This window comes from Streptomyces sp. 8N616 (assembly GCF_052246385.1).
Taxonomy (GTDB): Bacteria; Actinomycetota; Actinomycetes; order Streptomycetales; family Streptomycetaceae; genus Streptomyces.
The window spans coordinates 1-92,546 of sequence record NZ_JBQQBY010000036.1; the positions used below are offsets into that span (position 1 = coordinate 1).

The window sequence follows — 92,546 nt, forward strand, 5'->3', positions numbered from 1 at the left end:
CGCATGCCCACACCCGGCGGGGGAGATCGTTCGGCCGACTGACCGTCTCGCGTGGTCGGCCGCCCGCCCGCGGCCGAGCGTGGCGGCATGCAGTCAGCACGCCTCGCCCCCGTCCCGCGGAGACAGCGGCGGCCCCGCCAGGCCCGCGCACGCCGCGGACCCGCCGCGAGCCCGCTCCCGTGGCTCGCCGGGCTCGCCGCCGCTTTCACCGTCCTGCAGTTGGTCCTGGTGGTGCCAGGTACCGGCCTCGGCTGGGACGAGACGGTCTACGTCAGCCAGGTCAGCCCGCACGCACCCGCCGCCTTCTTCAGCGCGCCCCGCGCCCGCGGCATCACCCTCCTCGTCGCCCCGGTCACCGAGCTGACCACCTCCACGGACGCGCTGCGGGTCTACCTGGCCGTGCTCTCCGGTTGCGCCCTCTTCCTCGCGCTGTGGGTGTGGCGGCGGCTGCTCCCCGCCCCCGTGCTCGCGCTCGCCGGGGCACTGTTCGCCGGCCTGTGGATCACGCTCTTCTACGGCCCGCAGGCCATGCCCAACCTCTGGGTCGCCTACGGGGCGCTGTTCGCCACCGGCTGTTTCCTGCGGGCCGTCCTGGACCGCACCGACCGCCGCGCGCTCCTGGGCCTCGGCGCCGGTCTCGCCTTCGCCGCGCTCATGCGGCCCTCCGACGCGCTGTGGCTGACGCTGCCGCTCGCCGCCGCGGCGCTGTTCGTACGGGACTGGCGGCGGCCCGCGGTCCTGGCCGTACTGGTGCTGGGCGTGGCCGCAGGCTGCGCGGAGTGGGTCGCCGAGGCGTACCTCCGCTACGGCGGCCTGGCCGCCCGGCTGCAGCGCGCGAGCGAGATCCAGGGCGGCATGGGCTGGCACCTCGCCTTCGACGACCACCTACGGGCGCTGGAGGGGCGGTCGCTGTGCCGCCCGTGCGATGTGCCGTGGCGGCATCCGGTCACGGCGGCCTGGTGGTTCCTGCTGCCGCTGATCGCCGCCGGCGGGCTGCTGGTCGCGGCCCGCGCTCGGCAACTGGCCGTCGCCCTCGTCCCTGCGCTGGCCGGGCTGTCCCTCGCGGTGCCGTATCTGGTGACGATCGACTACGCCGCTCCGCGCTTCCTGCTCCCCGCGTACGCGCTGCTCGCGGTGCCGGTCGCGGTCTGCGTGGTGTGCCTGGTGGCCGACGCCCGGCGGAAGCTGCGGCCGGTCGTCGCGGCGGTCGTCGTCCTGGCGCTTGCCGGGCATGCCGCGGTCCAGTTCGCGGTGCTGGACGGGCTCGTCTCGCGCAGCCGGTCGACGCGGGAAGCGGTGGGGCGCATCGCGGCGGAGCTGCGCGGGGAGGGGGTGCGTCCGCCATGCGTGGTGACGGGGGCGGAGGCGGTGCGGATCGCGTACCGGGCCGGGTGCGCGTCGCGGCAGGCGGGCGGGCACGACGGGAGCATTACGCGGGCGGGACTGGCGAGGGTGGGGCAGGTGAGGCCGGTGGCGGTGCTGGTGGCCGGGGGCGGGAGCGCGCCGCCGTACGCGCGCGGGTGGCGCGCGGTGGACCTGCCGCCGCTGGGCGGGCTCCGCCCCTTCCGCGCATACGTGTCACCGTCGGCCCGTCGCTGAACGCCTGGGGACCCTGCCCCGCAGACGGCCCCCTCGGGCTCGCCCCGGGGCCTGAATGTGATCGACTGGTGGGGGTTCGCAGAGCGGCCTAGGGTCGGGTTGTGAACGTTCGTGTTCACTGGCGTCGCGGATAGACGCCGCGGTGAGCGCAGGTCCGATCATGACGAGCCCGCAACCGTCCCCCGCACCCACTGCCCGCTCCCCGGAGCGGAGCTCGGGCAGCGGGATAGCCCTACTCGTCATCGCGTCCTGCCAGCTGATGGTGGTCCTCGACATCACCATCGTGAACATCGCTCTCCCGCACATCCAGACCACGCTCGACTTCTCGACAGAGAGCCTGTCGTGGGTGATCAACGCCTACACCCTGACCTTCGGCGGCCTGCTCCTGCTGGGCGGCCGGTCCGGGGACATCCTCGGCCGCAGACGGATGTTCATCACCGGCGTGCTGCTCTTCGTCCTCGCCTCGCTGCTCGGCGGCATCGCGCAGAACGAGGCCCAACTCCTCGCCGCACGCTCCCTGCAGGGCGTCGGCGGCGCCATCGCATCGCCCACCGCACTCGCGCTGATCACCACGACGTTCACCGAAGGCCCGGAACGGAACCGGGCGTTCGGGGTCTTCGCCGCCGTCTCCGCGGGCGGCGGCGCAATCGGTCTGCTGATGGGCGGCATCCTCGTCGAGTGGCTCGACTGGCGGTGGGTCTTCTTCGTCAACGTGCCGATCGGCGTGCTCATCGCCCTCGCCGCGACCCGTCACATCCGCGAGTCCGAACGCCATCCGGGCCACTTCGACTTCCTGGGGGCGATCACCTCCACGCTGGGCATGGTGGCCCTGGTCTACGGGTTCATCCGCGCTGCGCAGGACGGCTGGCGGGACACCCTGACCCTGGCGGCCTTCGGCGCGGCTGCCGTCCTCCTGACCACGTTCCTGCTCATCGAGCGGGGGTCGCGGCAGCCCATCACGCCGCTGAAGATGTTCCGCGACCGCAACCGCGCGGGCACGTACGGGATGATGCTGAGCCTGGCCGCAGCCATCTTCGGGATGTTCTTCTTCCTGACGCTGTTCGTGCAGAACGTGCTCGACTTCAGCCCGCTGCAGGCCGGGCTCGCGTTTCTGCCGGTGAGCGCGGTCATCGCGGTCGGTGCAGGGCTCGCCTCGCAGCTGCTGCCGCGGTTCGGCCCCAAGCCGTTCATGGTGACCGGCGGGATCCTCGCCGCGGGCGGGCTCTCGTGGCTGACGCTGACCGACATCCACAGCACGTACCTCGGCAGCATCCTCGGGCCGATCCTGGTCTTCGGCCTCGGGATGGGCATGGAGTTCGTCTCGCTGACCCTGATGGCGGTCTCCGGGGTCGCGACGCACGAGTCGGGTGCGGCCTCGGGCGTGCTGAACACCACCCAGCAGGTGGGCGGCTCGCTCGGTCTGTCGATCCTGGTCACGGCCTTCGGCACGGCCAGCCGCAACGAGGCGACCGACCTCGTACCGCAGTTCCTGCGCGAGGCGACGCCGGCGCAGCGGGCCGCCTTCCAGCAGACGGGGCAGCTGCCGCAGCCCTGGGGCGACCAGGTGCTGACCGCGGGCGTCACCACGGCGTTCATCGTCGCCGCCGGGCTCAGTGCGCTCGCGGCCCTGATCGCACTCTTCGTCATCCAGGTCCGCGCATCCGACCGTGAGCGGCTCCGGGGCGCGATTCCCGGCATCCCGGCGCCGGTCGCGGCCGAGGCCGCCGGGGCCGCGGAAGCCGACCCGCCCGGCGGCGGTGACCCGTCTACCAGTGACTCAACCGGTGACCCGTCTACCAGTGACCCAACCAGTGAGGATGGCGACGGGCCTCGCTCGGACTGAACGCCCGCCGCCGCGAGGCCGGGTGCGGCTTGATGTTGTGGTTGAGGCGGAAGACGTTGTCCGGGTCGTACTGGGCCTTCACCGCCTCCAACCGCCCGTAGTGGTCCGCCCCGAGACCCGCGATGACCCGCTCCGCCCCTTCGTTCCCGATGAAGTTGAGATAGACGTCACCGGTCGACCAGGGCTTGAGGTCGGCCCGGACGTCATACGCCCACTGCCTGCCGCGCTCGTCGTCGGCCGGGTCCGCCCACAGCCCGAAGGGGTGGATCACCCAGGGCGCGCTGCGCCACGGGACGGGATAGTCCGGGTTCCCGCGGGCCGCCGCCCCGCCCAGCGGGAAGATCACCTGCTGGGAGGGCGAGGGCACGATCATGTCGTGCGCGCGGTCGCAGAAGAGGTCCATGGCCTCGTCGGGGAAGGTGCCGAGGTGCTCCGCTGACCAGTAGTTGCGGTAGCCGGGCGGGTCGTCGAGCAGGCACTGGAGCTCCGCATAGGGGAGTTCGAGGGTCAGCTCGGCGTCGTGGCCGAGGCCCAGCACGGGCCGGGCCGCCTCCCGGGCCTCCGGCTCGCCGCCCGCGTACGTGACCAGGACCATGCAGGCCAGCCGCCCGGCCATGCCCTGCGGCACCCACTCCTCGGGCGGCGCCGTGAGAAAGATCAGCCCGCCGCCGATCTCGTCCGGGGCTGAAGCGAGGAAGTCACGGTAGGCGTGCCCCACTTCGGGACCCGCCTCCGCCCGCCACAGCAGCAGCATCGCCGTCACCACGGGCAGCGGGTGGAGGCGGAAGGTGAAGGACGTCGCGACGCCGAAGTTGCCGCCGCCTCCGTGCAGCGCCCAGAACAGCTCGGGGTTCTCGTCGTCGCTCGCCTGCACGGTGCCGCCGTCCGCGGTCACCAGGCGTACGGAGAGCAGGTTGTCGCAGGTGAGCCCGAACTTCCGGTCCAGCCAGCCGGTTCCGCCGCCGAGTGCGTAGCCGCCCACACCGGTGGTCGACACCCTGCCGCCCGGCGTCGCCAGGCCGTACGGCTCTCCCGCCCGGTCGAGGTGGCTCATGGTGGCCCCGCCGCCGACCTGGGCGGTGCGGGCCGCGGGGTCGACGACGACCGCATGCATCCGGCGCAGGTCGATGACGATCCCGCCGTTGGTGAGCGAAGTGCCCGCGACGCTGTGCCCGCCGCCGCGTACCGCGATCTCCAGGTCCTGGTCGCGTCCGAAGCGGATGGCCCGGGCGACGTCCTCCGGGTTCTCGCACTGGGCGATGACCGCCGGGCGCCGGTCGATCATCGCGTTGAAGATCGTGCGGGCTTCGTCGTACGAAGAGTCGCCGGGCGTGATCACGGTGCCCGCGAAGCCGTCGCGCAGACCGGCGAGTGCTGCGGTGTCCACGTTTTCACGCTACGCGCGGTCCGGGGACGCGGCATGTCCTGGTGCGGGGGCCGCCGACCGTCCGGTCTCTTCCGCTCGGTGGGGGCGGGTGTGACGCCTGGTCCGCGCGGTCGGCGGATGTCGGACACGGTGCGGCGAACCGCCCGAACGTCCCTGTCCCATAAGGCGGTCGCTACACGCCCGCCACCCCGCCGTGACGGCGCCGTCGCCTCCCGGCCACCACCTCCTGCAAGCCTCCACAGGATGCTGGCATTGGACGCAGTCGTGGACCCGGGACGCTGCCGGATGATCGGGCTCGCGGGCTCCGTCGCGCTCATGGCCGGCGGACTGACCGCGGGCGCGCTGCCGGTACGGGAGGCGCTCGTGCCCTCGTCCGGGCGCGCCGCGCTCGGCCTGGTCTGCGCGTACTTCGGGCTTGTGCTGCTGGTCGCGGCCTGGTGGTGGCTGGGCCGGGCGGTGCGCGGGCCGGGGCCGACCTCGCCCCGGGCGCTGCTGCTGACCCTGGGGACCTGGGCGGCGCCGCTGCTCCTGGGCCCGCCGCTGTTCAGCCGTGATGTCTACAGCTACCTGGCGCAGGGCGCCATGGTGGAGGCCAGGATCGACGTGTACGCGTACGGGCCCGCGCACTTGGGCGGGCCGCTCGCCACCGAGGTGGCGCCCGTATGGCAATACACCCCGACGCCGTACGGCCCGGTGTTCCTCGGCCTGGCCCGCGGGGCCGCCGACCTCGTCGCCCGCTTCGACCTGCCCGCCGGAATACTCGGCATGCGCCTGCTGGCGCTGCTCGGCGTCGGGCTGATGATCGCCTTCCTGCCGTCGCTGGCGCGGCGCTGCGGCGTCGAGCCGTCCGCCGCGCTGTGGCTGGGCGCGCTCAACCCGCTGGTGCTGCTCCACCTGGTCGCGGGCGCGCACAACGACGCGCTCATGCTCGGGCTGCTGGGGGCGGGGCTGGTGGCCGCGCTCGGCGGGTGGCCGCTGCGGGGCGCGGTGCTGGTGGCGCTCGCCGCGCTGGTCAAGGCGCCCGCGGCGCTGGGGCTGCTGGCGGTCGCCGTGCTGTGGTCGTCCAGGCTCGCCGGCCGGCTGACGCCCCAGCCGGGGGGCCGGTTCGCACCCCGGCTCGCGGGCGAGCTCGACCGGCTCGGGACCCGGCTCCCGCTGGGGCTCGGGGCCCGGCTCCCCCTCGGGCTCGTACACCGGCTCCGGCTCCCGCTCGGGGCCCGGCTCCCGCTGGGGCTCGGGGCCCGGCTCCCGCTCAGGGCCCGGCTCCCGCTCGGGCTCGTACACCGGCTCCCGCCAGGCCTCGTACACCGGCTCCGGACCCGGTCCCGGCTCCCGCTCGGGCTCGCCGGCCGCACCCGGACGGCCACTGCCGCCCGGCTGGCCATCGCCGTCGGCCTGACCGGCGCCGTCGCGCTGGCCACCACCGCCGCCGTAACGGCCGTGACCGGCACGGGCTACGGCTGGGTCGGCGCGCTGAGCACCCCCGTCTCGCCTCACAACTGGTCGCTGACCAGCGGGCTCGGGCGGCTCACCGGCTCGCTGCTGGACGCCGCCGACAGCCGCCTCGCCGAGTTCGCCGTACCCGCGTGGCGCTGGCTCGGTCTCGCCGCCACCGCGGTCGCCGTCGGCGTCCTGTGGCTGCGCGTCCTCGCGCCCTCCGCGCGGATAGTTCCCGCCCGCCCGCTGCAGGACCGGGACCGGCGGATGCCGCAGCCCGCCGCCCGCCGGCGGGACCACAACAGGCGCCTCGGTCCGGTCTACGCGCTGGGGCTGAGCCTGCTCGCGGTCTTCGCGCTCGGACCGGCGTTCCGGCCCTGGTACGCGCTGTGGGGCCTGTTCCTGATAGCCGCGGCCGCGCCCGACGGGCGAATACGGAGCTGGGCCGCGGCGGGCAGCGGGATCCTCGCCCTGGCCGTACTGCCGAGCGGATTCGCCCCTGACGGGCTGCAGTTGACGCTCGCGGTGTGCGGCGGCGCGCTGGCGGTGCTCGCGCTGTGGTGGATGTTCCTGGTGCCGGGCCCGGGTGTGGCCGCCTCCCGGACGCAGGCCGCGTCGTGAGGCGGCTGCGCCAGGTCATGGCCGACGACGGGGGCCGGCTGCTGTCCGCCGCCTGCCTGGTCACGGCAACGGCCGTGTTCCTGGCCACCGTCCCCCTGCACCGGGACTGGTTCGACGTCGGCGTCTACTACGGCACCGTCAACGACTGGGTTCACGACGGCGGCCGGATCTACGACTATCTCGTCCCCGGCACCCACTACGGCTTCACCTATCCGCCCTTCGCCGCCGTGGCGATGCTGCCGATGGCCCTGGTCGGCTGGTCCGCCGCCGTGGCGATCAGCATCGTGCTGAGCGCCGCCGCCGCGGCGCTGCTGCTGCGCTGGCTGGCGTGGCCCGTCATCCGCCGCCACGGCTGGTGCCCGTGGTTCGCCTTCACAGTCGCGGGCTGCATGTTCGCGCTGCTCGAACCGGTCCGCGACACCGTCAGCTTCGGCCAGGTCAACCTGCTGCTCGTCGCGCTCGTCCTCGCCGACGCCCGGCTGCTGGCCACCGGACGCGCCCGGTACGCGGGCATCGGTGTCGGCCTGGCCACCGCGATCAAGCTGACGCCCGCGCTCTTCATCGGCTACCTGCTGGTCACAGGACGCCGCCTGCAAGCCGTCACGGCGACGTGCACCGCGGTGGCCGCCACGCTGCTCGCCGACCGGCTCGACCCCGGCGCCTCCCGCACCTTCTGGACCGAGGCTCTCTGGAACACCGACCGCATCGGTTCGCTCAGTTACGTCTCCAACCAGTCGCTCCAGGGCGTCCTGGCCCGCCTCCAGCCGGAGGGACCAAGCCGTACGGCGTGGCTGCTGTGCGTGCTCGCGGTGCTCGCCGTCTGGGCGTACCGCGCTCGCAGGGCCGCCGCGAGCGGCGACGACGCGGCCGGGTTCGCCCTGACGGGCCTCGCCGCCTGCCTGGTCAGCCCCATCACCTGGGTCCACCACCTGGTCTGGCTGATCCCCTCGCTCGCGGTCCTCGCCGACACCGCGCTCCGCCGCGGCCACCGCGGCCTGCTCGCGGCCACCGGGACGCTGTACGTGGTCCTGTGCAGCAGCGTGGTGTGGCTCTGGCGCTGGAACTCGACCGGATTCGGCGCCTTCCTCGGCGCCAACACGTATGTGTGGATCACTCTCGGCCTGCTGCTGGCCCTTCCGCCCCGCGAACCCGACCGGGCCGCGGTAGGGCCCGCCGTGAGGGTGCCTCGGGGCAGTCGGGGGCGTATCGTCCCCATATGACCGGCGGGGAGTACGCGCCCGCCGACCGGGGCGGCAGCTCCCTGCGCGCAGCGGGCGCCGGCGTCCTGGGCGACGGCGCCCTGGAGAAGCTGGCCGAGGGCCTCGACCCGGAGCTGACGGCGCTGGGTGCGCACGCGGGCGCCCTCTACCTGATGAATCCCGACGAGGACGTCCTCGAACTCGCGGTCATGCTGGGGCTGCCGCGCGAGTTCATCGGCCCGTGGGAGCGGGTGGGAATCGCCTCTCCGATCCCGATGGCCGACGCCGTGCGCGGCGACGACATGGTCTGGATCCCGGGCCAGGAAGTCATGATGCGCCGCTATCCGCGCATCGCCCTCGCCGTCCCGTACGAGTTCGCGCTCGCGGCCTTCCCCGTCGTACGGCCCGGCGCCCCGCACGGCGGGAGCGGCGTGCACGGTGCTTATGGGGCGATGTTCCTGCTGTGGCCGGGCCCGCAGTCCGAACGGATGCCGGAGGCGCTGCGGGAGGGGCTGGTGCGCCTCGCGTCCGGCGTGGCGCACGAGCTGGAGCGCGCCGCCGCCGCGGGGCACGTCCGCCGTCCCGTCGTCGGGAACGACGCGGTGATCTGGAACGCGCCCAGCCCCGCCCCCGGGACCTCCTCGGCCACCGAGCTGATGGCCGCCCGCCTGCCCGAGGGCGTGTGCGCGCTCGACATCCACGGTCGCGTCACCTCGGTGACGCCCACCGCCGCCCGGCTGCTCGGGACGCCGGCCGTACGGCTGCTCGGCGCCCGGCCCTGGGAGCTGCTGCCCTGGCTGCACGCCCCGCTCTACGACCGCTACCGGGCCGCGGTGATCAGCGGGAAACCCACCTCGGACACCGGCGTGCGCCCGCCGGACCAGTGGCTGACCTTCGAGCTGTTTCCGGACACCTCGGGCGTAAGCATCCGCATCACCCCGATCGGGGTGCCCGAGGCGGGCACCCCGCGCGCCGAGGCCGCCCCCGAGCGAGCCGAAGGGCGCGCCGGTGCCGAAAGGGGGGCACTCCCCCTGGCTCCGCCGGGGGCACCCCCACCCGGCCGAAGGCTGGGGGAGAGTGTCGGCACCCGGTCCAAGCGCCAGGAGGCGAGCCGAGCGTATGAGGGGGAGCTGCCGCACCTCACCCGTACCGGGGCGCTGTACCACGTCCTGCACCTGGCGACGGCGATGACCGAGGCGATCAGCGTCGAGGACGTGATCGCGCTGGTCGCCGACGAGATCGCGCCCGCGTACGGTGCCCAGGCGGTGGCCCTGCTCACCATCGACGCCGGGCGGCTGCGCGTCCTCGGCCACCGCGGCTACCCGCCCGAGGTCGTCGAGCGCTACGCCGGCAACCCGCGGTACGCCTTCAGTCCCGGCGCCCGCTCCCTGGCCGCGGGCCGGCCCGCCTTCTACGAGTCGATGGCGGAGGTGGACAAGGACTTCCCGTACCGCGCGGGCGAGCACGACAGCATGGCGTCCTGGGCGTTCCTGCCGCTGATCACCTCCGGGCGGGCGATCGGCACGTGCCTGCTCGCCTACGCCAAGCCGCACCACTTCACCACCACCGAGCGCGCGGTGCTGACCTCGCTGGGCGGCCTGATCGCCCAGGCGCTGGAACGAGCCCGCCTCTACGACAAGAAGCTGGCGGTCGCCCACGGGCTGCAGCAGGGCCTGCTGCCGCACGTCCTGCCCGCCGTGCACGGTCTTGCGACGGCCGCGCGCTATCTGCCCGGCACCGAGGGGATGGACATCGGCGGCGACTTCTACGACCTCATCCCGCTCGGGCCGGACACCGCGGCAGCCGTCATCGGGGACGTACAGGGCCACAACGTCACCGCGGCCGCGCTCATGGGCCAGATCCGTACCGCCGTCCACGCCTACGCCACGGCGGACGCCGCGCCTGGCCGGATCCTGGCCGGAACCAACCGGCTGCTGGCCGACCTCGAGCCGGGCCTGTTCGCCAGCTGCGCCTGTCTCCGCCTCGACCTGCGGCGGCGGGAGGCCTGCCTGGCCAGCGCCGGGCACCCGCAGCCGCTGGTGCGCACGCCCGACGGTGCGGTACGGACCATGGACACCCCCGGCGGTCTGCTGCTGGGCATCGAATCGGAGGGCGAGTTCCCGCAGGCGGACTCGCCACTGCCGGTCGGCACGACGATCGCCCTCTACACGGACGGGCTGATCGAGTCGCCGGGCGTGGACCTGGGCGATGCGCTGGCCGAGCTGGCCGCGGAGTTCGCCTCGGCCGGGGCGGTTCCGCTGGACGAGCTGGCGGACGTCCTGATCCAGCGCGCCCTCGAGGCCAGACACCGCGACGACGACATCGCGCTGCTCCTTCTCCGCTCGATGCCGGACGCCGCCTAGCCGAGCCCACGGGCTCCCCGACCCCACCCCGCCCTACCCGGCCGTGGGCGGAGGGGTTTGGCGTGGGGCTCGGCCCCGGTGCGCGGCCGGGAGGCACAGGCCCGTGGCGGGGACTGGGGCTGCCGGGGCGGGTCCCGGATGCGCGCTCGGTCCCAGGCCCGGGGGCTTGGGGCGCATCCGTCAGCCCGGGCCCTGGGGGGCCAGGGGGGCGCAGCCCCCTGGTTTCGGGAAGGGGCGGGTCAGGGGGAGGACCGCCGCAGGCGCCCCCGCCCGTGTCGGATCCATGGAGATTTGCGGAGATCTATGCGGGTTTAATCTGAGGGTAGGAGTCGTCACCAGGAGGTCGTGATGGTCAGGAAAGTCGCCGACTGCCGCAGGTCCCCCAGCGTGATGAACTGCACGCTCACCATCTCCGGAGAAGAGGAAGAGGTCATCCGCGCCGCCGCCGAGCACGCCGTCTCGGTCCACCAGCACGCCGACACCCCGGAGTTGCGCCGGGAGATCCGGGCCACGCTCGAGGACGAGCGCATCCCCGCCATCCCCACCTCGGGACCGCCCCCTCCCGAAGGCGAGATCTTCGACCTCTGACCTCCGTTGGTCTCCATCCGTTTTCCGCGCTCCGAACCCTGATCCTCGACGTCCAGCCCTGCACCTCCCGCCCCGTGGGGCTACCCTGGCAGCGCACCCCGATCAGGCAACAGGGACATCTGGAGGTGAGGCCGCGATGAGTAGCCAGCCTCCCAGTCCCTGCCCGCGCTGACCGGCCCAGCACCCCCGCCGGCCGGCCCGCATCCCCGCCTGGAAGGGGTCTGCCGTGTCCATGTCCGACTGGCGTTCCCGCGCGCTCCGCCCCTACAAGCGCGCCACACAATCCCGTAACGGCCGCCGCCCCGAGCCCGCGCCCGAGCACTCGCTGGAGCCCCGGCACCGGGAAGAGCCGGTGCCGCCCGCCGAGTCGAGCGTGGTCGACGCGGCCGTCTACCGCGACGGACGCCGGGTGAGCACGCCCTCGACCCTCGCCGAGGCGTACAGGCGGCTGCCCGACGAGCCGGACGCCATGGCCTGGATCGGGATGTACCGGCCCGCCGAGGAGCAGCTGCTCGCCGCGGCCGAGGTCTTCGGTCTGCACGAGCTGGCCGTGGAGGACGCCATCGTCGCCCACCAGCGGCCCAAGCTCGAGCGCTACGGCGACACCCTCTTCGTCGTGCTGCGCGCCGCCCGCTACCGGGACGAGACCGAGGACGTCGACTTCGGCGAGCTGCACATCTTCGTCAACCCCGACTTCGTCCTCACCGTCCGCCACAGCGAGGCCCCCGACCTGTCCGCGGTGCGCCGCCGCATGGAAGAGGACCCCGAGCTGCTGCGCCGGGGCACCGAGGCGGTCCTCTACGCGATCCTGGACGCCGTCGTGGACGGCTACGCGCCCGTCGTCGCCGGGCTGCAGAACGACATCGACGAGATCGAGACCGAGGTCTTCGGGGGCGACCCGAAGGTCTCCCGCCGCATCTACGAACTGTCCCGCGAGGTCGTGGAGTTCCAGCGGGCCACCCGGCCCCTGCTCAAGATGCTCCAGGGGCTCTCGGCCGGGTTCGCCAAGTACGGCACGGACGAGGAGCTGCAGCGCTATCTGCGGGACGTGGACGACCACGCCACCACCACCGTGGAGCGGGTGGACGGCTTCCGGCAGATGCTGGCCGACATCCTCGCCGTCAACGGCACCCTGGTGACCCAGCAGCAGAACGCCGAGATGAAGCTGCTGGCCGAGGCCGGGCACGCGCAGAACGAGGAGATCAAGAAAATCTCCGCATGGGCGGCCATTCTCTTCGCGCCCACCCTGGTCGGGACGATCTACGGCATGAACTTCGTCCACATGCCCGAGCTCTCCTGGGTGCTGGGCTATCCGTTCGCACTGCTGCTCATGGCCGCGGTCTGCGTCAGCCTCTTCGTGGTCTTCAAGCGCCGCGACTGGCTCTGACGCTCCCGTACGGGCTTTCCGCGCTCCCCCCCCGCCGACGGGCCGTCCGCACGCTCCTTCCTTACGCCCCTAAGGTGTGAACGCCCTTCGCAAGAGGGTTCTGCTGGCCGTCCGCTGGTCACGACGCGGATGGGCGAGACGCTGCTGCCCAAGCGGCCGACCCTGCCGATCTTAGAGCGGAGCTGGACGTAGGGTCCGGAGTCATGCACAGCGGCAAGACCGGCTCGCGCGGCCACCGGCCCGTCCTCACCGCCGACTTCGCCTCGTACGAGCAGTGGGTCGCGGGCCGCTCGTGGGCGTATCCGGACGGCGGGCCGACCAACCCCGGGGACGGCAAGCTCGACCACCTCGTGCCCGACCCGTCCTACTCCCGCGGCGGCGTCTTCCGCGCGACCCGCCGCCCCGAAGGCACCTGGAGCGCGGGGCTCCTCACGACCGAGGACAGTGCCGAGGGTTTCACCGTCCGCACCGGCGACGTCCTCGAGGCCCGCGTACGGCTGCCCGTCGAGCAGGGGGCGTGGCCCGCGATCTGGACGTGGCGGGACGGCGGGAACGAGATCGACGTCTTCGAGTACCACCCCGACAACCCGGACGTCCTGGAGCTGTCGAACCACGTGCGCGGCAGCGGTCATGACTACACCGACCCGGCGGTCCGGCCGGGCGCGTGGGTCGGTCTGCGCGTCGCCTTCGGCGCCGACTCCGTCGTCTGGTGGGTGAACGGCAGCCCAGCCTTCGCGGACGGCGCGGGCGTGGGCCGAGGCTGGCACGCGTATCTCATCGTCAACCTGTCCGTCAGCGCCGGCGAGCACCACCCCGCGCCGGAACCCACCGCGTCCGCCATGGCGTATGAGGTGAGCAACCTCCGCGTGTTCCGGCCCAGCACCCCTCATAGCTGACTTATCGTCACAAAACGGATGGATGTGAACCCCGGGGAGCACGCATGCCGCCGTCCAGACATGAGAGCACCGACGCAGCGCCGGACCGGCCCCGCCGGGGATGGCTGAGGCGGCTCGGGGGAGTGGTGCGCACGGCACCACAGCGTGGTCATCGTGCTGTGGGTGGTCGCGCTCGTCGGTCTGCACGCCGCACACAGCGAGTTCGGCGGGACGTACTCCGACAACTTCTCTCTGCCCGGGACCCAGTCCCAGGACGGTGTCGACGTCCTGAACGAGCACGCGCCCGACCTGGGCGGCCAGAGCTCCACGGTCGTCCTGCACGACGCGGGCCGGCCCCTCACCGACGTCCGCAGCCAGGTCGACCAGTCCGTGGCGTCCCTGTCGAAGCTGCCGCACGTGATCGCCGCGCAGAATCCGCTGCCCTCGGGCCCGCTCTCCAAGGACGGCAGGACCGCGTACATCACCCTGCGGTTCGACACCAACCCCAACGCTCTGGGGGACTCCTATCTCCCCAAGGTCGACAACGCCGTCGAGCCGCTGCGCGACGCGGGCGTCGAAGTCGAGTACGGCGGCGGGCTCGGCGAACTCGCGCGGCCCGCACCCGCCGATCTGCTCAGCGAGGCCATCGGGTTCGCGGTGGCGGTCGTGGTGCTGCTGATCGGCTTCGGCAGCCTCATCGCCGCCGGTGTTCCGCTGCTCACGGCCCTGCTCAGCGTCATCGTCGGCGTCAGCTGCCTGAGCCTGAGTGGCCCTCAAGGCGGCGGTGCTCAACCTCCTGTCGATCGGGGCCTCGTACGGGATCGTCGTGGCGGTCTTCCAGTGGGGCTGGGGAGGGCCCGGGCTCGGCGTCTCCGGGAAGGTGCCGATCGAGAGCTACGTGCCGATGATGATGTTCGCCATCATCTTCGGTCTGAGCATGGACTACGAGGTGTTCCTGCTGTCCCGCGTCCACGAGGCGTGGCAGCGGACCCGGGACAGCAGGGGCAGCGTCGCCCGCGCGCTGGAGATCACAGCGCGGGTGATCACCTGCGCCGCGCTGATCATGGTGAGCGTCTTCGCGGCGTTCATCATCAGCAACAACATCGTGATCAAGATGCTCGGCCTCGGTCTGGCCGTCAGCGTGCTCATCGACGCCACCGTCGTCCGCCTGCTCCTCGTACCCGCCGTGATGACGCTGCTCGGCCGGAGCGCCTGGTGGATCCCACGGTGGCTGGACCGGATCATGCCCCGGGTGAGCGCGGAAGGGGAGTGACGCGTCGGCGTAGACGCTCGCGCACGGAGCCGAGCCTCTCGGCCATGGCGCGTCTCGCCCGGCGGCGATTCACTGTCGGTATGAGCGGTACGACAGGAACCCGCCCCAACTGGCCCTGGAGACAGTGATGGAGCTGACCCGGAACGCCGCACTGCTCGCGGCCACGATCACCATGGGGCTCATGGCCGGCCTCTTCTACGCCTTCGCCATCTCCGTCATGCCGGGTCTCGGCCGGACGGACGACCGGACCTTCGTCGACGCGATGCAGAAGATGAACGCCGCGATCCTGAACGGCTGGTTCGCGATCGGCTTCGCGGGCGCGCTGGTGCTGACCGCCCTGGCCGTGGCACTGCACATCCCCGGGACGGGCGGGCGCCGCTGCCCTGGGCCGTGGCGGCACTCGTCCTGTACGGAGCGGTGCTCGTCATCACCTTCGCCATCAACGTGCCGCTGAACAACGAGCTCGAGGCGGCCGGAGACGTCCACCGGATCGCCGATGTCGCGGCGGTCCGCGAGCGGTTCGAAACGACGTGGGTCCGCTGGAACATCATCCGTGCGGTGCTGAACACCGGCGCCCTCGGCTGCCTCTCCTGGGCCCTGGTGCTGCGCGGGCGGGCGTAAGCGCGCCGCGGCCCTCGCCCGCATCACGGTCTGCGCGCCGCCGGTGCGAACAGACCCTCCGGGTCGTACGCGGCGCGGATCCGGTCGAGACGCTCCTCGTGCGAGCCGAAGACCGCGTCCCGCAGCTCCTGCGCATCCTCCCCGAGCCCGGCGAAGTTGACGTACGTCCCGCCGGTCGAGAACGGCTTCAGCGCGTCCCACGCCGAGCGCGACCAGCCGATCGCCGCCTCGTCCAGCGCCGGGTCCTGCCAGCCCGAGTCGAAGCTCACGTTGTAGCGCGCGGACCGGTGCGCGAACGCGCTGTCGTCGGGGCCGACGCGGGCGACCGCGCCGCCCAGCGTCCGGACGACGGTCAGGCTCTCGGGCGTCGGCCGCCGGGAGTCCCAGTCGACGATGGTCCTGATGGCCTCGTCGGTCAGCTCGTCCAGGAAGAGCGACTTCATGAAGTAGCGGTCCCCGTCGGGGAACAGCCCGTCGTTCGCGCTCTGCAGCGCGACGTACGGAACGGTTGCGCTCATGTCGATGAGCGGCGGGCCGAGTTCGCGCTGCGGCGCCAGCGCGGCGGTGGCTTCTGCGCCCGGCGGGCCCGCGTACACGGCGGCCGTGAACACGACACTCGACCCGTGCAGCTCCTGCGGGATCGCGGGGTCGGGAGGGACGCTCCAGAGCAGGATCTCCGGCGTGACCGTCTCCGGCGTGGCGTCCGTGGCGTCGCGCCAGGCCCGCAGGACGGCCTCGGCCCGTTCGTACGGGTGGAGCATCAGCGCCGTGGCGACCTCGGGGCCGAGCGGGTGGAGGCCGAACTCGAGGGACGTCACCACCCCGATGCCCCGGCCTCCGCCGCGCGCCGCCCAGAACAGGTCGGGCTCCTGGTCACGGTCGGCCGTGCGCACCGTGCCGTCCGCGGTGACGATCTCGAGCGAGCGGAGCGTGTCGCAGCTGAGCCCGAAGGCCCGCATCACCAGCCCGAGACCGCCGCCGAGCGTCAGCCCGGCGATCCCGGTGACCGAGATCTCCCCGCCCGGCGTGGCCAGCCCGAACAGCTGGGTCTCGCGGTCCAGTTCGCCCCAGGTCACGCCTGCCTGCGCCCGCGCGGTTCGGGCGGCGGGGTCGACGTGCACGCCCTTCATCCGCGAGAGGTCGATCACCAGCCCGTCGTCGCAGACCGCGCTGCCCGCCACCTGGTGCCCGCCACCACGGATGCTGACGACGGGGCGGTGCTTGCGCGCGACCTGGACCGCATCGACGACGTCCGCCGTGCCGGAGCAGCGGGCGACGAGCGCGGGGCGGCGGTCGATCAGGCCGTTCCATACGGCGCGGGCCTCGTCGTAGCCGGGATGCCCGCGGTCGATCACCTCACCCCGGAGCGAGGAGCGGAGCTGATCGGCGATCTCCGCGATCCCCGGCTCCGCAGCGGCTGTCGATGCGGCCCTCTGCTCGTTCGACATGGGCGGTCACCTCTCCCGGTGGGTGCGCGCTGCTCGCCGCCGCTGTCCTTGCTTCCCCCTTCCTTCCACGCTAGGCGGGAGCTGTCGGGCCCGCATGCGGGCCCGACAGCTCCTCAGGGAGCACGACAAACGCCGGGCTCAGGACGGCTGGACGGGCTCGGCGGGCTCGGCGTGCTCGGCCGGACCGACGGCCTCGACCGGCTCCCGGAGCTCGGTCCACCCAGTGGTCCTGGCCGCCCTCACACTCGAGGCAGAGCTCGTGCGCGTTACGGCCGAGACGGTGACCGCCGCGCCGCCGTCCGGGGAGTCCGCGTAGTACGCGATGTTCGGTCCGGTCGGTGTCACGCCGGCCGCGGCGAGTGCTGAACGGGTCGACGCGGGCCGGGTGGAGCAGCCCGATCGCGTCGTAGTGGCGCGGGATGGACGTAAGAGATCCGTAACGGGCTCGCCGCGGGCGGGCGGGTGCCATGACGCGTTGAATGGGAGCAGGACGACGGAGTCGGGACCCCCGGAAGCTGGAGACGGTCATGCATCGCTTGCTGCGCTTGCTGCGCCACCCTGTGGTCATCGGTGTGCTAGTCATCGGCCTGATCGGCGTCGGGTTCGGGCTCTACTGGTTCCAGCCGTGGAAGCTGTGGGTGGACGAGACGGTGCAGGAGGATCTGCCGTCGGCCGCCGCGACGCCGGAGGCGCAGGACGCATCGCCCCGGCCGGCAGGCCCCAGGATGCTGGCCACCGGCGAGCTGATCAGCCATGAGCACTCCACCAGGGGCACGGTGCGCGTTCTCGAGGGAGCCGACGGGTCCCGGGTGCTGCGACTGGAGGACCTGGACACCAGCAACGGTCCCGACCTTCACGTCTGGCTCACCGACGCCCCGGTGAAGCCCGGCGAGGACGGCTGGCACGTCTTCGACGACGGCGCCTACGAGGACCTGGGTGAGCTCAAGGGCAACAAGGGCGACCAGAACTACCGGCTGCCGGACGACGTCGACCTGAACCGGTTCACGAGCGTGACCATCTGGTGCGACCGCTTCGACGTCTCCTTCGGAGCGGCCGAGCTCGCCCGTACGTGATCCCTGCCTGATCCGTACGTGATCCCGGTCCGTCCTGCCGCAGGCCGCGGCTTCTGGTGCACGATGGTGCGCCGGAGCAGGCGGAACAGGCGGGGCAGGCGGCGAGGGAGGACCGTATGGCCGGGAACGACGGCGGCCAGGGGCGCGTCCTGGTGGTCGACGACGATGCGGCGATCCGCAGGTCGCTCGAGCGGGGCCTGAGGCTGCGCGGCTTCTCCGTGGCGCTGGCCGACGGCGGTCACCCGGCGCTGAGCAGCGTACGGACCCTGCCGCCCGATGTGATCGTGCTCGACATCTCGATGCCCGACCTGAGCGGGATCGAGGTGTGCCGCAGGCTCCGCGAGGACGGGAACGACGTACCCGTACTGATGCTGTCCGCCCTGGACGAGACCGGCGACCGGATCGCGGGGCTGCAGGCGGGCGGTGACGACTACCTCGTCAAGCCGTTCGCGCTGCAGGAGCTGGTGCTGCGCCTGCAGGCTCTGCTGCGCCGCCGTCCGCCCAGGGCCGACGACGAGGCCGTACGGGTCGGCGGCCTGCTCATGGACCCGGCGGCGCGCGCGGCTCGGCTGGACGGCGCGCCGCTCGCACTCACCCGGCGCGAGTTCGAGCTCCTCGAAGTGCTTGCCCGCAACGCCGGCATCGTGCTCACCCGCGACCAGCTCCTGGACCGGGTCTGGGGCTACGACTTCGAGGTGCGCACCGACGCCGTCGACACGTTCGTCAGCTATCTGCGGCGCAAGCTCGAATCCGGCGGACGGCCCCGGATCATCCACACGGTGCGGGGTGTCGGCTTCGTCCTGCGCGACGACGCCCGCGGGGAGGGCCGGTGAAGCTCTCCACGCGGATCGCGCTCGCCGTCGGAGCCGTCGTACCCCTGCTCGTACTGGCCGCGGGCTGGCTGCTGCTGCGGCTGGTCGCGGCCGACCTGCACGCCCAGCAGGACGCCCACCTCCGCGCTCGCGCGGCCGCCGTCGCCAAGGACGCCCGCCGCCTGCTGCGCGCCGCCGCCCTCGACCGCCCGCCGGCCGTGGAGCAGACCCGCGAGCGGCGCCTGTACGCCTCCGCGCTCGACGTCGGCATCCGGCTCATCGGCCCCGAGGGCACCGCGTCCGGCGGACCGCAGCCCGACCCGTCCGTGGCGCTCCCTGCCAGCGCCCCCGCGCCCGTCACGCTGCGCGCCGGGGGCGAGAGCTGGCGGGCCCTCTCGGTTCAGGTGACCGGGGCGCGGAAGGGTGTCGCGGGCACCCTGTGGCTGTTCTCCCCGGACACGGCGGGCGAGGCCCAACTCGGCCTCGTACGCAGGCGGGTGGTCACCGTCGCGCTGCTCGCCGCGCCGCTGTCCGGGCTGCTGGCCTGGGCCGTCGCCTCCCGCGCCGCCCGCCCGCTGCGCCTGCTGCAGCAGCGCACCAGCGGCCTCGACCCCAGATCCACGACGACCCGGCCGGTGCACGCCCCGACGGGGGTCGGCGAGGTCGACGACCTGGCCCGTACGCTGCGGACGGTGCTCGCCCGGTACGACGAGCAGGCGGCCCGTACGGCGGAGGCGCTGGCCACCGCGCGGTCCTTCTCGGCGGCCGCGTCGCACGAGCTGCGGACCCCGCTGATGAGCATGCAGACCAACCTGGAGATCCTGGCCGACCACCCCGGTCTTGCGGCGGCCGAGCGGGACGAGGTGCTCGCGGACCTCCGGCGGGAACACGCGCGGCTGCTCGGCCTGCTCGTCATGCTGCGCGAACTCGGCAGAGGCGACCTGGTGGAGGCGGAGGCATTCGGTCCTGTGGACCTCGCGGAGGTCCTCGACGCATCGGCCGGGGACCTGCGGCGCAGGCACCCCGAGGCGCGGATCGAGGGGGACGGCGTGCCGGGGCTGTGGGTCTACGGCTGGGAGCCGGGGCTGCGCACCGTCGTCGACAACCTTCTGACCAACGCGCTGGTGCACGGGCGGGAGGGCGACCGGGCAGCGGAGGTGGCGGCCGTGCTGCGGGCGGAGGCGGAGGCGGGCGTGCCGGTTGCGGTCCTGACGGTGGACGACCGGGGGCCCGGCATACCGCCGCAGTCGCGGGGCGCGGTCTTCGAGCGGTTCCAGCGGCGCCCGGACAGCCCCGGCTCGGGCCTCGGACTCACGCTCGTCGCCCAGCAGATCGCGCTGCACCGGGGGCGGATACGGGTCCTCGACCGGCCGACGGGCCCAGGAACCCGTATCGAGGTCCGCATCCCTCTCCAGGACGGGCCGCCGGACACCGAAGCGACGCTGCCGCTGCGGCGCGACTGGATGATCGGGACGGCGGCGAGCGCGGCGACCACGGCGACCGCGGCGAGCGCCGCGACTGCGGAGTCTGCGACCGCCGCGCGGCCGCAGGCTGCGGGCGGGAGACAGACTGCGGGCGGGCCACAGAGTTTCCACAAAGACGGTTCCTAGCGTTCCGGGCTGCGGGCAGCCGCCCGCCTCGGACATGGAGGGACAGTCATGCCAAGGAAGCCCAGGACCAGGTCAGTTGCCGTCGCTCTCGCCGCCCTCACCACCACCGGCGTCCTGCTGGGCGTGGCGGGGACCGCCGTGGCGGGCGGCGAGGACGGCGGTACGCCGTCGGCGAGCGCGGCGCGGACCGCGGACGCCGAGGGGGCCGGGGACGGCGAGGGAGCCGGGGACGGCGAGGAGGCCGGGGACGGGGCCGGGGACGGCGAGGGAGCCGGGGACGGCGAGGAGGCCGGGGACGGGGCCGGGGACGGCGAGGGGGCCGGGGACGGCGCCCGGGCGCTGTGCAAGCACGCACCCAAGATCGACAAGCGCATCGAGCGCGCCCTGCACCGGCTGAGCGCGGGCGCGGCGAAGCGCGGCTCGATCGCCCGGCTCGAAAAGCGGGTGGCGAACGCCAAGGCGGCGGGCCACGACGAGATCGAGACCTACCTGAACCACAAACTCACGTTCCGCCGCTCCCTCGTCCCCACGCTCGAGCAGCGCCAGAAGGACCTGACCGAGGTCAGGAAGTGGTGCCGCGAGAATCGCCGCGAGAGTCGATGACGCGCCGGATCTTGCCCACCGAGCGTTCCAGGGTCTCCGGGTCGACCACGCAGACCTCGACGCTCACCCCGATCCCGTCCTTGGCGCCCTGCACGATCGCGGCGGTGGCGGCGTCGCGCTGATCGCGGGTGGCGCCGGGGCGGGCCTCGGCCCGTACGGTCATGTGGTCCATCCGCCCCTGGCGGGTGAGGTGCAGCTGGAAGTGCGGGGCGACACCCGGCGTACGGAGGATGATCTCCTCGATCTGGCTGGGGAACAGGTTCACCCCGCGCAGAATGATCATGTCGTCGCAGCGCCCGGTGATCTTCTCGATCCGGCGGAAGGCGGGTCGTGCGGTGCCGGGCAGCAGGCGCGTGAGGTCCCGCGTGCGGTAGCGGACGACCGGCATCGCCTCCTTGGTGAGCGAGGTGAAGACCAGCTCGCCCTCCGCCCCTTCGGCCATCACCTCGTCGGTGACCGGGTCGACGACCTCCGGGTAGAAGTGGTCCTCCCACACGTGCAGCCCGTCCTTGGTCTCCACGCACTCCTGCGCGACACCGGGGCCGATGACCTCGGACAGGCCGTATATGTCCACGGCGTGCAGGTCGAGGCGCTCCTCGATCTCGCGGCGCATCTCCTCGGTCCACGGCTCGGCGCCGAAGATGCCGACCCGGAGGGAGGTGGAGCGCGGGTCGATGCCCTGGCGCTCGAACTCGTCGAGGAGCGTCAGCATGTAGGAGGGCGTGACCATGATGATCTCGGGCCGGAAGTCCTGGATGATCTGCACCTGGCGGGCGGTCATGCCGCCGGAGGCGGGGACGACGGTGCAGCCGAGCCGCTCGGCTCCGTAGTGCGCGCCGAGGCCGCCGGTGAACAGGCCGTAGCCGTACGAGATGTGCACCTTGTCACCCGCCCTGCCGCCCGCGGCGCGGATGGAACGCGCGACCACATCGGCCCACATGGACAGGTCGTTCTCGGTGTAGCCGACCACGGTCGGGCGGCCGGTGGTGCCGCTGGAGGCGTGGATGCGCCGGATCTCGCTGTCGGGCACGGCGAACATGCCGAAGGGGTAGGTGTCCCGCAGATCGGCCTTGGTGGTGAAGGGGAAGCGGGCGAGGTCGGCGAGCGTACGGCAGTCCTCGGGCCGGACGCCTGCCGCGTCGAACTTCCGCCGGTACAGCTCCACATGGGCGTACGCCTGCTTCAAGCTCGCCTGCATGCAGGCGAGCTGGTGGGCCCTCAGCTCTTCCGGGCTCATCCGCTCAGCGGCGTCCAGCTCGCCGTCATCCGGCGCGGCACCGAGTCGCCCCGCCCGGCCCTGGCCCGTCCGGCCCGCCCGGTCCCGCCGGTCCGCCCGGTCCGACGTGATTCTCATGCGCTCCACCACCTCATATCCCGACCGACCGTTCGGTGTGGCTCGGCCCAGTAATCCAGCCCCGCGCCCACCTGTCAAGGCCGACCGCGCGCCCGGTACGGGCTGTGCCAGACGGAGGGTTCGGTCACGGGAAGTTGGCGGCCGTGCGGATGGGCAGACCGGAGAGCTCTTCGGCTTTCCGGGCCAGGAGATAGGCCGGGTGCCCGTGGCGCTCGGTGGTGTGTACGAGGCCGAAGCCCTGCACGTCGCGGTAGTAGCGGACCAGTCCCGTGTGGCCGCAGCCGCGCCGTACCCACTCTTTGTCCCTGCGGGCGGCGTGCCCGAGTGCCCACCATGCGATCAGTGCGCCGGGGCGTTCGGCTCGCGCTGCGGGGTCAGTGAAGGTGGTGGCGAGGAAGACCGCGGATTCGGCACGTTCGGCGTCGGTCCAGCCCCACAGCGGGGTCTCCTCGTACAGGCTGGTGCAGCCAACCAGGCGGCCGTCGGGATTGGTCATGGCCCACACGGGGGTGTGGTTGTCGGCGGCCTGTGCGGCGATCTGGTCGGCTCGCTTAGGCAGCTCCTCGCCGCCTTCCAGACCACGTCGGACCATCCAGACGGCGCGGTCACGGATCAAGGCTGCGTAGGCGGGCACATCGGCCTCGGTGGCCGGTCGCATGACGTACACAGTGTCACTCCGGGGCGGGTCAAGGGCGGGCGGAGCGGATGGCCAGATCGACGGCGATGGCGTCGGCGAGCCGGTCATCTGTCTCCAGGATGGTGCCCCCGCGGATCCGGGTCACGGCTGAGGCGAGCGCATCTGGATCGATGAGTTCGGCGTCGATCAGCGGCGAGCCGTCGGCGAGGATGCGGTCGGCGTGGGCGGAGATGTGCTCGCGCAGGGCCTGGTGCATGACGAGGGTGAAGTTCTCTGGGAGTTTTGGCCGGACAACGTCGTCGGACAGGCCGAGATTGGCGAGGCGCCTACGGTGCAGCATCTTGTCCGAGCGCCACTCGCGCGGCAGCCACTCACCGAAGCGGATCATGGACGGGTCGGCGAAGGGGTGGACGGGCCACAGTCCGGAGGTCAGCAGCAGCGGCGCGGCGGAGGCCAGGGCCAGCAGAGTCATTTCGTTGACGACTGTGGGCGGTGCGGTGACGGCCTCGGCGTCGTGGAGGGCTTCACAAGCGGTGGGGCCGAGCCAGGGCGTGGTCTGGTGGGCGGGGCCGACCGGCAGGTGCGGGGCTTCGGCCGGGGTCAGCGCCATCATCTCGTCACCGCCGATACCTGTGATCACCGTCCGGACGCCGTGTGCGCTGAGTGCTTCGACAAGGGCGGCTGTCGCCTCGTGGTACGGCTCCTCGTACGGGTTGACGAATCCGCCGAGTGCGCGGCGTCCGGTGGGGTGCAGGGGTGCGAGGTCGGCGGCGTTGGTGGTCACGTCGCCGCGGAACTTGGCGCGGCGGATCATCTCTTGGCGGCGTCGCCGTTGCTGAACGCCTCCGGTACCGGGCAGCAGCATCGCGGAGGACAGGATGCGGCCCGGGTGCCGAAGGGAGGCGTGGGTGCCGGTGACGGCGGAGTCCATGCCGCCGGACAGGTGCGCCGTGGTGGTGTCAGGGTCGAAGACATGCCGGTCAAGGACGCCGTCCAAGAGCTGTTCGTAGGCACCCAGGACAGCAGCGTCGGGCTTGAGTGCGCGGGCAGTTGAATGGCGGGCCGGCTCGGGCATTCGGAAGGCGATCCGGTCGCCGTCGTAGCTGGCGGTGGCGCGCTCGGTGAGCCGGAACAGGCCACTGAAGCTGGTGCGGTGTGTGTAGCGGAACCACAAGGCCAGCAGGCGGGCGGTCTCCAGCACGTCCAGGGCCACTGTAGGCAGGTGTTGGGCAGTGTCAGCCATGTTCCACGAGCCGTACAGGGCACCGCGGTTGGCCGTGAGATAGACAGGCGCGCTGCCGCAGCTTCCGGTGCTGACGGAGACGTGTCCCGTCCCGGTGGTCTCCACGGTGACGAAGTCGAGCGGCCACCCACGGGCTTCGTCCAAGATGCGGTGGTAACCGACTGTTGGCAGCTCGATCACCAGCCGTCGCCCGTGGTCCTCGCGGTCTCGTAGGAGTTCGCGGACGGTGACGAACGTGGCCCCGGTGTCGCGGTCTGCGGCTGTGAGGCAGTCCAGGGCAGGGTGAGCGAAGGGTTCGATCCACGACTGGCCGGACTCCAGGCGATCACCGTTCCAGGACCACGACCGGCCAAGGCTGTGCGGCTTGATGTGCAGCTTCAACACGGCATCTCCTCATGGTTGCGGGCGAGCGTCGGTCCGGGCGGGAGCGCGAGTGCGCCCCCGCCCGGACCGCCTGGTTCAGACGCGGATGGAGTCGTACTGGTGGTGGGTGTCGCTGGAGCCGGGGTCCTTCTTGTAGGCGAACCGCTCGGCCAACTCCGGTACGTGGTACTGAGGTTCATCGGCGAAGAGCCGACTGCCGACCTGGGTCGCCAATGCGGTCTCTTGCTCCAAATGTGACATTGCTCCTCCTGTTCATTCGAAGAGTCCCTGTGGTCTCCGCCGCTTCCTCTCGCTGCCTTCAGGAATGGAATGGGCGGGGTGCGGGGCCGCGTTGGCGGGTTGCGTGCTGGCCCCTGCCCGTCCCTCTCAAGCTGAGAGGCGGGGTCCTGGCTCGCTCTGGGCTGCGGGACATCAGGCGGGAGCTAGGTCTTGGTGCTCGCGCCGAGTTCTCGGCCGTCTGCGAGGTCACTCGGAAGCTCCGCACTTCAGCTCGGCCCAGACGCGTTTCCCCCAACGCAGCCGGTCGGTACCCCAGCGCCACGTCAGCGCCTCGATGATCGCTAGTCCTCGCCCGTTCTCGTCTCCCTCACCGGCCATGCGGAACTCGGGAGCGTGCTTCGACTTGTCCACGACCGCGATGTGTACGAACGCCGCCGTGGGCCGGGTGATGGTCACGCGCAACGACCGCGTGTTGGTGTGCACGGCGGAGTTGGCGACGAGTTCCGTGACGACCAAGACCCCAGCCTCAACCAAGTCATCCAAGCCCCACGTGGCTAAAGCCGTGCGTACCAGGGCCCGGGCCGGCGCGGCACTCTCCGCTGCACAGGGCAGGGTCTCGGCATATCCGGGGTGCCCAGTGGGGCGAGCGGTAGCGGTCACAGTCATCGGGACCTCGTCGTGGTGAGCGTGATGGGTGTGGCCCGGCCCTCGAATTCACCGCGGAGGCGGGCCGTCCTCCTTCTGACCGTCGGCCGTGGTTGTTGTTGGACCGGCGGCTGTGAACAGTGAACGACCGGGCTGTCGCTGAGACGAGGAAAAATCGGTGCAATCGGCATCGGCCCCAACCGGAAATTCCGCAGTCGCCCGTTTCTGGTCGGGTCCGCCGTCTGGCTACGGTGAATCGGTGGAGGGCAACCGGGACCTCAAGAGCCGCATGGATCAGGCGGGTTTCACGCAGGCCGAATTGGCCGAAGCGGTGAACGCCTACCTGCGGTCCCTTGGCCATGACGGGACGGTGAGCGACCGCACAGTCCGCAACTGGCTGACCGGAAGAACCCGCTGGCCTCACCCTCGCCAAAGGGAAGCCTTAGAAACAGTATTCAACTGCCGGATCACTGAGCTGGGCTTCGTGCCCCGAGGAGAGATCGCATCCTCGCTCTCGGGACCAACGGAGGACCCTGTGCTTCGCCGCCGATTCATCAGCGCATCGACCGGGACGGCCATAGCAGCCGGTACTGCTGGCGCCACCCCGGCCCCTGCCGTGCAACGCCGGGTCGGGGCCAGTGACGTGGAGCGGCTGTTGAGCAAGTTCTCCGCTCTCATCGCAAGCGACCACCGATACGGCGGCCAGATCACGATCGAGGCTCAGGCATCCGCCCTCGCCGGTGAAGCCCTGGCCCTCCAGGCGCGCGGCGGCGCGAGCCAGCGCGTACGCGGCGCGCTGTACGCCTGCGCAGCCTCGTTCACTTCCAGCGCCATGTGGGCCGCCATCGACGGACGCCGATTCGACGAGGCACAGCACTACTTCGACCGGGCATCCAGCCTCGCTGCCATGTCCGGTGACCCTGCGATCCAGTTCCGCATCTGGTCCCACGCGAGCAGCCTCTACCGGCACCTCGGGCGCCCTGCTGACGCCCTGGCGGCCAATGACGTGGCCCGCAACCTGCCTGTCACCCGCCGCGACCCGATGTTCGCGTCCCTTGGGCACGCCCGTCACGCCGCCATCTACGGCCTCACCGGTAACGCCACCGCCGTCCGGCGCGTCCTCGCACACGCCCAAGAGGCACTCGACCGGGCCGACCCGCAGGAGCACCGGCCCGTGTGGCTGAACGCGTTCTACGACCAGGCAGAGCTGGAGAGCCTGGCCCTCGCCGCGAACCTCAGCCTCGGCAACTTCGAGCAGGCCGAAGCCCACGCCCATCGAAGCCTGGCCCTGCTCCGCCCGCACATGCATCGCACCCGAGCCATTACCACCGCCCGGCTCGCCCACGCCCAACTCGGACAAGGCGACGTCGAACCCGCCATCGCCACCGCGATGTCCATTCCCGCCGATGTCTTCACCCGCCACCCACGCGTCACCAGAATGCTCGGCAACTTCGGCATCAAGCTCCACGCCGCTGCACCGTCCAGCTCGCTCACCTGCACCTGGGACCAGTACGCCCACGACTCCCGGAGGAACAAGGCGTGACCATCAACGACATCGAACTGCGCCACGCCCTCGACGTGGAACCCGTATGGCACGAGCTCATTGAGGTGTATGCCGAAGTGCGTGCCGATCAGCTTCACCAACCGCACTACTCAGTGGAGCGGTACGGCGAGCGGCTGGACCGGCATGCCTCGGAGCCCGGCTGGGAGGCCGTTATCGCCTACGACGGCGAAGATCCGGTGGGATACGCATACGTCAACGCCCTTAAACCGGACGACCGTTGGTGGAGGCGCATGACCACCCCCCTGCCCGACGGATGCACCGACATCTCCACCGTGGCATTGAAGGAGATCATGCTCCGAGCGCCCTGGCGCGGCACCGGCATCGCCCTGCGAATTCATGACGAGCTCCTCGCGCATCGGCCGGAGGAGCAGGTATCCCTTCTGGTGAACCCGCAGGCGGGGCACGGGAAGGTGAAGGCGCTGTACGAGTCGTGGGGCTACGAGACGATCAGCGAGCAGCAGCCTTCCGCCGACGGACCGGTTCTCACCGCCATGCTGCGCGCCATCCGTGCTGCCGCACCGGCTCCCGGCGGCACACCCGCCGAGTAGCTGCAAGTCGCAGGGCTGAGGCCGGGCCACATACACCCCGGACCCGACCTCGGTCTCCTCTTCCGCGGGGTGGGGAACCTGGTGCCCGGTTCCCGGTGGCGCCTCGCTCTGTCAGGGCCGGCGCAGGCGCCAGAGCGGGGGCGCGTACTGGTCGGGGCGGGTGCGGATCAGCAGGTCGCGCAGGGGCAGCCGCTGGGAGCCGGGGATGCCGAGGACCTCGGTGATGCGGCGGAAGGACGTGTGTGTGGCGCCACGCGCGCGTGCCTCGCTCTCGAACGCGGCGAGCCGCTCCAGAACCGCGTCGCGATCGAGCTCCGCGGGCGGCTCCTGTGTGAGCCGCACCGCTGCCGCCGACCGCTCGCGCTCGTAGTCGATCTCCGAATAGCCGCAGATCTCCCGGCTGTGCCGCTCGGCCTCGTCGAGGCTGGTCGACGCGAGGACGGCGCGGGCGAGCCGGTTCCTGCGCAGTGCCTCGCCGAGGTCGGCCTCGTGGACCGCCGGGCTCTCGTCGGTGAGCGGCACCAGCAGCCCGGCGCCCCGGACTTCGCAGAGGCCGCGCTCCCCGCGTGCCGTGGCCGCGAGCATGGCGGCGGCCTCGGACGGGTGCCACTCCAGCACCCGCCCCGCGGCCTCGACCTGCTGCGGGCCGAGCGTGAGCAGCCGCCTGCCGAGCCGTTCGCGGAGTACGTCCACCGGGATCTCGCCGTCCAGACCCGGACCCGCGACGAGGAGCCGGACGGGCGCGCCGAGCCGGGAGCAGGCCGCGAGGGACAGGGCATCGGCCAGCGGGCTCTGGAGCGTGGGCTCGTCACCGCGGGCGAGGATGTCGCCGCCGACGTCGAACAGGTCGACCGAGTCGGGTGCCAGGTGCGCGACGAGCTCCTCGAGCCCGCGCGTCATGCCCTCGACCCCTTGGAAGGGGTCGATGAGCGCGAAGGTGTGCGGCAGTTCGGCGGCCAGGCGGGGGAGGGTGGAGCCCGCGGGCGGTACGGGTGCGGCGTCGGCGGGCACGGCCCGGACGCCGGGCGCGAGCGGGCGCAGCCCGGTGAAGTCGGCAGGCCCGCGCGGGCCGGGAACCGGGTCGACCAGGAGACGGTCCCAGGCGTACGTGAGAATCACCGCCGGGCGGTCCTCGTGCCCGTACAGCGCGGCGTGCAGCATCGCGGCGGCGACAGCATCGCCACCGCCTCCCGCCGCCACGATCAAACGCGTCACGCGGCCAGCGTACGGGGGCGGCGGGGACGGCACCCGCACGTCGGCGGCGGCGCTGACGCCGGCAATGGAGACGGCCTGCGCAACGGCTGCAGCGGCCCGCGCCGGCGGGCCCATTGCCACGGGCCGCCACCCCAAGCCCGTGCACGCCGATGCCGCGGCGGTCAAGGCCCGTACCCCTACCCGGACTCGTATCTGCGCAAGGGGCTGCTGACGGACCACGCGCCGTTCGTCGAGGCCGGACAGCGCATCGGGCTCGAAACGATCAGGGATACGGCCATCCGGTCCGGCCTGTGCAAGGAGAGCATGGCGCGCCCGGAGCCCACCTTCCCGCTCGGCACGTCGACCCCCAGCGCGATCCGTATGGCGGGCGCGTACACGACCTTCACCAACGGCGGCACGCGCGCCGACCCTTACTCGGTGACAAGGTGCTGCGGGACGGGGAGCCGGTCGACGGCTTCGCCAAGCCGCGGGCGCGGCGGGTCATGGATCCGTACGTGGCGGCCGACGTCGCCGGTGCGCTGGGCGCCTTCGCCGGGCAGAACCTGGGCTTCGACGACTTCCGGTCGCTGGGGAAGGTCGCGGCGGGCGGGACCGGCCCGGGCGACCGGATGAAGTCGGCGTGGTTCATCGGCCACGCCAATGAAATGACCACCGCCGTAACGATGTTCCGCACCGAGCCGGGCAACCCGCAGTTGCTCCCCATGCAGGGAGTGGGCGGCCCGAAGTCCGAGCGGGGCACCGTCTTCCCGCCCCGGATCTGGTCCGCGTACGCGAAGGCCACGCTCAGCGGCCCTGAGTGAGCCGGGCCGGGCGGGCAAGGCGGGGCCGGTGGGGCGGAGCGCCTTTGGGCAGCGCTTGAGGTGCTAGGAGGGGGCGCGTGCTGCTGGTGCGCTGCTGCGAGTCGTCTCGTGCGCCTGTGTGGGCGGTCGTCACTGTGTGAATGCATCTGACTGCAAAGGGTGATCGGTGCTGGCTCTGGAGAGGGCGGCCGACGTCAGGGCACTTCTCAAGGCTGTGTGGATCACCCGTGGATCGCCCGGAAACGCGAGGTGCGACGATGTCGTTGCTGTCCCGGATGCCCGCCTCGGCGGCCGCACAGACCGCCGTGGTCCGCGGCGCGAGACCGCGGATCCCCATCGGCCCCAGGGGGCTGGGCGCTTCGGCCGCCAGGCTCGCGACCGGGTGGCCGGACGGCAGCGATACGGCCCTGGAGACGGACGGGGACGCGCAATCGGCCGCGGACGCGGACACGTCGTCGGACCACGACGCGCCGTCGGTCCCCGAGCTGTACTGCCCCTCTCCCGTCCGCGACGACCCCGCCCTCGGCGAGGAGGTCAACGAACGGCTGGTCCAGTGGGCCGAGGAGACCGGGATCTACCCAGGGCAGCTCGACCGCGTCCGTACGGCCGACTTCGGGCGGCTGATCATGCTCACCCACCCCGACTCCGACGACCCGGACCGCCTGCTGGCGGCGGCGAAGTGCGCGCTGGCCGAGTGGGCTACGGACGACCACTACTGCGCCGACGAATCCGCAGGCGCCGCCGCGGAACTGCGGGGCTCGCGCCTCCGCATCGCGTACGTCGCGGCGGACCCGGCCCATCTCCCGGTCCGTTACGCGGCGCAGCTCGAACGGGCCATGCGGGAGGACCCGGTCCTCGTCGCCCTTCGCTCCGCCCTCGACCATCTGGCCCGGTACGCCGTCCCGGTGCAGGTGGCCAGGCTCTGCCGCGAGCTCGCGGCGCTGTTCGTGGGCTACGGCCAGGAGGCGTCCTGGCGCGCCACCGGACAACTCCCACCGATCTGGGAGTACCTGCTGAACCGTCAGCGCAACAGCTTCCTGCCCTGCATGGCCGTGATCGACCCCGTCGGCGGGTACGAGCTGCCCGCCGCGGAATACGCCGATCCGCGGGTACGCCGGGCCGTCACGGTGGCCGGAACCGCAAGCACGCTCGTGAACGACCTGTACTCGATGACCAAGGAACACCAGGCCTCCGGGCTGGACTTCAACCTGCCCACGGTCGTCGCCGCCGAGGAGAAGTGCTCGCTGCGGGAGGCGGTCGAGCGGAGCGTCCGGATCCACGACGAGCTGGTGCACACCTTCGAGGCGGAGGCGGCGGCCATCGCCCTCACCGGCTCCCCGGCCCTGCGCCGCTTCCTGTCCGGGGTGTGGGCCTGGCTCGGCGGCAACCGCGAGTGGCACGCGGGCAGTGCCCGTTACGGCGGTGAAGCGAGCCGCACATGAGCGGCGCGCTCCCAGACCTGGCCACCGACCCGGCACCGGACCTGGCCCCGGCCCTGGACCTGGCCCCGGCCCTGGACCTGGCCCCGGCCCCGGACCTGGCCCCGGCCCCGGACCTGCCCCCGGCCCCCGACTTAGCCCCAGCCCCGGCCTCCGCCACGGCCTCAGGCCTGGCCTTGGACCTGATCTCCGACCCGACCTCCGACCTGGCACAGGACCTGGCGTTGGCTCTGGCCCTGGACCTGGCCCTCGATCTGCTCCGAGGCTGCCCTCGGCCGGAGGACCGCAGCCCGACGAATGAAGGAGTCACCCCCATGGCCGCGACCACTCCCTCCACCACTGCCGCGACCCATGCCCCCGCCACCTCCCCCGCGCCCTCCGCAACCCCCTCCGTCACCGAGGTCCTGCGCACCGCGTACCAGAAGGCCGTAGCGGCGTACTGGGACAACAACCGGCAGGACCCGGTCAACCTCCGGCTCGGCGACATCGACGGCCTCTACCACCACCACTACGGCATCGGCGACTACGACCCCTCCGTACTGGAGGGCCCGGAGGACACCTGGGACGACCGCATCATCGAGGAGATGCACCGGCTGGAAACGGCACAGGCGGACGTTCTTCTCGACCACCTTGGGGCCATCTCACCCAGCGACCGGCTGCTCGACGCAGGCTCCGGCCGGGGCGGCACCAGCTTCATGGCCCACCAGCGCTACGGCTGCCAGGTGGACGGTGTGTCGATCTCCGAATACCAGGTCGGCTTCGCCAACGACCAGGCGGCGGAGCGCGGCGTGGACGACCGGGTGCGGTTCCACTTCCGCAACATGCTGGACACCGGCTTGGAGACCGGCTCCCGCAGGGCCGTGTGGACCAACGAAACCACCATGTACGTGGACCTCTTCGAGCTCTTCGACGAGTTCGCCCGCGTTCTGGAGTACGGCGGCCGCTACGTCTGCATCACCGGTTGCTACAACGACGTGACCGGTGGCCGCTCCAAGGCCGTGAGCCGCATCGACGAGCACTACACCTGCAACATCCACCCCAGGAGCGAGTACTTCAGGGCGCTGGCGGCCAACGGCTTCGTCCCGATCAACGTGATCGATCTGACGGCCCAGACGATCCCTTATTGGGAGCTGCGCGCGGAGTCCTCGGTGGCGACGGGCATCGAGGACCCTTTCCTCACCGCGTACCGGGAAGGCAGCTTCCACTACCTGCTCATCGCCGCCGACCGTATCTGAGTCCGACGACGTGGCCGCTGCGTCGTTCAGTCGTACTTCCGGAGCGCGGTCACCAGTTGCCGCCCTTCCCCATGTCTCGTCGTAGAAGTACATCCACACCGGCTCGTTCTCGGGGTGCTCGGACGCGCGGCTGAACGGTTGAGGGGACCGAACACCGCGTACTGCTCGCGCGGAGAGCGCCCCGCGGGTGGCTGCGAGCGGGGGCGGGGCGCACGCGTGGGGTGGTCCCTTCAGTGCCCCACGTGACCTGCCGGATGCGGCATCACCCCCGGGGCGTGCCAAGTGCCGTGGTGCCCGCCAACGCCGGCCGGAAGCCGCCCGGAGCGGCGAGTTCCCGGGCTCCATGAGTAATAATCAACGTGTGGTGAATTCCTTGGACCCGCCCGATGCCCCGCTCGACGTCCTGGTCGTCGGCGGCGGTCCGACGGGCCTCGCGCTGGCCGCGCAGCTGGAGCGCTACGGGGTCCGGTTCCGGGTGGTGGACCGGCAGCCGGACCGGGTGCACGAGTCGCGTGCGCTCGCCGTGCAGCCCCGCACTCTGGAGGTGCTCGCCGGGGTCGGCGGAGTCGCCGAGGAGATGGTGGAACGCGGCAACCGGGCCGTACGGCTCCAGATGCACGTCGGTGAACGGGCGGTTCCGGTGCGGCTGTTCGACATCGGCGTCGAGGACACCGCGTACCCGTATCTCCTCTTCCTCTCCCAGGCGGAGACCGAGCGCATCCTCGGCGACCACCTCGGCGGGCGGGGAGTGCGCGTGGAGCGCGGCACGGAGCTCCTCGATCTCGACCCCGACGCGGACGCCGACCTCGACGCCGACCTCGACTCCGGCCTCGCGCCCGACGCGCCGGGCGACGCGGTCATCTGCACGCTGCGGCACGGCGACGGGAGCGAGGAGACCGTTGCGGCCCGGTACGTGGTCGGCTGCGACGGTGCCCACAGCAGGGTGCGGCAGGCGGCCGGTATCCCCTTCGAGGGCCGCGCCTACCCGCAGACGTTCGTGCTGGCCGACCTGGAGGCCGACGGCATCGAGCCCGGCTGGGCGCACGCCTTCCTGTCCCCGCGTGGCCTGCTGCTCTTCTTCCCGCTGGAAGCTCCGGCGACCTGGCGCCTGCTGGCCATGCGACCCGACTGCGACACCACGCCTGTGGAGCGGTCTGTGGAGCTGGCGGAGGTGCAGCGGCTCGCGGACGCCTACACGGGGGCGAGTGTCCGGCTGCGCGATCCGGTGTGGATGACCAACTTCCGGCTCCACAACCGCGGGGCCCGCCACTACCGGGCGGGCCGGGTGTTCCTGGCGGGCGACGCCGCCCACATCCACAGCCCGGCCGGTGCGCAGGGCATGAACACCGGCATCCAGGACGCCGTGAACCTCGGCTGGAAGCTCGGACTGGTCTCGACGGGCCGGGCGAGGCCCGAGTTGCTCGACACCTACGAACCGGAGCGGGCGCCGGTCGGCCGGAACGTCCTGCGCTTCACCGACCGGGCGTTCACCATCGGCACGTCCACCCATCCCCTCGTACGGTTCGCCCGCACGCAGGTCGCGCCCCGTCTGATGCCGTTGGCCCTGCGGATCAGGGCCGGGCGGGCGTACGGGCTGCGCACCGTCACACAGCTGCGTATCCACTACCGGTCGAGCCCTGTGTCGCAGGACGGGCCCGGGGCGCCGCGCCGAGGGCCCCGGGCGGGCGACCGGCTGCCGGACGCACCCGTCTCCGTGGACGGCAGGCCGACCACGCTCCACCGCGAACTCGCCGCTCCCGGCCATCACTTGTTGCTGTGCGGCCGCGCCCGTGCCTTCGCCCACGACCATGCCGCTGCAGATGCCCTTGCCGATGTCTGGCCTGCCGGGCACGGTCCCAGCGCGCTCACTGGGCACCTGCTCAGCCCTGACCCCGCGCCTGGCGGCCTCCATGATCTCGACGGCCTCGCGCTGCGCCGCCTCGGGCTGTCCGCCGACCGGACGGGTCACTACCTGATCCGCCCGGACGGCCACATCGGCTACCGCGCGGGCGGAACGGACCTCTCCGGTCTACGCGACTACCTGAGCGCGTGGCGGCTGACCTAGCCGAACGTTGGGGCCGGGTCCGGATCCGGGTTCGGGCCGGGTCAGGGGCCGGGCTCCGCGCCCGTACGTGCGGGCGGCTCAGCAGACGACTGAGCGAGCCGCCCTACACAGGCGGCAGGCCGCGATGGCCGATTGCGGCGGTACGCGGTGACCGGGTGACCTGGGCACCCCGGCACCGAGATGCCTGCCGTGCCGGGCTGTGGAAACGTGGAAGCGCATACCGCCGATCGGGCGAAGCCCGGCCGACGGGCAGGTAATGCTGGCAAAGGAGCCAACCATGACCAGTCATGTAGGTGGGGCTCGAGCAGGCGGCGCTGCCCGAAGTTCCGTCACCAGTGGAAACATGAGCGGATGGATCGTCTTCGCCGGAGTCATGATGATCTTCGGTGGGCTCATGGCCCTCTTCACGGGGATCGCCGCCATAGCCGAGGACGACGTCTTCGTCGCCACACGCAACTACGCATTCGAATACGACCTCACCGGCTGGGGTTTCATCCACCTGATCCTGGGCGCCGTGATCGTCGTCGCGGGCTTCGCGCTCTTCACCGGAGCGCTGTGGGCGCGGGCCGTCGGTGTCGTCCTCGCGGGGCTCGGCGCGCTGTCGAACTTCCTGTGGATCCCCTACGCGCCGTTCTGGGCCCTGACGCTCCTCGCCATCGACATCTTCGTCATCTGCGCTCTGTGCGCGGCACCACGGCGTTCCGCGACCGGGGCCGAACCCGGGGCCGGGGCCCGGCCCGGGACCGCGGCCTGACCGTCTGTGCCGCGATCACGGCGCCCGACCTGGCCGCCACCCCGCGCTCGGGCCTCACCGCCCACTCTGCGGGGACGCGCACCTGCTGAACTTCCGCTGCTCGGCTCTCGCGAGCGGCACTTGATGTTCGAGATCAACGACTTCGACGAGACCCTGCCGGGACCGTGGGAGTGGACGTCAGACGGCTGGCGGCCAGCCTGGTGATCGCGGCGCGGGAGAACGGCTTCAGGGACTCGGAACGCGCCGCGATCGTCCGCGCCATGGTCCGGCCCCACCGCGAGTGGATGCACGAACTGGCCGTCCTGGGCCGTCTCGCGGTCTGGTATGCCCATGTGGATGCGGACGAGATCCAGGCCGTCGCATCCGAGCAGCTCGACAAGAGAACCCGCTGGCGCTGCAGGCCAAGGAGGCCGACCAGTCGGCGCTCGCGCGGTACGTCGACCAGGGCGCGCACGCGACGCAGGGGACCCGCACGACGTACGGGACGGATGCGCCACAGGCGACGGCGCACGCGGCGCACACGACGTACGCGAACCAGGCCCAGCGGGTTGTCGAAGGTCGGCGGCCGATGCAGACCGCCTCTTACTGGCGTCCTCGGTTCCGCCGGGTCGGCTTTGACATGCAGCCATCCAGCTGCCTATCGTTTAGGCAGCTGGATGGCTGCATGTTCGGAGGATGGCGCTAGATGGACGAGGTGTTCAAGGCGCTGGCCGATGCCAGCCGACGGCGGCTGCTCGACAGCTTGAACGCCCGCAACGGGCAGAGTCTGCGGGAGCTGTGCGCCGGTCTCGACATGGCCCGGCAGTCGGTCAGCAAGCATCTGGCGGTGCTGGAGGCGGCCGACCTGGTGACCACGGTGTGGCGTGGCCGGGAGAAGCTGCACTACCTCAACGCCGCGCCGATCAATGCCATCGCCGAGCGCTGGATCGACCAGTACGACCGCGAGCGGGTGCGCGCACTCGCCGACTTGAAGACAGCATTGGAGCTGGCACCCATGGCTGGCAACGCGTTCGCGTACACGACCTACATCAACACCACGCCGGAACGGCTCTGGCAGGCGCTGACCGACCCGGCTTTCACCCGTCGCTACTGGGGGGTGGCCTTCGAGACGGACTGGAAGGCCGGATCGCCGATGATCTGGGACGAGCGGGGGGCGAAGACCGCCGATCCTGCTCAGGTCGTCCTCGAATCCGAGCCCTGCCGCCGGCTGTCCTACACCTGGCACACGTTCACGCCGGAGTGGGCCGAGGCCGCCGGCGTGAGCGACGAGGTACTGACCAAGGTGGCCGAGGAGCGCCGGTCGAAGGTGACCTTCGAGATCGAACCGCTCGGCCAGATGGTCAAGCTGACCGTCGTACACGACGGCTTCGAGCCGGGCAGCACCGTGCTGGAGATGGTCGGCGAAGGCTGGCCGCAGCTCCTGTCCGACCTCAAGACCCTGCTCGAAACCGGCGAACCCCTGCCCACGCCCGACCGCGTCGGCCAGGGCGCGTGATCGGCCACGACGTGGTCAGTCCTCGGGGCCGGGGTGCAGCGGGGTGCAGCGGGGCGGGGCGGCTGCGTGAGCTCTGATCGAGGCGCCCTGCCACAGGCTTTGACCGGCCGACCCGGTGGGACGTTCCTGGCGCCGTGGCTGCCGATCACTGCGGCGCTGTTCGCGGCCTCAGCCGTCTGGCTGGTGGTCAGCGCAAGTCGTCGAGGGCCGCGAGGATGTCGGCCGGTTCGGCGCGGGCGGTGTAGTCGGAGGTCACGAAGGCCCAGCGGATCTCGCCCTCGCGGTCGATGACGTAGGTGGCGGGGATGGGCAGGGTGCGGGCGTGTCCGCCGTTGACCCGCTGGAGGTCGAAGCCCAGGGAGTCGTAGGCGGCCGCCAGGTCCTCGGGAAGGTCGAAGGCGAGCCCGTACTGCTTGGCGAGGTCGGATCCCGCGTCGCTGAGGACGTCGAAGGCCAGTTGGTGCTTCTCGCTCAGGGACAGCGACTCGTCCGGGATCTGGGGGGAGACGGCGACCAACTGTGCGCCGCGGGCGGTCAGTTCGTGATGGTGCTGCTGCAGGGCCCTCAGCTCCAGGTTGCAGAACGGGCACCAGGCGCCGCGGTAGAAGCTGAGCACGACGTGCCCCTGCGCGAGGAGATCGTTCAGGTTCACGGTCTGCCCGGTTGCCGAGGGCAGGCTGAAGCGGGGGGCCTGTACGCCCACGCCGAGCGCTCGCTCGACCTGTCCGGACTCCGCGAGGTCGCGGGCGGCCCGGCTCATGACCTCCCGTATGGCGGGCGGGATGTGGTCCGGAGCGGACTCGCGGCAGGCACGCAGTTCCTCATTGAGGCTCATCGGGTGTGCTCCTCCTGGTCAGGGCTGATGAGGGGGTGTGGTGCGCAGTGGGTCGAGGACCGCGGCGACGGTGGCGCCGAGGGCTTCGGGGTCGGCGCCCGCGCGGGAGCGCAGGTTGATCCCGTAGGTGACGACGGCGAGGACCGCGGCCGTGGAGTCGAGGTCGAGGGTGCGGGGGACTTGGCCGCGTGCGGCGGCCGTGCCCAGAACGGAACGCATGGCCTTCTCGAGCTGCTGGTGATGGCGGTCGAGCACGCGGCGGACTTCGGGGTCGTTGCATTCCGGTCCTGAGTGGGCGTTGGTGACCATGCACCCCCAGCCGGCGTAGTGGCCCGAGGAGCGCATCTGAATGAGGTCAGCGAAGAAGTCCTCGATCGCCGGCAGGCCCGAGGGATTCGAGGCCAGCCACGCGAAGGCCGGGGTGGAGTTGCGCTCGATGTAGCGCCGCAGTGCGGCGACGTACAGGCCGTCCTTGTTCCCGAAAGTCGCGTAGAGGCTGGAGCGGCTCACTCCTGTCGCCGCCACCAGGGTCTGGATTCCGGTCGAGGACATCCCCTGCCGCCAGAACAGCCGCACGACGGCGTCGAGCAGGGCATCGACGTCGAAGTGCTTCACGTCCGGCATGCACACCTCCATCCTGGAACGACCGTTCCAAGTTATGCCCAAGTTGCATGCCGGGCAAGGGTGTTGGAGGCACCTGTTCCCGCCTATGTTTCTTCTCATATCTGAGATACATTCTCGTTTGTGAGAACCGCGAGAACTGTGGAGGAAGGGCCCCCGCAGAGCCCTGGTCCCGAGCCCGTGGAAGCCCGCCTGGCGGGGCGGCTCGCCCAGCTGCGGGTTGAGCACGGCTGGTCGCTGGATGAGCTGGCGCGGCGCACGGGCGCGAGCCGTTCCACGCTGTCGCGGCTGGAGCGGGCGGAGATCAGCCCGACGGCCGCGTTGCTGGGCAAGTTGTGCGCGGCGTACGCGCGCACGATGTCGCAGTTGCTGGCCGAGGTGGAGTCGGATCCACCGCAACTGGCCCGGGCGGACCAGCAGTTGGTCTGGCGGGACGAGGCATCGGGCTTCACCCGCCGGTCGGTGTCCCCGCCCCATCCCGGGCTGCGTGGCGAGATCGTCGAGGGCGGCTTGCGGCCGGGCGTGGACATCTCGTACGACGCACCGCCCGTGCCGGGCCTCGAGCAGCACATCTGGGTGCTGGAGGGCGCGCTGGAGGTCACCGCGGGCAGGGGCGTGTACGAGGTTCGGGCGGGGGACTGCCTGCGTTTCCGGTTGTGGGATCGCTCGCGGTTCCGCTGCCCGGGGCCCGACCCGGTCCGTTACGCCGTGATGGTCGTCCTGCCGTGAGTGTAGGGAGGGAGCCCACGATGCACACCATCACGAGCCTGTCCGCGGATGAGTTCCGCACCAGCGTGAAGAGCCTGGCCGACCTCCTCGTCGACGTCGTCGCGGGAGGATCCTCCCTCGGTTTCCTCGCCCCCTTCGGCCAGGCATCGGCGGCAGACTGGTGGCACGCCCAGCAATCCGCCGTAGCCGACGGCAGCCTCACCGTCTGGGTCGCCCGCGGACCCGACGGCATCACCGGAACCGTCGGCCTCGCGCGGAACCCCAAGCCCAACGGCCGGCACCGCGCCGAGATCGTCAAGCTCATGGTCCACCGCGACGCCCGCGGCCGGGGAGTGGCCCGGGCACTCCTCACCACGGCCGAACAGGCCGCCGCTCGGGCCGGGGCGAGCCTCCTGATCCTCGACACCGAGACCGGCAGCGCCGCGGAGCACCTGTACCGCTCCACCGGCTGGACCCGCTACGGCCTAGTCCCCGATTACGCGGCCGACCCGGACGGCTCCCTCCAGGACTGCAGCTTCTACTTCAAGCGGCTCTCCTGAGGTCCGGAACGAGTCCACCGGCGCGACTCTGCCGCATCGCATACCCCCCGCTGCGGTTCGTAGTCCCAGCGCTTTACGACAGTGGCTCCTCGTCTTCTGGCCGGTTGATGTACGAGGCCTGGCAGCCGTAGCAGCCTTCGATCGGGGGTCGGTGAACCACAGGGCAGAAGAAGGAGCAAGCCGCTCAAGCCAGAGAAGCCACCGGCGCCACCCGCGCGACCCAAGCCGTCCGGATGCTCAATGCCACGCCCGCGCACGCGCGGCTGCCGCACCCGCAGAGCGTCCCTACCAGCTTCGGGAAAGGGCGGGTCAGGGGAGAAGCCCGCCGGAGTCGCGGTGATCCGCCGGGACACGCCTTAGGCAAGGGACGGCAGTGAGGCGGCGAAGTCCCTGATCTTGGCGTTCTCGTTGACGGTGCGCCAGCTGACCACGGCGCGGGCCGGCGGCAGTCCGGTCATCGGCAGGAACACCACGTCGGGGTGGCGGTAGTACTGCGTCAGTGCGGTGGACGTCGCACAGACCTCGGTGCTCGACGCGACCCGGCTGAGCATCTCGTGCTGCGTCTTGACCAGCCGTCCCCTGCGGATGGGCCGCCCGCCGGGCGTACTCTGCGGCAGAAACCCGTCGCGGATCTCCTTCGGGGCGGTCCGCGGCATTTCGACCATCGTGTGCTCGGCCAGTTCCTCCGCGTCGACCGACGACCTGGTCGCGAGCGGATGGTCGGCTGCGACGGCGAGCACGCGCGGATACTCGGCGATCACCGGGCCGCTCGTCAGATCGGGCTCCTGAACCGGCCAGATGGTGACCTGCATGTCGACCTCGGCCCGCCGCAGCGGCCCGAAGTAGTCGCCCCAGCCGGTCTCGGTCATGCTGATCGACCACTCCGGGTGGGTACGGCGGAAGTTGGCCACCGAGGCGTCCACGGCGCCGGCGAACGGGCCGAGAAATCCGATGCGCAGCTCACGGGCGAAGGCCCGGGTCTCCTCGATGGACCGCTGCAGCCCCTCGAAGCTCGGCTTCACGCGTTCCAGCAGGAAGTGGCCGGTCGGGGTGAGGGCCACCCGGCGGCTCGTACGGTCGAAGAGCAGGCCTCCGATGCGCCGCTCGAGCGACTGGATGAGCTGGCTCACCCGCGGCCGGGACAGCCCGAGCCGGTCCGCCGCCCTGGCGAAGTGCAGTTCCTCGGCGAGGGCCAGGAACGCCTCGATCTCCCCGAGTTCGGTAAACGCCACTTACCGATCGTACAGAAGATAGGTCTTGATGAGGGCAGGGGCCTTGGAAACGATGGGGGGCACTCGACGTGGGCCCTCCCTACGGGGGAGGGAGGGCCCGCCGACGGGTGGTCACCGGCCGGGCCGTACGGCGATGGCCTCGACTTCGCGGCTCCGGTATACCGCGGTCCGCTCTCCCGCGGGCCCGCAGTGTCTGCGACGGCCGCGCGTCATACGGAGGACGGCTCGCGCTGGTCGGGGGTGGCGTCCCCGTGGTGCGGCGCGAGCGGTATCGAATCCATGCGATAACGCTCGCGCCGCCTACGGATCCGCAGGCACGGGGGGGACCTTCGGATCCGCATGCGCCGATGACCGGTCGGCGTACCTCCTACTGCGCCAGTAACCGATCGCGTGTCACACCTCGCATGGGTGAGTGCACGGGTGCGCAACCTCTGAAAGAACTCGCCCCCTTGGATCAACTCGGCCCCTGGATGAACTCGCCCCCGGATGAATTCGGCCTCTGGATGGACTGGCCTTGAATCCGGGCCGGTGAAGATCCGGCGAACATCAGCGGTTGCCGCCCCTCTCCGCCCACACGGACACGATCGAGGGACGAGGGATGGTGCCGGGGCCGTCCGGCCAGGCAGAGGCCGGCTTCTCGGCGCTGGCGCCGTCGACCTCACCCGGGTGCTGGGCGGCGATGAGGATGCGTTCGCCGGTGATGACCGGGCCGCAGGTCTCCGCGCCGCGTGGGACGGTCAGGAACTGCCTGACGTGGCCGCGGTGTTCGCCGGTGACGGGGACCGCGAACAGCCCGTCGGCCGAGCCCAACGCGTTGCCGTCGGTCGCGATCCAGAGGTTGCCGCCCTCGTCGAAGGCGATGTTGTCCGGACAGGAGACCGGGCTGACCTGCTCCTTGTCGAAGCCCGCGAAGTACGTGGACGGGTCGTCCGGGTCGCCGCAGACGAGCATCAGCCGCCACCGGAACGAGCGCGATGCCGCGTCCGAGTTCCGCTCGTCCAGCTCCAGAACGTGGCCGTGCTTGTTGCCGTTGCGCGGGTTCGCCTCGTCCGCCCCGGCCTTGCCCGCCGCGCCGCGGTCCTTGTTGTTCGTCAGCGCCACATAGACGCGGCCCGTACGCGGGTGCGGCTCGACGTCCTCGGGCCGGTCCATCTTCGTCGCCCCGGCCTTGTCTGCGGCGAGCCTGGTGAAGACGCAGACCTCCTCAGCCGTCATCCCCGGTACGTGTGAAGTGCTGCCAGTGGCCAGTGGGATCCACTCGCCGCTGCCGTCGAAGGCCCCGTCGTCCGGGAGGCCGCCCGAGCCGTCGATCTCTCCGCCCGGGCTGTCGCCGGTGAAGCGGGCGACGTAGAGGGTGCCCTCGTCGAGCAGCCGCAGGTTGTGCTCGCGGGCGGCGTGGCCGGTGCCTTTCTTGTACGCGTGGGTGGAGACGTACTTGTAGAGGTAGTCGAATCGCTCGTCGTCGCCCATGTACAGGGCCACGCGGCCGTCGCGGGTCAGCCGGGGCTCGGCGGCCTCGTGTTTGAAGCGGCCCAGCGCGGTGCGCTTGCGTGGAACGGACTCCGGGTCGTACGGGTCGATCTCCACGACCCAGCCGAAGCGGTTGACCTCGTTGGGCTCCTTGGAAATGTCGAAGCGGTCGTCGAAACGCTCCCACTTCCGCTCACTGGCGCCCGTCGGCAGGCCGTAGCGGGCCAGGCGCCTGGCGCTGAGCGGATCGGTGACGGCACGGGCGTTGGCGAAGTACTGGTTGACGTTCTCCTCGCCGGACAGGACGGTGCCCCAAGGAGTCACGCCGCCGCCGCAGTTGTTGAGCGTGCCCAGCACCGTACGGCCCGTGGGGTCGGCGCTCGTCTTCAGCAGGGCGCTGCCCGCTGCCGGACCGGTGAACTCGATCGGTGTGGTGGCGGTGATCCGGCGGTTGAGCACGTCGCCGCGAAGAGGGTGGATCCGTCCGGAACCGCGCTCGGCGCGGACTGCCACCACACTCATGCCGTGGGCGGCCCAGGCCACCTCGACCTGCTCGCGGGTCGGGTTGGCCGGGTCGTAGCCGTAGAACATGATCTGTTCGCTGGTGTACTCGTGGTTGGCCACGAGCACCAGCTGCTGGTACCGGCCGGGGGATTCCAGCAACGCCAAGTAGTCGACGTTGTAGCCGAACTGGCCTGCCTGCGCCTCGGCGGTCTGCCGACGGGCGTCGAAGCGCGGTGCTCCGACCAGGAGGGGGTCGCCCCAGCGCAGCACGATCTGCTGTTCGTACCCGGGCGGGAGGGTCACGGCGTCCGTCGTGTTCGGCGGAACGGGCTCGAAGCGCAGGCCCGGCGGAAGGAGCGGCCCCATCGGGGGCAGAGAGGACGGGTTCGCCGCGGCCACCGTGGCTGCCCCGGCGGTCGTGGCCCCGATGGCCAGAACGGCTCCGCCCTTGAGCATCCCCCGGCGGGACAGCGACTGCTGCACCACGTCGCCGAAGTACGGGTTGAATGAGCCGTTGGGCGCTTCGTGGGAGCAGGCGTCACCGCACCGGTAGCGGCATGTCAGTGCCGACCGCGCCGTGTTGTGGTTCGTGACCAGGGGGAGTTCGACGGGCTCTCTGTTGTGGTCGTCCGGCTGCTCGGGCACGAGTCCTCCACGCAGGTTCGTATACGAGACGACGGACCATACGGAGGTGGTCGTCGATGCGGGAAGCCATGGGTCCCGACTTCGTCACGAAGCGCGCCGGTACATGAACACCGGCTCAACAGCTGCCGTCGAGGCGGCCGGTGGCCGGTCGGTCCCTGACCGGGCGGGCCGACCGTGCGACACGTGTGACCGTGTCACCGATGAGATGGGCTCACATGGCGGCCCCTTCGAAGACGAGGGGCTTCAGGGAGGCCCGCGCCGCATGGAGCGCGGCCGTATACCCCGCCGGGCCGGAGCCGATGACGATCACCTTGCGGACATCGGACTGTTCAGCGGTCACTTGGCATTCGTCGGAGCGATCTCGGCGATCAGGCCCTCGATACGGGTCCTGATCTCATCGCGGATGGGCCGTACGAACTCAACGCCCTTGCCGGCCGGGTCCTCCAACTGCCAGTCCAGGTACTTCTTGCCCGGGAAGACGGGGCAGGTGTCGCCGCAGCCCATCGTGATGACCACGTCCGAGGCCTGGACGGCCTCGACGGTCAGGACCTTGGGGGTCTCGGTGGCGATGTCGATGCCGACCTCCTTCATGGCTTCCACGGCGGAGGGATTGACCTGGTCGGCCGGGGTGGAACCCGCGGAGCGGACCTCGACGCGGTCGCCCGCCAGGTGGGTCAGCCAGGCGGCGGCCATCTGGGAGCGCCCGGCGTTGTGGACGCACACGAACAGGACGGAGGGCTTCTCGGACATCAGGTCTCTCTCTTCGTACGAGGGCCGAGGCGAGTGGCATCATCACCGACTGATGTGAGAGTATCAGCTCATGATGACGTCAGTCGACACTGACCTGCTTCGGGTCCTCGCCGACCCGCTCAGGCTGCGGATCGTGACCCTGCTCGCGCACGAGACGCTGTGCACCACGCACCTGGTGGAGGAGACGGGCGCCCGGCAGACGAACCTCTCCAACCACCTGAGAGTGCTGCGTGAGGCCGGGATCGTGGAGACCGAGCCGTGCGGCCGCTTCACGTACTACAAGCTGCGGCCGGATGTCATCGCTTCGCTCGCGGGCCAGTTCGCCGACCTGGCGGAGACCGCTCGGGCCACGGCCGAGAGCGATCTGCGGCGTTCCTGCCCCTGATCGTGCGTGCTGCCGCACCGTATTGCGCCCCTTGGCGTCCTGTTTTGTCGCACCTGTCGCACCTGTCGCACCTGTCGCACCTGTCGCACCTGTCGCGCCCCCCATCGCACTGCACCGAGGAGCCCTGTTGAGCGCAACCCAGGCCACCGGCCCGGAGGCCGAGGCGGTATCCACCATTCCCACAGCCGGGCCTGCGCCTGAACCCGTGGCGACGGCGCCGGGCATCCCGCTGACCCGGCGAGCGGCCGCCGAACTGGTCGGCACCGCCGCCCTGGTGGCCGTGGTGGTGGGTTCCGGTATCCAGGCCACCGAGCTGAGCCGGGATGTGGGGGTGCAACTGCTGGCCAACTCCCTCGCCACCGTCTTCGGGCTCGGCGTGCTCATCCTGCTGCTCGGCCCGGTCTCCGGCGCGCATTTCAACCCGGCGGTCACGCTCGCCGAGTGGTGGACCGCACGGCGCGACGGCTCCGGCCCCGGCGCCGGCTCCGGAGTGACCGGCCGCGAAGCAGCCGTCTACGTCCCCGCCCAGATCGCCGGGGGAATCGGCGGCGCCATACTGGCGGACGCCATGTTCGGCCGGCCGTTGGCCGAGTGGTCCACACACGACCGCTCCGCCGGCCACTTCCTCATCGGCGAGGTCGTCGCCACCGCCGGCCTCATCCTGCTGATCTTCGGGCTCGCCCGCTCCGACCGCCTGCGGTTCGCTCCGGCCGCGGTCGCGTCGTACATCGGTGCCGCGTACTGGTTCACCTCCTCCACGTCCTTCGCCAACCCGGCGGTGACCATCAGCCGCGCCTTCAGCGACACCTTCGCGGGCATCGCCCCGGCCTCGGTGCCCGGCTTCATCGGGGCCCAGCTCGTCGGCGCCGCGGTGGGCCTGGTTCTGGTAGCGCTGATCTTCGGCCGCGGGAGCGCCCGCGGCGGCTCCTCGGCGGATCGCTGACCGAGCTCCGTAGAAGGAGCACTCACGTGGCCTTCCATTCCTGCATGAGGCCGCAGTTCTGCACATGCGGCCGTGGCAGCGCCAAACGCGGCTGCGCGATCCAACTGGCAAGCTGATCAGGGAAGTTGGTGCCCCATCTTCGCCGACTGCCGGTTATGTCCCTTGGTGTCCCACCACTCTTCCAGGAGGGTGTGGACCAGGTGCACGAGTTGCCTGAGGCGATCGCGATCGGGGGCGGGGGAGGTGAACACATCCACAAAGGACTTGTCGTCCCAGGGCAGAGTGAACTCCCACCGCTCGTCCCGGTGACCTTGACGCACCACGGTGAGCCGGTAGGTCAACGTCACGCTGCGGTCGGGGTGATGGTCGACCGACAGATCAGAGATGTTGAATCTGATCTGACCGTCACCAGTGGTGTATGAACGAGCCAGAGCCTGCTCAGCCGGCGTCTGCGTCACGATGCACACCATCCCCGGGGTCCCGGCGCAACCGCCGTCAGCGGGAAACGACGCCGGGGTGCGATGGGATCGGCGCTATCAGTCGACGCACACAACGAGCAGGCACGCCTTCTCCGGTGACGACGGTTTCGGCGCAGAGCTCGCAGTCGACGTATCCGTGTCGGAGCGGTCGGTCGGCGCGGTCGTCCGGGAGGGTTCGGGGCCGGAGCGGTGCGTCTGTGTTTCGCGGCTCGCGGTGGGTGTGGCCTGCGGGGGCGCACTCGTCGTCGCGGTGGGATGGGCGGTGGCCGCGGTGCGGGGCGGAGGGCTCGCGGCGGCAGTGGGGGGCTCGACGGCGGCAGTTCCCCGCCGCGGGCTGGTTGTTGTCGGGGCCGGGCGAGTGCCGGGGTGCCGCGAAGCACGGTCGTCCGGCTGCGCCGATGGCGAGTCGGGGGCGCCTATTCGGCTTGTGGCCTGGGGCGATATGTCCGGCGCCGAGGCTGTGTCCGAGTGAGTGTTGGACGATCCGGTCGGCAGCGCAGTGAAGGCCAGACCCCCACCGACGAGTGCAACGGCCGACGCGACTGCGGCCCGACGACGGCTCTTCTTCCAACGTGCCAGCTGCCGGCGCCTGGCCGCACGCCCCTGTACGGCGGGCGCGGCCGGTTCCTCGCTGCTGGATGAGCCGGCACCCGGTGCTTCCGCTCCCGATCCCCCGGACGTGCCCCTACCGGTCACTCCGGTTCCGGAGTGCGCGGTGCCGCGGTGGAATTCCGAGGAGGGGAACTCCCCGCTGCCGAATGCATCCCATGTCGCTCTTGGGGTCGCTGCGGCCGCGTTACGGGGGCGATGGGCAGGCGGGGCGATGTCCGGGGCGTATGCACCGCACCCTGGGCACACCAATGCGCCATTGAGGTTCCGACGGCACGAGGAGCAGTAGTCCATCTGCGATCTTTCTGTGCTGACCGCCCGGCCAGGGACGCCGGCGACTGGTTCGCCTTCGCACACGCCGAACGGCCAGCAACGCTAACGGCACCTGCCGAAGGCAATCTGTAGCTCTTGTGTCGCTCTTGTAAAGATCACTTGCAGGCCATGGCTCGAACTCGGACCTCTCATTGCGATGGGTGCGATGGGTGCGATGAGGGCCATGTCCTATGTTGTCAGCCCGAGTAGCCGCTTGTAGCGAAAGCCGCGGGGGTCGAGGCCCAGAAGGAAGCAGCCCTTTTTCCCGGCGACTCGATATGTGAGACGGCTCCGAAGAATGATTGACGTGGCCGGAAACCACTGCCACTCTGCTGTGCGTGAGCCAGTCCGAGAAATTTGCCGCGCGCCTGCACGTCGATCTTCGACGCCAGGCCAGCGCCATCTGTGCCGTCGGTCGCTGAGCCTTCGGCCGGCAGTTCTCCTGACTCGTTTCGCCGGTTCCTGACTGCGTCACCGCTGCGCCTGTGCGCGGCGGGTCGCCGACCGGATTCTCCTCCGCCAGTCGTCACATGACGGTCCAGCACGGTGTGGCATTCAGCCGTGCGCGCGGGGGCTGCGTGGCATCGTCCTTCGGCGCCTCTCTGCCGATAGGGGATTCACCGCCGCGATAGCTCGGTGAATCAACCTCCATTGCCATTCGCCTTGTTTCCTGCCCTTTTCGGAAGATCCCGGGGTGTCATTCACGGCTGGGTCCTCCGGATTATCGAGGAGTCATCCTTGACATCCCTGCTTGCCATATCCGGAAGTCCGTCCGCCGATTCCCGAACCGCCTTGGTGGTGGAGCAGGTCGTGCAGCGTCCGTCGCTGACCGGCTTCGATGTGAGGCACCTGAACGTACGTGATCTGCCCCCGGCGGACCTGCTGGCGGGCCGGGCAGGCAGTCCCGCACTGCACCGGGCGCTGGACGCGGTGGCTGCCGCGGACGGCCTGATCGTCGCCACTCCGGTGTACAAGGCCTCGTACACGGGCCTGCTCAAGGCCTTCCTCGATCTGCTGCCGCAGTCGGGACTGGCCGGGAAGACCGTGCTGCCGCTGGCGACCGGCGGCAGCCTCGCGCACGTACTCACCATCGACTACGCCCTGCGTCCGGTGCTGTCCGCACTCGGCGCCCGGCATGTCGTCGCGGGATGTTTCCTGCTCGACATGGCGATCGAGCGCCAGGCAGGCGGCTCGGTGCTGCTCCAACCGGAGGCGGAACTACGGCTGTTCCAGGCGGTGGACGAGTTCATCGAGGCGGTGCCCGCCGCCTCGGACCTCACCGCAGCCCCGTGACCGCAGCCCTGTGACCGCAGCGCCATGACCGCAGCCCCGTGACCGCAGCCCTGTGACCGCAGCGCCATGACCGCAGCCCTGTGACCGCAGCCCTGTGACCGCAGCGCCATGACCGCAGCCCTGTGACCGCAGCCCTGTGACCGCAGCGCCATGACCGCAGCCCTGTGACCGCAGCGCCATGACCGCTGGACCGCAGCCCCGTGATGGCAGCCCCTCTGACCGCCGCCCCATGACCGCCGCTCACCTCATCACCCACGTCCCCGACGACCCTGAAAAGGACACCTCCATGCCCCCGCCGATGGCGACATCCAGACGACAGTTCCTGACCCTGCTCGGTATATCCGCGGCCGCGGTGAGCTGCGGAACGGCCACCGGCGGCAACTCCGCCAAGAGCCAGACCAAGACGCTTCGCTACCAGGGCTGGGCCGGCAACGTCATCCTGCCCGAACTCGCCCAGGACCTCGGCTACCTGGAGGACGTGAAGCTGAAGTGGGTCGGCAACACGATCAGCGGCCCCCAGGACATCCAGTCGGCAGCCACCGGCCAGATCGACTTCGGCGGGGCGTTCAACGGCGCGGTCGTCAAGCTGGCCGCCAACAACGCCCCCATCAAGGCGGTCATCAGCTACTACGGCTCCGACAAGCACGCCTACAACGGCTTCTACGTCCTCAAGGACAGCCCGATCCGCTCGGCTCGCGATCTGATCGGCAAGAAGGTCGGGATGAACACGCTCGGAGCCCACTCCGAGGCCATGCTCGACATCTACCTGCAGCGGGGCGGCCTGTCCCGCGCGGAGATCGACAAGGTGGAAGCGCTGGTGGTGCCGCCGGTCAACACCGAGCAGTCGCTGCGCCAGAAGCAGATCGAAGTCGGCGTACTGGGCAACATTCTGCGTGAGAAGGCCCTGGCGACCGGAGGCATCCGCCCGCTGTTCACGGACTACGAACTGCTCGGCGCGTTCAGCGCCGGCACGTATGTGATGACGGAGCGGTTCCTGACGCAGAACCCCGACACGGCGCGCACCTTCGTCACCGGCGTGGCCCGGGCCATTGAGTGGGCCCGCACCACACCGCACGAGGAGGTCATCGCCCGGATGACGGACATCGTGAAGAAGCGCGGCCGCAACGAGGACACCAAGCCCCTGACGTACTGGAAGTCCTTCGGCGTCGCCGAAACGGCCGGGCGGATCACCGGCAAGGAGCTCCGGCTGTGGATCGACTGGCTGGCCGAGCGCGGCGACATCGCACAGGGCCGGGTCAAGGCGTCCGACCTCTACACCAATGAGTTCAACGCCTACCGCAAGGGCCGCGAGTCGTCCGCCTCCGCGCCCCCCTCCGCCACACCGAACGGGAGTTGATCCCCGTGCCCGAGCCCACACCACCCAAGATCGTGTTCGAGCGGGTACGGAAGGACTTCACCGTCAAGGACCGGGCGGTGAAGGACCGTTCGGGATCGCGTAAGGCCGCGGAGTTCACCGCCCTGGACGGAATCGGCCTTCAGATCGCGGCGGGCGAGTTCGTCGTCGTGGTCGGACCCAGCGGCTGCGGGAAGTCGACCCTGCTGGATCTGCTCGGCGGCCTCACGCGACCCACCGGCGGGCGGATCCTGCTGGACGGCGAGCCCGTCACGGGCCCCGGCCTGGACCGCGGCATCGTCTTCCAGCAATACGCGCTGCTGCCCTGGCGTACGGCGCAGGGCAATGTCGAGTTCGGTCTGGAGGCCACCGGGGTCCCGCGCCGGAAGCGGGCCGCGCAGGCCAGGGACTATCTGAACCTGGTCGGCCTGTCCGGCTTCGAGGACCGGCATCCGCACGAGCTGTCCGGCGGGATGCGGCAGCGGGTCGCGATCGCCCGCAGCCTCGCGTACGACCCCGACGTGCTGCTGATGGACGAGCCGTTCGCCGCTCTGGACGCCCAGACCAGGGAGTCGCTGCAGGACGAGCTGCTGCGCATCTGGGAGCGCACCGGCAAGACGGTCGTCTTCATCACCCACGGCATCGAGGAAGCGGTCTATCTGGGGCAGCGGGTCGCGGTGATGACCTCGCGGCCCGGGAGGATCAAACAGGTCGTGCCGATCGCCTTCGACTCCCGCACGGCCACGGACGACCTGCGGTCCAGCGCCGAGTTCGCGCGCTACCGGCATGAAATCTGGTCACTGCTGCACGACGAGGTGGCCAGGGCCCAGCAGTTGGAGAAGGAGGAGGTCGCCGTATGAGTCCCGCAACCGGTACGAGCACCGAGCGGAGCTTCGCCACCGGCTCCGGGAAAGTAGCCGAGGCCGACGTCCCGGCTCCCCCGCCCACTGCGCCCGTGCCGCCTCCGGCACCGCCGCCCGGCGTGGACGCAGCGCCCGAGCCGACGGCCCGTGTCCATCGCGTAGTGCGCCGGCTGTCTCTCCTCCTGCTGAAAGGGGCCACCAAAGCGGTGGCGGTCGTGGCGCTGCTTCTGCTGTGGGAGACCGCTCCGCGGCTCGGGCTGGTCGACCGGACGTTCCTGCCACCGTTCAGCGAGGTCGCCGGCGCCTGGTGGCAGCTGGCGGCCGACGGCCGGCTCGCCGCCAACGCGCGGGCCAGCCTGGTGCGGTCCTTCAGCGGATTCGGTCTGGCCGTGGCCGTCGCCGTCCCGCTCGGCCTGCTGATCGGGTGGTACCGGCCGGTCGCGGACCTGCTCGGCCCGCTGCTGGAGGTGTTCCGCAACACCGCCGCCCTCGCCCTGTTGCCGGTGTTCGTGCTGCTGCTCGGGATCGGCGAGACCTCGAAGATCTCCATCGTGGTGTACGCCTGCACCTGGCCGATCCTGCTCAACACCATCAGTGCCGTGCGCCATGTCGACCCCACCCTGCTCCGCGTGGCCAGGTCGCTGGACCTGTCCGCCCCACGCCTGTTCCAGAAGGTCATCCTGCCGTCGTCCGTGCCGGTCGTCTTCACCGGCATCCGCCTGGCCGGAGCGGTGTCGATCCTGGTGCTGGTCGCCGCCGAGATGATCGGCGCCAAGGCGGGACTCGGCTATCTGATCAACGCCTCGCAGTACAACTTCGCGATCCCGCAGATGTACGCGGGCATCATCACGATCTCCGCCATCGGCGTGACGTTCAACCAGCTCCTGGTGGCCGTGGAACGACGGCTCAGCTCCTGGCGCGTACCCACCTACGGCTGACCGGCCGCCCTCTCGTCCCGCTCGCCCTAGCTCCGAGGAGCCCTCATGACCACATCCAGACCTCGCCGGTTCCATCTGAACGCCTTCCTGATGAATGCCGGCCACCATGACGCCGCCTGGCGGCACCCCAGAACCCAGCCCGAACGCGTCACCGACCTGCGCTACTTCCAGCACCTCGCGCAGACCGCCGAACGCGGCAGACTCGACTCGGTCTTCCTCGCCGACGGTCTGGCCCTGTGGGGCAAGGTCCGGCACAACGCCCTCGGCGGTTTCGAACCGCTCACCCTGCTGTCCGCGCTGGCAGCGGTCACCGAGCACGTGGGCCTGATCGCGACCGTCTCCACCACCTTCAACGAGCCCTTCCACACCGCGCGCAAGTTCGCCTCCCTGGACCACATCAGCGGTGGCCGGGCGGGCTGGAACATCGTCACCTCCGGCACCGTCGACGAGGCCCGCAACTTCGGGCAGGACGAGCACCTGGAACACCGCCTGCGCTACCGGCGGGCCAAGGAGTTCATCGAGGTCACCACCAAGCTCTGGGACAGCTGGGAGGACGACGCGGTGCTGCTCGACCGGGAGCGCGGCGTCTACGCGGACACCGACAAGGTGCGGAGCATCGACCACCGGGGCGAGTACTTCGCCGTCCGGGGCCCGCTGAACGTTCCGCGTGCCCCGCAGGGCTATCCGCTGCTGGTGCAGGCGGGATCCTCCGAGGACGGCAAGGAGTTCGCCGCGCAGTACGCCGAGGCCGTCTTCACCGCCCAGCAGTCCCTCGCCGACGGCGAGTCCTTCTACAAGGACCTCAAGTCCCGGCTGGCCCGCTACGGCCGGGCCGAGGACGACCTGAAGATCCTGCCGGGCATCTGCCCGGTCATCGGGGCGACCGAGGCCGAGGCCCGTGCGCTGGAGCGGGAGCTGACCGACCTCCAGGTCCCCGAGTACGGGCTCGCCCAGCTGTCCGGGATGCTCGGCACCGACCTGACCGGCCTGCCGCTGGACGGGCCGCTGCCCCGGCTGCCCGAGGAAGTTGAGATCAACGGCAACAAGAGCCGCTTCACGCTCGTCGCCGAGCTCGCCCGGCGCGACGGCCTGACCCTGCGGGAGCTCATCGCCCGCCTCGGCGGCGGACGCGGCCACCGGGTCTTCGCCGGCACCCCCGAGCAGATCGCCGACCAGCTCCAGGAGTGGTTCACCCAGGGCGCTGCCGACGGCTTCAACATCATGCCGCCCCATCTTCCGGGCGGACTGGAGGACTTCGTCGACCACGTCGTACCCATCCTCCAGCGGCGCGGTCTGTTCCGCACCGAGTACACCGGCAGCACCCTGCGCGAGCACTACGGGCTGCCCCGGCCGGCGAACCGGCTGGCAGCGGCCACCGCGGGCGAGGGGCTGCCCGCATGACCGGACTCGATCTGACCACCGACGTCCTGGCTACCTGCGTCACGGTGACGGGCTCGCCGTCTCCCTGCGCGTGCTCGACGCCACCTGGGACGGCCTGCGCGCCACCCTGCAGGCCACAGGCGCAGATGCCGTACGGGCCAGGCAGGCGGCGGCCATGACCGCACACATCCACCACTTCCTGAAGGGACACACCCGCCCATGACCACCAGCACCGGCTTCGACATCCGCAGGATCGGCGGCCGTATCGGCGCCGAGATCCTCGGTGCGGACCTCTCCGCAGCCCTCGACCCCGCCATCGTCGCCGAGATCAACTCCGCGCTCCTCGAACACAAGGTCCTCGTCTTCCGCGACCAGCAGCTCGACGACGCGGGCCAGCTCCGCTTCGCCTTCCTCTTCGGGGAACTGACCACCGCGCACCCCACCGTCCCCTCCGTCGAGGGACAGGCCAACGTCCTGCCCGTCGACGGTGACGAGGGCATCCGGGCCAACCACTGGCACACCGACGTGACCTTCGTCCGTACCCCGCCGAAGGCGTCCACGCTGCGCAGCCTCGTGGTCCCGCCCTACGGCGGCAACACCCTCATCGCCAACTCGGCCGCCGCGTACCGGGACCTGCCGGAGCCGCTGCGCGAGCTGGCCGACAGGTTGTGGGCGGTCCACAGCAACGACTACGACTACGCCGCCCCGAGGGACGCGAAGGCCGCCGAGCGCCGCAAGCAGTTCGTCTCAAGGAAGTACCGCACCGCCCACCCGGTCGTCCGCGTCCATCCCGAGACCGGCGAGCGCGGGCTGTTCATCGGCGGCTTCGCCCAGAGCATCGTCGGCCTCGGCCCGTCCGACTCCCGCGACGTGCTGCGCATCTTCCAGTCCTACGTCACCCGCCCCGAGAACATCGTGCGCGTCGCCTGGACGGCGGGCGACCTGGTCCTGTTCGACAACCGCATCACCCAGCACTACGCCCCCGACGACTACGGCGACCTGCCGCGCCGGCTGCACCGGGTGACCGTCGCCGGTGACGTCCCGGTCGGCGTCGACGGCAGGCACAGCCATGTCATCGAGGGCGACGAAGCGGTCCACTACACACCCGCCGCGGCCTGAGACCGCTCACGGCGTGGGGCGGGAACGGACACCCGGTTCCCGCCCCACGCCGTTGGCCGCGGCGGCCACGGCGATGCCCAGCACGGTCAGCACGATGTAGCCGTAGACCTCGTAGCCGTCAGGGATGACGAAGCGGAAGAAGCCGAAGAACGCCGGGCCCCAGTCGATCCACTGGTGCACCAGACCGGTGACGCCGCCGACGATGAACATGAAGCTGAGGAAACCGAGGATTGACTTCATCTCTCGAGCGTAGAAAGCACAGTTCGGAGCCGGTATAGGCCGAGGGGATCAGCGGCTGCGGCCAAAGTCTCGACTCGTGGGCGCAGTTGTCATCCGAAAGTCTCGCGGAGCACCGCAGGGCTCCCTCCGAGCCCTTCGGCGCTTAGATTTGCCGATGATGACCCGCCGTACGCTCCGCGACTGGATCACCGATTTCGCGCTCTTTCTCTTCGCGGCCACGTTCTCGGTCGTGACCTCGGATGCTGTGACCACCGACCCCGACATGTCCGAGGAAGCGATCTTCGCCGATGTGCTGGCGGGGGGATTCGCCTGCGCCGCGCTCTGGCTGCGAAGGCGCTGGCCCGTGCAGCTGGCGGCGGTGCTGCTGATCACGGGCTCCGTCTCGCACTTCGTCACAGGCCCGGTACTGGTGGCGCTCTTCACCGTCGCCGCCCACCGGCCCTGGCGCGTCACCCGATGGATCGTGGCGCTGTCGGTGGCCCCGCTCCCCGTCTATCTGATCCTGCGGCCCGATCCGGACCTGCCCAAAGTCGCCTCCGCCATCGTCTACTTCGCCCTGGTCGCCGCGGCCGTCGCCTGCGGACTCGCCGTACGCTCCCGCAGCGAGCTGATCGCGTCCCTGCGCGAGCAGGCCGATCGGGCAGGGGCCGAGGCGAAGCGGGAGGCGCGGGAGGAGATGGCGCGGGAGATGCACGATGTGCTGGCGCACCGGCTGTCGCTGCTCAGCCTGCACGCGGGGGCACTGGAGTTCCATCCGGGCGCCCCGGAGCCGGAGATCCAGCGGGCGGCCGGGGTGATCCGGGACAGCGCACATCGGGCGTTGCAGGATCTGCGCGAGATCATCGGCGTGCTGCGGGCCGTGCAGGACGGTGGCCGGCCACAGCCGACGCTCGCGGAACTGGAGCGGTTGGTCGAGGAGTCCCGGGCGGCGGGCGCCCGAGTGGCGCTGGATCTACGGGTCGCGGAGCCGGGTGCGGCGCCGGCGCTGGCGGGCCGCACCGCGTACCGCATCGTGCAGGAGGGTCTGACCAACGCCCGTAAGCACGCACCGGAGACCGAGGTGACCGTGGCGGCCGGCGGCGGGCCCGGCAAGGGGCTGACCGTGGAGGTACGCAACCCGCTGCCGCGCGGCGGTGCGAGTGCGGCCATCCCCGGCGCGGGACAGGGCCTCATCGGCCTGACCGAGCGGGCCTCCCTCGCGGGCGGACGGCTGGAGCACGGCAGAGCCGGTGAAGACTTCCGGCTGTACGCCTGGCTACCGTGGCCCACGTGATTCGCGTATTGCTGGTCGACGACGATCCCCTGGTCCGGGCCGGGCTGCGGTTGATGCTCGGCGGCGCGCCGGACCTGGAGGTGGTGGGTGAGGCGGCGGACGGCAGCGAGGTGGAGCGGCTGGTCGGACAGCACGCCCCTGACGTCGTCCTGATGGACATCCGCATGCCCACGGTCGACGGCCTCGCCGCGACCGAGACCCTACGGGCCCGGCCCCAGCCGCCCGAGGTCATCGTGCTGACCACTTTCAACACCGACGCCCATGTGCTGCGTGCCCTGCGGGAGGGCGCGGCCGGTTTCATCCTGAAGGACACACCGCCGGAGGACATCGTCGAGGCGGTACGCAAGGTCGCCGCCGGCGAGCCGGTGCTCTCCCCGGCGGTCACGCACCAGCTCATCGCGCAGGTGTCGAGCGGCGTCGGCCGGGACGCGCGGGGCACACGGGCACGGGAGCAACTCGCGGCGCTCGGCGACCGGGAGCGGGAGGTGGCGGTCGCCGTGGGACAGGGCAAGTCCAACGCCGAGATCGCCACCGAGCTGCACTTGTCCGTGCCCACGGTCAAGACCCATGTCTCGCGCATCCTGACCAAGCTGCACCTCAACAACCGGGTGCAGATCGCCCTGCTGGCCCACGACGCCGGGACCTCCTGAGCCGCGCACACGTCGAGTTGCTCCGCGTGCTCACCTGACCGGCGCGTGCAGGCCGATGACTCACGGGCCGTCGACGTCCGCGCGGAGCGCGTTGTAGTGCGCGAAGGCGGTCTCGACGTCTGTTCTGGTGAGGCCGTAGCGGCTCAGGTCGTACGTGTGGGGGCGGGTGCCGGCTGGACGGGCCACCACGCCGGCCAGGCGGGATGCTTCGTAGTCGGTCCAGTGTGCACCGATGGCCTCGTAGAGCTTCGGGGCCCCGGTGTGCGGGTCGGTGCCGAGCCAGGAGTAGGGAACGTCCACCAATGCGTCCGGGGAGATGGCGCTGCGGGCCTCCAGCGCGCGGGTCATGCTTCGGCTCAGCAGTTCCAGCCAGATGGCGCCGATGGCGTGGAGGTCGACAGAGTTGACGCTGATTCCCATGCCTGTTTCCACCAGGCTGCAGAGAGACGCTACGGCGGTGACCGGGTCGCGGTGGGTCCATACGAGGGTGGCGTCGGGGAAGACGGTGCGCAGGACGTCGAGGTGCTCCAGGTGCATGGGGGACTTCAGGATCCAGCGGCGGCGCGGGCGGCCGTACTGGAGTACCTGGAAGATCTGCTTGAGGTAGCGGTAGTCGGGGAGGAAGTCCCGCTGGAGGTGCCAGGCCTGGTACTCGGGTATGCGGGCCTGGGACAGCGGCATCAGGGCGTGCGGGAGGGCGAAGGTGCACTCCTCGGGGCCCTCCGCGATCATGGGATGGATGTCCCGGAAACGCGGGACCAGGCGGTTGGAGCCGTTCTCCATGCGGCGGGCCGCCGCGATCGCCTTGCGGCGGTGGCGCGGGGGCAGTTCCAGGTCGGGGGTGAGCAGTTCCCACAGCAGTGGGCAGCGGTGGCCGGCCGAGAGGGACAGCACGTTGTGGGTGAGGGTGGTGGCCGTGCGCGGCAGCCCCACGACGAACACCGGCCTCTCGATCGGCTCTTGTTCGATCTCGGGATGCTCGGCGATCAGGCGCCGGATTCGGGCCCGGGTGGCCAGGTGCCGGTTCACGTGGTCCTTTGCCGAGCGCCAGCCGAGCGGGGTGAGGTTCTCGGCCCGGGACCAGTGGCGGAGCAGGAAACGGAAGTCCTCTGCGAATTCCTCGTCCCCGTCCGCCTGCCCGGCCTTGGCGAGGAGCCGGTCGAACACCCGGTCCGGTGTGTGGCGGGAGCCGAAGCCTGGTCTGAGGGAGAGGTTGGCCAGGGTCAGGGCCAGCGGGGCGCGGGCCATGGAGGCAATCCTTTCCGGGGGAGGGGGAGTTGACGGTCATCAAGCCTTTCCCCCGGTCACGGACGCAGGTGCACCGGGAGCTCCTCCATCCCCTGCATGATCACGCTCTCCCGCCACCGCAGCTGCTCCGGCGACGCCGCCAGCCGGGTGCGGGGAAAGCGCTCTATCAGGCGGCCGATCGCCACCTCGCCCTCCAGGCGCGCCAGCGGGGCGCCCAGGCAGTAGTGGATGCCGTGGCCGAGGGCGAGATGCCCGCCCGCGGAGCGGCTCACGTCCAGGAGGTGGGGCTCGTCGAACTGATCGGGGTCCCGATTCGCCGAGCCGAGTCCCAGCAGCACCAGTTCGCCTTCGGGAATGACCGTGTCCCCGATGCGGACCGGCTCGGTGGTGTACCGGTACGTGGCCAGCCGGACCGGGCTGCCGTAGCGCAGCAGCTCCTCCACCGCCTGCGGCAGGAGCGTCATGTCGCCGCGCAGCAGCTCCCACTGGTCGGGGGCGCACAGCAGGGCCAGGACGCCGTTGCCGATGAGGTTGACCGTGGTCTCGTGTCCGGCGATGAGCAGAAGGACGGCGGTGCCCAGCAGCTCCTCCTCGGTGAGCTGGTCGCCGGCCTCGTCAACGTGCACCAGCGAGCTGAGCAGGTCGTCGGCGGGCCGGGCCCGCTTGGCGGCGATCAGCTCGGCCATGTAGCCATTGAGCTCCCGAGCAGCCTTCTCGACGGCCGCGAGGTGCCCACCGCCGAGGAGCGTGCCCGTCCAGCGGCGGAAATCCGCCTGCCTTTCGAGCGGAACCCCCAACAGCTCGCAGATGACGGTGATCGGCAGCTGGAAGGCGAAGGATCCGATCAGGTCCGCGGGCCGGTCCGTGGGCATCGCGTCGAGCAGGTCCTCGGTGATCTCGAGCACCCGCGGCCGCAGCTGCTGGATGCGGCGCTGGGTGAACGGCTTGGCCACCAGCCGTCGCAGCCGGGAGTGGTCCGGCGGGTCGCCATTGAGCATGTGGCGCGGAAATAGGTGAGACATCTGCACCCTCTGCCCGGTTTCCGCAAGCTGACGGGCGATGATCTCCCGTACCTGGACGGCGTCCTTGGCGAGACGCGGATCGGTCAGGGCCGCGCGGACGTCCCCGTAGCGGGTGACGACCCACGCGCGGGTCCCGTTGGGGAGGAGCAAGGGGTAGGCCGAGCCGGATGCGCGCAGCCGCGCGTGGACGGTGTGCGGATCCCTCAGGTAGTCGGGGTTGATCACCAGGCTGAGGGGTTCCGCAGGGGTGGCGTTCACGTGGTGGTCTCCAGGTGGTCCGCTCGTACTACAGGGCCGGATCGGCTGCACCCCGCCGGAAGCCGCAGATGACCGCCTTGGAGGTCAACGCGCATTGGCGAGATCGCCGCGGGTCGCGGTGGTGCGTGGCCCTGTCGTACCAGGCCGGGGCATACGTGGTCGCAGTGCGATATACCGGAGCCGCTCCAGGATGACCCAGCGGGAGCGGGCCTGACCAGAGCACTTTTGGGCATCCGGGAATCACTCGCCGGCGACGGACGGGTCCGCCCCTCATGTTCAGTGGAAACCCAGGTCAGGCTTTTTGCCGCGTGCAGCAGGGCTGCCGGCCCGTACCTCAGGTGCCGGACCACCGCCGCCGGTGCACTCCGTGGCTGCTCAGCGGGCGGGCGAGAACCGGTCGAGCAGCAGGTCGAGCCTCTCGGCGTGCTGGCTGGGGCGGAGCCGGCCGCTGCGGAAGAGGCTGACCAGCCCGTGCAGCGCACTCCAGACGACTTCGGTGCAGGTGTCGGCGTCGGGGTCGCCCGCTGCCTCGACGACCGCCGAGCGCAGCTCGTGGAACGCGGTACTGAGGACTGGAGGCGTTTCCGGGAGGCCGAAGCGCAGGTCGGAGGGGAGCACGAACATCGCTTCGTAGAGGGCGGGATTGGCCAGGGCGAAGTCCGTGTAGGCATGCGCGACCCGGCGCAGCGCCGCCCCCGACCCGTCGGTGGTTTCTCGGGCCTTGCGCAGGGCGGTCGCCAGTTCGTCGAAGCCCTGGAGCGCGACGGCTCCGACGATGGCCTCCTTGCCCTTGAAGTGGCTGTAGAGGACCGGCTGGCTGTACTCGATGGTGTCGGCCAGGCGGCGGGTGGTGACCGCCGCCCACCCCTCCGCCTCGGCGAGGCCGCGGGCCGTATCGATGATCAGTTGGTGGCGGTGGGCGTATTCGCGCTCGCGTCGGTCTCGCACGGACATGGCCACAGGCTATCGCCATTCGCTGCTCTAGCATCGCTTGCAATGTCAGCGATAGAGCATCTAGCATCGCTAGCACCGGCGGCGCCAGTGCCGTGCTGCCGGAACCGGGAGGGCGGCGGATCCCGTGGCCATCGACTACGACGAAGCGGAGCACCACAGTGGCGGCGGCTCACGAACTTCTCACCGGCATCGCCCTGTTGGCGGTCGGGATCATCTACGGGACCGATGTCTTCTGCGCGTTGGTGCAGCGTTCCGCCCTCGGACGGGTCGATGACGAGACGCTCACGAAGGTGATGGGCTTCGTCCACCTGTACGGCGACAAGCGGCTGTCCGTACCGGGCGCGCTGAGCGTGGTCGCCACCGTGCTCACCGCGATCACCGCCGTGCCGACCGGAAACACCACGGCCATCGTGGCGGGCATCGCCGCCGTCCTGTTGATGGCCTGCTGGTTCGGCATCTACCTGCGCGTCAGCGTGCCGGTGAACAAGCAGCTCACCGAGGCGGCCGAAAGCGGCTACACGCCGGCGGACGCACGGGCGCTGCAGGAGAAGTGGGACAGCGTGATCAATTGGCGGGCGGGCCTCCAGTGCCTGACTCTCGCCGCGCTGTTCGTCGGCGGGGCCGCGGGCTGAACCGGCCCGGAAGGTGCCGCTGTTCATGTATTCCATCGAGCTGAAGGAGCTCTTGTGAAGGTCTTCGTCACCGGAGGGTCGGGCTACATCGGCCGGTCCCTCCTGCGGGTCCTGGTGGAGCGCGGCGACGAGGTCACCGCGCTGGTGCGGTCGGAGGAGTCCGCGAAGGTGGTCGGCGAGCTCGGTGCCACGCCAGTGCGCGGGGAGCTCACCGATGCGGACGTGCTGCGTTCCTCGGCCGCCGCCGCGGACGGCGTCATTCACCTCGCGCTCACGGGCGACGAGCGCTCGGGCGAGGTCGACAGAATCGCGTCCGACGCACTGCTGGAAGGTGCGGGCAGCAAGCCGTACGTGCACACGGGTGGCGCCTGGACCTGGGGCAACACCGATGGTGCGGTCACCGAGGACGCCCCGTACGCCCCGCCGGTGATCACCTCTTGGCGGGTGGCGGGCGAGGAGCGGGTGCTCGCCGCACAGCAGCAGGGCAGGCACCCGGTGGTCGTCAACCCGGGGCTGGTGTACGGGCACCAGGGCGGGCTGCCGGGCTTCTTCGCCTGGCAGGGTTCACAGAGGGGCGCCGTTCCGTACATCGGTGACGGCAGCACCCACTGGTCCCTGGTGCATGTCGATGACATCGCCGCGCTCTATGCGCTCGCGCTGGAGGCTCCGGCCGGCCGGATATACCTGGGTGTCACCGGTCAGAACCTGACCACCAGGGAGATCGCGGAGGCTCTGAGCCAGGCCGTCGGCATCCCGGGCAAGACCGCATCGGTGACCGTCGAGGAACTGCGTCAGACCCTCGGACTGGTCGCTGACGCACTTGCCCTGGACCAACAGTTCGACACCAGCCGGGCCCGCGACGAGCTGGACTGGCAGCCGGCTCATCTCGACGCCCTGGACGACCTGGCCAAGGGGGTCTGAGGGACGGCTGGAGGACGTTTCGCAGGGTCCCTGGGGAACAGTCTCTGACCAGCAGAAATGATCGGGGGTCGCTCTCGTTTCCGGGCGACTGCGCGATGCCGTGATTTCCCGTGCTTCCCCAGCTGATCGGGCCCACCTCGGGCACACCTCGGGCCCACCTCGGGCGCGCTACAGAAGGTGCACAGTGGAGATATGGGCCTTCGGCGGCGCCTTGCCGACCTGTGGCAGCCATGGCAACCGGGCCACGCGCTGCTGGCGATTCCCGTCGCGCTCATCGTGGCGGTCACAGTGATCGACCTACTGGCGCCGCCGCACATTCACCTCGGGCCTTTGCTCGTCGCAGCCCCCGCGATCACCGCTTCGTTCGCCGGCCCGTGGCTGACCGGACTGGTGGGCGCCCTGGCCGTGGCGGCCCAGACGATCATCGCGATTCTGCGTGACCGCGACGAGCTGTTCTCAGCGAACCACCAGGTGCAGATCGCTGCCCTGGCGCTGATCGGGCTCTTCCTCGTGTTCTTCTGCCGTCAACGCGAGCGGCACGCCCGTAAGTTGGACCGGGTACAGTCGGTGTCCGAGGCCACACAGCGGGTGGTTCTGCGGCCGTTGCCCCATCGGTTGGGTCCGCTGCGGATCGCCTCCTTGTACCTGGCCGCCGAGGACGAGGCGCAGATCGGCGGAGACCTCTACGCGGCGACGCGCACAGGGACCGGCGTGCGTCTGATGATCGGTGACGTCCGGGGCAAAGGCCTGCCCTCCATCAATGACGCCTCCGTGCTGATGGGCGCCTTCCGGGAAGCCGCCCACCGGTGCGCCACCCTTTTCGAACTCGCCGACGCCCTGGAGACCAGCATCTGCAGGCACCTGGCCGAGTACGCACATCACGCGGAGGCTCCCGACGAGCTTCACGAGCATTTCGTCACCGCCCTGATCCTCGACATCCCCGACGAGAATTCCATGGCCCAGATGATCAACTGCGGACACCCCCCGCCCCTGCTGCTGCGCAAGGACCACGTGACCACCCTGCACGCCCGCCACCCCGACTCCCCGCTGGGCCTGTGCGATCTGCCCAGGGCAGGCTTCACCGTCGACCCGTTCACCTTCGAGGACGACGACACCCTCCTGCTCTACACCGACGGCGTCATCGAAGGCCGAGCCCCCGACGGATCCTTCTACCCGCTCGACGAACGGGTCGCCCGATGGACCGGCAGCGGACCCGAAGCACTGCTCCACCACATCCGCGACAACCTCCTCACGCACGTCGGCGGACACCTGGGCGACGACGCAGCCATGGTGGCCATCCAATGCTCGCCCAAACTCCAGCCGGGCCAACAGCTCAGGAAGGCCATCCACATCAACGGCATCCCCCACCACGCCCACAGCGCATAGGACGCCGGAGCTACCCCGCACCCTGCTCCCAGTCAGGAGTGATCACTCGGCGGACGGGCACCGGCACTGCTTGGCCATCCCAGGCCAAGGCGCCGCTGCCGTCAGGCCGCCGGCCGACCCGGCGCACCCGGACGAGACCTGACCACCCATCCGCCCGTACCCGCCGCAGCCCATTCGCCCCTACACTTGCACCAGAGCTGCCCCAGACCCCGGCCGCATCCCCGCACCGAGGTCAAGGAGCCTTGTATGGCGTACAGTTCAATCCCTTCCGAAGCCGACGTTCCGCTGGACGCGGTCCCACCGCCCCAGAAGTACGACGGATCGGCCCCCTTCCCGGCAGAAGCCCCCGCACCCGCGCGCAGCGGCAGTGAGCGGCTGTACGTGGCGGTGACCGCGGCGATCGTCGTCGCGCCGTTCCTCGCGCTCGGCCTGGCCGTCTGGCTGCTGTGGGGAAGCCTGCTCCACCCCTCCGACGTCCTCCTCGGCCTCGCCCTCTACGTGATCACGGGATTCGGCGTCACGGTCGGCTTCCACCGCGGTCTCACCCACGGCAGCTACACGGCCGTCCGCCCCGTGCGCATCGCGCTCGCCGTCGCCGGGTCGATGAGCTTCCAGGGCGACGTCATCGGCTGGGTCGCCACCCACCGCCGCCATCACGCCTTCACCGACCGTCCCGGCGATCCCCACTCGCCGTACCGCTACGGCGTCGGCCTGGGCGGACAGCTGCGCGGGCTGCTGCACTCGCACATCGGCTGGTTGTTCCGCAACGACCGCACGCCCGCCCACCGCTACGCCCCCGACCTGCTCGCCGATCGTGACATCCGCGCGGTCTCACGTGCTTTCCCGGCGCTGTGCGTGTTCACCCTCGCCCTGCCGCTCGCGGTCGGCTGGGCGATCGGCGGTACCTGGGTGCACGCCCTGACCGCGCTGCTGTGGGCGGGGCTGGTCCGCATCGCCCTGCTGCACCATGTGACGTGGAGTGTGAACTCGCTGTGTCATGTGATCGGCGACCGGCCGTTCCGTACCCGGCGCCACGACCGGGCCACGAACCTGTGGCCGCTGGCCCTGCTGTCGTTCGGGGAGAGCTGGCACAACCTCCATCACGCCGAACCGACCAGCGCCCGCCACGGCGTCGATCGCGGCCAGCTCGACCCCTCGGCCGCGGTCATCCGCCTTCTGGAGCGACTCGGCTTGGTGCGTGACGTGCGCTGGCCCACGGCGGACCGTATCGCCGCCCGACGCTGCTGAGCCCCGCTCACCCCACGCATCCCACTCCGCCCCCTCACTCCCACCAACTCGTCGGACACGCCGGCATCGTGTCCTCGGACTGGAGTCCCCTTGACCACCACTGTCCAGCCCTTGCCCTCCCTTCCCCTTGTACGCATGCGCCTCGCACCGCGCGGCTCACTTCCACGCCGTATCGACGGCGCGTGGTGGCCGCACACCCACGACCTCGTCGCTGAACTGCCGCTGCTGCTCGCCGGGTTGCCGCGCACCTGGGGGCAGATCGCCCGCGTCACGGTGAGCGGCGCGATGTGGTGCTCCTCGCCCCGCCGCATGCTCGTCGCCAACCACGTCGTACGACTGGGCAGATCGACCACGCACCACGACCCGCCCGCCATCTGCCTGCTCGCCCCCGGCCAGGGCCGATGGGACCTGCTGGTCGTCCCGCCCGAAACGACCGAGACGGAGGCGGAGCTGCTCATGGCAGCCGCTGCCGCGCCGGCCTCTGCCTGACGAACCGGCTCGGCGAGGGCGGGATCGCGCCTGAGGAGGGAGAGGGCCGCTACGGCACGGCGAGTTCGCGCACTGTCGCCATGTCGCTGAAGGGGAGCAGGTTTTCGCCGACGATCTGGTGAGGCTCGCTGCCTTTGCCGGCGATCAGGACGATATCGTCCGGGCCCGCGACGGAGAGGGCGAAGGCGATCGCCTGACGGCGGTCGGTGAATCGCTCGAATGGTGTGCCGGTCGCCTCGAGGCCCGGGGCGATCTGGTCCAGGATTGTCCGGGGGTCTTCGTTGCGGGGGTTGTCCGAGGTGAGGACGCACAGGTCGGAGTGGGTCCCGGCGATCCTCCCCATGTCGGCCCGTTTGGTGATGTCCCGGTCCCCGCCGCAGCCGAAGACGGTGATGACCTGGCCGCGGGCGAAGCCGCGGATGGTGGTCAGGACCTTGTTCAGGGAGTCCGGTGAGTGGGCGTAGTCCACGATCACCGACGTACCGCACGGGGTTTGAAAGCGTTCGAACCGGCCCGGGACAGGAGGCATCCGGTCGAGCGCGGCGACCAGTCCGCCCAAGTCGTGCCCCAGAACGTGGCAGGCCGCCACGGTGGCCAGCGCGTTGGACACCGAGAACCGGCCCGGCACGGGGATCGCCGCCGGATACTTGCGGCCGTCGTGGTGCAGGGTGAACCGCGTGCCGGAGGCGTCCACGCTGATGTCGGTGGCCCGGTAGTCCGCCTCGGTGTCAAGGGCGTACGTGGTCACCGCGCCGGGCATCATCGTCTGGATCCCGGCGCCCACAGGGTCGTCGATGTTGACCACTGCGCGTCGGCACAAGCCCTGGAACAGGCGCAACTTGGCATCCCGGTAGTTCGCCATCGTGCCGTGATCGTCCAGGTGATCCTGTGTCAGATTGGTGAAGACCCCGACATCGATGAACGTGCGGTCCACCCGGTGTGTCAGCAGGGCCATTGACGTAGCCTCCAGAACCACGCTGCCGGCTCCGCGGTCGCGCATGCACCCCAGCAGGTACTGCAGGTCCGGCGACTCCGGCGTGGTCAGCACCGACCTGGGCATCGGGATCAACTCGTCGCCGATCCGGCTGCCGGCCGTCCCGATGACACCCACTCTCGCGTCCTCGGAGATCCGCAGCACCGACTCGACCATGTACGACACCGATGTCTTCCCGTTGGTGCCGGTGATCGCCACCATGTCCATCTGCCGCCCCGGCTCGGCAAAGTAGCGGGACGCGATGACCGCGGCCGCCGTCCGGGTATCCGGCACCCGCACGGCGCACACACCCGCCGCTGACGCCCACACCGACGGCGGAAGAGCCGGTGCCCTACCGTCGACGAGTACCGCCGCCGCGCCGCGTGCGAGGGCCGGTGCCACGGAGCCGGGGCCGCCTGCACGGTGGCTGGGCACCGCGATGAACAGCAGACCCGGCGTCACCCGGTTGGCGTCGAAGGTCGTTCCCGCAGTGATCCACGTCTTCTCCGGGTCGCCCTGCAGAACGTGGTGTTCCTGCCCGGCCAGTAGCTCGCTCAGCTTCACGATGATCCCTTCGAAGGTGGATCGGGCCGGTCGTGCGGCCGTCGCCAGGCGGCAGCGCCGGCGGCGTGCCGGAAGCTGCGGTGGTGATGGTGGTGATGGTGATGATGTGGAGCAGGTGGCGGACACGTCCGATGAGAGCCGGACGTGTCAGCTCCGCGCGGCAGAAGACGTCCTGCGGTGTCTTGGAAGATCAGCTGGCCGGGGGCAGAGAGCCCGGGCAGGAACCCCGGGAAATCGCTAGCCGTGCCCGTGCAACGCAGTGCGGCCGGTTACGGGCGCCTCGACGTCGGCCGCGGTCGCCGGGCCGACGGCTGCCGAAGCCGCAGCGGCCGGGCGCAGCGCATAGGTGGCCTGCTGCGGGCACTCCCTCACGGCACTTGTGCGACCCATGGCCCGAGTGTACGTCCGGTCGCGCGGCTCGAAATCCGCATCCGGCACGCGCCCGCCGAGCCGGCGACCCGCTCGCCGCCGCGTGACACAGCCCTTCTGCGCCGCGGCACCGGCGTCGGATCGGCCCGGGGTTCACGACATTCCGTTCGCGGATGCCGGTCGCTGGCGGCTGGCTGTCGGCGGCCGGGTTCGTCGTCCGCTTCTGCTCGGTGTGGCGGACTTGCGGTCGTTTCCCGCGGTCACGGAGCGGGTGACGATGGAATGTGCGGACACAGGCCCGGGCGTCGCTGACGCCCCGGCCCGTGAGCCGGCCGTGGTCGGTCGAGGCGGTCGGCACCGCGGAGTGGACGGGTGTGCCGCTGCGGCTGCTGCTCGACGAGGTTCGTAAAAGGTTGGCCCGTCAGACCTGCGCCGACTCCGGCAGCGGCGGCAGCGGAAGCTTGAGCGCCTCGATGATGCGGTTGGCGATCGGCCGGGCCAGATCGTAGAGGCGCAGGGCCTTCACGGTCCCCAGCTTCTGCCATGGGGGGAGCGCCAGCCGGTCGGTCAGATCCTCGACGGAGTCTCGAACTGCGCGACCCTCGGCGGTGAGCGTGCCGTCCGGGGCGAGCAGGCCGCGCTCGGCGAGTCGGCGCTCGGCTGCTGCCCAGTCGGCGTCCGTCCACTCACGGCGGCGCTGGATGCTCTTGCGCACTTCGCCGCCTGCCGCGGTGATGGTGACCAGCGCCTCGACGCCGTCCAGGCCCGCTTGCAGCAGAGCGGCGTTGTGGCCGTCGCCGCGGAACTCCCGCAGCGTGGTGGCGGCCTGCCACAGTGCGAGATGCGGCTCGGCAGGCACCGGCAGTGCGGCGTTGGCGGCGCCCAGCGGGCGGCCTGGCGCGGTGCAGGCCCGCGCCGCTTCGACCGCCAGCGCCGAGGCCTCCATGATCTCCTCCGAGCCGAGCGCTTCCTCCCCAAGGATCTCTCGCAGCGCCGCGTCCACGCCGACCAGTCGCGCCGAGAGCACCTTCTCGGGAGCGGCCGCGGCCCACAGGGCCGCGGTATTCCGCTCGATCATGGCCGGGTTGAAGTGGTAGAAGACCGCGTCCACGACCGACGGCGGCACGGCGCCGAGAGGCGCGGCCCGCCCGGCGAAGTACCCGCTCCACGGATCCGTGAGCCCCAGGTCGTGGAATGCCTGCTGGGCTCGCGGAGCCAGGATGACCACGGCGTGGTACGGCTCCAGGACGTCCCGCAGCGCGCGGGGGACCCGGAATTCCATGGCCCGTGCCTGGCCGGCGGCATGGTGTTCTTCGGGCACGGTGCTCTCCTTCACTCATCAGCACACAGCAAAGCCGCCCCGAGCATAGGCCCATATGCTTCAGAGCTTCAAATATTCAATATCTGCATAAGTGGGCAAGATCGCGAAGGGCCCCATCGCTGAGCGGTGGGGCCCTTCGTATGCCCTGCGGCGCGAGCGCGGAGGCTACGAGATGTGGTACTCCGCTGGTCAGCGGCTGTTGCCCAGCAGCGCGGCGCTGCTCACCGGTTCCTGCCGCCGCTGACCGTTGATCCGGTGCCGCTCGATCGATGACCGGCGGTAGACCTCCTCCCGCACCCGCTGGATCTCCCCTATCGGCCGGTGCTCCTCGCGCGCCCGCCACGGGGTGATCGACGTTCCATCCGCGATCTTCAGGTTCTCCTCACCCGAGATGTCCTGCGCGGCGATGTCGATCCGAGCCACAGTGGCCCAGGGCGACAGCTGCTCCGGCCATTCCACGGAGGTGTTGTCCACCGGCATCCGGCTGAGGTCCACGTTCAGCTGCACTTGCAGTTCGAAGGCGTGGTCCCGCTCACCCATCTCCGCGACCAGCGTGTTCCGGAACGCCTCACCGTCGGCGGCCACATCGACCGTGCCGTGCACGATGCTCTTCAGTGACTCCTCGGTGGGGGCGGTCCGCACCTTGGCGATGTAGTCGCCGTACCGGAAGGCGCCCATGCTGTTATAGGTGTACGAGAGCAAGTTCTTCCGCGGGACCGCGGTGAACGACATCATCGCGAACAGCTCGTCCCACAGCCACTGTTCAGGCGTTTGCAGGGTCCCCTTGCGGGTGAGGAAGTCGCCCAGCCACGTCTTCCGCGTGGCCGGGTTCACCAGCGCGTCCGGCAGCTCGGCGAACAGCTCCTCCAGCGCGATGTAGTCGTGCACGGTGTTGGCGAAGAACGTTCGGTTGTTGATCAGATTGAGGTCGAACGTCGTCGCCTCGGCCTCGTCTGCCAGCAACGAGGTCCCCGGCACCCCGAACATCTTGATGCCCATGCCGCAGGCCGCCCCCAGCAGCGAATCCGCCCGCAGGTGGCCGAGCCCGTTGGAGTAGCGGACGACCGCGTCGTACACGCGCGGCTCGGCGAAAATCCCCTGCGCGTACTCGGACGGCAACTCCGGCACGCTGACCACGGCCCTCGCCAGACCGTAACTCTTGCCGTGCGCGGTACGAACGGCCCGGCCCGCGCCCTGGCGCTCGACCGAATCCCGCGTCCGCTGTGCCACGGCCCGGACGACCTCGTCCAACTCCTCCTGGTAGTTGGGGCGCTCGATCGGGGCGTAATCCTCGTACTTGACGAATCCCATGGCCGTCTCTCCTGTTCCTGTCTACGCGAGGCTTCACCTTCATCAAGAAAGATAGTGCACGATTCCATCGTGCACGATTAATCTGAGCGTGACTCACCCCACGATGCGAACGCCCGCCTCGCCTCGCCTCGGATCGGCTCAGCTCAGCCGGTCCGTCAGCTCCCTCAGCTGCCGCCGCAGCCGATCCGCTTCCTCCGCCGTCATCCCGTAGGCCCGCCCGATCGTGGCCGGTACCTGCTCGGCCCGCGCCCTGAGGGCCGCGCCCTTCTCCGTCGCCGTCACGACCACCAGCCGCTCATCGTCCGGCCGCCGCTCCCGGCGCACAAGACCGGACGTCTCCAGCCTCTTGAGCAGCGGCGACAGCGTTCCGTACTCCAGGCCCAGCACGGTCCCCAGCTCCTTCATCGGGACCTCGCCGCGCTCCCAGACCGCCAGCATGACCAGGTACTGCGGATAGGTCAGCCCCAGCTTCTCCAGCAGCGGCCGATACGCCGCCGTCACCGCCCGCGAGGCGGAGTACAGCGCGAAGCACATCTGATCGTCCAGCACCATCGACGCCGCCGGAGCCTTCTCTTCACCCATCCCCCTATTCTCCGCCAGGCGCACCCCGCCCTGCCGAGGCCGTCACCCCACCCGCTCCGGACCGACCGTCCGCCGGACGACGAAGGCCCCGGCCGGAAACCGATCGGGCCCTTCGTATGCCCTGCCGAGCGCGTGCGGAGGGCCCCGAGATTCGGACTCGTGAGGGGCGTCAACCGCGGCCTTCGCCTTACGCGTGCTGCTTGCGCTGCTCACATGTAGGCAAACCTCAGAGCCGCCCTAGACTGAAAAGGACCGGTTCGGGGGCGCGGGGACGGGGACTGGGAGCCCGGGATCAGGGCCGGGGCCGGGGGGATGACCACCCCAGGAGGACGCGATGTTGCGGCACACCAGACTGGCCGGGGAATCGGCGGACTACCTCGCCGCCCGCGAAGAGCTGCGCCTGGCCGAGATCGACCTCATGCGCCACCGCGAGAAGGTCGCGGCCCAGCGTCGGGCGCTCCCGCAGGGGCCTCCGGTCGACGACTACCTCTTCATCGAGGGCCCCGCCGAGCTCGACGCCGGCGACACGCCGGTTCGTGAGGTCGCCCTGAGCGGGCTGTTCACCGCCCCGGACCGCCCGCTGATCGTCTACCACTTCATGTACGGCAAGCTGCAGACCAACCCCTGCCCGATGTGCACCCTGTGGATCGACGGCTTCAACGGCATCGCCCACCACATCGCCCGCAACGCCGACTTCGCCATCGCCGCGGCCGCCGACCCGCCCGTCCTGCGGCAGCACGCCCGCAACCGCGGCTGGCACCGGCTACGGCTCCTGAGTTGCGGCGACAGCACGTTCAAGTACGACCTCGGCAGCGAGGACAAGGACGGCGAACAGGACTCCACCATCTCCGTCTTCACCCGCGACGGCGACGGCACGGTTCGCCATTTCTACTCCACCCACCCACGCATGGCCGACGACATCGACCAGCGCGGCATCGACCTCCTGGCTCCCGTCTGGCACCTTCTCGACCTGACCCCGCAGGGTCGCGGCGATTGGTACGCGGGCCTCGACTACTGATCCCCGACAACGACTACGGATCCCCGGCAACGCCGGCGGGTGCAGCGCCATGGCTTCGTGACGTACAAGGGCGTTTTCCAGCGGACCCGGAGGGGACAAGTCCGGTGCCGGCATCGGCGCCCGGGTGCGGACGCTGCGGGACCGGTTGCCGGCGGATCTCCGTGAGGGTCCCCAGGGGTCCGACTTCCGCGTGACTCCGTTCACCTCCGTCTTCCAGACGCACGACGAGTGGGCGGCAGAGATGGCCAACCGGACCGTGCACGCGGTGATGCACATCGGCTGGGTCCGGGACGGGGCCGACGGTTACCGCGCTCAGATGGCCGTCCTGGTGAAGGCGAACGGCCCCGCTCGGCACCGTATACATGGCCGGCATCAAGCCCTTCCGCTACCTGGGGATGTATCCAGCGCTGCTTCGAGCGATCGGGCGCAGGTGGCAGGCGAGTGTCGACGAGGGGAGCGCGGGCTGACACCACGCACACCGGGACCTGATCGCCGGTCAGTGCCGGAGGTGACAGCCGGGCAGCTGGAAGCGGCCTCCCCGCCTTGGCATTGCGGCCGCCGAGCTGTCAGGCTAATCATTCCCCACGACATAACCGCTCGTGACGCAGCGGGCTGATGGATGTAACGTACATCGCACACTTTCGGCCACTGCTGGCCGACATCGAACCAGGGGCTGTGATGCAGGAACTTTCGACGTCGCCCGCTCATGCCCACCAGGAGACGATGTCAGTCGACTCCCAGGTGCGGCAGTTCCCGGGCACTCCGGGCAGGCGTCGCAAGGCAGTTGACCGTCACATGGTGCTTCTCGCGGTGGTGCCTGCCGGGCTGGTCGCCATCACTGGAGCCGCATCCGCTGCTCTCCTGTTCACCGCGGGTGTGGCCCACATCGACAAGGAGGCCTTCTGGGGTCTGCTCACGGGCGTGCTGCTGCTCATCTGCGGGATCCTCACAGGGGCAGGGCTCCTCGCCTCCGCGAAGGCGCGGGACGACGCTCGGCGCTATGCCGAGCTGAGGTCCTTCGCAGCACGCGGTCGGGCCGAACTGGCGGCGTTGCGGCAGCAGATGGAGCAGGGTCAACAGCTGGTAGAGCGTCAGCGGAACCAGGCCGGCCCGTTGCCCGCGCAGACGGGGGATGCCCTGAATCGGCTCGGGCACGAGATCGCATCCGCCCAGCGCGCTGCCGAGGCGACTGTGGGGGAGCTCGCGGCACGGGAGCGTGGCGGCGAGCACTTCGAGGTCTTCGCCAATCTGGCCCGAAGGCTGGAGTCGCTGGTGCACCGCGAGATCGGGCTGCTGGACGACCTGGAGAACGAGGTCGAGAACCCGGACTTGCTCAAGGGCTTGTTCCATGTGGACCACCTGGCCACCCGTATCCGGCGGTACGCCGAGAATCTCGCCGTGCTCGGCGGCGCCGTCTCCCACCGCCTGTGGACCCGACCGGTCAGCATGGCCGACGTGCTGCGTTCCGCGATTGCCGAAATCGAGCAGTATTCGCGGGTCAAGATGGTGCCTCCGGTGGAGGGGATGGTGAGCGGCCACGCGGTCGTCGACGTGGTCCACCTGCTCGCGGAGCTGGTGGAGAACGCCACGGTGTTCTCCGCTCCCCAGACCCAAGTTCTGTTGCGTGCCGAGCACGTCACCGCCGGGCTGGCGGTCGAGGTCGAGGACCGTGGTCTGGGCATGACCTCCGCCGAGCGGAATCAGATGAATTCCCTGCTCACTTCCCCCGACGGGGTCGCTTTGGGGGAGCTGCTCCAGGACGGTCGGATCGGCCTGTATGTGGTCTCTGCGCTCGCCCGGCGGCACGGCATCGTCGTACAACTCCAGAGCAATGTCTACGGCGGTACACAGGCGGTGATGGTGCTGCCGCATGAGCTGCTTGGCCAGCGTCCGGACGTGGTGGAATCACAGCAACAACCCTCGAGCGCCGTTTCCGCCGCCCCTCATGGACACGCCGACGACTCGGTGGAGCAGGGACTCGCGCGTGACACGCCCACCTCTCGAGGCCCGGTACCCGCGCCCGCACCCGCGCCCGCACCCGCGCCCGCGCCCGCACCCGCGCCCGCGCCCGCACCCGCGCCAGTGCCCGCACCGGTGGCTGAGCCACCACTCGCCCCCGTCGCGGACTCCACGCCGGAAGAGGGTCGCCCCGTGCTGCCCAAGCGCCGCCGTCAGGAACACCTCGCCCCAGAGTTGCGGCAGCCCTCCCACGCTGCCGTGATGCCGGAGGAAGCGGAGGAGGCCGAGCACGATCCCGGCCTGATGGCCGCCTTCCAGACCGGTATCCGCCGGGCCGAGGAATCCAAGGAAACTGACACCTCCCCGTCCCTTGGCGGGCATACCCGTCCCGACCCCGTCCCTTAGCAGTTCACGTCATTGAGGAGAAGTACGCGATCGTGGTGAGCGAAGACCTTTCTTGGCTGTTGAGCGGCCTTGTGCAGCGTGTCCCGAATACGCGGAGCGGACTGCTGTTGTCCTCGGACGGTCTGGTGATGGCCTCGGATGGACTGGACAAAGACGCAGCCGATCATCTGGCGGCCCTCGCCAGCGGGCTCTACTCGCTGGCCCGCAGTGCCGGCAAGCGATTTGACGACGGCGGTGAGGTGCAGCAGATCGTGACCCAACTCAGCGGCTCGATGCTCTTTGTCTCCGCGGCCGGGCAGGGTGCCCTGTTGGCGGTGCTCGCCGGGCGCGAAGCGGATGTGTCGGTGCTGGGCTACGAGATGACCATGTTGGTCAAGAGCGTCCGCCGCCATCTGGGGGCCGCTCCTCGTCAGCCGGTGGGGCAGTGAGAGATGCCGGACGACCCGGACGATCCGGATGGGCGGTTGCTCGACGATGCCGTCGGGCGGCTGGTCCGGCCGTACACCTTCAGCGACGGACGGACCACACCCGCATGCGACTTCGACCTGATGACCATGGTGGTCGCCACCGGGACCGAGCTTCGGAGAAACGTCGGGCTCGATCACGCACATGTGCTCGAACTGTGCCGGACGCCGGTCACGGTGGCTGAGATCGCGGGGCACACACGCATGCCCGCAACGGTGATCAAGGTGCTGCTGTCCGACTTGCTGGAGCGTGGCGCGGTCGTCACACGTCCCTTCGACTTCGGAAAACCGGGGCCAGTTACTGTTCCCGATCTAGATCTATTGGAGGCGTTGCGCGATGGTCTCCTCAAACGACTCTGAGGCACCCGGCGCCGGCTCCCTTCCGATGGGGATCAAGATTCTGGTCGCCGGAGGTTTCGGGGTGGGCAAGACCACCTTTGTCGGAGCTGTCAGCGAGATCGATCCGCTGAGCACGGAAGAGATCCTGACCGAGGTCAGTGCTGCTACGGACAGGCTGGACGGGGTGGAGAACAAGGTCACCACCACGGTCGCGATGGACTTCGGCCGACTCACCATCAGCCCCCACCACGTGCTCTATCTGTTCGGCACGCCCGGCCAGGAGCGGTTCTGGTTCATGTGGGACGAGCTGTCAGCCGGTGCACTCGGTGCGGTGGTGCTCGCCGACACCCGTCGGCTGGACCACAGTTTCGCGGCGGTCGACTTCTTCGAATCGCGTGGCATCAGATTTCTCGTCGCGGTCAACGAGTTCGACGGTGCGCACTACTACCAGCCGGAAGAGGTGCGTGCGGCGCTGGACCTCAAGCCCGAGGTGCCGGTGGTCCTTTGCGATGCCCGCCTGTCCAGCTCGGGTATGCAGGTTCTACTTTCTCTCGTGCAGCATCTGATCACTTCAAGGAGTTCCCATGGCAGAGATGGTGTACAAGTCTCCCTTCGGGGGGGAGATAGCGATCGCCGTGCGTCATCTGCTTCTCCCCCCGGAGGACCCTGAGGCACAGGCCCGGGCACGCCGGCTTCGGGAACTCGGGATCGAGGACAAGCCCGTTCCGGAGTTGGATGCGTTCGCGCGTGAACTGGCGCAGCGCACCGGGGCGTGCTATGCGGGGGTCAACTTCCTCGTCGATGAGAACCGCCAGTACTTCGCGGGCTTGTACAGCGCGGCCTCCGACACAACCGTGAATCTGGAGTCCCCCCTGCTCGAGGACCCCGTACCCGGCAGGGTGATGCCTCGTGACTTCGACATCGGTTTCTGCCCGCATGTGGTCAGGCGGCGCAAGGCTCTCGTGCTGGACGATGTCCGCGACTTCCCCCGTTTCGCGGGGAATCACGTGGTCGATGCCATCGGAATCCACTCCTACCTGGGAGCGCCGCTGATCGACAGCACGGGCATGGTGCTGGGCACGATCTGCGCGGTGGACCAGGATCCGCATCCCTGGGGTAGCAACGGGCTGGAGACCATCAAGACGATGGCGGCTGAACTGATGAAGCGTATCGAGGGGTAGCGCATCGCTCCGCGCGGTCAGGCCCGCCGCGACCGCGTCGCCGGACCGCCGTGAAGCTGACCGAGACCCGGACTCACCTGACACAAGCGCAACACACACGCGCGCTAGTGTGCGCGCATGAGCCTTTATGTCGTATTAGGATCCGGGCCTGCCGGGGCGGCCACTGCTGGGCTGCTGGTCGAACAGGGCCATTCGGTACGGGTCGTCACCAAGTCGGGCCGAAGCCCGGAGCCCGGCATCGAGCACGTCGCGTTGGACGCGACGGACAGCAAGCGACTGATCGAGGCCGCGCAGGGCGCGGCCGCGATCTACAGCTGTGCCGCTCCGCCCTACCATCGCTGGGCGAGTGAATGGCCGCCGCTGGCCTCGTCGGTCTGTGCGGCGGCCGAGGCGACCGGGGCCGTCCTGGTCATGCTGGGCAACCTCTACGGCTACGGTCCCGTGGACGGTCCCCTGACCGAGGAGCTGCCGCTCGCGGCGACCGGCCCCAAGGGGCGGGTGCGCGCCGCGGTTTGGGAACAGGCGCAGAAACTGCATGAGCAGGGTCGTATCAAGGCGGTCGAGGTGCGGGCCTCGGACTTCTTCGGGCCCGGCGTGACCGACGGCGGGCACCTGGCCGCGCGGGTCATGCCACGACTGCTGCGCGGCAAGCCGGTCTCCACGCTCGGGGATCCGGACGCCCCGCACAGCTGGAGCTATCTCCCCGATGTGGCCAGGGCCCTGGTCGAGGTCGCGGGCGAGGAACGGGCCTGGGGACGGGCCTGGCACGTACCGACGGAGCCAGCGCTGTCCACCCGGGAGATGGTCGACCGCCTTGCCGCTCAGTCGGGAACGGGGCCGGTCGCGGTGCGCAGGCTGTCGCCGGCCGTGCTGGGTGTCGTATCGGTTTTCTCCCCGCTGCTCCGCGAACTGAAGGAGATCCGCTATCAGTTCGATCGGCCGTTTGTCGTCGATTCGAGCGCTTACGAAGCCGAATTCGCGGTACGAGCCACCCCCGTCGATGAGCAGGTCAAGGCGACGGTGGACTGGTGGCGTGAGCGACTGGACACCACCAGGTGACCTCTGTGACAGCTAAAGATTCCATAGTGGGTTCAGCGGGAGCGCGGCGTGATGACGTCGCGATCGTGGGGATGGCCTGCCGGTTTCCGGGGGCGCGGAATGTGAACCAATACTGGCGGCTCCTCACGGCCCCCCAGGCGCAGTTCTCCACCGTCCCGGACTCGCGCTGGCGCACCGCCACCTTCCTCAGCGACAACTTGCGTGACTCGTCCTCGGCCTATACGGACACCATGGCGCTGCTGCCGGATGTGGGCCACTTCGACGCGGCGCACTATGGCATCCCGCCGCGGCGGGCCAGGTCGATGGATCCTCAGCACCGGCTGCTGATCGACCTCGCCCGTGAGGCGATCCAGGACGCGGGGTGGGAGGCCGAGGGCTTCGACCGCGAGGAGACCTCGGTGATCACATCGCTCACCGAGAGCGGCTACCGCGAGATCAGCACCATGCAGATCCGGATGCGTCAGCTGGCCGGCGGCGAGTTCGGGGCGCGGGCGACCGATCCCCGGTGGCTGGAGATGGTCCGCGCGGTCGATGGGCTGCACGGCACATCCGTGGCCGGGCTCCTGCTCAACATGGGGCCGAACACGATCAGCTCGGTCTTCGATCTGCATGGCGAGAGCTATGCGCTGGACTCGGCGTGTTCCGGTGGACTCATGGCCGTGGCCAACGCCGTGTTCGCACTGCGCGCGGGCCGATGCCGCATCGCACTCGCGGGCGGCGCCCAACTGATGCTCACCCCGGATCTGTTGGTGGGGCTGTGCCGGGTAGGCGCCATCTCGCGCAGTGGCAGGTGCCTGCCGTTCGGCGCGGAGGCCGATGGCTTCGTCCTGGGAGAGGGCGCCGGGGTCCTGGTGTTGCGGCCCCTGGCCGATGCGCTGGCAGCCGGCGATCGGGTCTATGCGGTGATCCGGGGTGTGGGAACGGCCAATGACGGGACCGTGCAGGGTGGTATGCATCCCCAGGCGGCCGGTCAGCTCCGGGCGTTGCGCCGGGCCTACCGCGATGCGGGCCTGGCCCCGGACTCGGTGGGTTACCTGGAGGCGCACGGCACCGGGACCACGGTCGGCGATCCGGTCGAGGTCGGTGTCCTGCGCGAACTGCGCGGTGAGCGGGGTGCACCCGGCTTCCTCGGCGCGGTGAAGGCGGTGGTCGGGCACTCGCTCAACGCCGCGGGGATAGCCGGACTCATCAAGACCGTCCTGGCTGTGCACCGGGGAGTGATACCGCCGCAGCCGGAGTTCGACCTGGCCGACCGTTCCGGGCTCGACGCCGCGCGGCTGACCATCCCGACGACGCCGACCCGATGGCCGGGGACCGGGCAGCGGCGCCGGGCGGGGGTGAGCGCCTTCGGCTTCGGCGGCACCGGTGTCCATCTGGTGGTGGAGGAGTCCACCACGGGACCGGACCGCCCCGCACCGGCCGGGGGGCCGCACCTCCTGGTACTCAGCGCCCGCGACCGGGCCGGGCTGGCCCGTTACGCCCGGGAACTGGCGCACACCATCGCCGACGACCAGCCGCCGCTGGCCGGGGTGGCGGACACCCTGGCTCGCCGGGCTCCCTTCGCGGAACGCCTCGCCCTGGTGGCGGAGGACGCCGCTGACGCCGCCACCAAGCTGACCGCAGCGGCCGAGGCCGTGGCGGCGGGCCGTACCGGAGATCTCGGGCCGGGGCAGGTGGTCGGCACGGTGCCGCCCGGTGAGCTGCCGGAGGTCGCCGTGCCGGCGCCGGGCTCGCTGCCCGCCGAGGCACGCACGGCCGCGTTGGCCCAGCTCGCGGAGCGCGCGGTCACCGGCTCGGGGCTTCGTCCGGTGATGGAGCGAATACCCCCGTGTACCCTGCCGCCGAGTCCGCTCGCCCCGCGGCACCACTGGGCGGTGGACGAGTCGGCTCGCGAGGATGGGGGCACTCCCCCTGGGGGTACCTCCCGGGCCGCTGGGCCCAGGGGGACTACCGCTGGGGGTACCCCCACCCACGCCCTTAAGGCAGTGGGGGAAGACCAGACCGGGCCGGTGGACTCGCCCGACGCGGCGCCCGCGGTGGCGCGGGCCGGTGGCGCATCCGCCGTATCCGCCGCATCCATCGTGCTCGAAGAGGTGTCGCGGACCGGTGTCTTCCCCCTCTCCGACCTGAGCGAGCGGATGGCGCTGGTGACCGATCTCGGCTTCGACTCCCTGATGTTGCAGGAGCTGGAGGTCAACATCGGCAAGCGGATACCGGGCTTCCGCACCGAGGAGATGTTCTCGCGCAGCCTCACCGTCGAGCGGCTGATCGCGCTGGTCGATCCGCGCCTCACGGATTCGCCGGCCCCCGGTGAGCTCCTGCCCCAGGAGACGCGGCCGGACTGGGGCGCCGCGACGGCGTGCGTCGATGACTTCCCGGAGGTGCGACGGTTCGAGGAGCGCTTGAGCGCGATCGCCGGTAGTGGTGCGGACTTCCCGTACTTCCGGGTCCATCAGGCCAACATCCGCGACACGACCGTGATCGGCGGCCGGGAGTACCTGTCCTTCGGCAGCTACAACTACCTGGGGCTCTCCGGCCATCCGGCGGTCAACGAGGCCGTGCACCAGGCGGTGGACCGGTATGGGACCTCGGTCTCCGCGAGCCGGGTGCTCTCCGGCGAACGGGAGCTGACCGTACGACTGGAGCGGGCGCTCGCCGACTTCCTCGGCGTCGGGGACTGCCTGGCCCTGGTGAGCGGCCATGCCACCAATGTCACCGCGATAGGGCACCTCGTCGGCGCGGGGGACCTCGTGGTGCACGATGCGCTCGCCCACGACAGCATCCTTCAGGGCTGCGCCTTGTCCGGGGCGGCGCGACGCCCGTTCGCCCACGACGACATCGGCCAGCTGGAACACATGCTGCGGCTCAACCGGTCCCGGTTCAGGCGGGTACTGATCGCCGTCGAGGGCGCCTACAGCATGGACGGCGACCTGGTCGACCTGCCCGCAGTGGTCGAGCTGAAGAAGCGTTACGGCGCCTTGCTGATGGTCGATGAGGCGCACAGCATCGGCACCGTGGGCGAACGAGGCCGTGGTGTCGGTGAGTTCTTCGGCGTCGACCGGTCCGACGTGGATGTGTGGATGGGCACCCTCTCCAAGGCCTTCGCCAGCTGCGGCGGTTACCTCGGCGGCTCGGCCCGGATGGTGCGGTGGCTGCGGCACACGCTGCCGGGTTTCGTCTACAGCGTCGGCCTGACCCCGGCCAACGCGGCCGCGGCGCTGGCCGCCACCGAGCTGATCGTCGCGGAACCGCAGCGGGTGCGTACTCTGCGGCGGAACGCCGAGCTTTTCCTCGGTCTGGCCGCCTCGGCCGGTCTGGCGACGGGCTCCAGTGCCAACTCTCCGATCGTGCCGTGTGTCCTCGGCGACTCGGCGAGGACCCTGCGCGTCGCGGACCGGCTGTTCGACCGGGGTGTCATCGCCGATCCGATCTTCCACCCCGCCGTGGAGGAGGGGCTCGCGAGGCTGCGGTTCTTCGTCACCAGCGAACACCGTGAGGACGACATCCGACAGGCCGTGTCGATCCTCGCCGAGGAGGTGGCATCCGCCGGAGGATGAGTAACTCACGTCAGATCAGGGTGCGTTCGATCCGGCTGAGCATGGCGTTCTTTCCGGCTTTCCCGGCTTCCCCGGATTCCCCGGCGTCCGCGGCCGGGGGCACACCATGCCGTTCCTCGGTGCTGCCCACCTGTTGGGAGAGCAGATAGGCGATGATCTCCGCTTCCTGTTCCTGAACGTCGTCATAGGTCGCACGCAGGAGCATGTCACGCACGAGGTCGGGGTCGAGGTTGGGGAAGAGGAGACGCGCGCTCGCCTCGTCCAGCCAACCTGCCCCGCGATGGCAGCAGATGATGTGGCCCAGCTCGTGCAAGATGATGTGCTCCTGATGCGCGCTGGTCGTGTTGGCGTCATAGAAGATGAGGTCCTCGTCCCGTGCGGCGACCCACATGCCGCATGGGTGCGACGCGGGCATCTGCATCGGGACCAGCGTGATCGGACGGTTGCGGACCTCGCCGAGGTAGCGGCAGAGTTCGGCCACATCGGCCACCTTCGGCAGATCGAGTTCAGCGATCCGCTGCGCGCCGGCCTTCCGGAGCCTCTTGAGCTGACTGCGGCGGTCCTGACCGACCGACCGCCCCTTCCCCGTGCCCCTCACTCCCCCGTGCCCCTCACTCCGGGTCCGAGGAGTCGGTGACGGGCGGAAGACCCTGCATCTGCCGGTACTGGTCCATGATGGCCGTGATGGCCTGGAGGTTCTCCTTCTTCATCCCGGCCGCCCGCATCGCCACGGAGCGGACCCCTGCCTGCCGCAGCGCCTCGATGGCGGCGACCTCGCTGAGTACCGACTCGGCGACCTCGTCGTCGAAGAAGTAGGCAACCGACACGCCGAAGAAGCGAGCCAGGGCGGCCAGGAGATCCGGTGAGGGATTGGAGCGTTTACCCGTCCGCAACTGTGACAGATACACACCCCCGACCTTGAGTTCGGGGCTGGCCCGCTTCAGCTCCTCCGCCACCTCGGCATTGGTCCAGTGCTTGCCCTTGGGACGAACCGTCTTGAAGAGGTTGTCCAGACGCACTGCCAGCATGGGCCGGTCGTCAGTCTCGGACATGGTCGAATCTCCCTCCCGTCACCCCCTCGGCATTGCCCTCGGCTATCCGTCAGTTTCGCAGATTAGCGGTTAGTTGACAATCGGCCGAGACTCCGCCAACGTGGACCTCGCCGATAGCTGTCAGCTAACTTCGCTCACGGGGGTAGCCGAGTTGGTTGCCGGTCATGTCGGCCTGGCCCGGCCCTCGGGGGATGGGTCGGGCCGGGCCGGGCGGGACACACCCGCCCGGCCCGGCAGTAAAAACGGGGGAATCACGGGGGAAACGGGGGATGCAACGGGGGAAACGGAGGGAAAGCGGGGGAAGCCCGCCCGGTCTGACGGGGGACAGTCCGGGCGGGAAGTCTCAACCCGCGTTGCTGAGTTCACGGTAGGCGGCTGCGACCTTGGTGAGCCAAGCGACTTCCGCGGTGAAGTTGTCCGTGTCGCGGTCTTCGAAGTCTCCGGCGTCCTTGTTGTCATCGGGGATGGTGCCGGTGCGCTTGGCGTGCAGGGCCTGTCTGATCTGTGCCGCTTCGGCGAACGCCTGCCGGGACTCGTCGCTCGCCCCGGGGTCCGCTCCGCCGGCGCCGTTGGCGGTGCGGTCGATGTAGGGCCGCAAGTCCCGCCATCCGTCGCGTATTTCGACGATCCGCCGGTGGAGGCGGTAGTTGAGGTCGGAGACCGAAGCCCCGGGCGGCTCCAGGACGATGTCCGGGGAGGACTCGTACAGGTCCCGCCAGAGCGGGTAGAGGGCCCGGTACGACCGGTAACTGCGCGCCCACTCCAGCAGTTTGGCGGCTGAGGCCCCCCAGGAGGAGATCGTCAGGCTGAGCGAGAGGGTGACGATGCCCGCTGCGCTGAAGACGGAGGCGGCGACCTGCCAGACGCCGATGTCGATCCCGCAGGCAGCGGTGAGGATGTTGACCGTCCTGGCCAGGCAGTAGAGGAAGAGGACCACCGCGGCGACGGAGAGCAGCCGCAGGGCCTGTCGCAGCGAGGCCTTATCGGTCATACGGGCGTAGGGGCCGCACTGGCGGAAGATGGTGACGCAGGGAACCGCCTGGGAGACGATGAAGACCAGGAGGTAGATGAGGATCAGCGGCCGGCCGCTGCCGGTGTTGAAGTCCGAAGCCGGCCGGCCGGGGCCGTCGGCGATGAAGAAGAGCGCCATCAGAAGCACGTTGAGGGCGATGCCGGTTATCAGCCAGTAGCGGGTCTTCCGTACCGCCTCCTCGGCGGCGGTCGCCCAGCGCAGCAGGATGATTTGCGCGCTGACGCAGAAGGCGACCGCCGATACATGCATCACCAGGATGGCGAGGTTGCCGACGCCCAGGAAGCTCTTGCTCCCCATGGCGACGGCACCCATCGTGAAGGTGAGGCACTGGAGCAGCAGGGTGATCACCAGTGTGCGGTAGGCGTTGTCCCGCCAACTGCGCCTTACTTGGCACAGCCGGTAGACGAGCGCGGCATACGACGAGAGCGCCGCAATGACGAAGCAGAGGGTTCTAGTGGTGTTCACGGCCTGATTCCCCGCCGGTTCCGCGCACGCGGCGGACGGTCTAGTCGGTGTTCTCGCCCAAGGGAACGACGAGTCCGATACCTTCGGCCGCCACGGCGATGGCGAAGTCGAAGAAGGCGGACTCGTCCCGGACACTGTCGTGGGTACGGCTGAAGACCTGGAACACCAGGAGCCCGATCAGATTGCTCCACAGCACGATGCCGCGCTCGATGATGTCCGAGAACGGAGCCTCGGGCAGGCCGCCGAAGAGCTCCACGGCCTCCGGCAGAAGCAGCGGCGGACCGGGCACCGCCCGCCTGGGCGGTGTGAGTTCACCGGCCTCCAGCGCCGAACGCACAAGGCCGGCCAGCACCGCGGGGGTGCGCGAGGCGGGCGGGACCGTGTTCTGCGGGGCGTGGTAATCCGGAACGGGCGAGCCGTAAATCAGCGTGAATTCGGCAGGGTTGTCGAAGGACCACTGCCGCAGTGCGCGAGTAACTGCGAGGAGCCGCGCGCCCGCCGACGCATTGGCATCCCTGGCGGCCTGATCGGCCTGCTCCATCGCGCCGCCGGACTCGTTGTAGGCGTCGATGACCAGCGCGGTCAGCAGGTCGTCCCGATGCGGGAAGACGGCTTCCACGTCGGTGACGGCAAGACCGCAGTCACGGGCAACGGCATCCAGGGACAGCCCTCCGGCGCCCAGTTTCGCCAGCAGTTGGCGTGCGGTGGCCTTGATGACCGCTGGCAGCCGGGCGTTCGCATCGGCGGCGCTTGCTCCGGAAACATCCATGGCCAAACCGTACCTGTCGGTCGCAACGGCCATCAGCGCAGTCGCCCGAGTGCCCCGGTCATGCGCTGTGATCCGGCCACGCCCCCATCGTTGGGCTTACCCGTGGCTCTGCCTTCCTCGGCCCTTCTCGGCGGCGGCGCCGGATGCCGGTTCGTCTCCGCCGGGGAGCTGCGTGATCGGGAGGCAGACGCGGAATCGCGTGTCGCCCGGCGTGGAGTCCACCCTGATGTCGCCGTGGTGTTTGTTGACGACGATCCGGTAGGAGATGTCGAGGCCGAGGCCCGTGCCTTCGCCGACCGGCTTGGTCGTGAAGAACGGCTCGAAGATTCGCGGGCGGATGTCGGGCGGGATGCCGCGGCCGGTGTCGCGGACCTCGACGAAGAGGCGGTCGCCGTCCTGCCAGGTGGCGAGGGTGAGAGTGCCCTTGCCGTCCATCGCGCCGAGGGCGTTGTCGATGAGGTTCGTCCAGACCTGGTTGAGCTCGGCGCCGTACGCCGGGACGAGCGGCAGGCTGCGGTCGTACTCCTTGACCACCTCCACACCCGGCGGGATCTTGGCCTGGAGCATGACCAGGGTGGCGTCGAGGAGTTCGTGGACGTCGACGGGCTGCTGCGAGGCGCGGTCGAGCTGGGAGTACTGGCGTGCGGCGCCGACCAGGCCCGAGATGCGGCTGACCGAGTCTTCGATCTCGCCCATCAGCAGCTCGGTGTCGATGGTGTACGCGAGCCAGCGCACGGCCGCCTCCCGGTTTTCCTCCTCCACGGACTCGATGGCGTCCGAGAGCCACTGTCCGTCGATGCCGCCGGCGACGAGGGTGGGGGCGAGGTCCCAGCCCTGGCTGATGCCCTGTTCCGCGAGCCAGTCGGTGAGTTCGTCCTCGGCGTCGGAGGCTTCGAGGGCGGAGAGCGTACGGGCCGTGGTGGCGCGTTTGACGGCGGCGTCCTGCATCTCGACCAGGTGGTGGAGGCGGGTGCCGTCCAGGCGGCCGTCGGCGATGAGGGCGAGTTTGTGGCGCATGCCGGTGACGCGGTCGCGGAGGGAGTCGGTGGCGCGTACGGCTGCCGCGGCGGGGTTGTTGAGCTCGTGGGTGAGTCCGGCGGCCAGCGATCCGAGGGCGACCAGGCGTTCGCGTTCGCCGATGATGGTGTTGCTGGCGCGGGTGCCGAAGAAGAGGCCTTCGAGCAGGTGCAGAGCCATGGGGAACCAGGTGCGCACGGCGTGGGCGAACTCCTCGGCGGGGAGGACGAAGAGTTCGAGGTCGGTGATGGCGCGCAGGGTGTTGGGGTAGACCTGGTCGACCCGGTCGCCCAGGTAGGCCTGGGTGGCCCCGGCGTAGACGCCGCGCTGCTCGGTGCGGTTGAGCTCGATGTCGTCGCCGTGCAGGCGGCGGAGTACGGCAACGGTGCCGCTGAGGAGGACGAAGAAGCAGGTGGCGGGCTCGCCTTGGGAGTAGACGGGGGTTCCGCCCTGCCGGGTCTCGACGCGGCCGCGCTCGGCCAGCCAGGCGAGCTGCTCGTCGTCGAGGGCCTCGAAGAGGAAGAGGGTGCGCAGCTCGGCCGGCGTCAGCCTCGCGCTGGGGGTGGGGCTGGGACTCGGGCCGGGGCTCGGGGCGTTCATTGGGCCTCCAGGTAACGGTGGACCAGGGAGACGGCCATGGCGCCCTCCCCCACGGCGGATGCGACCCGTTTGACGGACTCGGCGCGCACGTCGCCCGCGGCGAAGACCCCGGGCACGCTGGTCTCGAGGTGGTAGGGGTCCCGCGGGAGCGGCCATCCGGTGGGGCGAGCGCCACCGGCCAGGAGGTCGGGGCCGGTGATGACGAAGCCGCGCTCGTCGCGGGTGACGACGCCTTTGAGCCATCCGGTGGGCGGTTCGGCGCCGATGAAGACGAAGAGCCAGGAGGTGTCGGCCGTCGTGGTATTGCCGGTCCGGTTGTCGCGCAGGGTCAGGCGCTGCAGGTGCTTCTCGCCCTCGCCGCCGGTCACTTCGGTGTGGGGGTGGACCTTGATGTTGGCGCAGCCGTCGATCTGCTGGACCAGGTAGTGCGACATGGACCGGTTCAGGTCGGCGCCGCGGACGAGGAGATGGACCTGGTCGGCGTAGTGGGAGAAGTGGACCGCGGCCTGGCCCGCGGAGTTGGCGCCGCCGACGATGTAGACCTCCTCGCCCACGCAGCCGGCGGCCTCGAAGGCCGCCGAGCCGTAGAACACGCCGGCCCCGGTGTACTGCTCGAGGCCCGCACCCTGCAGCCGCCGGTAGGACACCCCGGTGGCGAGGACGACCGCGTGCGCGCTGATCGACGTGCCGTCGCTGAACCGCAGTACGCGGCCCGCGCCGACGGCTTCCAGGGCGACGACTTCTCGGGCGCTGAGGATCTCGGTGCCGAAGCGCAGGGCCTGGCGGCGCGCCCGGTCCGTCAGCTGCGCTCCTGACACTCCGTCGGGGAAGCCGAGGTAGTTCTCGATGCGGCTGCTCTGGCCGGCCTGGCCGCCGGTCGCGCGCCGCTCCACCAGCACGGTCCGCAGCCCTTCGGAGGCTGCGTAGACGGCGGCGCCGAGCCCGGCGGGGCCTGCGCCGACCACGACGACGTCGTAGAAGTCGGCTGCGGGGGTGGTGCTCAGCCCGACGTGGGCGGCGAGTTCGGCCTCGGTCGGGGCGTGCAGGGCTTTGCCCTCGGCGGTGACGACCAGCGGCACGTCGGCGACGGTGAGCCCGGCCGCGTCGAGCAGGCGCCGGCCCTCGGGTTCGTCGGCGGGGATCCACCTGTACGGGACGAGGTTGCGGGCGAGGAACTCGCGTGCGGCGAAGGACGGTGGCGACCAGCGGTGGCCGACGACGCGCGTCTCGGTGGCCTCCGGATCGGGGGTCGCGGCCCACAGCTCCAGCAGCGAGTCCATGACGGGGTAGAGGTGCTCCTCCGGCGGGCTCCACGGCTTGAGGAGGTAGTGGTCGAGGTCGACGACGTTGATCGCGTCGATGGCCGCGCCGGTGTCCGCGTACGCCGTGAGCAGCACGCGCCGGGCGAGGGGGAAGAGGTCCATGGCCGCTTCGAGGAACTCGACACCGTTCATGGTCGGCATGCGGTAGTCGGCGAGCATGACGGCCAGCTGCTCGCCCCGCAGTTTGATCTCCCGCAGCGCCTCCAGGGCCTCTTCGCCGGAGGGGGCGCGCAGCACGCGATAGCGGTCGCCGTACCGGCGCCGTATGTCGCGGGCGACGGCTCGGGAGACCCCCGGATCGTCGTCGACGGTGAGGATCGTCGGCTTCGCCATGCCGTCCATCATGCTCCGGACGGGTGACGAACACGTCGGGAACGGGTCCGGAAGCGCATCGGGAAGGCGTCGGGAACGGTCCGGGAACGGTCCGGGAACGCGTCGGGAACGCGTCGGGAACGCCGAGAGTGACAGCCGTTCCACCGGGCGTTGCCGCCGTACGGCCCGTGCTGGCGAAGCCGTCGCGGGGCACCCAGACTGGGATGGGGCGTGGTGGCCGAGAGAACCCGGCCGGAGCCCCGCATGGAGAGGTCCGCTGGTGTCTGTGCATCGGATCGGCCTGGTGGTGCACCAGGCCCGCTCGGAGGCCGTGAGCGCCGCTCGAACGGTCCGCTCGTGGTGTCACGCGCGGGACGTCCGCTGCACCGACATCGACGTGTGGCGGGAAGGCCGGCCCCGGCACAGCAGCCTGCGGGAGGCGGAGGCCGCCGGGCGCCCGGACCTGGTCGTCACGCTCGGCGGAGACGGGACGTTCCTGCGCGGTGCGCGCATTGCCGCCCACTGCGCCGCGGCCGTACTCGGGGTGGACCTGGGGCGGGTGGGATTCCTGACCGAGGCGGCGGGCGACGAGGTCGAGCGGGCCCTGGACGCCGTCGACCAGGGCCGGGTGGTGATCGAGGACCGGATGACGCTCACCCTGCGCGCCTCGCGCCCGCTGGAGATCCCGCCGGGCATGGAGGCCCTGCTGCGCTACGGGCGCGGGCCCGCGCTGCCCCCGCCGCCCGTGCGGGAGAGCGGGCCGGAGGACGTCGGCTGGGGAGTGGCCATGGACGTCACGGCCGTCAACGACGTCGTCTTCGAGAAGCTGGCCAGGGACCGGCAGGCAAGCGTGGCGGTGTATCTGGCCGGGCGGCTGTTCGCGGCCTACTCGGCGGACGCGGTGGTCGTGGCGACGCCTACGGGCTCGACCGCTTACAGCTTCGCGGCGGGCGGGCCGGTCGTCTCGCCGCACATGGACGCGGTCCTGTTCACGCCGGTCGCCCCGCACATGGCGTTCAACCGCACCCTGGTCGCGGCGCCGGACGAGCCGGTCGCGGTGCAGGTGCTGCCGCGCTCGGGGCAGGTCGCGGTGAGCATCGACGGGCAGCTGCGGGGCGTACTGGATCCCGGCGACTGGGTGGGCGTGTACCGCGCGCAGCGCCGGCTGCGGCTCGTACGGCTCGGGCCCATGGACTTCTACGGGCGGCTGCGCGACCGGTTCCGGCTGGCCGATGCCCCGGCGGCGGTCGCCGACGGGCAGCCCCCGCCGCTGTACCGGCCGGCCAGTCCGGTGCCGGAGGACCTGCGACACCTGCGTCTGCCGCCGCCTCCGCCGGACCAGTGACCACCTCTTCCGGAGTCCGTCGGCCCGTCGGCCCGTCGGCCCGCCGGCCTCAGAGGCCGAAGCGGGGGCGCTGGGCCTCCGGGACCAGGTCGGCGTAGTCGGGGTGCTTGCCGATCCAGCCCCGTACGAAGGGGCAGTGGGGCAGTACGGCGAGGCCCTGCTCGCGGGCGCTGTCGAGTGCCGCCCGGACGAGCTTCCCGCCGAGGCCGCGCCCTTCGAAGCGTGAGTCGATCTCGGTGTGGGTGAACTCGACCTCGCCGCCGGAGCGGTGGTATTCGGAGAATCCCGCGAGTTCTCCGTCGGCGTGGACCTCGAACCGGGACTCCTCCGCGTTGTTCAGCACTTGGGGCTCCATGCGGTCCTCCTTGTCACTGCCTCGACGCTGCCTCATTGCCGCCTCGTAGCGCCGTGTACCCGCCACGTCGATCACAAGCGGGAGACCCTGGCCGGTATTCCGCGCGGGGGCATGCTCAGCGCGGACTGCTACGTCGTGGCTCCGGCGAGCGCCGACTACGTCGCCAAGCTCGCGACGGGCATCGCTGACAACCAAGCCTTGACCCAGGTCAGCGACGCTATCGGCACCCTCGGCGTGACCGTGGTGGTGTTCCCCCTGGTGAACGCCGCACATGTACGCCACCCCGCTTGGGAAAGCCACATCGAGTCTCTGCAAAAGGGCGATCTGGAACGCGTCCACGGCCCTGAGGTCTGGCCGCTGTACGAGCCCCGCGAGGGGCCGACTGCCCGAGAGTTGCCCTGGGGCATGATCCTGGATGCCGTTGATCGCGTAGCCCTGCGCTCCTGATGCCGGAAGACGACCGCGGGCGCCGAGTACCACGGACGACCGGGACGGGACGGCTCCCGGCAAGGCACGGAGCAAGGCGCAGGCGGGGCGCTGGGGCACTGACGCTTCGCAAGACCAGCGCCCCAGCTGCGAGCATCCGCTTCACTTGTAAGTGCCCGGGCAGCGACGGTCGGCCTCCGGCAGGGCACTCCGGCCGGGGGACGATGGGTCAGTTGCGTCAGCCCCGGGCCCGTATGCTCCGGCGCCGCGGGCGCAGTCGGCCCCGGCCGCCGTCCCGGTTGTCGCGCCTGGGCCGGAGTGCGGGCTGCGCGGTCGGCTTGGGCAGTGGCTGTCCGGCGTCGTGCCCGGGACCTTCACGGCCGGGATCTTCGTGGGCGGGATCTTCGCGGCCGGGCAGCCGACCGTGGTAGAGGAAGAGGGCGATGCGCCCAGCATGCTGGGCGTTGAGCCGCTGGATCACATGTGCCGCCCCAGCGATCAGGGCCAGGAGGGCTGCGATGGTCAGGGCGGTGGCCATGACGGTCACATTCCCACGATCCGGCGGCTCGGCTGGGCCGGAACGGGCGCGGACGTCGAGAAGGCGCCGCCCTCGTCCTCCCAAGCCTCTCCAGGGTCCTGCGCCGGGCCATCTGCTGAGATGTCGTGGCGGGCTTCCTCCACCACCATGAGCGTGCTTGCGGTGAGCGGCGGCCCGGCGTCGTCGGTCGCGGCGGCCATCAGCCGGGCGGCTGCGGGTGCACTCGTGTGCGGGGGGATCACCAGCAGGTCCCAGCGGCCGGTGGTGTGGGACAGAAGCAGGAGCTTGTGCGGGTCCAGCTCTGCCGTGAACCAGCCGACCTTCACCACGTGTCCGTTGACGGGCACCTTGGGAGGTATGACCGGCCAGTGTTGAGGGTTGACGGCGATGCGGGTGATCCTTCCCCGCAGCGGGTCCAGCACGTCGGTCAGAGCGGGAAGTTCGCGTAGCAGGTCGCGGGAGCGGGGCCACCAGGCGCCGTCCAGGAGTCCACGGGAGGCGCCCGCGGCTTTCAGTGCGAGGCGGGCGGGCACAGCTGCGTCGGTCTCTTGCCGTGGCAGGGGGCGGTCGGTGGTCGCGGACATGGCGCGGACCCGTCTCCGGGCCCGTGGACACGGGCCCGGGTGTCATCACTCATCGAGAACGACGCCGGCATGAAAGCCGGTATGCGACATGCTCTCGATAGTGCCGAGGCTACTCCGCGGTGGGGCTGAACGGACCGCGCCGAGGTGCCGGATTCTCTGCGCCCCTTCGGGCTGTCATCCTGCGAGGGCGGGACGTTCCCGGCTTAGCTTCGAGATGGTGATCGCCTCCACGCCGGAACTCGTCGGCTGTGCCTACGGGTTCAGAGCCGACCGCTCGGGCACCTGGTGGCAGGGCTTCTTGGGCGCTTTCCCCTCGGCGATCGAAGAACTCACCGCCTCGGGACAGGTCTTCGTCCTGGCCGAGGCGAGGGTCTTCCCCGCCTACCGGCGACGTCACATCGCCACCGGTGATCGCGGCAGCTGACCGCCGCACAGGCTGTCAGCATCGCGCGCCGGAGGAGGGCCGGGTGCTGTCCGCGATGCCCTGGAGGAAGCGGTGTGCTGTCCCGGAGGGGGTGTGCAGGGCTTACGTCGTGCGCCCCTTCTTTCAGGCCAGAATAGGGCTACGCTTGCGGCAGACGTCCTGGACCCCGGCGGCACACTGCCAGTTGATACGGATTCACCTGAGGCGAACCAGCTATCGGCCGCCCGGTGCTTCCCCGATGGCCACCGGCTCGCTTTCGAGGCCTGTCATGTGGCCGCCCTGAGACGCCATCCACGCGATGGAGGCACCATGCCCATCCCTCAGTTGCTGAGCGCACTTCGACACGACACCGAAGGCCGGGCCCTGATCACTCTTGCCGGTGAGATCGACATGGGCTCGGAACCCCGTCTGCGCGAGGCCCTGGACCGGTGCCTGCGCGACGGAATTCGCGTCATCGACGTCGACCTGACCGCAGTGTCCTTCTGCGACTGCAGCGGACTCAACGCCTTTCTCCGTGCAGCGCAGCGCACTGCCGCACTCGGCGGATCCTTGCGGCTGCACCACCCGAGGCCGATGCTGGTCAGGCTCTTCGCCCTCACCCACACCGACGGCCACCTGCTCGTACTCCCCGTCGACGGTGAATACACCTGTGCCGCGGTCGATCTCCCCCCGGCCCGCCCGGAGGTGGAGGGGCGGCGCGCACCCGTTCTGCTCGCGGAGCCCGGCGGTGCCCCATGACCGACCGGCCAGCGATCGGAGTAGACGGGGGTATCCCGCTACCCCAACCCGGCCCGGGACAACCGACGTTCCGCGAGGCGGGCCCTGCAGGGCTGGCAACCCCTGGTCCGGATGCACACCCGGCACTAGGCTGATCCTTCAACGTCCCGGACCCCGACGTGGCCACAGTCCGGCATCCCGCCGGACGGAACCGCTTCTGGGGAGTGACGATGAACGCAACCATCAGGGCGACAACGTCCCGCCTTCGAACACCACGCGTTCGAGGGGCCGTCACGGTCCTGGTGCGAGACCCGAAGCGGCGGTGGTGATCATGCCGACCGAGCCGTATTCCGCCGCTCGGGCCCGGGACTCTCAGGCCGAAAGGCTCCTTGCCCATCAGCGCTCGATCATCGCCTGGTGCGACCGCCACCTTGCGGCCATCCACGCCCTGTCCACCCTCATGATGGACGCCCCGAACATGAGCGGTGCGGCCCTGGCCGAGTTGCTCACCGAACCGGACGACCAGCTCGCACCGCGCAGAACACGCCCGCGGCACACGCACCTCGACGCCGTTGCCACCGGAGGCCGGTGCCCGGATGATGCTTCCCCCCTTGACCGCGTCGAGCTGGCCCTCATCCTCATCGGTGACCGCACCTGTGCCACGGCCTCCGAGGCCCTGGGACTGCCCGAGTACGCCGTCGCCGCACGGCTGCGCTCGGGATTGTGGCTGCTCTTCGAGCCCTGCCATCGCGAGACGGCGAACGCACCGCCGGGAAACCGTCCGGCCGGAGCTGCGGCCCATGCGTCGCACTCGCCCTGACAACAGCCGGCGTGCAGGCTGCCGTCAGTGCTGGGGGCGAAGATCCAGTTCAGCGAGGGATTCGGAGCCGTCGATGAAGGCGTGGGCAAGGTCGGACAGGCGGCGATTGTGCGAGCGTGCGTAGCTCCGCAGAGCTGTGAAGGCCTGCTCCATGTCGACCCCGAAGCGTTCGGCGAGCTTGCCCTTGGCCTGCTCGATCACTACTCGGCTGTTCAGCGCGGTCTGCAGCTGCTCGTTGAGCACGCCACTGCGATGGGCGGAGCGTTGCTGCAACAGGCTGATGGTGGCGACATCGGCCAAGGCCTGGGCAATGGGAGTGGTACCGGGATCGAAGGGACCGGGGGTGGCCCGGAACAGGTTGAGTGCTCCGACGACCTCGTCGCGCAGACGCATCGGCAGGGCCTGGACCGCGGCGAACCCGCTCGCCCGGGATTCCACCACAAACCGGGGCCACCGATCGACCTCGGCCTCCACGTCCGGAACCGTCACTGCTGACCCGCGACGGAAGCACTCCAGGCACGGCCCCTCGGCGTTCTGGAGCTGGAACAGCTCCAGCAGGCGCACTTGTTCGTCGGAGGCCGCCATCACCCGGAGTTCGCCGTCCCGGTCCGCGAGCAGCAGACCTGCTGCAGACACGTCGAGCATTCCCACGCATCGGTCGGTGAGCAACCGGAGGAAGTCGATCAGGTCGAAGTCCGTAACAAGGTTGTCGGCCAGCTCGACGAACGTCCTGGCCAGGAGCTGCTCATCCATCCTGCTCACCCTCTGATGACGGTACTGCCGCCCCGGGGAGCCCGGAAGGCAGGAAGTGTTCCTCGGCCACCGGGAGATCAGGCATCGTCGCTCGCCGGGTCGGGGTCGGGACTGAGGCGGAGTCTGCGGGACACCACGGCACGGGCCACCTCGGCCAGCCGACGATCGTAGGCGTAGGCGTAGGCACGCAGACGGATGAATGCCTCATCGATGCCGACGCCAAGCTGTTCCGTAAGCATGCCCGTGGCTTGGTCGATCTCGGCCCTGTAGCCGCCCATGCCCTCGAACTGCCCGTCCAATGCCGTACCATCGGCCGGATCGGTCTGCGCGCAGGCCTGTGTGTCGAGCAGCACCCGGGTCGCCGTGTCGGCGAACACCAACGCGTCGGCCAGCGCATCGGCGTTCAACCCACCCGGCCGTCCGCGGTACAGGTCGAGTACCCCGGGACGGATCGCCCCGATCTGCAGGGGAAGCGCGAAGACCGCACCCGCCCCTTCCTTTGAGGCCGCAGCGGCGAAGGCGGGCCAGCGGCGCTGAATCTCCATGGCCCGCAGATCGGACGTCAGGACGGGCCCTCCGAAGGTGAAGGCGTCCACGCATGGCCCCTCCCCCAAGGTGAACTGGAGTTCCTCCAGTCGCTCGGTGGCCTCGTCGGTGGCACAGAGAACGTGCCCGACGGGGACCCCCGACAGGGCGGACAACCCTGCCCCGTTCACCGGCAATGCCGCCACCGCCGCGGCACACACATCCGCCACGTCCACCCGGGTACCCTGTCGCGCCGCCTCATCGGCCACCAGCCCCAGGATCCGGGCCGTCCGGCTAGACATGTGTATGCCCGGACCGTATCGGGGGCGCCGGCTCGCCACTTGGCGCGGCCTCGGCAGCGGGCCCGCACGTCACCACGGGGCGAGCGCACGGACTTGAGCTCGGCGGGCACGCATACTCGAAGCACCAGGCCATGGAGATGTCCACCCCACTATTGACACCGGCCGCGACGGGATGCGGGGAGAGCGGGCAACCGCACCCGGTGGAAATCCCGAAACTCGCCTAGCAGCCAAGGGACTTCAGTATGTGCCCTTGCGTCACTGTCTTGCTACCAGCGTCCTGGTAAGCCCCGGTTCAGACGTGCTTGGATTCAAGGGATCGTCGCAACACGTGATCACTGACGTGTGGTGGTGAGCAGTTTAGACAGGCGCTCGGCTGGGGTTTCCCAGCCGAGCGTCTTGCGTGGGCGGCCGTTGAGTTCGGTAGCGAC

Annotated in this window: 93 protein-coding genes and 3 pseudogenes; 58 read left to right on the top strand and 38 right to left on the bottom strand. The window is 70.5% G+C overall.

Annotated features, from left to right (window positions below; genetic code table 11):
• The first annotated feature begins 87 nt into the window (after positions 1–87).
• On the top strand, positions 88–1,599 hold the full coding sequence (locus tag ACTWQC_RS27690) for a hypothetical protein (protein ID WP_443318544.1): 1,512 nt from the start codon (positions 88–90) through the stop codon (positions 1,597–1,599).
• A 160-nt stretch (positions 1,600–1,759) separates the two neighbouring features.
• Positions 1,760–3,442, top strand: a complete 1,683-nt coding sequence (locus tag ACTWQC_RS27695) for an MFS transporter (RefSeq protein ID WP_443318545.1) — start codon at positions 1,760–1,762, stop codon at positions 3,440–3,442.
• Here the strand turns inward: ACTWQC_RS27695 and ACTWQC_RS27700 are convergent.
• Positions 3,393–4,829 carry an FAD-binding oxidoreductase gene (locus tag ACTWQC_RS27700; RefSeq protein ID WP_443318546.1) on the bottom strand — a complete coding sequence of 479 codons (1,437 nt, stop codon included), beginning with the start codon at positions 4,827–4,829 and terminating at the stop codon, positions 3,393–3,395. The two genes, ACTWQC_RS27695 and ACTWQC_RS27700, sit on opposite strands and share 50 nt — an antisense overlap.
• Positions 4,830–5,072: 243 nt before the next feature.
• Between ACTWQC_RS27700 and mptB the strand changes: the two genes are divergently transcribed.
• From mptB to ACTWQC_RS27745, 9 genes and pseudogenes are all read left to right on the top strand, one after another.
• Positions 5,073–6,887 carry a polyprenol phosphomannose-dependent alpha 1,6 mannosyltransferase MptB gene (gene mptB / locus ACTWQC_RS27705; RefSeq protein WP_443318547.1) on the top strand — a complete coding sequence of 605 codons (1,815 nt, stop codon included), beginning with the start codon at positions 5,073–5,075 and terminating at the stop codon, positions 6,885–6,887.
• A gap of 17 nt (positions 6,888–6,904) precedes the next feature.
• Complete coding sequence (locus ACTWQC_RS27710; RefSeq protein ID WP_443318548.1) at positions 6,905–8,107, top strand: glycosyltransferase family 87 protein; 1,203 nt, start codon at positions 6,905–6,907, stop codon at positions 8,105–8,107.
• Positions 8,104–10,449, top strand: coding sequence for a SpoIIE family protein phosphatase (locus tag ACTWQC_RS27715; protein WP_443318549.1), 2,346 nt, complete (start codon positions 8,104–8,106; stop codon positions 10,447–10,449). Before ACTWQC_RS27710 ends, ACTWQC_RS27715 begins: the two co-directional genes overlap by 4 nt.
• 348 nt (positions 10,450–10,797) lie before the next feature.
• Positions 10,798–11,037 (top strand): DUF1059 domain-containing protein, encoded by a 240-nt coding sequence (locus tag ACTWQC_RS27720; protein WP_443318550.1) that lies wholly within the window; start codon positions 10,798–10,800, stop codon positions 11,035–11,037.
• A 232-nt stretch (positions 11,038–11,269) separates the two neighbouring features.
• Positions 11,270–12,424 (top strand): magnesium and cobalt transport protein CorA, encoded by a 1,155-nt coding sequence (locus tag ACTWQC_RS27725; RefSeq protein WP_443318631.1) that lies wholly within the window; start codon positions 11,270–11,272, stop codon positions 12,422–12,424.
• A 203-nt stretch (positions 12,425–12,627) separates the two neighbouring features.
• Positions 12,628–13,320, top strand: coding sequence for a beta-glucanase (locus tag ACTWQC_RS27730; protein WP_443318551.1), 693 nt, complete (start codon positions 12,628–12,630; stop codon positions 13,318–13,320).
• Positions 13,321–13,464: 144 nt separating this feature from the next.
• Positions 13,465–14,572, top strand: a pseudogene (locus tag ACTWQC_RS27735) (MMPL family transporter).
• A 127-nt stretch (positions 14,573–14,699) separates the two neighbouring features.
• Positions 14,700–15,026 (top strand): hypothetical protein, encoded by a 327-nt coding sequence (locus ACTWQC_RS27740; protein ID WP_443318552.1) that lies wholly within the window; start codon positions 14,700–14,702, stop codon positions 15,024–15,026.
• Positions 14,990–15,193, top strand: a complete 204-nt coding sequence (locus ACTWQC_RS27745; protein WP_443318553.1) for an anthrone oxygenase family protein — start codon at positions 14,990–14,992, stop codon at positions 15,191–15,193. The genes ACTWQC_RS27740 and ACTWQC_RS27745 overlap by 37 nt, the downstream gene beginning before the upstream one ends.
• A gap of 23 nt (positions 15,194–15,216) precedes the next feature.
• On the opposite strand, the gene ACTWQC_RS27750 is transcribed toward ACTWQC_RS27745, so the two are convergent.
• Entirely contained in the window at positions 15,217–16,641 is a 1,425-nt protein-coding gene (locus ACTWQC_RS27750; RefSeq protein ID WP_443318554.1) for an FAD-binding oxidoreductase, read from the bottom strand.
• A gap of 138 nt (positions 16,642–16,779) precedes the next feature.
• Complete coding sequence (locus ACTWQC_RS27755; protein WP_443318555.1) at positions 16,780–16,986, bottom strand: hypothetical protein; 207 nt, start codon at positions 16,984–16,986, stop codon at positions 16,780–16,782.
• Between the two features lie 182 nt (positions 16,987–17,168).
• Between ACTWQC_RS27755 and ACTWQC_RS27760 the strand changes: the two genes are divergently transcribed.
• From ACTWQC_RS27760 to ACTWQC_RS27775, 4 genes are all read left to right on the top strand, one after another.
• Complete coding sequence (locus ACTWQC_RS27760; protein ID WP_443318556.1) at positions 17,169–17,714, top strand: DM13 domain-containing protein; 546 nt, start codon at positions 17,169–17,171, stop codon at positions 17,712–17,714.
• A 116-nt stretch (positions 17,715–17,830) separates the two neighbouring features.
• Positions 17,831–18,547 carry a response regulator transcription factor gene (locus ACTWQC_RS27765; RefSeq protein ID WP_443318557.1) on the top strand — a complete coding sequence of 239 codons (717 nt, stop codon included), beginning with the start codon at positions 17,831–17,833 and terminating at the stop codon, positions 18,545–18,547.
• The gene (locus tag ACTWQC_RS27770; RefSeq protein WP_443318558.1) at positions 18,544–20,136 is read left to right on the top strand and encodes a sensor histidine kinase; all 1,593 of its coding nucleotides are present in this window, start codon (positions 18,544–18,546) and stop codon (positions 20,134–20,136) included. The genes ACTWQC_RS27765 and ACTWQC_RS27770 overlap by 4 nt, the downstream gene beginning before the upstream one ends.
• A gap of 48 nt (positions 20,137–20,184) precedes the next feature.
• The gene (locus ACTWQC_RS27775; RefSeq protein WP_443318559.1) at positions 20,185–20,739 is read left to right on the top strand and encodes a hypothetical protein; all 555 of its coding nucleotides are present in this window, start codon (positions 20,185–20,187) and stop codon (positions 20,737–20,739) included.
• On the opposite strand, the gene paaK is transcribed toward ACTWQC_RS27775, so the two are convergent.
• The 5 genes from paaK to ACTWQC_RS27800 all read right to left on the bottom strand — a co-directional run bounded on the left by paaK (position 20,699) and on the right by ACTWQC_RS27800 (position 25,242).
• The gene (gene paaK, locus ACTWQC_RS27780; protein ID WP_443318632.1) at positions 20,699–21,976 is read right to left on the bottom strand and encodes a phenylacetate--CoA ligase PaaK; all 1,278 of its coding nucleotides are present in this window, start codon (positions 21,974–21,976) and stop codon (positions 20,699–20,701) included. The genes ACTWQC_RS27775 and paaK overlap by 41 nt on opposite strands.
• A 241-nt stretch (positions 21,977–22,217) precedes the next feature.
• Complete coding sequence (locus ACTWQC_RS27785; RefSeq protein ID WP_443318560.1) at positions 22,218–22,751, bottom strand: GNAT family N-acetyltransferase; 534 nt, start codon at positions 22,749–22,751, stop codon at positions 22,218–22,220.
• 28 nt (positions 22,752–22,779) lie between these two features.
• Entirely contained in the window at positions 22,780–24,357 is a 1,578-nt protein-coding gene (locus tag ACTWQC_RS27790) for an asparagine synthase-related protein (RefSeq protein ID WP_443318561.1), read from the bottom strand.
• Positions 24,358–24,432: 75 nt separating this feature from the next.
• Positions 24,433–24,588, bottom strand: a complete 156-nt coding sequence (locus ACTWQC_RS27795; protein ID WP_443318562.1) for a hypothetical protein — start codon at positions 24,586–24,588, stop codon at positions 24,433–24,435.
• A 234-nt stretch (positions 24,589–24,822) separates the two neighbouring features.
• Positions 24,823–25,242, bottom strand: coding sequence for an ATP-binding protein (locus ACTWQC_RS27800; protein ID WP_443318563.1), 420 nt, complete (start codon positions 25,240–25,242; stop codon positions 24,823–24,825).
• A gap of 634 nt (positions 25,243–25,876) precedes the next feature.
• On the opposite strand from ACTWQC_RS27800, the gene ACTWQC_RS27805 reads away from it, so the two are divergent.
• Positions 25,877–26,764 carry a hypothetical protein gene (locus ACTWQC_RS27805; RefSeq protein WP_443318564.1) on the top strand — a complete coding sequence of 296 codons (888 nt, stop codon included), beginning with the start codon at positions 25,877–25,879 and terminating at the stop codon, positions 26,762–26,764.
• Positions 26,761–27,333, top strand: a complete 573-nt coding sequence (locus ACTWQC_RS27810) for a GNAT family N-acetyltransferase (protein ID WP_443318565.1) — start codon at positions 26,761–26,763, stop codon at positions 27,331–27,333. Before ACTWQC_RS27805 ends, ACTWQC_RS27810 begins: the two co-directional genes overlap by 4 nt.
• Before the next feature lie 111 nt (positions 27,334–27,444).
• Here the strand turns inward: ACTWQC_RS27810 and ACTWQC_RS27815 are convergent, their stop codons facing one another.
• Together ACTWQC_RS27815 and ACTWQC_RS27820 are read right to left on the bottom strand one after the other, a co-directional pair.
• Entirely contained in the window at positions 27,445–28,548 is a 1,104-nt protein-coding gene (locus ACTWQC_RS27815; RefSeq protein ID WP_443318566.1) for a DUF1152 domain-containing protein, read from the bottom strand.
• 176 nt (positions 28,549–28,724) lie between these two features.
• Positions 28,725–28,946, bottom strand: coding sequence for a hypothetical protein (locus ACTWQC_RS27820; protein WP_443318567.1), 222 nt, complete (start codon positions 28,944–28,946; stop codon positions 28,725–28,727).
• 27 nt (positions 28,947–28,973) lie between these two features.
• Here ACTWQC_RS27820 and ACTWQC_RS27825 point away from each other — a divergent pair, with 27 nt between their 5' ends.
• The 7 genes and pseudogenes from ACTWQC_RS27825 (at position 28,974) to ACTWQC_RS27855 (ending at position 36,336) form a co-directional block, all read left to right on the top strand.
• Positions 28,974–29,348, top strand: coding sequence for a hypothetical protein (locus ACTWQC_RS27825; RefSeq protein ID WP_443318568.1), 375 nt, complete (start codon positions 28,974–28,976; stop codon positions 29,346–29,348).
• Between the two features lie 257 nt (positions 29,349–29,605).
• Positions 29,606–30,790: a family 2 encapsulin nanocompartment cargo protein terpene cyclase gene (locus tag ACTWQC_RS27830; protein ID WP_443318569.1), complete on the top strand. Its 1,185-nt coding sequence runs from the start codon at positions 29,606–29,608 to the stop codon at positions 30,788–30,790.
• Between the two features lie 311 nt (positions 30,791–31,101).
• Positions 31,102–32,022, top strand: a complete 921-nt coding sequence (locus ACTWQC_RS27835; protein ID WP_443318633.1) for a geranyl diphosphate 2-C-methyltransferase — start codon at positions 31,102–31,104, stop codon at positions 32,020–32,022.
• A gap of 361 nt (positions 32,023–32,383) precedes the next feature.
• Positions 32,384–34,087, top strand: coding sequence for an FAD-dependent monooxygenase (locus ACTWQC_RS27840; protein WP_443318570.1), 1,704 nt, complete (start codon positions 32,384–32,386; stop codon positions 34,085–34,087).
• A 343-nt stretch (positions 34,088–34,430) separates the two neighbouring features.
• Entirely contained in the window at positions 34,431–34,841 is a 411-nt protein-coding gene (locus ACTWQC_RS27845) for a DUF7144 family membrane protein (protein WP_443318571.1), read from the top strand.
• 159 nt (positions 34,842–35,000) lie between these two features.
• A pseudogene (locus ACTWQC_RS27850) lies at positions 35,001–35,587 on the top strand (DUF2252 family protein); the annotation flags it as partial.
• The gene (locus ACTWQC_RS27855) at positions 35,527–36,336 is read left to right on the top strand and encodes an ArsR/SmtB family transcription factor (protein ID WP_443318572.1); all 810 of its coding nucleotides are present in this window, start codon (positions 35,527–35,529) and stop codon (positions 36,334–36,336) included. The pseudogene ACTWQC_RS27850 and the gene ACTWQC_RS27855, both read left to right, overlap by 61 nt.
• Positions 36,337–36,523: 187 nt before the next feature.
• Here the strand turns inward: ACTWQC_RS27855 and ACTWQC_RS27860 are convergent, their stop codons facing one another.
• Together ACTWQC_RS27860 and ACTWQC_RS27865 are read right to left on the bottom strand one after the other, a co-directional pair.
• Positions 36,524–37,171, bottom strand: coding sequence for a peroxiredoxin-like family protein (locus ACTWQC_RS27860; protein WP_443318573.1), 648 nt, complete (start codon positions 37,169–37,171; stop codon positions 36,524–36,526).
• 18 nt (positions 37,172–37,189) lie between these two features.
• Positions 37,190–37,795: a TetR/AcrR family transcriptional regulator gene (locus ACTWQC_RS27865; RefSeq protein ID WP_443318574.1), complete on the bottom strand. Its 606-nt coding sequence runs from the start codon at positions 37,793–37,795 to the stop codon at positions 37,190–37,192.
• 120 nt (positions 37,796–37,915) lie between these two features.
• Here ACTWQC_RS27865 and ACTWQC_RS27870 point away from each other — a divergent pair, with 120 nt between their 5' ends.
• Both ACTWQC_RS27870 and ACTWQC_RS27875 read left to right on the top strand, forming a co-directional pair.
• Positions 37,916–38,521: a helix-turn-helix domain-containing protein gene (locus ACTWQC_RS27870; RefSeq protein ID WP_443318575.1), complete on the top strand. Its 606-nt coding sequence runs from the start codon at positions 37,916–37,918 to the stop codon at positions 38,519–38,521.
• A 20-nt stretch (positions 38,522–38,541) separates the two neighbouring features.
• Positions 38,542–39,060, top strand: coding sequence for a GNAT family N-acetyltransferase (locus ACTWQC_RS27875; RefSeq protein ID WP_443318576.1), 519 nt, complete (start codon positions 38,542–38,544; stop codon positions 39,058–39,060).
• A 356-nt stretch (positions 39,061–39,416) separates the two neighbouring features.
• Here the strand turns inward: ACTWQC_RS27875 and ACTWQC_RS27880 are convergent, their stop codons facing one another.
• From ACTWQC_RS27880 to ACTWQC_RS27895, 4 genes and pseudogenes are all read right to left on the bottom strand, one after another.
• On the bottom strand, positions 39,417–40,292 hold the full coding sequence (locus ACTWQC_RS27880; RefSeq protein ID WP_443318577.1) for a LysR family transcriptional regulator: 876 nt from the start codon (positions 40,290–40,292) through the stop codon (positions 39,417–39,419).
• Positions 40,293–40,838: 546 nt separating this feature from the next.
• Complete coding sequence (locus ACTWQC_RS27885; protein ID WP_443318578.1) at positions 40,839–42,911, bottom strand: PhoX family protein; 2,073 nt, start codon at positions 42,909–42,911, stop codon at positions 40,839–40,841.
• 220 nt (positions 42,912–43,131) lie between these two features.
• Positions 43,132–43,251, bottom strand: a pseudogene (locus ACTWQC_RS27890) (FAD-dependent oxidoreductase); the annotation flags it as partial.
• A complete protein-coding gene (locus tag ACTWQC_RS27895) occupies positions 43,248–43,661 on the bottom strand; it encodes an arsenate reductase ArsC (protein ID WP_443318579.1) in 414 nt (137 codons plus the stop codon). The gene ACTWQC_RS27895 and the pseudogene ACTWQC_RS27890, both read right to left, overlap by 4 nt.
• A gap of 70 nt (positions 43,662–43,731) precedes the next feature.
• Here ACTWQC_RS27895 and ACTWQC_RS27900 point away from each other — a divergent pair, with 70 nt between their 5' ends.
• Positions 43,732–44,046 carry an ArsR/SmtB family transcription factor gene (locus tag ACTWQC_RS27900; protein ID WP_443318580.1) on the top strand — a complete coding sequence of 105 codons (315 nt, stop codon included), beginning with the start codon at positions 43,732–43,734 and terminating at the stop codon, positions 44,044–44,046.
• A 127-nt stretch (positions 44,047–44,173) separates the two neighbouring features.
• Positions 44,174–44,989 carry an aquaporin gene (locus ACTWQC_RS27905; RefSeq protein ID WP_443318581.1) on the top strand — a complete coding sequence of 272 codons (816 nt, stop codon included), beginning with the start codon at positions 44,174–44,176 and terminating at the stop codon, positions 44,987–44,989.
• Between the two features lie 116 nt (positions 44,990–45,105).
• Here ACTWQC_RS27905 and ACTWQC_RS27910 read toward each other — a convergent pair whose 3' ends face one another.
• Complete coding sequence (locus tag ACTWQC_RS27910; RefSeq protein WP_443318582.1) at positions 45,106–45,447, bottom strand: hypothetical protein; 342 nt, start codon at positions 45,445–45,447, stop codon at positions 45,106–45,108.
• 78 nt (positions 45,448–45,525) lie between these two features.
• Positions 45,526–46,371: an SCO2400 family protein gene (locus tag ACTWQC_RS27915; RefSeq protein WP_443318583.1), complete on the bottom strand. Its 846-nt coding sequence runs from the start codon at positions 46,369–46,371 to the stop codon at positions 45,526–45,528.
• Positions 46,372–46,727: 356 nt separating this feature from the next.
• On the opposite strand from ACTWQC_RS27915, the gene ACTWQC_RS27920 reads away from it, so the two are divergent.
• From ACTWQC_RS27920 to ACTWQC_RS27955, 8 genes are all read left to right on the top strand, one after another.
• Positions 46,728–46,811 carry a putative leader peptide gene (locus tag ACTWQC_RS27920; RefSeq protein WP_443318634.1) on the top strand — a complete coding sequence of 28 codons (84 nt, stop codon included), beginning with the start codon at positions 46,728–46,730 and terminating at the stop codon, positions 46,809–46,811.
• A 316-nt stretch (positions 46,812–47,127) separates the two neighbouring features.
• Complete coding sequence (ssuE, locus tag ACTWQC_RS27925) at positions 47,128–47,682, top strand: NADPH-dependent FMN reductase (RefSeq protein WP_443318584.1); 555 nt, start codon at positions 47,128–47,130, stop codon at positions 47,680–47,682.
• A 286-nt stretch (positions 47,683–47,968) separates the two neighbouring features.
• A complete protein-coding gene (locus tag ACTWQC_RS27930) occupies positions 47,969–49,039 on the top strand; it encodes an ABC transporter substrate-binding protein (RefSeq protein ID WP_443318635.1) in 1,071 nt (356 codons plus the stop codon).
• Positions 49,040–49,044: 5 nt separating this feature from the next.
• Positions 49,045–49,896, top strand: a complete 852-nt coding sequence (locus ACTWQC_RS27935; RefSeq protein WP_443318585.1) for an ABC transporter ATP-binding protein — start codon at positions 49,045–49,047, stop codon at positions 49,894–49,896.
• Positions 49,893–50,837, top strand: coding sequence for an ABC transporter permease (locus ACTWQC_RS27940; RefSeq protein WP_443318586.1), 945 nt, complete (start codon positions 49,893–49,895; stop codon positions 50,835–50,837). The genes ACTWQC_RS27935 and ACTWQC_RS27940 overlap by 4 nt, the downstream gene beginning before the upstream one ends.
• Before the next feature lie 45 nt (positions 50,838–50,882).
• Entirely contained in the window at positions 50,883–52,238 is a 1,356-nt protein-coding gene (locus ACTWQC_RS27945; protein ID WP_443318587.1) for an LLM class flavin-dependent oxidoreductase, read from the top strand.
• Positions 52,239–52,308: 70 nt separating this feature from the next.
• On the top strand, positions 52,309–52,440 hold the full coding sequence (locus tag ACTWQC_RS27950; RefSeq protein ID WP_443318588.1) for a hypothetical protein: 132 nt from the start codon (positions 52,309–52,311) through the stop codon (positions 52,438–52,440).
• Positions 52,437–53,336 (top strand): TauD/TfdA dioxygenase family protein, encoded by a 900-nt coding sequence (locus tag ACTWQC_RS27955; protein WP_443318589.1) that lies wholly within the window; start codon positions 52,437–52,439, stop codon positions 53,334–53,336. The genes ACTWQC_RS27950 and ACTWQC_RS27955 overlap by 4 nt, the downstream gene beginning before the upstream one ends.
• A gap of 6 nt (positions 53,337–53,342) precedes the next feature.
• On the opposite strand, the gene ACTWQC_RS27960 is transcribed toward ACTWQC_RS27955, so the two are convergent.
• A complete protein-coding gene (locus ACTWQC_RS27960; RefSeq protein ID WP_443318590.1) occupies positions 53,343–53,576 on the bottom strand; it encodes a hypothetical protein in 234 nt (77 codons plus the stop codon).
• Positions 53,577–53,730: 154 nt separating this feature from the next.
• Between ACTWQC_RS27960 and ACTWQC_RS27965 the strand changes: the two genes are divergently transcribed.
• Both ACTWQC_RS27965 and ACTWQC_RS27970 read left to right on the top strand, forming a co-directional pair.
• The gene (locus ACTWQC_RS27965; protein ID WP_443318591.1) at positions 53,731–54,849 is read left to right on the top strand and encodes a sensor histidine kinase; all 1,119 of its coding nucleotides are present in this window, start codon (positions 53,731–53,733) and stop codon (positions 54,847–54,849) included.
• Positions 54,850–54,902: 53 nt separating this feature from the next.
• On the top strand, positions 54,903–55,499 hold the full coding sequence (locus ACTWQC_RS27970) for a response regulator (protein ID WP_443318636.1): 597 nt from the start codon (positions 54,903–54,905) through the stop codon (positions 55,497–55,499).
• A 60-nt stretch (positions 55,500–55,559) separates the two neighbouring features.
• Here ACTWQC_RS27970 and ACTWQC_RS27975 read toward each other — a convergent pair whose 3' ends face one another.
• The 3 genes from ACTWQC_RS27975 to ACTWQC_RS27985 all read right to left on the bottom strand — a co-directional run bounded on the left by ACTWQC_RS27975 (position 55,560) and on the right by ACTWQC_RS27985 (position 58,981).
• Positions 55,560–56,747 (bottom strand): sulfotransferase family protein, encoded by a 1,188-nt coding sequence (locus tag ACTWQC_RS27975; protein ID WP_443318592.1) that lies wholly within the window; start codon positions 56,745–56,747, stop codon positions 55,560–55,562.
• Between the two features lie 56 nt (positions 56,748–56,803).
• The gene (locus ACTWQC_RS27980) at positions 56,804–58,027 is read right to left on the bottom strand and encodes a cytochrome P450 family protein (RefSeq protein WP_443318593.1); all 1,224 of its coding nucleotides are present in this window, start codon (positions 58,025–58,027) and stop codon (positions 56,804–56,806) included.
• A 375-nt stretch (positions 58,028–58,402) separates the two neighbouring features.
• Positions 58,403–58,981: a TetR/AcrR family transcriptional regulator gene (locus ACTWQC_RS27985; protein WP_443318594.1), complete on the bottom strand. Its 579-nt coding sequence runs from the start codon at positions 58,979–58,981 to the stop codon at positions 58,403–58,405.
• A 158-nt stretch (positions 58,982–59,139) separates the two neighbouring features.
• Between ACTWQC_RS27985 and ACTWQC_RS27990 the strand changes: the two genes are divergently transcribed.
• The 5 genes from ACTWQC_RS27990 (at position 59,140) to ACTWQC_RS28010 (ending at position 63,657) form a co-directional block, all read left to right on the top strand.
• On the top strand, positions 59,140–59,613 hold the full coding sequence (locus ACTWQC_RS27990) for a DUF1772 domain-containing protein (RefSeq protein ID WP_443318595.1): 474 nt from the start codon (positions 59,140–59,142) through the stop codon (positions 59,611–59,613).
• 54 nt (positions 59,614–59,667) lie between these two features.
• Positions 59,668–60,534: an NAD-dependent epimerase/dehydratase family protein gene (locus ACTWQC_RS27995; protein ID WP_443318596.1), complete on the top strand. Its 867-nt coding sequence runs from the start codon at positions 59,668–59,670 to the stop codon at positions 60,532–60,534.
• A gap of 192 nt (positions 60,535–60,726) precedes the next feature.
• On the top strand, positions 60,727–61,920 hold the full coding sequence (locus tag ACTWQC_RS28000) for a PP2C family protein-serine/threonine phosphatase (protein ID WP_443318597.1): 1,194 nt from the start codon (positions 60,727–60,729) through the stop codon (positions 61,918–61,920).
• Between the two features lie 246 nt (positions 61,921–62,166).
• A complete protein-coding gene (locus ACTWQC_RS28005; protein WP_443318598.1) occupies positions 62,167–63,168 on the top strand; it encodes an acyl-CoA desaturase in 1,002 nt (333 codons plus the stop codon).
• Positions 63,169–63,303: 135 nt separating this feature from the next.
• Positions 63,304–63,657 carry a DUF5994 family protein gene (locus ACTWQC_RS28010; protein WP_443318599.1) on the top strand — a complete coding sequence of 118 codons (354 nt, stop codon included), beginning with the start codon at positions 63,304–63,306 and terminating at the stop codon, positions 63,655–63,657.
• A 49-nt stretch (positions 63,658–63,706) separates the two neighbouring features.
• Here ACTWQC_RS28010 and ACTWQC_RS28015 read toward each other — a convergent pair whose 3' ends face one another.
• Positions 63,707–65,194, bottom strand: coding sequence for a UDP-N-acetylmuramoyl-L-alanyl-D-glutamate--2,6-diaminopimelate ligase (locus ACTWQC_RS28015; RefSeq protein WP_443318600.1), 1,488 nt, complete (start codon positions 65,192–65,194; stop codon positions 63,707–63,709).
• Positions 65,195–65,431: 237 nt separating this feature from the next.
• Positions 65,432–65,584 carry a hypothetical protein gene (locus tag ACTWQC_RS28020; protein ID WP_443318601.1) on the bottom strand — a complete coding sequence of 51 codons (153 nt, stop codon included), beginning with the start codon at positions 65,582–65,584 and terminating at the stop codon, positions 65,432–65,434.
• Here ACTWQC_RS28020 and ACTWQC_RS28025 point away from each other — a divergent pair.
• Both ACTWQC_RS28025 and ACTWQC_RS28030 read left to right on the top strand, forming a co-directional pair.
• Positions 65,583–65,972 carry a molybdopterin-dependent oxidoreductase gene (locus ACTWQC_RS28025; protein WP_443318602.1) on the top strand — a complete coding sequence of 130 codons (390 nt, stop codon included), beginning with the start codon at positions 65,583–65,585 and terminating at the stop codon, positions 65,970–65,972. The two genes, ACTWQC_RS28020 and ACTWQC_RS28025, sit on opposite strands and share 2 nt — an antisense overlap.
• Positions 65,887–66,072, top strand: coding sequence for a molybdopterin-dependent oxidoreductase (locus tag ACTWQC_RS28030; protein ID WP_443318603.1), 186 nt, complete (start codon positions 65,887–65,889; stop codon positions 66,070–66,072). The genes ACTWQC_RS28025 and ACTWQC_RS28030 overlap by 86 nt, the downstream gene beginning before the upstream one ends.
• On the opposite strand, the gene ACTWQC_RS28035 is transcribed toward ACTWQC_RS28030, so the two are convergent.
• The 3 genes from ACTWQC_RS28035 to ACTWQC_RS28045 all read right to left on the bottom strand — a co-directional run bounded on the left by ACTWQC_RS28035 (position 65,985) and on the right by ACTWQC_RS28045 (position 68,777).
• A complete protein-coding gene (locus ACTWQC_RS28035) occupies positions 65,985–66,884 on the bottom strand; it encodes an SCO6745 family protein (protein ID WP_443318604.1) in 900 nt (299 codons plus the stop codon). The two genes, ACTWQC_RS28030 and ACTWQC_RS28035, sit on opposite strands and share 88 nt — an antisense overlap.
• Positions 66,885–67,073: 189 nt before the next feature.
• The gene (locus ACTWQC_RS28040) at positions 67,074–68,195 is read right to left on the bottom strand and encodes a catalase family protein (RefSeq protein ID WP_443318605.1); all 1,122 of its coding nucleotides are present in this window, start codon (positions 68,193–68,195) and stop codon (positions 67,074–67,076) included.
• Positions 68,196–68,333: 138 nt separating this feature from the next.
• Entirely contained in the window at positions 68,334–68,777 is a 444-nt protein-coding gene (locus tag ACTWQC_RS28045) for a MarR family winged helix-turn-helix transcriptional regulator (protein ID WP_443318606.1), read from the bottom strand.
• Between the two features lie 334 nt (positions 68,778–69,111).
• Between ACTWQC_RS28045 and ACTWQC_RS28050 the strand changes: the two genes are divergently transcribed.
• From ACTWQC_RS28050 to ACTWQC_RS28085, 8 genes are all read left to right on the top strand, one after another.
• Complete coding sequence (locus ACTWQC_RS28050; protein WP_443318607.1) at positions 69,112–69,795, top strand: DUF899 family protein; 684 nt, start codon at positions 69,112–69,114, stop codon at positions 69,793–69,795.
• Positions 69,796–70,518: 723 nt separating this feature from the next.
• A complete protein-coding gene (locus tag ACTWQC_RS28055) occupies positions 70,519–72,159 on the top strand; it encodes an ATP-binding protein (protein WP_443318608.1) in 1,641 nt (546 codons plus the stop codon).
• A 32-nt stretch (positions 72,160–72,191) separates the two neighbouring features.
• Positions 72,192–72,587 carry a roadblock/LC7 domain-containing protein gene (locus ACTWQC_RS28060; RefSeq protein WP_443318609.1) on the top strand — a complete coding sequence of 132 codons (396 nt, stop codon included), beginning with the start codon at positions 72,192–72,194 and terminating at the stop codon, positions 72,585–72,587.
• A gap of 3 nt (positions 72,588–72,590) precedes the next feature.
• On the top strand, positions 72,591–72,983 hold the full coding sequence (locus ACTWQC_RS28065; RefSeq protein ID WP_443318610.1) for a DUF742 domain-containing protein: 393 nt from the start codon (positions 72,591–72,593) through the stop codon (positions 72,981–72,983).
• A complete protein-coding gene (locus tag ACTWQC_RS28070) occupies positions 72,961–73,632 on the top strand; it encodes a GTP-binding protein (protein ID WP_443318611.1) in 672 nt (223 codons plus the stop codon). The genes ACTWQC_RS28065 and ACTWQC_RS28070 overlap by 23 nt, the downstream gene beginning before the upstream one ends.
• Positions 73,547–74,143 (top strand): GAF domain-containing protein, encoded by a 597-nt coding sequence (locus ACTWQC_RS28075; RefSeq protein ID WP_443318612.1) that lies wholly within the window; start codon positions 73,547–73,549, stop codon positions 74,141–74,143. Before ACTWQC_RS28070 ends, ACTWQC_RS28075 begins: the two co-directional genes overlap by 86 nt.
• Positions 74,144–74,260: 117 nt before the next feature.
• Entirely contained in the window at positions 74,261–75,202 is a 942-nt protein-coding gene (locus ACTWQC_RS28080) for an NAD-dependent epimerase/dehydratase family protein (RefSeq protein WP_443318613.1), read from the top strand.
• Between the two features lie 26 nt (positions 75,203–75,228).
• The gene (locus ACTWQC_RS28085; RefSeq protein ID WP_443318614.1) at positions 75,229–78,759 is read left to right on the top strand and encodes an aminotransferase class I/II-fold pyridoxal phosphate-dependent enzyme; all 3,531 of its coding nucleotides are present in this window, start codon (positions 75,229–75,231) and stop codon (positions 78,757–78,759) included.
• Positions 78,760–78,769: 10 nt separating this feature from the next.
• On the opposite strand, the gene ACTWQC_RS28090 is transcribed toward ACTWQC_RS28085, so the two are convergent.
• The 6 genes from ACTWQC_RS28090 to ACTWQC_RS28115 form a co-directional block, all read right to left on the bottom strand.
• On the bottom strand, positions 78,770–79,357 hold the full coding sequence (locus ACTWQC_RS28090) for a toxin (RefSeq protein WP_443318615.1): 588 nt from the start codon (positions 79,355–79,357) through the stop codon (positions 78,770–78,772).
• Positions 79,358–79,370: 13 nt separating this feature from the next.
• The gene (locus ACTWQC_RS28095; protein WP_443318616.1) at positions 79,371–79,811 is read right to left on the bottom strand and encodes a helix-turn-helix domain-containing protein; all 441 of its coding nucleotides are present in this window, start codon (positions 79,809–79,811) and stop codon (positions 79,371–79,373) included.
• 343 nt (positions 79,812–80,154) lie between these two features.
• A complete protein-coding gene (locus ACTWQC_RS28100) occupies positions 80,155–81,309 on the bottom strand; it encodes an MAB_1171c family putative transporter (protein ID WP_443318617.1) in 1,155 nt (384 codons plus the stop codon).
• A gap of 40 nt (positions 81,310–81,349) precedes the next feature.
• Positions 81,350–82,078, bottom strand: a complete 729-nt coding sequence (locus tag ACTWQC_RS28105; RefSeq protein ID WP_443318618.1) for a TetR-like C-terminal domain-containing protein — start codon at positions 82,076–82,078, stop codon at positions 81,350–81,352.
• Positions 82,079–82,174: 96 nt separating this feature from the next.
• Entirely contained in the window at positions 82,175–83,695 is a 1,521-nt protein-coding gene (locus ACTWQC_RS28110; protein WP_443318619.1) for an ATP-binding protein, read from the bottom strand.
• Positions 83,692–85,350 (bottom strand): FAD-dependent oxidoreductase, encoded by a 1,659-nt coding sequence (locus ACTWQC_RS28115; protein WP_443318620.1) that lies wholly within the window; start codon positions 85,348–85,350, stop codon positions 83,692–83,694. The genes ACTWQC_RS28110 and ACTWQC_RS28115 overlap by 4 nt, the downstream gene beginning before the upstream one ends.
• Before the next feature lie 259 nt (positions 85,351–85,609).
• Between ACTWQC_RS28115 and ACTWQC_RS28120 the strand changes: the two genes are divergently transcribed.
• Positions 85,610–86,674 carry an NAD(+)/NADH kinase gene (locus ACTWQC_RS28120; protein ID WP_443318621.1) on the top strand — a complete coding sequence of 355 codons (1,065 nt, stop codon included), beginning with the start codon at positions 85,610–85,612 and terminating at the stop codon, positions 86,672–86,674.
• 49 nt (positions 86,675–86,723) lie between these two features.
• Here ACTWQC_RS28120 and ACTWQC_RS28125 read toward each other — a convergent pair whose 3' ends face one another.
• Complete coding sequence (locus ACTWQC_RS28125) at positions 86,724–87,029, bottom strand: GNAT family N-acetyltransferase (RefSeq protein WP_443318622.1); 306 nt, start codon at positions 87,027–87,029, stop codon at positions 86,724–86,726.
• Here ACTWQC_RS28125 and ACTWQC_RS28130 point away from each other — a divergent pair.
• Positions 86,979–87,476: a flavoprotein gene (locus tag ACTWQC_RS28130; RefSeq protein WP_443318623.1), complete on the top strand. Its 498-nt coding sequence runs from the start codon at positions 86,979–86,981 to the stop codon at positions 87,474–87,476. The two genes, ACTWQC_RS28125 and ACTWQC_RS28130, sit on opposite strands and share 51 nt — an antisense overlap.
• A 217-nt stretch (positions 87,477–87,693) precedes the next feature.
• Here the strand turns inward: ACTWQC_RS28130 and ACTWQC_RS28135 are convergent, their stop codons facing one another.
• On the bottom strand, positions 87,694–87,993 hold the full coding sequence (locus ACTWQC_RS28135) for a hypothetical protein (protein WP_443318624.1): 300 nt from the start codon (positions 87,991–87,993) through the stop codon (positions 87,694–87,696).
• Between the two features lie 5 nt (positions 87,994–87,998).
• Complete coding sequence (locus tag ACTWQC_RS28140) at positions 87,999–88,577, bottom strand: DUF5994 family protein (RefSeq protein ID WP_443318625.1); 579 nt, start codon at positions 88,575–88,577, stop codon at positions 87,999–88,001.
• Positions 88,578–88,794: 217 nt separating this feature from the next.
• Between ACTWQC_RS28140 and ACTWQC_RS28145 the strand changes: the two genes are divergently transcribed.
• The 3 genes from ACTWQC_RS28145 (at position 88,795) to ACTWQC_RS28155 (ending at position 90,538) form a co-directional block, all read left to right on the top strand.
• Positions 88,795–89,001, top strand: coding sequence for a hypothetical protein (locus tag ACTWQC_RS28145; RefSeq protein ID WP_443318626.1), 207 nt, complete (start codon positions 88,795–88,797; stop codon positions 88,999–89,001).
• Between the two features lie 309 nt (positions 89,002–89,310).
• The gene (locus ACTWQC_RS28150; protein ID WP_443318627.1) at positions 89,311–89,739 is read left to right on the top strand and encodes an STAS domain-containing protein; all 429 of its coding nucleotides are present in this window, start codon (positions 89,311–89,313) and stop codon (positions 89,737–89,739) included.
• 310 nt (positions 89,740–90,049) lie between these two features.
• Positions 90,050–90,538: a hypothetical protein gene (locus tag ACTWQC_RS28155; RefSeq protein ID WP_443318628.1), complete on the top strand. Its 489-nt coding sequence runs from the start codon at positions 90,050–90,052 to the stop codon at positions 90,536–90,538.
• A 24-nt stretch (positions 90,539–90,562) separates the two neighbouring features.
• On the opposite strand, the gene ACTWQC_RS28160 is transcribed toward ACTWQC_RS28155, so the two are convergent.
• A complete protein-coding gene (locus ACTWQC_RS28160) occupies positions 90,563–91,291 on the bottom strand; it encodes a GAF and ANTAR domain-containing protein (RefSeq protein WP_443318629.1) in 729 nt (242 codons plus the stop codon).
• Between the two features lie 77 nt (positions 91,292–91,368).
• The gene (locus ACTWQC_RS28165) at positions 91,369–92,085 is read right to left on the bottom strand and encodes a GAF and ANTAR domain-containing protein (RefSeq protein WP_443318630.1); all 717 of its coding nucleotides are present in this window, start codon (positions 92,083–92,085) and stop codon (positions 91,369–91,371) included.
• Positions 92,086–92,546: the final 461 nt, after the last annotated feature.

Coding starts and splice junctions, on each gene's coding strand:
- ACTWQC_RS27690 (WP_443318544.1), top strand. CDS start 88: ATGCAGTCAGCACGCCTCGCCCCCGTCCCGCGGAGACAGCGGCGGCCC.
- ACTWQC_RS27695 (WP_443318545.1), top strand. CDS start 1,760: ATGACGAGCCCGCAACCGTCCCCCGCACCCACTGCCCGCTCCCCGGAG.
- mptB (WP_443318547.1), top strand. CDS start 5,073: ATGCTGGCATTGGACGCAGTCGTGGACCCGGGACGCTGCCGGATGATC.
- ACTWQC_RS27710 (WP_443318548.1), top strand. CDS start 6,905: ATGGCCGACGACGGGGGCCGGCTGCTGTCCGCCGCCTGCCTGGTCACG.
- ACTWQC_RS27715 (WP_443318549.1), top strand. CDS start 8,104: ATGACCGGCGGGGAGTACGCGCCCGCCGACCGGGGCGGCAGCTCCCTG.
- ACTWQC_RS27720 (WP_443318550.1), top strand. CDS start 10,798: ATGGTCAGGAAAGTCGCCGACTGCCGCAGGTCCCCCAGCGTGATGAAC.
- ACTWQC_RS27725 (WP_443318631.1), top strand. CDS start 11,270: ATGTCCGACTGGCGTTCCCGCGCGCTCCGCCCCTACAAGCGCGCCACA.
- ACTWQC_RS27730 (WP_443318551.1), top strand. CDS start 12,628: ATGCACAGCGGCAAGACCGGCTCGCGCGGCCACCGGCCCGTCCTCACC.
- ACTWQC_RS27740 (WP_443318552.1), top strand. CDS start 14,700: ATGGAGCTGACCCGGAACGCCGCACTGCTCGCGGCCACGATCACCATG.
- ACTWQC_RS27750 (WP_443318554.1), bottom strand. CDS start 16,641: ATGTCGAACGAGCAGAGGGCCGCATCGACAGCCGCTGCGGAGCCGGGG.
- ACTWQC_RS27760 (WP_443318556.1), top strand. CDS start 17,169: ATGCATCGCTTGCTGCGCTTGCTGCGCCACCCTGTGGTCATCGGTGTG.
- ACTWQC_RS27765 (WP_443318557.1), top strand. CDS start 17,831: ATGGCCGGGAACGACGGCGGCCAGGGGCGCGTCCTGGTGGTCGACGAC.
- ACTWQC_RS27775 (WP_443318559.1), top strand. CDS start 20,185: ATGCCAAGGAAGCCCAGGACCAGGTCAGTTGCCGTCGCTCTCGCCGCC.
- paaK (WP_443318632.1), bottom strand. CDS start 21,976: ATGAGCCCGGAAGAGCTGAGGGCCCACCAGCTCGCCTGCATGCAGGCG.
- ACTWQC_RS27785 (WP_443318560.1), bottom strand. CDS start 22,751: ATGCGACCGGCCACCGAGGCCGATGTGCCCGCCTACGCAGCCTTGATC.
- ACTWQC_RS27800 (WP_443318563.1), bottom strand. CDS start 25,242: ATGACTGTGACCGCTACCGCTCGCCCCACTGGGCACCCCGGATATGCC.
- ACTWQC_RS27830 (WP_443318569.1), top strand. CDS start 29,606: ATGTCGTTGCTGTCCCGGATGCCCGCCTCGGCGGCCGCACAGACCGCC.
- ACTWQC_RS27835 (WP_443318633.1), top strand. CDS start 31,102: ATGGCCGCGACCACTCCCTCCACCACTGCCGCGACCCATGCCCCCGCC.
- ACTWQC_RS27845 (WP_443318571.1), top strand. CDS start 34,431: ATGAGCGGATGGATCGTCTTCGCCGGAGTCATGATGATCTTCGGTGGG.
- ACTWQC_RS27855 (WP_443318572.1), top strand. CDS start 35,527: ATGGACGAGGTGTTCAAGGCGCTGGCCGATGCCAGCCGACGGCGGCTG.
- ACTWQC_RS27860 (WP_443318573.1), bottom strand. CDS start 37,171: ATGAGCCTCAATGAGGAACTGCGTGCCTGCCGCGAGTCCGCTCCGGAC.
- ACTWQC_RS27865 (WP_443318574.1), bottom strand. CDS start 37,795: ATGCCGGACGTGAAGCACTTCGACGTCGATGCCCTGCTCGACGCCGTC.
- ACTWQC_RS27875 (WP_443318576.1), top strand. CDS start 38,542: ATGCACACCATCACGAGCCTGTCCGCGGATGAGTTCCGCACCAGCGTG.
- ACTWQC_RS27895 (WP_443318579.1), bottom strand. CDS start 43,661: ATGTCCGAGAAGCCCTCCGTCCTGTTCGTGTGCGTCCACAACGCCGGG.
- ACTWQC_RS27900 (WP_443318580.1), top strand. CDS start 43,732: ATGATGACGTCAGTCGACACTGACCTGCTTCGGGTCCTCGCCGACCCG.
- ACTWQC_RS27915 (WP_443318583.1), bottom strand. CDS start 46,371: ATGGACTACTGCTCCTCGTGCCGTCGGAACCTCAATGGCGCATTGGTG.
- ACTWQC_RS27930 (WP_443318635.1), top strand. CDS start 47,969: ATGCCCCCGCCGATGGCGACATCCAGACGACAGTTCCTGACCCTGCTC.
- ACTWQC_RS27940 (WP_443318586.1), top strand. CDS start 49,893: ATGAGTCCCGCAACCGGTACGAGCACCGAGCGGAGCTTCGCCACCGGC.
- ACTWQC_RS27945 (WP_443318587.1), top strand. CDS start 50,883: ATGACCACATCCAGACCTCGCCGGTTCCATCTGAACGCCTTCCTGATG.
- ACTWQC_RS27955 (WP_443318589.1), top strand. CDS start 52,437: ATGACCACCAGCACCGGCTTCGACATCCGCAGGATCGGCGGCCGTATC.
- ACTWQC_RS27960 (WP_443318590.1), bottom strand. CDS start 53,576: ATGAAGTCAATCCTCGGTTTCCTCAGCTTCATGTTCATCGTCGGCGGC.
- ACTWQC_RS27965 (WP_443318591.1), top strand. CDS start 53,731: ATGATGACCCGCCGTACGCTCCGCGACTGGATCACCGATTTCGCGCTC.
- ACTWQC_RS27970 (WP_443318636.1), top strand. CDS start 54,903: ATGCTCGGCGGCGCGCCGGACCTGGAGGTGGTGGGTGAGGCGGCGGAC.
- ACTWQC_RS27975 (WP_443318592.1), bottom strand. CDS start 56,747: ATGGCCCGCGCCCCGCTGGCCCTGACCCTGGCCAACCTCTCCCTCAGA.
- ACTWQC_RS27985 (WP_443318594.1), bottom strand. CDS start 58,981: ATGTCCGTGCGAGACCGACGCGAGCGCGAATACGCCCACCGCCACCAA.
- ACTWQC_RS28000 (WP_443318597.1), top strand. CDS start 60,727: ATGGGCCTTCGGCGGCGCCTTGCCGACCTGTGGCAGCCATGGCAACCG.
- ACTWQC_RS28005 (WP_443318598.1), top strand. CDS start 62,167: ATGGCGTACAGTTCAATCCCTTCCGAAGCCGACGTTCCGCTGGACGCG.
- ACTWQC_RS28010 (WP_443318599.1), top strand. CDS start 63,304: ATGCGCCTCGCACCGCGCGGCTCACTTCCACGCCGTATCGACGGCGCG.
- ACTWQC_RS28025 (WP_443318602.1), top strand. CDS start 65,583: ATGGCCCGAGTGTACGTCCGGTCGCGCGGCTCGAAATCCGCATCCGGC.
- ACTWQC_RS28020 (WP_443318601.1), bottom strand. CDS start 65,584: ATGGGTCGCACAAGTGCCGTGAGGGAGTGCCCGCAGCAGGCCACCTAT.
- ACTWQC_RS28040 (WP_443318605.1), bottom strand. CDS start 68,195: ATGGGATTCGTCAAGTACGAGGATTACGCCCCGATCGAGCGCCCCAAC.
- ACTWQC_RS28045 (WP_443318606.1), bottom strand. CDS start 68,777: ATGGGTGAAGAGAAGGCTCCGGCGGCGTCGATGGTGCTGGACGATCAG.
- ACTWQC_RS28050 (WP_443318607.1), top strand. CDS start 69,112: ATGTTGCGGCACACCAGACTGGCCGGGGAATCGGCGGACTACCTCGCC.
- ACTWQC_RS28055 (WP_443318608.1), top strand. CDS start 70,519: ATGTCAGTCGACTCCCAGGTGCGGCAGTTCCCGGGCACTCCGGGCAGG.
- ACTWQC_RS28065 (WP_443318610.1), top strand. CDS start 72,591: ATGCCGGACGACCCGGACGATCCGGATGGGCGGTTGCTCGACGATGCC.
- ACTWQC_RS28070 (WP_443318611.1), top strand. CDS start 72,961: ATGGTCTCCTCAAACGACTCTGAGGCACCCGGCGCCGGCTCCCTTCCG.
- ACTWQC_RS28075 (WP_443318612.1), top strand. CDS start 73,547: ATGGCAGAGATGGTGTACAAGTCTCCCTTCGGGGGGGAGATAGCGATC.
- ACTWQC_RS28080 (WP_443318613.1), top strand. CDS start 74,261: ATGAGCCTTTATGTCGTATTAGGATCCGGGCCTGCCGGGGCGGCCACT.
- ACTWQC_RS28095 (WP_443318616.1), bottom strand. CDS start 79,811: ATGTCCGAGACTGACGACCGGCCCATGCTGGCAGTGCGTCTGGACAAC.
- ACTWQC_RS28105 (WP_443318618.1), bottom strand. CDS start 82,078: ATGGATGTTTCCGGAGCAAGCGCCGCCGATGCGAACGCCCGGCTGCCA.
- ACTWQC_RS28110 (WP_443318619.1), bottom strand. CDS start 83,695: ATGAACGCCCCGAGCCCCGGCCCGAGTCCCAGCCCCACCCCCAGCGCG.
- ACTWQC_RS28115 (WP_443318620.1), bottom strand. CDS start 85,350: ATGGCGAAGCCGACGATCCTCACCGTCGACGACGATCCGGGGGTCTCC.
- ACTWQC_RS28125 (WP_443318622.1), bottom strand. CDS start 87,029: ATGGAGCCCCAAGTGCTGAACAACGCGGAGGAGTCCCGGTTCGAGGTC.
- ACTWQC_RS28135 (WP_443318624.1), bottom strand. CDS start 87,993: ATGGCCACCGCCCTGACCATCGCAGCCCTCCTGGCCCTGATCGCTGGG.
- ACTWQC_RS28140 (WP_443318625.1), bottom strand. CDS start 88,577: ATGTCCGCGACCACCGACCGCCCCCTGCCACGGCAAGAGACCGACGCA.
- ACTWQC_RS28150 (WP_443318627.1), top strand. CDS start 89,311: ATGCCCATCCCTCAGTTGCTGAGCGCACTTCGACACGACACCGAAGGC.
- ACTWQC_RS28155 (WP_443318628.1), top strand. CDS start 90,050: ATGCCGACCGAGCCGTATTCCGCCGCTCGGGCCCGGGACTCTCAGGCC.
- ACTWQC_RS28160 (WP_443318629.1), bottom strand. CDS start 91,291: ATGGATGAGCAGCTCCTGGCCAGGACGTTCGTCGAGCTGGCCGACAAC.